At 70.3% G+C, this 111895-nt stretch carries 119 protein-coding genes (2 of these 119 only partly in view); 77 read left to right on the top strand and 42 right to left on the bottom strand.

Annotated features, from left to right (window positions below; all coding sequences use genetic code 11):
- Positions 1-85, bottom strand: partial view of a ParA family protein gene (locus QBE02_RS04380; RefSeq protein WP_056227677.1) — the beginning only. The gene continues 728 nt to the left of window position 1, outside the view; 85 of the gene's 813 nt are visible here — the first part of the coding sequence; the start codon lies at positions 83-85; its stop codon lies beyond the left edge, outside the window.
- A gap of 68 nt (positions 86-153) precedes the next feature.
- On the opposite strand from QBE02_RS04380, the gene QBE02_RS04375 reads away from it, so the two are divergent.
- The 3 genes from QBE02_RS04375 to def are packed head-to-tail and all read left to right on the top strand — an operon-like array spanning position 154 to position 6525.
- Positions 154-3561: a pyruvate carboxylase gene (locus QBE02_RS04375; protein WP_279367271.1), complete on the top strand. Its 3408-nt coding sequence runs from the start codon at positions 154-156 to the stop codon at positions 3559-3561.
- A 46-nt stretch (positions 3562-3607) separates the two neighbouring features.
- Positions 3608-6037, top strand: a complete 2430-nt coding sequence (locus QBE02_RS04370; RefSeq protein ID WP_279367270.1) for a MinD/ParA family protein — start codon at positions 3608-3610, stop codon at positions 6035-6037.
- Positions 6034-6525, top strand: a complete 492-nt coding sequence (gene def / locus QBE02_RS04365) for a peptide deformylase (RefSeq protein WP_268103762.1) — start codon at positions 6034-6036, stop codon at positions 6523-6525. The genes QBE02_RS04370 and def overlap by 4 nt, the downstream gene beginning before the upstream one ends.
- A gap of 190 nt (positions 6526-6715) precedes the next feature.
- Here the strand turns inward: def and QBE02_RS04360 are convergent, their stop codons facing one another.
- Positions 6716-8542, bottom strand: a complete 1827-nt coding sequence (locus QBE02_RS04360) for an AMP-dependent synthetase/ligase (RefSeq protein ID WP_279367269.1) — start codon at positions 8540-8542, stop codon at positions 6716-6718.
- Positions 8543-8699: 157 nt separating this feature from the next.
- Here QBE02_RS04360 and QBE02_RS04355 point away from each other — a divergent pair, with 157 nt between their 5' ends.
- From QBE02_RS04355 to QBE02_RS04345, 3 genes are read left to right on the top strand one after another with little or no spacing between them, the layout of a single operon-like run.
- Positions 8700-9635 carry an ROK family glucokinase gene (locus QBE02_RS04355; RefSeq protein ID WP_074694318.1) on the top strand — a complete coding sequence of 312 codons (936 nt, stop codon included), beginning with the start codon at positions 8700-8702 and terminating at the stop codon, positions 9633-9635.
- 2 nt (positions 9636-9637) lie between these two features.
- Positions 9638-10351, top strand: coding sequence for a lysophospholipid acyltransferase family protein (locus QBE02_RS04350; RefSeq protein ID WP_279367268.1), 714 nt, complete (start codon positions 9638-9640; stop codon positions 10349-10351).
- A 9-nt stretch (positions 10352-10360) separates the two neighbouring features.
- The gene (locus QBE02_RS04345) at positions 10361-11698 is read left to right on the top strand and encodes a class II 3-deoxy-7-phosphoheptulonate synthase (RefSeq protein WP_056227695.1); all 1338 of its coding nucleotides are present in this window, start codon (positions 10361-10363) and stop codon (positions 11696-11698) included.
- A gap of 105 nt (positions 11699-11803) precedes the next feature.
- Here QBE02_RS04345 and pknB read toward each other — a convergent pair whose 3' ends face one another.
- Together pknB and QBE02_RS04335 are read right to left on the bottom strand one after the other, a co-directional pair.
- Positions 11804-13756, bottom strand: a complete 1953-nt coding sequence (gene pknB, locus QBE02_RS04340) for a Stk1 family PASTA domain-containing Ser/Thr kinase (RefSeq protein WP_279367267.1) — start codon at positions 13754-13756, stop codon at positions 11804-11806.
- A gap of 54 nt (positions 13757-13810) precedes the next feature.
- The gene (locus QBE02_RS04335; RefSeq protein WP_279367266.1) at positions 13811-14791 is read right to left on the bottom strand and encodes a LysM peptidoglycan-binding domain-containing protein; all 981 of its coding nucleotides are present in this window, start codon (positions 14789-14791) and stop codon (positions 13811-13813) included.
- 148 nt (positions 14792-14939) lie between these two features.
- On the opposite strand from QBE02_RS04335, the gene QBE02_RS04330 reads away from it, so the two are divergent.
- Positions 14940-15284: an Rv2175c family DNA-binding protein gene (locus QBE02_RS04330; RefSeq protein WP_326493361.1), complete on the top strand. Its 345-nt coding sequence runs from the start codon at positions 14940-14942 to the stop codon at positions 15282-15284.
- Positions 15285-15296: 12 nt separating this feature from the next.
- On the opposite strand, the gene QBE02_RS04325 is transcribed toward QBE02_RS04330, so the two are convergent.
- Positions 15297-16388, bottom strand: a complete 1092-nt coding sequence (locus QBE02_RS04325) for a polyprenyl synthetase family protein (RefSeq protein WP_279367265.1) — start codon at positions 16386-16388, stop codon at positions 15297-15299.
- 64 nt (positions 16389-16452) lie between these two features.
- Here QBE02_RS04325 and QBE02_RS04320 point away from each other — a divergent pair, with 64 nt between their 5' ends.
- The 24 genes from QBE02_RS04320 (at position 16453) to QBE02_RS04205 (ending at position 43215) form a co-directional block, all read left to right on the top strand.
- On the top strand, positions 16453-16833 hold the full coding sequence (locus QBE02_RS04320) for a DUF3040 domain-containing protein (RefSeq protein WP_056227710.1): 381 nt from the start codon (positions 16453-16455) through the stop codon (positions 16831-16833).
- Between the two features lie 340 nt (positions 16834-17173).
- Complete coding sequence (gene mraZ / locus QBE02_RS04315; RefSeq protein WP_056227713.1) at positions 17174-17605, top strand: division/cell wall cluster transcriptional repressor MraZ; 432 nt, start codon at positions 17174-17176, stop codon at positions 17603-17605.
- A gap of 100 nt (positions 17606-17705) precedes the next feature.
- Complete coding sequence (gene rsmH / locus QBE02_RS04310) at positions 17706-18659, top strand: 16S rRNA (cytosine(1402)-N(4))-methyltransferase RsmH (RefSeq protein WP_279367264.1); 954 nt, start codon at positions 17706-17708, stop codon at positions 18657-18659.
- Positions 18656-19279 (top strand): hypothetical protein, encoded by a 624-nt coding sequence (locus QBE02_RS04305; protein WP_279367263.1) that lies wholly within the window; start codon positions 18656-18658, stop codon positions 19277-19279. The genes rsmH and QBE02_RS04305 overlap by 4 nt, the downstream gene beginning before the upstream one ends.
- Positions 19280-19284: 5 nt before the next feature.
- Positions 19285-21078, top strand: coding sequence for a peptidoglycan D,D-transpeptidase FtsI family protein (locus QBE02_RS04300; RefSeq protein ID WP_268103770.1), 1794 nt, complete (start codon positions 19285-19287; stop codon positions 21076-21078).
- Between the two features lie 62 nt (positions 21079-21140).
- Positions 21141-22553, top strand: a complete 1413-nt coding sequence (locus QBE02_RS04295) for a UDP-N-acetylmuramoyl-tripeptide--D-alanyl-D-alanine ligase (protein ID WP_279367262.1) — start codon at positions 21141-21143, stop codon at positions 22551-22553.
- On the top strand, positions 22550-23656 hold the full coding sequence (mraY, locus tag QBE02_RS04290; protein WP_056227729.1) for a phospho-N-acetylmuramoyl-pentapeptide-transferase: 1107 nt from the start codon (positions 22550-22552) through the stop codon (positions 23654-23656). Before QBE02_RS04295 ends, mraY begins: the two co-directional genes overlap by 4 nt.
- Positions 23653-25170, top strand: a complete 1518-nt coding sequence (gene murD, locus QBE02_RS04285; protein ID WP_279367261.1) for a UDP-N-acetylmuramoyl-L-alanine--D-glutamate ligase — start codon at positions 23653-23655, stop codon at positions 25168-25170. The genes mraY and murD overlap by 4 nt, the downstream gene beginning before the upstream one ends.
- 10 nt (positions 25171-25180) lie before the next feature.
- The gene (ftsW, locus tag QBE02_RS04280) at positions 25181-26434 is read left to right on the top strand and encodes a putative lipid II flippase FtsW (protein ID WP_056227735.1); all 1254 of its coding nucleotides are present in this window, start codon (positions 25181-25183) and stop codon (positions 26432-26434) included.
- A 49-nt stretch (positions 26435-26483) separates the two neighbouring features.
- Entirely contained in the window at positions 26484-27557 is a 1074-nt protein-coding gene (locus tag QBE02_RS04275) for a UDP-N-acetylglucosamine--N-acetylmuramyl-(pentapeptide) pyrophosphoryl-undecaprenol N-acetylglucosamine transferase (protein ID WP_279367260.1), read from the top strand.
- 221 nt (positions 27558-27778) lie between these two features.
- A complete protein-coding gene (gene murC / locus QBE02_RS04270) occupies positions 27779-29185 on the top strand; it encodes a UDP-N-acetylmuramate--L-alanine ligase (RefSeq protein ID WP_279367259.1) in 1407 nt (468 codons plus the stop codon).
- 107 nt (positions 29186-29292) lie between these two features.
- Complete coding sequence (locus QBE02_RS04265; protein WP_279367258.1) at positions 29293-30120, top strand: FtsQ-type POTRA domain-containing protein; 828 nt, start codon at positions 29293-29295, stop codon at positions 30118-30120.
- A 151-nt stretch (positions 30121-30271) separates the two neighbouring features.
- Entirely contained in the window at positions 30272-31459 is a 1188-nt protein-coding gene (gene ftsZ / locus QBE02_RS04260) for a cell division protein FtsZ (protein ID WP_074694330.1), read from the top strand.
- A gap of 65 nt (positions 31460-31524) precedes the next feature.
- Positions 31525-32211 carry a YggS family pyridoxal phosphate-dependent enzyme gene (locus QBE02_RS04255; protein ID WP_279367257.1) on the top strand — a complete coding sequence of 229 codons (687 nt, stop codon included), beginning with the start codon at positions 31525-31527 and terminating at the stop codon, positions 32209-32211.
- A 31-nt stretch (positions 32212-32242) separates the two neighbouring features.
- Entirely contained in the window at positions 32243-32713 is a 471-nt protein-coding gene (locus QBE02_RS04250; protein WP_103210686.1) for a cell division protein SepF, read from the top strand.
- Positions 32714-32715: 2 nt separating this feature from the next.
- The gene (locus tag QBE02_RS04245) at positions 32716-33018 is read left to right on the top strand and encodes a YggT family protein (protein ID WP_056227755.1); all 303 of its coding nucleotides are present in this window, start codon (positions 32716-32718) and stop codon (positions 33016-33018) included.
- Positions 33019-33151: 133 nt separating this feature from the next.
- Positions 33152-33772 carry a DivIVA domain-containing protein gene (locus tag QBE02_RS04240; RefSeq protein ID WP_279367256.1) on the top strand — a complete coding sequence of 207 codons (621 nt, stop codon included), beginning with the start codon at positions 33152-33154 and terminating at the stop codon, positions 33770-33772.
- A 9-nt stretch (positions 33773-33781) separates the two neighbouring features.
- The gene (gene lspA, locus QBE02_RS04235; RefSeq protein ID WP_279367255.1) at positions 33782-34366 is read left to right on the top strand and encodes a signal peptidase II; all 585 of its coding nucleotides are present in this window, start codon (positions 33782-33784) and stop codon (positions 34364-34366) included.
- Between the two features lies 1 nt (position 34367).
- Positions 34368-35291 (top strand): RluA family pseudouridine synthase, encoded by a 924-nt coding sequence (locus QBE02_RS04230; RefSeq protein ID WP_056227766.1) that lies wholly within the window; start codon positions 34368-34370, stop codon positions 35289-35291.
- A 178-nt stretch (positions 35292-35469) separates the two neighbouring features.
- Positions 35470-38934 carry a DNA polymerase III subunit alpha gene (gene dnaE / locus QBE02_RS04225; protein WP_431844592.1) on the top strand — a complete coding sequence of 1155 codons (3465 nt, stop codon included), beginning with the start codon at positions 35470-35472 and terminating at the stop codon, positions 38932-38934.
- 95 nt (positions 38935-39029) lie between these two features.
- Positions 39030-40310 carry a hypothetical protein gene (locus QBE02_RS04220; RefSeq protein ID WP_279367253.1) on the top strand — a complete coding sequence of 427 codons (1281 nt, stop codon included), beginning with the start codon at positions 39030-39032 and terminating at the stop codon, positions 40308-40310.
- 63 nt (positions 40311-40373) lie between these two features.
- Complete coding sequence (gene hisD, locus QBE02_RS04215) at positions 40374-41675, top strand: histidinol dehydrogenase (protein WP_279367252.1); 1302 nt, start codon at positions 40374-40376, stop codon at positions 41673-41675.
- 12 nt (positions 41676-41687) lie between these two features.
- Positions 41688-42179, top strand: coding sequence for a transcriptional regulator NrdR (nrdR, locus tag QBE02_RS04210; RefSeq protein ID WP_279367251.1), 492 nt, complete (start codon positions 41688-41690; stop codon positions 42177-42179).
- Between the two features lie 10 nt (positions 42180-42189).
- Positions 42190-43215: a quinone-dependent dihydroorotate dehydrogenase gene (locus QBE02_RS04205; protein WP_279367250.1), complete on the top strand. Its 1026-nt coding sequence runs from the start codon at positions 42190-42192 to the stop codon at positions 43213-43215.
- Between the two features lie 75 nt (positions 43216-43290).
- On the opposite strand, the gene QBE02_RS04200 is transcribed toward QBE02_RS04205, so the two are convergent.
- Positions 43291-43863 (bottom strand): DUF3043 domain-containing protein, encoded by a 573-nt coding sequence (locus QBE02_RS04200; RefSeq protein WP_279367249.1) that lies wholly within the window; start codon positions 43861-43863, stop codon positions 43291-43293.
- Between the two features lie 46 nt (positions 43864-43909).
- Here QBE02_RS04200 and QBE02_RS04195 point away from each other — a divergent pair, with 46 nt between their 5' ends.
- The 6 genes from QBE02_RS04195 (at position 43910) to QBE02_RS04170 (ending at position 49771) form a co-directional block, all read left to right on the top strand.
- Positions 43910-45304 carry a dipeptidase gene (locus QBE02_RS04195; RefSeq protein WP_279367248.1) on the top strand — a complete coding sequence of 465 codons (1395 nt, stop codon included), beginning with the start codon at positions 43910-43912 and terminating at the stop codon, positions 45302-45304.
- A 72-nt stretch (positions 45305-45376) separates the two neighbouring features.
- Entirely contained in the window at positions 45377-45742 is a 366-nt protein-coding gene (gene erpA, locus QBE02_RS04190; RefSeq protein ID WP_056227791.1) for an iron-sulfur cluster insertion protein ErpA, read from the top strand.
- Between the two features lie 166 nt (positions 45743-45908).
- Positions 45909-46790, top strand: a complete 882-nt coding sequence (ctaC, locus tag QBE02_RS04185) for an aa3-type cytochrome oxidase subunit II (RefSeq protein ID WP_081349657.1) — start codon at positions 45909-45911, stop codon at positions 46788-46790.
- 2 nt (positions 46791-46792) lie between these two features.
- Positions 46793-48556: an aa3-type cytochrome oxidase subunit I gene (gene ctaD, locus QBE02_RS04180; RefSeq protein WP_056227796.1), complete on the top strand. Its 1764-nt coding sequence runs from the start codon at positions 46793-46795 to the stop codon at positions 48554-48556.
- A 2-nt stretch (positions 48557-48558) separates the two neighbouring features.
- Positions 48559-48975 carry a cytochrome c oxidase subunit 4 gene (locus tag QBE02_RS04175; protein ID WP_056227799.1) on the top strand — a complete coding sequence of 139 codons (417 nt, stop codon included), beginning with the start codon at positions 48559-48561 and terminating at the stop codon, positions 48973-48975.
- A 4-nt stretch (positions 48976-48979) separates the two neighbouring features.
- Positions 48980-49771: a PP2C family protein-serine/threonine phosphatase gene (locus QBE02_RS04170; RefSeq protein WP_279367247.1), complete on the top strand. Its 792-nt coding sequence runs from the start codon at positions 48980-48982 to the stop codon at positions 49769-49771.
- Positions 49772-49823: 52 nt separating this feature from the next.
- Here the strand turns inward: QBE02_RS04170 and QBE02_RS04165 are convergent, their stop codons facing one another.
- From QBE02_RS04165 to ctaE, 6 genes are all read right to left on the bottom strand, one after another.
- Entirely contained in the window at positions 49824-50774 is a 951-nt protein-coding gene (locus tag QBE02_RS04165; RefSeq protein ID WP_279367246.1) for an alpha/beta fold hydrolase, read from the bottom strand.
- 38 nt (positions 50775-50812) lie between these two features.
- Entirely contained in the window at positions 50813-51220 is a 408-nt protein-coding gene (locus tag QBE02_RS04160; protein ID WP_279367245.1) for a rhodanese-like domain-containing protein, read from the bottom strand.
- Positions 51221-51427: 207 nt separating this feature from the next.
- Positions 51428-53269, bottom strand: coding sequence for a cytochrome bc1 complex cytochrome b subunit (gene qcrB, locus QBE02_RS04155; protein WP_431844581.1), 1842 nt, complete (start codon positions 53267-53269; stop codon positions 51428-51430).
- Positions 53266-54324 carry a cytochrome bc1 complex Rieske iron-sulfur subunit gene (gene qcrA, locus QBE02_RS04150; RefSeq protein WP_056227815.1) on the bottom strand — a complete coding sequence of 353 codons (1059 nt, stop codon included), beginning with the start codon at positions 54322-54324 and terminating at the stop codon, positions 53266-53268. Before qcrA ends, qcrB begins: the two co-directional genes overlap by 4 nt.
- Before the next feature lie 39 nt (positions 54325-54363).
- Positions 54364-55176 (bottom strand): cytochrome bc1 complex diheme cytochrome c subunit, encoded by an 813-nt coding sequence (qcrC, locus tag QBE02_RS04145; protein WP_056227819.1) that lies wholly within the window; start codon positions 55174-55176, stop codon positions 54364-54366.
- A 15-nt stretch (positions 55177-55191) separates the two neighbouring features.
- Entirely contained in the window at positions 55192-55863 is a 672-nt protein-coding gene (ctaE, locus tag QBE02_RS04140) for an aa3-type cytochrome oxidase subunit III (RefSeq protein WP_268103789.1), read from the bottom strand.
- Between the two features lie 133 nt (positions 55864-55996).
- Here ctaE and trpD point away from each other — a divergent pair, with 133 nt between their 5' ends.
- Both trpD and QBE02_RS04130 read left to right on the top strand, forming a co-directional pair.
- Positions 55997-57058 (top strand): anthranilate phosphoribosyltransferase, encoded by a 1062-nt coding sequence (trpD, locus tag QBE02_RS04135; protein ID WP_279367244.1) that lies wholly within the window; start codon positions 55997-55999, stop codon positions 57056-57058.
- Positions 57059-57060: 2 nt separating this feature from the next.
- Positions 57061-58053: a PHP domain-containing protein gene (locus QBE02_RS04130; RefSeq protein WP_279367243.1), complete on the top strand. Its 993-nt coding sequence runs from the start codon at positions 57061-57063 to the stop codon at positions 58051-58053.
- Between the two features lie 6 nt (positions 58054-58059).
- Here QBE02_RS04130 and QBE02_RS04125 read toward each other — a convergent pair whose 3' ends face one another.
- The gene (locus QBE02_RS04125; protein ID WP_279367242.1) at positions 58060-58971 is read right to left on the bottom strand and encodes a 5'-3' exonuclease; all 912 of its coding nucleotides are present in this window, start codon (positions 58969-58971) and stop codon (positions 58060-58062) included.
- Between the two features lie 48 nt (positions 58972-59019).
- Between QBE02_RS04125 and QBE02_RS04120 the strand changes: the two genes are divergently transcribed.
- The 3 genes from QBE02_RS04120 to QBE02_RS04110 all read left to right on the top strand — a co-directional run bounded on the left by QBE02_RS04120 (position 59020) and on the right by QBE02_RS04110 (position 61038).
- Entirely contained in the window at positions 59020-59418 is a 399-nt protein-coding gene (locus QBE02_RS04120; RefSeq protein WP_279367241.1) for a YchJ family protein, read from the top strand.
- 178 nt (positions 59419-59596) lie between these two features.
- Positions 59597-60265 carry an SDR family oxidoreductase gene (locus QBE02_RS04115; RefSeq protein ID WP_279367240.1) on the top strand — a complete coding sequence of 223 codons (669 nt, stop codon included), beginning with the start codon at positions 59597-59599 and terminating at the stop codon, positions 60263-60265.
- Positions 60262-61038, top strand: a complete 777-nt coding sequence (locus QBE02_RS04110) for an isocitrate lyase/PEP mutase family protein (RefSeq protein ID WP_279367239.1) — start codon at positions 60262-60264, stop codon at positions 61036-61038. Before QBE02_RS04115 ends, QBE02_RS04110 begins: the two co-directional genes overlap by 4 nt.
- Before the next feature lie 105 nt (positions 61039-61143).
- On the opposite strand, the gene QBE02_RS04105 is transcribed toward QBE02_RS04110, so the two are convergent.
- The 3 genes from QBE02_RS04105 to QBE02_RS04095 all read right to left on the bottom strand — a co-directional run bounded on the left by QBE02_RS04105 (position 61144) and on the right by QBE02_RS04095 (position 63306).
- Positions 61144-61797 carry an LON peptidase substrate-binding domain-containing protein gene (locus QBE02_RS04105; RefSeq protein ID WP_268103796.1) on the bottom strand — a complete coding sequence of 218 codons (654 nt, stop codon included), beginning with the start codon at positions 61795-61797 and terminating at the stop codon, positions 61144-61146.
- A gap of 82 nt (positions 61798-61879) precedes the next feature.
- Positions 61880-62911, bottom strand: coding sequence for an FUSC family protein (locus QBE02_RS04100; RefSeq protein ID WP_279367238.1), 1032 nt, complete (start codon positions 62909-62911; stop codon positions 61880-61882).
- A gap of 26 nt (positions 62912-62937) precedes the next feature.
- The gene (locus tag QBE02_RS04095) at positions 62938-63306 is read right to left on the bottom strand and encodes a winged helix-turn-helix transcriptional regulator (RefSeq protein ID WP_144781931.1); all 369 of its coding nucleotides are present in this window, start codon (positions 63304-63306) and stop codon (positions 62938-62940) included.
- A 93-nt stretch (positions 63307-63399) separates the two neighbouring features.
- Between QBE02_RS04095 and QBE02_RS04090 the strand changes: the two genes are divergently transcribed.
- A complete protein-coding gene (locus QBE02_RS04090) occupies positions 63400-64260 on the top strand; it encodes an SDR family oxidoreductase (protein WP_279367237.1) in 861 nt (286 codons plus the stop codon).
- 72 nt (positions 64261-64332) lie between these two features.
- On the opposite strand, the gene QBE02_RS04085 is transcribed toward QBE02_RS04090, so the two are convergent.
- Positions 64333-64692 carry a DUF2834 domain-containing protein gene (locus QBE02_RS04085; RefSeq protein WP_279367236.1) on the bottom strand — a complete coding sequence of 120 codons (360 nt, stop codon included), beginning with the start codon at positions 64690-64692 and terminating at the stop codon, positions 64333-64335.
- A gap of 52 nt (positions 64693-64744) precedes the next feature.
- Between QBE02_RS04085 and QBE02_RS04080 the strand changes: the two genes are divergently transcribed.
- The 3 genes from QBE02_RS04080 to QBE02_RS04070 all read left to right on the top strand — a co-directional run bounded on the left by QBE02_RS04080 (position 64745) and on the right by QBE02_RS04070 (position 66762).
- Positions 64745-65086, top strand: a complete 342-nt coding sequence (locus QBE02_RS04080; RefSeq protein WP_279367235.1) for a TraR/DksA family transcriptional regulator — start codon at positions 64745-64747, stop codon at positions 65084-65086.
- A gap of 23 nt (positions 65087-65109) precedes the next feature.
- The gene (locus tag QBE02_RS04075) at positions 65110-65325 is read left to right on the top strand and encodes an SCO4848 family membrane protein (RefSeq protein ID WP_279367234.1); all 216 of its coding nucleotides are present in this window, start codon (positions 65110-65112) and stop codon (positions 65323-65325) included.
- A 135-nt stretch (positions 65326-65460) separates the two neighbouring features.
- Entirely contained in the window at positions 65461-66762 is a 1302-nt protein-coding gene (locus tag QBE02_RS04070; RefSeq protein ID WP_279367233.1) for an MFS transporter, read from the top strand.
- Here the strand turns inward: QBE02_RS04070 and yidC are convergent.
- Positions 66698-67429 (bottom strand): membrane protein insertase YidC, encoded by a 732-nt coding sequence (gene yidC, locus QBE02_RS04065; RefSeq protein ID WP_279367232.1) that lies wholly within the window; start codon positions 67427-67429, stop codon positions 66698-66700. The genes QBE02_RS04070 and yidC overlap by 65 nt on opposite strands.
- Positions 67430-67545: 116 nt before the next feature.
- Entirely contained in the window at positions 67546-67824 is a 279-nt protein-coding gene (locus QBE02_RS04060) for a DUF6412 domain-containing protein (RefSeq protein WP_279367231.1), read from the bottom strand.
- A gap of 61 nt (positions 67825-67885) precedes the next feature.
- Here QBE02_RS04060 and QBE02_RS04055 point away from each other — a divergent pair, with 61 nt between their 5' ends.
- Entirely contained in the window at positions 67886-68395 is a 510-nt protein-coding gene (locus tag QBE02_RS04055) for a glycine cleavage system protein R (RefSeq protein ID WP_279367230.1), read from the top strand.
- Positions 68396-68449: 54 nt separating this feature from the next.
- Here QBE02_RS04055 and QBE02_RS04050 read toward each other — a convergent pair whose 3' ends face one another.
- Positions 68450-68833, bottom strand: a complete 384-nt coding sequence (locus QBE02_RS04050) for a DUF3054 domain-containing protein (RefSeq protein WP_279367229.1) — start codon at positions 68831-68833, stop codon at positions 68450-68452.
- 111 nt (positions 68834-68944) lie between these two features.
- Between QBE02_RS04050 and QBE02_RS04045 the strand changes: the two genes are divergently transcribed.
- Positions 68945-69382 (top strand): VanZ family protein, encoded by a 438-nt coding sequence (locus QBE02_RS04045; protein ID WP_279367228.1) that lies wholly within the window; start codon positions 68945-68947, stop codon positions 69380-69382.
- An 8-nt stretch (positions 69383-69390) separates the two neighbouring features.
- Here QBE02_RS04045 and QBE02_RS04040 read toward each other — a convergent pair whose 3' ends face one another.
- Together QBE02_RS04040 and QBE02_RS04035 are read right to left on the bottom strand one after the other, a co-directional pair.
- A complete protein-coding gene (locus tag QBE02_RS04040; protein ID WP_279367227.1) occupies positions 69391-70467 on the bottom strand; it encodes a HAMP domain-containing sensor histidine kinase in 1077 nt (358 codons plus the stop codon).
- A complete protein-coding gene (locus tag QBE02_RS04035) occupies positions 70460-71128 on the bottom strand; it encodes a response regulator transcription factor (protein ID WP_279367226.1) in 669 nt (222 codons plus the stop codon). The genes QBE02_RS04040 and QBE02_RS04035 overlap by 8 nt, the downstream gene beginning before the upstream one ends.
- A gap of 79 nt (positions 71129-71207) precedes the next feature.
- Between QBE02_RS04035 and QBE02_RS04030 the strand changes: the two genes are divergently transcribed.
- Both QBE02_RS04030 and QBE02_RS04025 read left to right on the top strand, forming a co-directional pair.
- Positions 71208-71711, top strand: coding sequence for a metallophosphoesterase family protein (locus QBE02_RS04030; protein WP_279367225.1), 504 nt, complete (start codon positions 71208-71210; stop codon positions 71709-71711).
- Between the two features lie 83 nt (positions 71712-71794).
- Positions 71795-72361, top strand: a complete 567-nt coding sequence (locus tag QBE02_RS04025) for a M15 family metallopeptidase (protein WP_279367224.1) — start codon at positions 71795-71797, stop codon at positions 72359-72361.
- Positions 72362-72448: 87 nt separating this feature from the next.
- Here the strand turns inward: QBE02_RS04025 and QBE02_RS04020 are convergent, their stop codons facing one another.
- The 3 genes from QBE02_RS04020 to QBE02_RS04010 all read right to left on the bottom strand — a co-directional run bounded on the left by QBE02_RS04020 (position 72449) and on the right by QBE02_RS04010 (position 74273).
- A complete protein-coding gene (locus QBE02_RS04020) occupies positions 72449-73585 on the bottom strand; it encodes a fatty acid desaturase family protein (protein WP_431844590.1) in 1137 nt (378 codons plus the stop codon).
- Positions 73586-73768: 183 nt separating this feature from the next.
- Positions 73769-73972, bottom strand: coding sequence for a cold-shock protein (locus QBE02_RS04015; RefSeq protein WP_013583139.1), 204 nt, complete (start codon positions 73970-73972; stop codon positions 73769-73771).
- Positions 73973-73988: 16 nt separating this feature from the next.
- Entirely contained in the window at positions 73989-74273 is a 285-nt protein-coding gene (locus QBE02_RS04010) for a hypothetical protein (RefSeq protein ID WP_143017794.1), read from the bottom strand.
- Between the two features lie 229 nt (positions 74274-74502).
- Between QBE02_RS04010 and QBE02_RS04005 the strand changes: the two genes are divergently transcribed.
- Positions 74503-74862 carry a biopolymer transporter Tol gene (locus QBE02_RS04005; protein WP_279367223.1) on the top strand — a complete coding sequence of 120 codons (360 nt, stop codon included), beginning with the start codon at positions 74503-74505 and terminating at the stop codon, positions 74860-74862.
- Between the two features lie 54 nt (positions 74863-74916).
- Positions 74917-75408 carry a pyridoxamine 5'-phosphate oxidase family protein gene (locus tag QBE02_RS04000; protein WP_279367222.1) on the top strand — a complete coding sequence of 164 codons (492 nt, stop codon included), beginning with the start codon at positions 74917-74919 and terminating at the stop codon, positions 75406-75408.
- A gap of 38 nt (positions 75409-75446) precedes the next feature.
- On the opposite strand, the gene QBE02_RS03995 is transcribed toward QBE02_RS04000, so the two are convergent.
- Positions 75447-75578, bottom strand: a complete 132-nt coding sequence (locus QBE02_RS03995) for a hypothetical protein (protein ID WP_279367221.1) — start codon at positions 75576-75578, stop codon at positions 75447-75449.
- Between the two features lie 112 nt (positions 75579-75690).
- On the opposite strand from QBE02_RS03995, the gene QBE02_RS03990 reads away from it, so the two are divergent.
- Both QBE02_RS03990 and QBE02_RS03985 read left to right on the top strand, forming a co-directional pair.
- Positions 75691-75846, top strand: a complete 156-nt coding sequence (locus tag QBE02_RS03990) for a DUF2256 domain-containing protein (protein WP_279367220.1) — start codon at positions 75691-75693, stop codon at positions 75844-75846.
- Positions 75843-77282, top strand: a complete 1440-nt coding sequence (locus QBE02_RS03985) for a cryptochrome/photolyase family protein (RefSeq protein WP_279367219.1) — start codon at positions 75843-75845, stop codon at positions 77280-77282. The genes QBE02_RS03990 and QBE02_RS03985 overlap by 4 nt, the downstream gene beginning before the upstream one ends.
- 133 nt (positions 77283-77415) lie before the next feature.
- On the opposite strand, the gene QBE02_RS03980 is transcribed toward QBE02_RS03985, so the two are convergent.
- The 4 genes from QBE02_RS03980 to QBE02_RS03965 all read right to left on the bottom strand — a co-directional run bounded on the left by QBE02_RS03980 (position 77416) and on the right by QBE02_RS03965 (position 80040).
- Positions 77416-77631, bottom strand: coding sequence for a DUF2945 domain-containing protein (locus QBE02_RS03980; RefSeq protein ID WP_268103817.1), 216 nt, complete (start codon positions 77629-77631; stop codon positions 77416-77418).
- A gap of 228 nt (positions 77632-77859) precedes the next feature.
- Positions 77860-78435: a hypothetical protein gene (locus tag QBE02_RS03975; RefSeq protein WP_279367218.1), complete on the bottom strand. Its 576-nt coding sequence runs from the start codon at positions 78433-78435 to the stop codon at positions 77860-77862.
- A gap of 25 nt (positions 78436-78460) precedes the next feature.
- Positions 78461-79294 (bottom strand): endonuclease/exonuclease/phosphatase family protein, encoded by an 834-nt coding sequence (locus tag QBE02_RS03970; protein ID WP_279367217.1) that lies wholly within the window; start codon positions 79292-79294, stop codon positions 78461-78463.
- A complete protein-coding gene (locus QBE02_RS03965; protein ID WP_279367216.1) occupies positions 79291-80040 on the bottom strand; it encodes a glycosyltransferase family 2 protein in 750 nt (249 codons plus the stop codon). Before QBE02_RS03965 ends, QBE02_RS03970 begins: the two co-directional genes overlap by 4 nt.
- 113 nt (positions 80041-80153) lie before the next feature.
- Here QBE02_RS03965 and QBE02_RS03960 point away from each other — a divergent pair, with 113 nt between their 5' ends.
- The 3 genes from QBE02_RS03960 to QBE02_RS03950 are packed head-to-tail and all read left to right on the top strand — an operon-like array spanning position 80154 to position 82343.
- Positions 80154-80891: a sulfurtransferase gene (locus QBE02_RS03960; RefSeq protein WP_279367215.1), complete on the top strand. Its 738-nt coding sequence runs from the start codon at positions 80154-80156 to the stop codon at positions 80889-80891.
- Positions 80860-81846: a dipeptidase gene (locus tag QBE02_RS03955; RefSeq protein ID WP_279367214.1), complete on the top strand. Its 987-nt coding sequence runs from the start codon at positions 80860-80862 to the stop codon at positions 81844-81846. The genes QBE02_RS03960 and QBE02_RS03955 overlap by 32 nt, the downstream gene beginning before the upstream one ends.
- Complete coding sequence (locus tag QBE02_RS03950) at positions 81843-82343, top strand: GNAT family N-acetyltransferase (RefSeq protein ID WP_279367213.1); 501 nt, start codon at positions 81843-81845, stop codon at positions 82341-82343. Before QBE02_RS03955 ends, QBE02_RS03950 begins: the two co-directional genes overlap by 4 nt.
- A gap of 179 nt (positions 82344-82522) precedes the next feature.
- Here QBE02_RS03950 and QBE02_RS03945 read toward each other — a convergent pair whose 3' ends face one another.
- Positions 82523-83758 (bottom strand): NAD(P)/FAD-dependent oxidoreductase, encoded by a 1236-nt coding sequence (locus tag QBE02_RS03945; protein WP_279367212.1) that lies wholly within the window; start codon positions 83756-83758, stop codon positions 82523-82525.
- A gap of 49 nt (positions 83759-83807) precedes the next feature.
- Positions 83808-84158: an ArsR/SmtB family transcription factor gene (locus QBE02_RS03940; RefSeq protein WP_268103827.1), complete on the bottom strand. Its 351-nt coding sequence runs from the start codon at positions 84156-84158 to the stop codon at positions 83808-83810.
- A 100-nt stretch (positions 84159-84258) separates the two neighbouring features.
- Between QBE02_RS03940 and QBE02_RS03935 the strand changes: the two genes are divergently transcribed.
- The 3 genes from QBE02_RS03935 to QBE02_RS03925 are packed head-to-tail and all read left to right on the top strand — an operon-like array spanning position 84259 to position 86452.
- Complete coding sequence (locus QBE02_RS03935; RefSeq protein WP_056227932.1) at positions 84259-84666, top strand: arsenate reductase ArsC; 408 nt, start codon at positions 84259-84261, stop codon at positions 84664-84666.
- Positions 84663-85958, top strand: a complete 1296-nt coding sequence (locus QBE02_RS03930) for an FAD-dependent oxidoreductase (protein ID WP_279367211.1) — start codon at positions 84663-84665, stop codon at positions 85956-85958. Before QBE02_RS03935 ends, QBE02_RS03930 begins: the two co-directional genes overlap by 4 nt.
- Positions 85955-86452: a GNAT family N-acetyltransferase gene (locus QBE02_RS03925; RefSeq protein ID WP_279367210.1), complete on the top strand. Its 498-nt coding sequence runs from the start codon at positions 85955-85957 to the stop codon at positions 86450-86452. Before QBE02_RS03930 ends, QBE02_RS03925 begins: the two co-directional genes overlap by 4 nt.
- Positions 86453-86500: 48 nt before the next feature.
- On the opposite strand, the gene msrA is transcribed toward QBE02_RS03925, so the two are convergent.
- The 4 genes from msrA to QBE02_RS03905 form a co-directional block, all read right to left on the bottom strand.
- Positions 86501-87055 carry a peptide-methionine (S)-S-oxide reductase MsrA gene (gene msrA, locus QBE02_RS03920; RefSeq protein WP_279367209.1) on the bottom strand — a complete coding sequence of 185 codons (555 nt, stop codon included), beginning with the start codon at positions 87053-87055 and terminating at the stop codon, positions 86501-86503.
- Positions 87056-87108: 53 nt separating this feature from the next.
- Complete coding sequence (gene msrB / locus QBE02_RS03915; RefSeq protein ID WP_279367208.1) at positions 87109-87567, bottom strand: peptide-methionine (R)-S-oxide reductase MsrB; 459 nt, start codon at positions 87565-87567, stop codon at positions 87109-87111.
- A gap of 185 nt (positions 87568-87752) precedes the next feature.
- On the bottom strand, positions 87753-88442 hold the full coding sequence (locus QBE02_RS03910; RefSeq protein WP_279367207.1) for a cysteine hydrolase family protein: 690 nt from the start codon (positions 88440-88442) through the stop codon (positions 87753-87755).
- The gene (locus QBE02_RS03905; RefSeq protein WP_279367206.1) at positions 88439-89809 is read right to left on the bottom strand and encodes a uracil-xanthine permease family protein; all 1371 of its coding nucleotides are present in this window, start codon (positions 89807-89809) and stop codon (positions 88439-88441) included. The genes QBE02_RS03910 and QBE02_RS03905 overlap by 4 nt, the downstream gene beginning before the upstream one ends.
- A gap of 119 nt (positions 89810-89928) precedes the next feature.
- Here QBE02_RS03905 and QBE02_RS03900 point away from each other — a divergent pair, with 119 nt between their 5' ends.
- The 4 genes from QBE02_RS03900 to QBE02_RS03885 all read left to right on the top strand — a co-directional run bounded on the left by QBE02_RS03900 (position 89929) and on the right by QBE02_RS03885 (position 93427).
- A complete protein-coding gene (locus QBE02_RS03900) occupies positions 89929-90504 on the top strand; it encodes a helix-turn-helix domain-containing protein (protein ID WP_279367205.1) in 576 nt (191 codons plus the stop codon).
- A 55-nt stretch (positions 90505-90559) separates the two neighbouring features.
- Positions 90560-91756 (top strand): MFS transporter, encoded by a 1197-nt coding sequence (locus QBE02_RS03895; protein WP_279367204.1) that lies wholly within the window; start codon positions 90560-90562, stop codon positions 91754-91756.
- A gap of 26 nt (positions 91757-91782) precedes the next feature.
- Positions 91783-92610 carry an SDR family NAD(P)-dependent oxidoreductase gene (locus QBE02_RS03890; RefSeq protein WP_279367203.1) on the top strand — a complete coding sequence of 276 codons (828 nt, stop codon included), beginning with the start codon at positions 91783-91785 and terminating at the stop codon, positions 92608-92610.
- Positions 92611-92713: 103 nt separating this feature from the next.
- The gene (locus tag QBE02_RS03885) at positions 92714-93427 is read left to right on the top strand and encodes a TetR/AcrR family transcriptional regulator C-terminal domain-containing protein (protein ID WP_279367202.1); all 714 of its coding nucleotides are present in this window, start codon (positions 92714-92716) and stop codon (positions 93425-93427) included.
- Between the two features lie 15 nt (positions 93428-93442).
- On the opposite strand, the gene QBE02_RS03880 is transcribed toward QBE02_RS03885, so the two are convergent.
- Together QBE02_RS03880 and QBE02_RS03875 are read right to left on the bottom strand one after the other, a co-directional pair.
- Complete coding sequence (locus QBE02_RS03880) at positions 93443-93799, bottom strand: hypothetical protein (protein WP_279367201.1); 357 nt, start codon at positions 93797-93799, stop codon at positions 93443-93445.
- Positions 93786-94190 carry a hypothetical protein gene (locus QBE02_RS03875; RefSeq protein ID WP_279367200.1) on the bottom strand — a complete coding sequence of 135 codons (405 nt, stop codon included), beginning with the start codon at positions 94188-94190 and terminating at the stop codon, positions 93786-93788. Before QBE02_RS03875 ends, QBE02_RS03880 begins: the two co-directional genes overlap by 14 nt.
- A gap of 184 nt (positions 94191-94374) precedes the next feature.
- Between QBE02_RS03875 and QBE02_RS03870 the strand changes: the two genes are divergently transcribed.
- The 5 genes from QBE02_RS03870 (at position 94375) to QBE02_RS03850 (ending at position 98394) form a co-directional block, all read left to right on the top strand.
- Entirely contained in the window at positions 94375-95070 is a 696-nt protein-coding gene (locus QBE02_RS03870; RefSeq protein ID WP_279367199.1) for a helix-turn-helix transcriptional regulator, read from the top strand.
- 93 nt (positions 95071-95163) lie between these two features.
- Entirely contained in the window at positions 95164-95538 is a 375-nt protein-coding gene (locus QBE02_RS03865) for a VOC family protein (RefSeq protein ID WP_279367198.1), read from the top strand.
- A 102-nt stretch (positions 95539-95640) separates the two neighbouring features.
- A complete protein-coding gene (locus tag QBE02_RS03860) occupies positions 95641-97071 on the top strand; it encodes a ferredoxin reductase family protein (protein WP_279367197.1) in 1431 nt (476 codons plus the stop codon).
- A 10-nt stretch (positions 97072-97081) separates the two neighbouring features.
- Positions 97082-97612 carry an FMN-binding protein gene (locus QBE02_RS03855; RefSeq protein ID WP_279367196.1) on the top strand — a complete coding sequence of 177 codons (531 nt, stop codon included), beginning with the start codon at positions 97082-97084 and terminating at the stop codon, positions 97610-97612.
- Complete coding sequence (locus QBE02_RS03850) at positions 97609-98394, top strand: FAD:protein FMN transferase (RefSeq protein ID WP_279367195.1); 786 nt, start codon at positions 97609-97611, stop codon at positions 98392-98394. Before QBE02_RS03855 ends, QBE02_RS03850 begins: the two co-directional genes overlap by 4 nt.
- 10 nt (positions 98395-98404) lie before the next feature.
- Here QBE02_RS03850 and QBE02_RS03845 read toward each other — a convergent pair whose 3' ends face one another.
- The 3 genes from QBE02_RS03845 to QBE02_RS03835 are packed head-to-tail and all read right to left on the bottom strand — an operon-like array spanning position 98405 to position 100355.
- Positions 98405-99373, bottom strand: coding sequence for a sensor histidine kinase (locus tag QBE02_RS03845; RefSeq protein ID WP_279367194.1), 969 nt, complete (start codon positions 99371-99373; stop codon positions 98405-98407).
- Positions 99370-100047: a response regulator transcription factor gene (locus QBE02_RS03840; RefSeq protein WP_279367193.1), complete on the bottom strand. Its 678-nt coding sequence runs from the start codon at positions 100045-100047 to the stop codon at positions 99370-99372. Before QBE02_RS03840 ends, QBE02_RS03845 begins: the two co-directional genes overlap by 4 nt.
- On the bottom strand, positions 100044-100355 hold the full coding sequence (locus QBE02_RS03835) for a hypothetical protein (RefSeq protein ID WP_056227956.1): 312 nt from the start codon (positions 100353-100355) through the stop codon (positions 100044-100046). The genes QBE02_RS03840 and QBE02_RS03835 overlap by 4 nt, the downstream gene beginning before the upstream one ends.
- 165 nt (positions 100356-100520) lie before the next feature.
- Here QBE02_RS03835 and QBE02_RS03830 point away from each other — a divergent pair, with 165 nt between their 5' ends.
- The 7 genes from QBE02_RS03830 (at position 100521) to QBE02_RS03800 (ending at position 108562) form a co-directional block, all read left to right on the top strand.
- Positions 100521-101489, top strand: a complete 969-nt coding sequence (locus QBE02_RS03830; protein WP_279367192.1) for a 3,4-dioxygenase subunit beta — start codon at positions 100521-100523, stop codon at positions 101487-101489.
- Positions 101490-101632: 143 nt separating this feature from the next.
- Positions 101633-102295 (top strand): G5 domain-containing protein, encoded by a 663-nt coding sequence (locus QBE02_RS03825; RefSeq protein ID WP_279367191.1) that lies wholly within the window; start codon positions 101633-101635, stop codon positions 102293-102295.
- Positions 102296-102342: 47 nt separating this feature from the next.
- Positions 102343-103068: an NUDIX hydrolase gene (locus tag QBE02_RS03820; protein WP_279367190.1), complete on the top strand. Its 726-nt coding sequence runs from the start codon at positions 102343-102345 to the stop codon at positions 103066-103068.
- A gap of 63 nt (positions 103069-103131) precedes the next feature.
- A complete protein-coding gene (pgi, locus tag QBE02_RS03815; RefSeq protein WP_279367189.1) occupies positions 103132-104811 on the top strand; it encodes a glucose-6-phosphate isomerase in 1680 nt (559 codons plus the stop codon).
- 297 nt (positions 104812-105108) lie between these two features.
- Positions 105109-106083 carry a phospholipase gene (locus QBE02_RS03810; protein WP_235556961.1) on the top strand — a complete coding sequence of 325 codons (975 nt, stop codon included), beginning with the start codon at positions 105109-105111 and terminating at the stop codon, positions 106081-106083.
- Between the two features lie 150 nt (positions 106084-106233).
- Positions 106234-106812, top strand: coding sequence for a PadR family transcriptional regulator (locus QBE02_RS03805; protein WP_279367188.1), 579 nt, complete (start codon positions 106234-106236; stop codon positions 106810-106812).
- Between the two features lie 52 nt (positions 106813-106864).
- A complete protein-coding gene (locus tag QBE02_RS03800) occupies positions 106865-108562 on the top strand; it encodes an ABC1 kinase family protein (RefSeq protein WP_279367187.1) in 1698 nt (565 codons plus the stop codon).
- A gap of 42 nt (positions 108563-108604) precedes the next feature.
- Here QBE02_RS03800 and QBE02_RS03795 read toward each other — a convergent pair whose 3' ends face one another.
- Positions 108605-109732: a hypothetical protein gene (locus QBE02_RS03795; RefSeq protein ID WP_279367186.1), complete on the bottom strand. Its 1128-nt coding sequence runs from the start codon at positions 109730-109732 to the stop codon at positions 108605-108607.
- Positions 109733-109797: 65 nt separating this feature from the next.
- Here QBE02_RS03795 and QBE02_RS03790 point away from each other — a divergent pair, with 65 nt between their 5' ends.
- Positions 109798-111895 carry the 5' portion of a DEAD/DEAH box helicase family protein gene (locus QBE02_RS03790; protein ID WP_279367185.1) on the top strand. 917 nt of this gene lie beyond the right edge of the window, so the window shows 2098 of its 3015 coding nt (coding positions 1-2098); it begins with the start codon at positions 109798-109800; its stop codon lies beyond the right edge, outside the window.

Below are 111895 nucleotides of genomic sequence, written 5' to 3'. Positions count from 1 at the left end.
GTGCGAAGGCTGCGGAAGCCAGCCCGAGTGTCACGGTCGTCTTGCCGACCCCGCCTTTGAGAGAGCTGACGGAGAGTACGTGCACGAGAGTCCACGTTACCGTCCCCTAGGCTGTGAGCACATTCAGCTCCGCCAGCTTGACGTGAGGTGCGCATGTTCTCGAAAATCCTGGTCGCCAATCGCGGCGAGATCGCGATCCGCGCGTTCCGCGCCGCTTACGAGGTCGGAGCCCGCACCGTCGCGGTGTATCCGTACGAGGATCGCGCCTCCCTCCACCGTCTGAAGGCCGATGAGGCCTACCAGATCGGCGAGCGGGGCCACCCCGTGCGCGCCTATCTCGACGTCGACGAGATCATCCGCGTCGCCCGGGAGTGCGGGGCAGATGCCATCTACCCGGGCTACGGCTTCCTCTCCGAGAACCCTGAGCTCGCCGAGAAGGCCGCCGCCCACGGGATCACCTTCATCGGGCCTCCCGCTGACGTGCTCGCCATGGCGGGCAACAAGGTGACGGCGAAGGACCACGCGATCGCGGCCGGCGTGCCGGTGCTGCGCTCGACGCCCGCGTCCGACGACATCGACGAGCTCCTCGCCCAGGCCGACGAGATCGGCTTCCCGGTCTTCGCCAAGGCCGTCGCCGGCGGCGGGGGGCGCGGTATGCGCCGCGTCGAGTCGATGGGCGAGCTCGCCCCGGCCCTCGCCGAGGCCATGCGCGAGGCGCAGAGCGCGTTCGGCGATCCCCGCATGTTCCTCGAGCAGGCCGTGCAACGCCCGCGTCACGTCGAGGTGCAGATCCTCGCGGATGCCACGGGCGAGACCGTTCACCTGTTCGAGCGCGACTGCTCGGTGCAGCGCCGCCACCAGAAGGTCATCGAGATCGCGCCGGCGCCGAACCTCGACGATGCCGTGCGGCAGGACCTGCACCGCTACGCCGTCGCGTTCGCCCGCTCGATCGGCTACCAGAACGCCGGAACCGTCGAGTTCCTGCTCGAGACCGCGGGGCCGCGAGCGGGCGAGGTCGTCTTCATCGAGATGAACCCGCGCATCCAGGTCGAGCACACCGTGACCGAGGAGGTCACCGACGTCGACCTCGTGCAGTCGCAGATGCGCATCGCGGCGGGGGCGACCCTCGCCGAGCTGCACCTGCAGCAGGACGACATCCACCTGCGGGGCGCGGCGTTGCAGTGCCGCATCACGACCGAGGACCCCACGCAGGGCTTCCGCCCCGACACCGGCAAGATCACGACGTACCGCTCGCCCGGTGGCGCCGGCATCCGCCTCGACGGCGGCACGACCGCCGCGGGCTCGCAGGTGAGCCCGCACTTCGACTCGATGCTGTCGAAGCTGTCGTGCCGTGGCCGTGACTTCGAGGCCGCCGTGTCCCGCGCCCGCCGCGCCCTCGCCGAGTTCCGCATCCGCGGGGTCTCGACGAACATCCCGTTCCTGCAGGCCGTGCTCGACGACCCCGCCTTCGTCGCGGGCGACCTCAGCACCTCGTTCATCGACGAGCGCCCCGAGCTGCTGAAGGGCCGCGAGTCCAAGGACCGCGGCACGAAGATCCTCTCGTGGCTCGTGGACACCACGGTCAACCGCCCGAACGGCGAGAACCCGCTGTCGATCGACCCGTCGGCTAAGCTCCCGACCCTCGACCTGGCGGCCCCGGCCCCCGCGGGCTCGCGTCAGCGTCTGCAGCAGCTCGGTCCCGCCGGCTTCGCGAAGGCCCTGCGCGAGCAGACCGCCCTCGCCGTCACCGAGACCACGTTCCGCGACGCGCACCAGTCGCTGCTCGCCACACGCGTGCGCACCCGCGACCTCGCGCGCGTGGCCCCCTACGTGGCCCGGCTGACGCCCGGGTTGCTGTCGGTCGAAGCGTGGGGCGGGGCGACCTACGACGTCGCGCTGCGCTTCCTCGGCGAAGACCCGTGGGAGCGTCTCGACGCCCTCCGCGAGGCGCTGCCGAACGTGGCGATCCAGATGCTGCTGCGCGGGCGCAACACCGTCGGCTACACCCCGTACCCCACGGAGGTCACCGATGCGTTCGTGACCGAGGCCGCGGCATCCGGTGTCGACATCTTCCGCATCTTCGACGCCCTCAACGACGTCTCGCAGATGCGGCCGGCGATCGACGCGGTCCTGGGGACCGGCACCGCGGTGGCCGAAGTCGCCCTCTGCTACACGGGGGATCTGCTGGATCCCGCCGAAGACCTGTACACGCTCGACTACTACCTGGGTCTGGCCGAGCAGATCGTCGACGCGGGAGCCCACATCCTCGCGATCAAGGACATGGCGGGCCTGCTGCGCCCGGCCGCCGCGGCGAAGCTCGTGACGGCGCTGCGCGAGCGGTTCGACCTGCCGGTGCACGTCCACACCCACGACACCGCTGGCGGGCAGCTCGCGACGCTGCTGGCCGCCTCGGCGGCGGGGGCGGATGCCGTGGACGCGGCCTCGGCGCCCATGGCGGGAACCACGAGCCAGCCGTCGCTGTCGGCGCTGGTCGCCGCGCTCGCGCACACCGAACGCGACACGGGCCTCGACCTCGGGGCCGTCAGCGACCTGGAGCCCTACTGGGAGGCCGTGCGTCACCTGTACCGGCCGTTCGAGTCGGGTCTCGCCGGACCCACCGGGCGCGTCTACCGTCACGAGATCCCCGGCGGACAGCTGTCGAACCTGCGCCAGCAGGCGATCGCGCTGGGCCTGGCCGACGACTTCGAGCTCATCGAGGACATGTACGCCGCCGCCGACCGCATCCTCGGCCGGGTGCCCAAAGTCACGCCCTCGTCGAAGGTGGTGGGGGACCTCGCCCTGCACCTCGCCGCGGTGAAGGCCGATCCGGCCGACTTCGAGCAGAACCCCGAGAAGTACGACGTGCCCGACTCGGTGGTGTCGTTCATGGCGGGGGAGCTGGGTGATCTTCCGGGCGGTTGGCCGGAGCCCTTCCGCTCGAAGGTCCTCGCCGGCCGGGATGCCAAGACGGGCACGACCCCGCTCACCGACGACGACACGGCGGCACTGGCGGGGGAGTCCGCCGAGCGGCGCTCCCGCTTGAACCGTCTGCTGTTCCCGGGGCCGACGCGCACTTTCGAGCAGACCCGCGAGACGTACGGCGACCTGAGCGTGCTCTCCACGGCCGACTACCTCTACGGGCTGCAGTCCGGCGGCGAACACACCGTCGAGATCGAGCGCGGCGTGCAGCTGTTCGTCGGCCTCGAGGCGGTCGGTGAGGCGGACGACAAGGGCATGCGCACGGTCATGACGACCTTGAACGGACAGTTGCGCCCGGTGTTCGTCCGCGACCGCTCCATCGACGTCGAGGCGCGTCAGGCCGAGAAGGCCGACACCTCGAAGCCGGGCCAGATGGCGGCGCCGTTCTCGGGCGTCGTGACGCTGAAGGCGTCGCCGGGCGACCGCGTCTCCGCCGGTCAGGCGGTCGCCTCGATCGAGGCGATGAAGATGGAGGCGGCGATCACCGCACCCGTCGACGGAGTGGTCGAGCGTGTCGCGATCGGTACCACACAACAGGTCGAAGCAGGAGATCTTTTGCTGGTAATCCGCCAAGCGCAGTAACCTGGGAGGGGGCGCTTTCGCGCCCTCTTCCCGTTTGGAGACTGCAGTGACCCCCGACCGCACCGACGCGAACCCCGACGAGAACGCCGAGCACGGCGTGCTCGACGAGATCGGGAATCTCGACACGGCCAGCATCACGATCCTCGGTGGACACATCGCGCAGGTCAACGTCGACCTTCCCGTGGCCACCGACGACGACGACCTCGACGACGACGTGATCGAAGACGAGATCCCCCTCGACGAGGCCGACCTCGCCGCCCTCGACGCCCCGCGCGTCCCCTCCGCCGCGTCTGCCGGCGACCGCCGCGACGAGATCGTCCACGACCCGCACGTCGAGCAGCTCGAGACGGGCGAGATTATCCTCGAGCCGCACGACGCGGCCGACGAGACGGACTCGTCCGCGGACGACGAGGTGCACGACGCCGAGATCGTCGTCGAGCCGTCGCACGATCTCGACGAGCAGGAGACTCCGGATGCCGAGCACCCGGCCGCCGATCAGGGCTTCGGCGACGACGGCTTGGGCGAGGACGACCCGGTCGACGGCGAGGGCTCGAACGCGGGGGAGGAGGCCGAGGAGATCCCGGCCGACGACGCCGCCTCCGCGGAGGGCGATGGCCCCGTCGAGCACGATGCCGCGGAGACCGACGGAGCCGATGCCGAGGTCGTCGACGACGTCGCCGACGATGACGTGCGCGCAGATGTCGACCCGGCTGGGACCGACCCGGGCGAGACCGATTCCGCGGGGGATGACGTGGCTGACGCCGATCACCGTGAAGCCGACGCGACGCAGGCCGCTCAGCGGGCCGACGATTTCGCCGACGCCGAGGTCGTCGACGACGTCGAGCTGTTCGAGGCCGATGCCGCCGAGCCCACCGACGCCGACCTCGCCGATTCGTCGCTCGATGACGATGAATCGCTGGTGGATGACCACGCCGTCGACGCCGCGTCCGCACCGCTGACGCACGCGCCGTGGGTTCCCGCCGCCGTTCCAGCGCCCGAGCACGGCGACGAGGCGGCACAGGCAGCGGACGACGTCGAGGCGGACGACGCCTCGCCCGACGATGCCGTTTCCGCTCCCGCTGATCGAGAAGACACCGACATCGCGGGCTCAGACGACGCCGACGCCTCGGCGTCGAACATGGACGACGAACAGCGTGAAGAGGTCGAGGCCATGGCAGACGCGCCCGAGTCCCCCCGACCGCCGGTCGAGGCCCCCGGCGCACCGGAGTCCGCCGCGTCTCGGGCGTCCGCATCGACTGCCCCCGAGGCTGAGGTCGACGCCCCTGCGTCGGCGTCGCCCGTCAGCGCCGACACCGCGTCGGTGCCGACCACGCGCGCCGAGCGCGCCGCGACGGGCGTCATCGGGACGATCCCGCTCACGCGCCGCAGCGCCCACCAGGCCGACGACGCCGCCCGAGCCGCCGACGAAGCCGCGCGCGTCGACCGCGCGCACGCGCTCGAGCGCGTGCGCACCCCCGCCCCCGAGGTCACGCTCACCTCGAAGCGCATCGGCCAGATCGACGACGCGCGCGAGAGCTCCGACCTGCTCACGGCCGACCGTCTGCTCGACCCTCGCCAGATCGCCCGCCCCGAGCCCGAGGGCCTCTGGCAGCAGCTGGTCTACTCGGTCTCGCGCCACCGCATCAACCTCGGCGACGGTCGGCGCGCGCGACAGCGCAAGGACCTCGACCGGCGCATCTCCGCCCCCCTCTCGGGTGGGGCCCGCTTCGTGCCGGTGCTGTCCCGCAAGGGCGGGGTGGGAAAGACGACGGTCACCTCGTTGCTGGGCATGGCTCTGGCCGACGCCCGTGACGACCGCGTCATCGCCGTCGACGCCAACCCCGACCGCGGAACGCTCGCCGATCGCGTGGGTCGTCCCAACGGGCGCACCGTCCGCGACCTCGTCCGCTCCCACGACGAGATGTCCGGGTACAACGACGTCTCGTCGATCGTGGCCCGGGATGCCACCCGCCTCGACGTCCTGGCATCCGATTCCGACCCGCGGGTGTCCGAGGCCTTCAGCGACGACGACTACCGTCAGGTCGCCGACGTTGCGGCGCACTACTACTCCATCGTCCTCACCGACACGGGCACGGGCATCGTGCACTCGGTCATGGGGGCGACACTCGAGCTCGCCGACACCCTGGTCGTCGTCGCGGGACTGTCGGTCGACGAGGCGCGCCTCGCGTCCGAGACGCTGACGTGGCTCGAGACGAACGGCTACTCTGCCCGTGTGCGCGACGCGGTCGTGGTGCTGAACAACTCGCGGCCGGGCACGCCTCTCGTGCGCGAGAGCGAGCTCGAGGCGCACTTCCGCTCGCGGGTGCGCACCGTGATCCGCATGCCCTACGACGCGCGTATCGCCGCGGGCAGCGCGATCACCTTCCGTGAGCTCCAGCCTTCGACCCGGCAGGCGGCTCGCGAACTCGCCGCCGCGGTCGTCGAAGGCCTGCGCACCCCGGCGGCCGCCGCATGACCGTCCGCCCGATCCGTCTGTTCGGAGACCCCGTCCTGCGCGCGACGAGCGCCCCCATCGAGCAGATCGACGACGGCATCCGTGCCCTCGTGCAGGATCTGATCGACACGGTCGAGCTGCCCGGCCGCGCCGGGGTCGCCGCTCCCCAGATCGGCGTGGGCCTGCGTGCCTTCAGCTACAACATCGACGGCGACATCGGTTACGTGCTGAACCCCGTGCTGGTCGAGACGCGCGGCGAACCGGAGCCCGTGGGCGAGGGCTGCCTCTCGGTGCCCGGTCTCTGGCACGACGCGATCCGCTACCCGTGGGCGAAGGTCGTCGGCATCGACCTCGACGGTGAAGAGGTCGTGCTCGAGGGCGAGGGGCTACTCGCCCAGGCGCTCCAGCACGAGACCGATCACCTCGACGGCATGCTGTACCTCTCGCGACTGCCCGCCGAAACGCGTCGCGAGGCCATGCGCCAGGTTCGCGAGAGCGACTGGTTCTGACCTGATCCTGCAGGAGGGCCCGGATGCCGGCATCCGGGCCTTTCGTCTGCCCGCGCTGGTCACGAGAACAGGCCGGGGCGACGAGGACAGGTCGATTCGAGGCGGATCGTCCTGTCTCCGTGACATCTCCTGTTCCCGACGCGAAACGGCCCGGCCCCGTGAGGGGACCGGGCCGTCATCGTCGCCCGCCTCAGGGAAGCGACACGTTGGTCGTGTTGACGGGCACCGCGTAGATGTCCTCGATCGCGTCGGCGAAGTCCGCCACGATCACGTTGCGCTTGATGCTCATCTTCGGGGTGAGGTGGCCGCTGGCCTCGGTCCACTCGGTCGGCAGGATCGTGAACTTGCGGATGGACTCCGCGCGAGAGACCCGCGTGTTCGCGCGGTCGATGGCGCCCTGCACCTCGGCCCGCACCTTCTCGTTCTCGGCCGCCTCGGCGAGCGGCATGTCGGCGGGCAGGCCGTTGTTGGCCAGCCAGGTCGGCAGCATCTCGGAGTCGAGGGTGACGAGGGCCGCGATGAACGGCTTGTGGTCACCCACCACGACGACCTGACCGACGATCGGGTTGGCGCGGATCGGGTCCTCGAGGGCCGCGGGGGCGACGTTCTTGCCGCCCGCGGTCACGATGATCTCCTTCTTGCGGCCGGTGATCGCGAGGAAGCCGTCGCCGTCGAAGGCGCCGATGTCGCCGGTCTTGAACCACTCGCCGTCGAACGCCTCGGCGGTGGCCTCGGGGTTCTGCCAGTACTCGCGGAACACGTTGATGCCGCGCACCTGGATCTCGCCGTCATCCGCGAGACGGATGCCGACACCCGGCAGAACCGGACCGACGGTGCCGATCTTCGACTTCGTGGCGAGGTTGACCGTGGCCGGGGCTGTGGTCTCGGTGAGGCCGTAGCCCTCGAGGATCACGACGCCGAGGCTGCGGAAGAAGTGTCCCAGGCGGGGGCCGAGAGGGGCCGATCCCGACACCGCGTAGACGATGTTCCCGCCCATGGCATCCCGGAGCTTGGAGTACACCAACTTGTCGAAGAGGGCGAACTTGATCTTCAGCAGCAGGGGGATCGATTTGCCGTCCTGCAGGCGCTGCGAGTGCTCGATTGCGGCGTCGGCGGCGGCGCGGAAGATCTTGCCTTTACCGCCGGCCTCGGCCTTCTGCTCGGCCGAGTTGTAGACCTTCTCGAAGACGCGGGGGACCGCGAGGAGGAAGGTGGGGCGGAAGCTCCCGAGCGCGGGAAGGAGCTGCTTCGTCTCGGGCTGGTGGCCCGTCTTCACGCCCGCGTGGACGTTGAGCAGCGAGATGAAGCGGGCGAACACGTGCGCCGTGGTGATGAAGAGAAGGGTGGAGGCGCCCGGGGTCTCGACGACCTCGTGCAGCGACTTGGCGGAGTTGCGGGCCAGCTCGACGAAGTTGCTGTGGACGAGGACGCAACCCTTCGGGCGACCCGTCGAGCCCGAGGTGTAGATGAGCGTCGCGATGTCCGAGGCCTTGGCGAGGTGACGACGGCGCTCGATCTCTTCGTCGGTGATGTGCGTGCCGTTGGCGACGAGGGTGTCGAGGGCGCCGGAGTGCATCGCCCAGACCTCGCGGACGAGGGGGAGGTCGCTGCGGACCTCGTCGAGACGCTCGCCGTGCTCCGGCGATTCCACGACCACGGCGATCGCGCCGGAGTCCGAGAGGATCCACGAGATCTGCGAGGCCGAGCTCGTCTCGTACACCGGGACCATGACCGCGCCGGCATAGAAGAGGGCGAAGTCCACCAGGGTCCAGTCGTAGGTGGTGCGGGCGATGAACCCGACCTTCTCGCCGGGCTGGATGCCGGCCGCGACGAAGCCCTTCGCGAGGGCGATGACCTGCTTCTCGAACTCGGCGGCGGTGATGTCGCGCCACCCGTCGCGGTCGGGCACCGCGAACAGCGGACGGTCGGGGGTGGCGCGGACGCGGTCGGCGAGCAGGTCCGACGCATTCGCGTCGGGGTCTGCGGGGACGAGGGCGGGTTGATCGAACTGGATCACGGCAACTCCTTTGGCACCGGAAGAACGTCGAGCGGGTCCGTCGAGTCTATAAGCATGGATGCCGGGCCCCCGGGGATCACCGCTCTCCGGCGCCGGTCGCGCGGCATGGCTAGACTTCTCCGGGCCGAGCCGCACGGTCGGCCCGGAAGGGAGCGCGGTGCGCAACGTCGGCATCGACATCGGGGGCACGAAGATCGCGGGGGGCGTCGTCGACGACGACGGCACCATCATCGAGAAGCTCCGCGTCGACACCCCCATCGACCCCGCAGCCCTGGTGGACGCCGTGGTCGACATGGCCGATCACCTGCGCCGTGCGCACGAGATCCACGCGATCGGGGTGGCCGCGGCCGGCTTCATCAGCCGCGACCGCAGCACCGTCATCTACGCCCCCAACATCGACTGGCGCGACGAGCCCCTGCGCGCCCGCCTCGAGCAGCGCTTGAACGCCCCGGTCACGATCGAGAACGACGCGAACGCCGCCGGGTGGGGCGAGTACCGCTTCGGTGCGGGCCAGGGCGTGCGCGACATGGTCATGCTGACGATGGGCACGGGCGTCGGCGGCGCGGTCGTCACCGACGGCGAGCTCTTCCGCGGGGGTCACGGCATCGGCGCCGAACTGGGACACATGCGCTTCGTACGCGGCGGGCACCCGTGCGGGTGCGGACAGAACGGATGCCTCGAGCAGTACGCCTCTGGTCGTGCCCTGCAGCGTGAGGCGAACGCCATCGCGGACGAGGGCGGCATCGGTGCGGCCCTGGCCGCGGTGCGCGAGGAGCGTGGTGCGATCCCCGGCCCCGCGGTGTCGCGCCTCGTGCTCGCGGGCGACCCGGGCGCCGTCGAGGCCCTGCGTCGCGTGGCCACGGCCCTCGGCGAGGCGTGCGGCGGCTTCCAGGCCGTGCTCGACCCCGAGGTCTTCGTGATCGGCGGGGGAGTGGCGCAGCTCGGCGCCGACCTGCTGGAGCCGGTGAAGCTCGCGTACGAGACCTCGCTCCCGGGGTACGGTGAACGTCCGGTCGCCGAATTCGCGATCGCACGTCTGGGCAACGACGCCGGTCTCATCGGGGTTGCTGACCTCGCCGGGAAGGAGCGCTGACGTTGTTCTACTGGCTCATGAAATACGTGGTCATCGGACCGGTCATCAAGGCCGTGTTCCGTCCGTGGATGGTGGGCCGGCGCAACATCCCCGTCGAGGGGGCGGCGATCCTGGCGAGCAACCACCTGTCGTTCTCGGACTCGATCTTCCTCCCGCTCATGATCGACCGCCGCATGGCGTTCCTCGCCAAGAGCGATTACTTCACCGGCAAGGGCATCAAAGGCTGGGCCACCCGCATGTTCTTCACGGCGACGGGTCAGCTGCCCATCGACCGGTCGGGCGGCAAGGCCTCCGAGGCTTCGCTGAACACCGGCCTCGGTGTGCTCGGTCGCGGAGAACTGCTCGGCATCTACCCCGAGGGGACCCGCAGCCCCGACGGCACCCTCTACCGGGGCCGCACGGGTATCGCGCGCATGGCGCTCGAGGCGCGCGTTCCGGTCGTGCCGGTGGTCATGGTCGACACGGGCGCCGTCATGCCGATCGGCCAGCGTCTGCCCCGCGTGGGGCGCGTGGGCATCGTCATCGGCGAGCCCCTCGACTTCTCGCGGTTCGAGGGCATGGAGGGCGACCGCTACGTGCTCCGCTCGGTGACCGACGAGATCATGGTGGCCCTCCAGCGCCTCGGTGAGCAGCGCTACGAAGACGTCTACGCCTCGACCGTGAAGGACCGCCTCGCCACGTCACAGGCGGCGAAGGCGCCGGTGTCCCGCCACTAGACTTCAGGGGTGAATCAGCAGCTCCACGACCTCGACCACTGGCGAACCCTGCCCATCAAGCAGCAGCCCCAGTGGTATGACGAGGCCGCAGTGGCCGCGGCATCCGCAGAATTGGCGACCCTTCCTCCGCTGGTGTTCGCCGGTGAGGTCGACATCCTCCGCGACCGCCTCGCGCGTGCCGCCGCCGGCCAGGCGTTCCTCCTGCAGGGCGGTGACTGCGCCGAGACGTTCGCCGGCGCGACCGCCGAGCAGATCCGCAACCGCATCAAGACGGTCCTGCAGATGGCCGTCGTCCTCACCTACGGCGCCTCGATGCCGGTGGTCAAGATGGGCCGTATGGCGGGCCAGTTCGCCAAGCCCCGCTCGAGCGACGTCGAGACGCGCGGCGACGTGACGCTCCCGGCGTACCGCGGCGACATCGTCAACGGCTACGACTTCACCGAGGAGTCGCGCAAGGCCGACCCCGCGCGTCTGCTCAAGGGCTACCACACGGCCGCGTCGACCCTGAACCTCATCCGCGCCTTCACTCAGGGGGGCTTCGCCGACCTGCGCGAGGTGCACAGCTGGAACAAGGGGTTCGCGAGCACGCCCGCAAACCAGGCGTACGAGTCGATGGCGACCGAGATCGACCGCGCCATCAAGTTCATGGAGGCCGCCGGCGCCGACTTCGACGAGCTGACGCGCGTCGAGTTCTACACGGGCCACGAGGGTCTGCTCATGGACTACGAGCGCCCCATGACGCGGATCGACTCGCGCACGGGACAGCCGTACAACACGTCCTCGCACTTCCAGTGGATCGGTGAGCGCACGCGCGAGCTCGACGGCGCGCACGTCGACTACTTCTCGAAGATCCGCAACCCCATCGGCGTGAAGCTCGGTCCCACCACGACGGCCGAGACGGCGCTGGCGCTCATCGACAAGCTCGACCCCGAGCGCGAGCCGGGTCGACTGACCTTCATCACGCGCATGGGAGCGGGCAAGATCCGCGACGCGCTGCCCCCGCTGCTCGAGGCCGTCCGCGACTCGGGTGCCACGCCGCTCTGGGTCACCGACCCGATGCACGGCAACGGCATCACCACGCCCACCGGCTACAAGACCCGTCGCTTCGACGACGTGGTCGACGAGGTGCGCGGCTTCTTCGAGGCGCACCGCTCGGTGGGCACGCACCCCGGCGGCATCCACGTCGAACTCACCGGCGACGACGTGACCGAGTGCCTGGGCGGCTCCGAGATGATCGACGAGGCCACCCTCGCGACCCGCTACGAGAGCCTGTGCGACCCGCGTCTGAACCACCGTCAGAGCCTCGAACTGGCGTTCCTCGTGGCCGAGGAGCTCGAGAACCGCTGACCCTCTCGACGGATCGACGCCCCCGACCGCTGCGGTCGGGGGCGTCGTCGTTTCAGGATGCCGTCGGCGCGGTCGGGGAAGCTCTCTCCGCTCCGCGATCTCGCGCTACAGCGTCGGCGTCAGCGTGATGGTCGAGCCCTGCGGGGCCGTCGTGCCGGCCTTGGGGTTCGTGGCGCGCACCTTGTAGATGTCCCAGTACTTGAACCCGAGGGGCAGGGTGCCGTCGTCGATGCCCGCGTTCACCTCGAAGCCGAGCGCTTCGAGGGTCTTCACGGCATCCCGAATCGACATCCCCACGACGTTGCCGGGGATCTCGACGGGCTTCGGGCCGATCGACACGCGCAGGGGCACGGTGTCGCCGGGGCGCCAGTTGCCGCCCCCGTCGCGCTGGCCCATGGCGATCACGTTGCCGGATGCCACGGAGTTGCTGTACTCCTCGGTCACCGCGGTCTTGAGCCCGACCCCGTCGAGGGCGCGCGCGGCCTGCGAACGCGAGTCGCCGGTGACGTCGGGGATGGGACCGAGCGAGACGACGAGCGACGCGGCGTCGCCCTCGTACACCGTGCAGCCCTGGGTGCAGTCGATGGCGTTGCCGCCGGAGCGGGGGATCACCGAGGCGCCCAGCACCGTTCCGTCGGCCGGGTCCGCGAATTGCCGCTCGGGGTCGCCCGCGACCCCGACGAAGGCCTGCTCGAGGATCGCGCGCACCTCGTCGGCGCTCTTGCCCGCGAGGGCGGGGATCTGGTGGGTGGCCGGCCCGATCGAGACGAAGACGGTCACCACCGTCTCTTTGTCGAGACGCTCGCCGGGCGCGGGATCGGAGCCCACGGTCGTGCCCGAGGGGATCTCGCGGTCGTTGACCTCTTGCGCCTGAGCCTGCAGCTGCTGCTGCGTGAGGAGGGCCTCGGCGTCGGCGAAGCTGCGGCCCGACACGTCGGGGACCGCGACGAGCGAACCCGGACCGGAGCCGAAGTACCAGCCCGTGAACCCGGCTCCACCGGCGAGCAGCAGCACGAGGACGAGGAGCCACGCGCCCCTGGTCGTCCGTCGCCGCGTGCGGGTGCGCAGCCGCGCCGCATTGTCGGGCTCATCGATGGTGGCGGAGGGGAGGGATGCCGTCTGCGGCAGCACCTTCGTCAGCTCGCGCGACTCGGCGGCCGTCGCGGGACTCGTGGTGCCCACGGCCACGGCGCGCGCGACCTGGGGGGCGAGCCCGAGCTCCTTCTCGATGGCGCGGAGGCGCTCGAGCATCGCGGCCGCGTCGAGCGGGCGGTCACCCGGCTCCCGCTCGGTCGACCAGAGTACGAGCTCGTCGAGCTGCTCGGGGACCCCGGGGTTCTTCGCGCTCGGGCGGGGCACGGAGTCGGTGGCGTGCTGATAGGCGATCTGCATCGGCTGCTCGCCCTTGTAGGGCTGCTCGCCGACGAGCATCTCGTAGAGCATGATCCCGAGCGAATAGATGTCGCTGCGCGCGTCGGCGGTGCCGCGCGTGACCAGCTCGGGGGCGAGGTAGGCGATCGTGCCCATGAGCTGCGCCCCGCTCGCGGTGTTCGCCGTCGTCGCACGGGCGAGGCCGAAGTCGCCGATCTTGATGCGGCCGTCCTCGGCGAGCAGGACGTTCTCGGGCTTCACGTCGCGGTGGACGATGCCGGCCCGGTGCGCGGCGGCGAGCCCCGAGAGGATGGCATCCATGATGGTGAGGGTCTGATCGACCGTGAGGCGCCGGTGCTCGCGCAGCAGCTCGCGCAGCGTGATGCCCGGGAGGTACTCCATGACCAGGTAGGCCATCTCGCCGTCCTGGCCCTGGTCGAACACGTTCACCACGTGCGGATCGCTCAGACGCGCGGCCGAACGGGCCTCTTGGATGAACCGACTCTGGAACACGGTGTCGTCGCTGAGGTGGCCGTGCATGATTTTCAGCGCCACCCGGCGTTCGAGGCGGAGGTCGGTCGCCACGTACACGGTCGCCATGCCGCCACGCGCGATGCGCGCGCGAACCCGGTATCGGCCGTCGACGAGACGGCCGATCAGCGGGTCTGCCTGCTGACTCGTGCTCACAGGTCGAGTCTACGGAGCGCCCCCTGTGAGCCCGGGGAGCGGCTCACCCTCACCTCACCCCAGAACGGCGAGCCACGTGGTGGCCGGCTGCTCCCATTGGGCGTATCGGTCGGGGTAGGCCGAGATCTGCACGGCCTGGGCGGCATCGGCGTAGGGGAGCTGGTCCCAGCCGGGGATGTCGAGGAGTCCGCGGGTGGCGGTGCCGTTGGGGTCGGCCGCGCCGCCGTAGAACACGCGCGTCGAGCGTTCGCGGTCGAGGATCTGCTCCGGAGTGCCCCACCCGGTACTGGGCCGCTGCTGGAAGAGGCCCAGCGAATCGCGGTCACCCCAGTCGAGGTTGCGCAGCCACGACTCCTGCATCGCGGTGCCGAGGGCGATCAGGATGCCGCGATCCGAGACGCCCAGTTCGCGTCCGACGCGGATGATCAGGCGCGCGTTGTCGGACTGCTCGGCGTCGAGGCCCGGGGCCGTCGCCGGGGCGACGGCGGCGGGGGCGGGGGAGTCCGCCGGGATGCGCAGGACGTCGCCGGGGTAGATGATCGAGGCGCGCGTGAGCCCGTTCGCGCTCAGCACGGCGTCGAGCGAGACGCCGTTGGCGCGGGCGATCGCCGAGACGGTGTCGCCGGGACGCACCTCGTGCGTGCGGGGCGCGGCCTCGGGGGCCGCGGGAGCCGGGGGAGCGGGCGCGGCCGCGGGTGTGAGGGCGAGGACGTGACCGGGGCGGATGACGGCATCGGATGCCAAGCCGTTGGCCGCGAGGACCGCGGCGGTGTCGAGACCGTGCGCGCGGGCGATGCCCCACACCGTGTCTCCCGCCTTGACCGTGTACGTGGTGGGCACGGTGACGGCGGCGAGCACCGGCATCCCGAGACTGCGGGGAGCGGGCGGGAGAGAGGTGAGCGCGGGTTCCGGGGGTGCGGCGTGCGCGGCGTGCTCGGCGGTGAGGGTCAGGGCGATCGTGCCCGCCACGGCGGCGGGCCAGATGACTGCGGTGCGACGGCGCGAGGGCAGGGGGGACAGCGTGAGTCGTCTCATGGTGGGGGGATTCCGTTCTTCCGACTGCCCGACACGGTGGCATGCCTCGGGGCGGATGTCAATGAAAGTGACCCCTGTGACGGGTGTGACTCGAGTGAAGACGACGATCGGGGACGGGCCGAGGCGACGGCAGTGAGAGGATGAAGGGGTGAGTGAGACTTCCCGTTACGAGACCGCGTGGCTGACCATTCCCGACCTGGTCGAGATGCTCGACGAGTCGCTCGGGCGCGTGCGCCGCCTCTTCGACGAGCACTACCTCGTCGGCTCGCGCCGCGACGGCGTGTTCAAGGTGCCGGCGGTCTTCCTCGTCGACGGGCGCCCGCTGCCGTCGCTGCGCGGCACGATCATCGTCCTGCACGACGCGGGGTTCGACCCCGACGAGACCATCGACTGGCTGCTCACGCCCGAGGAGACCATCGGTCTCGCGCCCATCGAGGCGCTCCTCGCCGGGCGCAAGAGCGAGGTCCGACGGGTCGCCGCGACCCTCGCCTGAGGCCGCCCGGCCTCAGGCCGTGCGCTCGGTGGCCGCGCGTGCGAGAGCGCGCAGATCGGTGAGCGCTCCGGTGTCGACGCGCGCGTCGGCGAGAGCCGCATCGGCGCGCTCGGCGTACTCGGCGATCAGGGTCTCGGTGCGCTCGAGGGCGCGGGTGTCGACGATCGTCTGCTGCAGGGCCGCGATCTGCTCCGCGTCGAGAGCGGGGTCGCCCAGGAGGGCATCGAAGCTGTCGCGCTCCGAGGACGCGAGCATCTCGCGGGCGTAGGCCACCAGGACGGTGCGCTTGCCCTCGCGCAGGTCGTCGCCGACGGGCTTTCCCGTGACGGCGCTGTCGCCGAAGACGCCCAGCACGTCGTCGCGCAGTTGGAAGGCCATGCCGACGTCGTGACCGAACCGTCCGAGGGCGTCGAGCTGCTCGTCGTCGGCACCGGCCAGCGCTGCACCGATCTGCAGGGGCTGCTGGATGCTGTAGCGCGCCGACTTGTACGAGGCGATCCGCAGCGCCCGCTCGGCGTGGGTGTCGTCCGAGTAGACGGCGTACGCGGACTCCTCCGCGACGTCGAGGAACTGACCGATCGTCACGTCGCGGCGCATGCGGGAGTAGGCCCGGCGCGTGGCGGCGGCGGAGGGGTGGCCCTCGAGGCCTTCCTCGAGGAGGTCGTCGCTCCACGCCACCAGGAGGTCGCCGAGCAGGATCGCGCCCGAGCGACCGAACGCGTCGGAGTCACCCGCCCACTCGGCATCCTGATGGGCCTTCTGCAGAGCGCGGTGCGCGGCGGGCTGACCCCGGCGCGTGTCGCTGTTGTCGACGAGGTCGTCGTGGACGAGGGCCGCCGCGTGGAAGATCTCGAGCGAGGTGGCCACGGCCAGGGCGGGCTCGTCGAACGCCGCGGCGGACGGCGCGTCGATAGCGTCCACGGCCCGCCACCCCGCGAGGCAGAAGCGCGCCCGCAGGCGCTTGCCACCGCGGAGGGCGGAGGCCCCCGCGCGGGTGAGGGACTCGGCCTCGGGGCCGAGCGCGGAGGCGTACGATAGCTGTTCGGAGAGGAACTTGTCGAGTCGCTGGGAAACAGCTTCGATCGGTTCCGGGGAGGTCGGCACGGGCCTAGCCTAGTGATCCACGCCGCGCGTAGAATCGTCCGCAACGAACAACAGAGGGGGATGCATGCCACTGTCAGAGCAGGAGCAGCGTCTACTGGATGAGATGGAGCGCCATCTCATGAGCAACGACACCGATGTGGTGTCCGCCCCCAGTCGTGCCCTCAGCTACCGCAACATCGTCCTCGGCTCGATCCTGGTGCTCGCGGGTCTCGGCGCCCTCGTTGCGGGCGTGTCGATCGGCTTCAACACCGGTTTCGTCGGCATCGCCGTCGGCGTGCTGGGCTTCCTCCTCATGGTCGGCGGCGTGATCTTCGCCGTCACCCCGACGCGGGGTGCCGCTCCGACCGCGCCCGCCGCCGCCAAGCCGCGACCGGCTCGCGCCTCCGGCTCCTCGTTCATGGACCGCATGAACGAGCGCTGGGACCGCCGCCACGACGGCCCCTAAGCTTCGCCCTCGTACCACCTCAGCACCGGCTCTTCGGAGCCGGTGCTTTTTCGTGCGCCCGGCGCCCTTGTCGACGGGTGAGTGACGAAGTGGAGGGGGTGAGGAGTCGGCATCCGGGCTCGAATCCCTCCCTTTTGCTCCACCGAGGCGTCCGCGGGGAGTGCGAGGTGCCGTCGCGCCGCGGAAAGACGCGGAAAGTGCGGTGCTGCGCCGGGGTGGTCGACCACTGTACACGGCCGCGGTTCTCCGCAGAAGAGTCCTGTTTTCGATAGCGAAGTGGAGGGCGGTGGAGTAAAGTGGGGAAAACTTCGCAGGCCGGACGAAGGGGGTGGACGCCCGAATGCTGCTCGGAACGCACACACCCAAGCTCGACGACAAGGGTCGGGTCATCCTGCCGGCGAAGTTCCGTGACGATCTCGGCGCCGGAGTGGTGATCACGCGCGGGCAGGACCGCTGCCTCTACGTGTTCAGCACCGAGGAGTTCGAGCGCGTTCACGAGCGGATCCGCGAGGCCCCGCTCAGCAACAAGCAGGCCCGCGACTTCCTGCGCATGTTCCTCTCGGGGGCGAGCGCCGAGAAGCCCGACAGCCAGAACCGCATCACCGTCCCGCCCGCCCTGCGCACCTACGCCGGGCTCGGGCGCGAACTCGTCGTCACCGGCGTCGGCGCGCACGCCGAGATCTGGGACGCCGAGGCCTGGAACTCCTACGCGGAGAGCAACGAAGAGACGTACGCCGAGATGGAGCAGGAGGTGATCCCGGGACTCTTCTGACCCTTCGGCTGTGATGCCCAGCCGCTCGCCCTGACGCACTTCCCCGGCGCCAGGTCGAAGCGGATGGGGATCAGAGTCCGAAGGTTCGGCCCGACACATCATGGACATCCGCGACATCCACACCCCGGTCCTGCTCGAGCGCTGCGTCGAGCTGCTCGGCGCCGCCCTGCAGAAGCCGGGCTCCGTCTTCGTCGACGGCACGCTCGGCATGGGCGGGCACTCCGAGGCGTTCCTCGAGCGGTTCCCGCAGGCCCGGCTCATCGGCCTCGACCGCGACACCGACGCTCTGCGCATCGCGGGGGAGCGACTGAAGCGCTTCGGCGACCGCGTCACCCTCGTCCACACCGTCTACGACGGCATCGCCGAGGCCGTGGCATCCGCCGGTGTCGACAAGGTCGACGGCATCCTGTTCGACCTGGGTGTCTCGTCTCTGCAGCTCGACGAGGCCGCCCGTGGCTTCGCCTACGCGCAAGACGCCCCGCTCGACATGCGCATGGACCAGACCACCGGCGTCACCGCAGCCGAGGTGCTCGCCACCTACGGCGAGGGCGACCTGCGACGCATCTTCGAGCGCTACGGCGAAGAGAAGCTCGCCGGCCGCTACGCCCGCGCCATCATCGCCGCCCGCGCCCAGGCTCCGCTCGAGCGCTCGGGCCAGCTCGTCGACGTGCTGCAAGCCGCGACCCCGGCCGCGGTGCTGCGCGAGCGCCATCCCGCCAAGCGCGTCTTCCAGGCCCTGCGCATCGAGGTCAACGCCGAGCTGTCGGTGCTCGAGCGCACGATCCCCGCCGCCCTCGAGGTGCTGGGAGTCGGCGGCCGCATCGTCGTGCTGTCGTACCAGTCGCTGGAGGACCGACTGGTCAAGCGCGTGTTCGCCGACGCTTCCACCTCGACCGCACCCCGCGGCCTGCCCGTCGAGCTGCCCGAGCACGCGCCGACGTTCAAGCTACTCGTCCGGGGGGCCGAACTCGCGAGCGACGAAGAGCGCGAGATCAACCCCCGCGCCACCCCCGTGCGACTGCGCGCGGCCGAGAGAATCCGGGAGGACGCATGAGCGCGCCCCAGGCCATCGATGCAGCCTTCCTTCCCGACTTCCCCACGCCGGTCCGCGAGCGTCGACTCACCGTCGTCCCCGCGACCGCGCGTCGTCGGGCACCGCGACGCCTCTTCGGCGTCGTCGCCGTGCTCGGGGCGCTGACCATCGTCGTGGTCCAGATGAGCCTCGGCATCCTCACGACGCAGAGCTCGTTCGAGATCTCGTCGCTGACCCAGCAGCAGCGCGACCTGACCTACCAGAAGCAGATCCTCTCCGACGAGAGCGCGGGACTCAGCTCGCCCCAGTACCTCGCGGCGAACGCCGCAGCCCTGGGCATGGTGATCGACGAGTCGCCCACCTACCTCCGCCTCAGCGACGGTGCCGTCATCGGCTCCAACAAGCCCGCCGACGCGGCCTCGTCCGTCGATGCGAAAGGCCGCGGCTCGGTCGGCAACGCGCTGATCTCGGGCGTGCCGCTGGTCACCGACCCGGCGGCATCCACCACCGAGAACGGCGCGGCGACCCCCGCACCCGCGGCGCCCGGAGCGGCCGCACCGACCGAGGCCGCCGCCCCCACCACCCAATCGGCGACACCCCCGCCGATCAGCGACGGTCTGCCGACTCCCGCGACACGATGAGAGCCATGACGACGACAACCTCCCGGTCCCCGCGGCGTCGCACCGTCGTCGCCCTCGCGGTCGTTCTGATCGTGATCCTCGCCTTCGTCGTCCGACTGGTCGACATCCAGGTCGTCAACGCCCGCGATCACGTGGACGACTCGCTCTCGATGGGCCTGCAGAACTCCCGCGTCGAGTACGCCTCCCGCGGCTCCATCGTCGACGACAACGGCGTCCCCCTCGCCACGAGCGTCAACCGCTACGACGTGCAGATCGACCCGATGCTCGCGGCCAAGGGCGTGACCACACGCGACGACGACGGCAACGAGACCACGACCGCGTGGCCCGAGCTCGCCGCCCGGATCGCCGCCGTCACCGGCCAGAGCGCCGCGGACGTGCAGAAGATCGTCCAGGATGCCGTGGCCGACAACCCCGACTCGCGCTACGCCATGATCGCGAAGAGCGTCTCGACCGAGCAGTACCGGGCCCTCGTGGCCCTGGGGCTGCCGTTCCTCAGCTTCCCGCCGCAAGCGGGCCGGATGTATCCCGACGGCGCGGTGGCGGGAAACCTGCTCGGTTTCGTCGGCAGCGACGGGCAGGCCCTCGCGGGCCTCGAGTCGGCCGACAACGACTGCCTCGCCTCGACCAACGGCAAGGTCGTCTTCCAGCAGAGCCGCGACGGCGTGGTGCTCCCCGGCACCGAGGTCGTGACGCAGCCGGCAGTCGACGGCGGCACCCTCAAGCTCACGATCGACCGCGACCTGCAGTGGTACCTCCAGCAGCTCATCGCGGAACAGGTGCAGAACACCGGTTCGCTCCGCGGCACGATCACGGTCGTCGAGGCGAAGACGGGCAAGATCCGCGCCCTCGCCGAGTACCCCACGGTCGACCCCAACGACCCGACCGCCACCTCGCCCGACGACCGCGGCAGCCGCGCGTTCTCGAGCCCCTTCGAGCCCGGGTCGACGTTCAAGGCGCTCACGACGGCGATCGGCCTCGACAGCGGCTCGTACACGCCGCAGACCACCGTGACCGCCTCGGGGCGAGAGGTCCTCGGCGGTGACGCCCGGGTCTCGGACGCGTTCTCGCACGGCCCGAACGTGTACACGCCCACCGGCGTGCTCATCGACTCCTCGAACGTGGGCATCTCGAAGTTCGCCGAGATGATCCCCGCCCAGACGCGCTTCGACTACCTGCAGAAGTTCGGCATGGGCTCGGTCAGCTCGATCGGGTTCCCCGGCGAGTCCGGCGGCATCCTGCACCCGGTGCAGGACTGGGACAAGCAGACCTTCTACAACACCGCCTTCGGCCAGGGCTTGTCGGTCACCGTGCCGCAGCTCGTGGGCGCGTACCAGACCATCGCCAACGGGGGACTCAAGAAGCCGCTGTCGATCGTCGAGGGCTGCACCGCGGCCGACGGCACGGTCACCGACGTCCCGCCCACCGACGGCACGCAGGTCGTCTCGCCCGATACGGCGAAGGAGGTCTCGCTCATGCTCGAGAACGTCGCCACGCAGGGTGAGCTGGCCTCGAAGATCGCGATCCCGGGTTACCGCATCGCGATCAAGACCGGTACCGGTGAGAAGGTCGACGAGAACACGGGCGCCTACAAGCCCGACGCGTACTTCACGACGATGATCGGTTTCGCCCCCGCCGACGACCCGCAGTACGTGGTCGCGGTCAACCTGGACGAGCCGCGGACGGTAAAATCGTCGGCGGCCACCGCCCCCGCGTTCCAGAAGGCCCTCACCCAGGTTCTCAAGTCCTACCGGGTGATCCCCTCCGGAACCACGACCCCCGAACTGCCCAAGTTCGGCTGAGAAAGAGCCCGTCTCGGTCTCGTCTCGGTAACGAATGCGACCGGAAAGGGCGTCCCACAGCAATGATCTCCCTCAGCCTCTCCCACCTCGCCGACGTGCTCGGCGGGCGCCTCGTCGTCCGCGGCGACGACACCCCCGACACCCGGGTCTCGGGCCTCGTCGACACCGACTCGCGCCTGATCGAACCCGGCGGGATCTTCGTCGCCAAGCCCGGTGAGACCACCGACGGTCATCTCTTCGTCGGAACCGCCGTCGAGCGGGGAGCCGCCCTCGCGATCGTCGAACGCGAGCTCGACGACGGCGTGAGTCAGATCGTCGTTCCGGATGCCGTGGCCGCCCTCAGCGACCTGGCCCGCGACGTGGTGGCTCGGGTTCGCGAGACCGGCGAGCTCAAGATCGTCGGCATCACCGGATCCAACGGCAAGACGACCACCAAGAACCTCCTCGCCCGCATCCTCGAGGACGAGGGCGAGACGGTGGCGCCGCGCGCCTCGTTCAACAACGAGGTGGGCGCCCCTCTCACGATGCTGCGCGTCACCGAGGGCACCCGCTTCCTGGTGAGCGAGTTCGGGGCGAGCGCCCCCGGGGCCATCGCCCACCTCGCCGGGCTCGTCACCCCCGACATCGGCGTCGTCCTCATGGTGGGCATGGCCCACGCCGGCGGCTTCGGCGGCATCGAGTCGACGTTCCACGCCAAGAGCGAGCTGGTGAAGGCGACCCGCGAGGGCGGCCTCGCGGTGCTCAACGCCGACGACCCTCGCGTCGCCGCGATGGAGCCGATCGCGCGCGAGCGCGGGCAGGACGTGCGGTGGTTCGGTCGGGGCGAGCGGGCCGAGGTCCGGGCCGTCGACGTCGAGGTGTCGGCATCCGGCACCCGCGCCGATCTGCTGGTCGACGGAGAACCCTTCACCCTCACCCTGCGGGTGCTCGGCGAGCACCACGTGATGAACGCCCTCGCGGCCCTGGCCGCCGCCACCGCCCTCGGCGTGCCCGCGGCCGACGCGATCGCGCGCCTCGAGACCGTCGAGATCGCCGAGCGCTGGCGCATGCAGCCCCTCGGCTCCGATCGCGTGCGCATCATCAACGACGCGTACAACGCCAGCCCCGACTCGATGGCCGCAGCTCTGCGCACCCTCGCGCAGATCACCGGCCCCGACGAGCGCACCGTCGCCGTGCTGGGTGCGATGAGCGAGCTGGGGGAGTACGCCGACGAGGAGCACGACCGGGTCGGTCTTCTGGCCGTGCGCCTGCGCATCCAGCGCATCGTCGTGATCGGCCCCGAGGCGCGCCGTATGTACCTCGAGGCGATCGCCCAGGGCTCGTGGGACGGCGAGGCGGTCTTCTTCGCCGACGCCGACGCGGCCTACGACTACCTTTCGACCGAACTGCGTGACGGTGATCGCGTGCTGGTGAAGTCGTCCAACTCGGCGGGGCTCCGGCACCTCGGCGACCGTCTGGGAGACTTGTTCGCGTGAGATCACTTCTGACTTCGGCTGCGATCTCGCTCGCCTTCACCCTTTTCCTCACCCCGGTCTTCCTCCGCTGGTTCCGGAAGTGGGGCTGGGGGCAGGTCATCCGCACCCCCGAGAACGTGCACAACCCCTCGCACGGAGCGAAGCGCGGCACGCCCACCATGGGCGGGACGATCTTCATCCTCGGCACGATGGTCGGATACTTCATCGGCTCGTACGCCGGGAACAACCCCCCGACCGTGTCGGGACTCCTCGTCCTCTGGCTCATGCTCGGTTTCGGTGTCGTCGGCTTCATCGACGACTACATGAAGATCCGCCAGCAGCGCAGCCTGGGGCTCTCGGGATGGCGCAAGATCGCCGGTCAGGTGATCGTCGCGGTGCCGTTCGCCATCGTCGCCCTGAACTTCCCCAACACCGTCGGGCAGACCGCCGCCTCGGGGTACGTCTCGGTGTTCCGTGACATCCAGCTGCTGTCGTTCTTCGCGCTCGGCCCGATCCTCGGGTGGCTGCTGTACCTGGCGTGGATCTCGCTGATCGGAACGGCCACCTCGAACTCCGTCAACGTGGCCGACGGTCTCGACGGCCTCGCCGCGGGCTCGGGCATCTTCGTCGTCGGCGCCTACAGCCTGATGGCGTTCTGGCAGAACAAGCAGGTCTGCGCCGATGTCCTCGACCCGACCGTGCAAGCCGGCTGCTACGCCGTGCGCGATCCGTTCGACCTGGCGATCGTGGGGGCGTCGTTCGTCGGCGCCCTGGTCGGATTCCTCTGGTGGAACGCCCCCAAGGCGAAGGTCTTCATGGGCGACTGCGGGTCGATGGCGATCGGTGGGGTGATCGCCGCCCTCGCGATCTTCACCCGCACCGAGCTCCTCCTCATCCTCATCGCCGGCGTCTACGTGATCGCCTCGGGATCGGTCATCCTTCAGCGGGCCTACTTCAAGGTGACCCGGGGCAAGCGCCTCTTCCTCATGAGCCCCCTGCACCACCACCTCGAGATGCGCGGGTGGCCCGAGGTCACCATCGTCGTGCGCATGTGGATCATCGCCGGTCTCCTCGCCGTCTCGGGCATCGGATTCTTCTACGTCGAATGGCTGTCCCGCGTATGACCGACCTCTCCACCCTGACCAGCTGGCACGCCGACTGGAAGGGCCTGCGCGTCGTCGTCCTCGGCTTGTCGGTCACCGGCTTCTCGGTCGCCGACACCCTCGCCGAGCTCGGCGCCGAGGTGCTCGTGGTGACGGAGAGAGCGGATGCCGAGTATTCGCGCCTGCTCCCGGTTCTGGGCGTGCGCCTGCACGAGGGTCCGCTCGACACCGTGCCCGCAGAGATGGCGGACTTCGCGCCCGAGGTGGTCGTGGCATCCCCCGGCTTCCCCCCGCACCACCCCGTGATCGCGTGGACGCAGGAGCGGGGCATCGCGCTGTGGGGCGACGTCGAGCTCGCCTGGCGCGTCCGTGACAAGGTGGTCCGTCCGGACGGGCGCCCCGCCGACTGGGTGCTCATCACTGGGACGAACGGCAAGACCACCACCACGCGTCTGACCGCCGAGATGCTCATGACGGCGGGTCAGTGGGCCGTTCCCGTCGGCAACATCGGCACTCCCGTGCTCGACGCCGTGCGCGACCCGGGTGGGTTCGACGTGTTCGTCGTCGAGCTCTCGAGCCACCAGCTCTGGTACCTGAACCAGCAGTCCGGACCCGACGCCCTCTCGCCGCACGCGGCCGTCTGCCTCAACCTGGCCGACGACCACCTCGAGTGGCACGGCGGCGCGGACGCGTACCGCGCGGCGAAGGCCGGCATCTACGCCCGCACGCGCGTGGCCTGCGTCTACAACAAGGCCGACGTCGCGACCCGCGAGATGGTCGAAGACGCCGAGGTCGTCGAGGGCGCGCGCGCCATCGGCTTCGATCTGGGGGTCCCCGGTCCGAGCGACCTCGGTGTGGTCGACGGCATCCTCGTCGATCGGGCCTTCCTCGAAGAGCGCGCCACCTCGGCCCTCGAACTGACGACGGTGGCGGACCTCGCCCAGCGCGGCCTCGCGGCTCCCCACATGGTCGCGAACATCCTCGCTGCCTCGGCCCTTGCACGCTCCCTCGGGGCCACGCCCGCGCACATCCACGACACGCTCGAACGCTTCCGGCTCGACCCGCACCGCATCCAGGTCGTCGGGGCGCACCTCGGAGTCACCTGGGTCGACGACTCGAAGGCGACGAACCCGCACGCGGCGGCCTCGTCGCTCGCGGCGTACCCCGGCGCGGTGTGGGTGGTCGGCGGTCTGCTCAAGGGCGTCGACCTGAGCGACCTCGTGCGCGCTCGGGGCGCTTCGGTGCGGGCCGCGATCGTGATCGGCACCGAGCGTGACGAGATCGTGGCGGCGTTCGGGCGACACGCCCCGGCGGTGCCGCTGTTCGAGGTCGACCACGCTGAGACTGAAGACGTCATGGCCCAGGTCGTCGAACTGGCGGCGGGTGTGGCCCGGGAGGGAGACACCGTTCTCCTCGCTCCCGCGGCGGCGTCCTTCGATCAGTTCTCGTCCTACTCCGACCGCGGCGACCGCTTCGCCGAGGCGGTGCGGGCGTGGATCGCGGGCCGAGACGGAGAATCTCGACCGCACGACTGAGGGGACTCGCGTGACCACGACGGCACCTCGTCCGCGGCAGAGCCCCGATGAGCCCGCGCGCGCCGGCCTCGCCGCCCGCGTCTCCCTGGGCAGGGCGTTCCGGCCCGTGCCCAGCGAGTTCCTGCTCATCACCTCGGCGGCGCTCCTGCTCACCGGGTTCGGCCTGGTCATGGTGCTATCGGCCACCTCGGCGCTCGACGGCGCGCAGAGCCCTTTCGACCACGTCCTCAAGCAGGCCGTCTTCGCCGTCATCGGCATCCCGCTGATGTTCGTGCTCAGCCGTGCTCCGCTGCGCTTCTGGAAGCGAATGGCGTGGCCGGCGCTGATCCTGGCGACGCTCTTCCAGTTGCTGGTGTTCACTCCGCTGGGCATCTCGGCGAACGGTAACCGCAACTGGATCAGCATCGCAGGCATCCAGGCGCAGCCGGCCGAGTTCCTCAAGCTCGCTCTCGCGCTGTGGCTGGGCTACGTCCTGTACCGCAAGCAGACGCTGCTGGGCGACTGGCGACACGTGTTCATCCCGATCGTTCCTGTCTTCGCCCTCGTGGTCGCCACCGTCATGGGCGGAAAAGACCTGGGTACGACGATGATCCTCGTGCTCGTCCTGCTCGGGGCGCTGTTCTTCTCAGGGGTCAAGCTGCGCATCTTCGTGCTGCCGGCCCTCGCGGCCCTGGGCGCGATCGCGTTGTTCGCCATCACGAGCGCCGACCGCATGCGCCGCATCATGAGCTTCCTCGACCAGGACTGCATCGCCAACTACCTCGGTGACTGCTACCAGCCGCTGCACGGCATCTGGGGGCTCGCGGCGGGCGGGATCTTCGGTGTGGGCCTGGGCAACTCGGCCGAGAAGTACGACTGGCTCCCCGCCGCGGCGAACGACTACATCTTCGCGATCGTGGGGGAGGAGATGGGGCTGATCGGATGCATCGTCGTCCTCGCCCTCTTCGGTCTGTTCGCGGTCGGCGCCTTCCACATCATCCGCCGCACCGACGACCCCTTCGTCCGGATCGTCGCGGGCGGCGTGACCATCTGGATCGTCGGTCAGGCCATGATCAACGTCGCGGTCGTCCTCCGCGTGTTCCCGGTTCTCGGTGTGCCGCTACCGTTCATGTCGCAGGGCGGGACCTCGCTGCTGTCGGTGCTGATCGGGTGCGGTGTGCTGCTGTCGTGCGCGCGGACGCTTCCCGACCGTCGCGCGGCGGGCGAGACGCCTCCGCGGGCGGCGCGGCGGGCCGCGGCATCCGCCCGTCGACCGCGCGGCTGACGTTCGGGGGCGGCGACGGAGCACCGCCCGACCTGGTTAGGGTCGAACGGTGACCACTTACCTCCTCGCCGGCGGCGGCACCGCCGGGCATGTGAACCCCCTGCTCGCGGTCGCCGACGGACTGCGCGCCCGCGACGCCTCGGCCGACGTGCTCGTGCTCGGCACACGAGAGGGCCTCGAGTCGCGTCTCGTCCCGCTGCGCGGGTACGAACTGGTCACCGTTGCGAAGGTCCCCTTCCCGCGCCGTCCCAACGGGGCCGCCGCGGCGTTCCCGGTGCGCTTCCTGCGCGCCGTCGCGCACGTGCGCCGACTCATCCGCTCGCGCGGGGTCGACGTCGTCGTCGGTTTCGGGGGGTACGCGGCGGCGCCCGCCTACGTCGCGGCCCGCCGCGAGCGCGTCCCCTTCGTGGTGCACGAGGCCAATGCCAAGCCGGGGCTCGCGAACGTGCTCGGGGCGCGGGGTGCCGCGGGCGTCGGCGTCGCCTTCGAGGGCACGCCGCTGCGCGGTGCGAAAGAGGTCGGGATGCCGCTTCGCCGCGAGATCGTCGAGCTCGACGCCCCCGCTCTGCGTGCGGAGGCCGCCGCGCACTTCGGGCTCGACGCGCAGAAGCCGACGCTGCTGGTGTTCGGGGGCTCCCTCGGTGCGCTGCGGTTGAACACCGCGTTCGGCGGGGCCTGGCGCGACGTCCTCGACGCCGGTTGGCAGCTGCTGCACGTGACGGGACAGAACTCCGACCTGCCCGATCCGGGCGTCGAGGGCTATGCCGTCGTCCGGTACGTGGACCGCATGGATCTCGCCTTCGCCCTCGCCGACTTCGTGGTGTCGCGCTCGGGTGCCGCGACCGTCAGCGAGATCAACGCCCTCGGCATCCCCGCCGTGTACGTGCCCTATGCGGTCGGCAACGGCGAGCAGAGCCTGAACGCCGCCGCGGCCGTCCGTGCCGGGGCCGCGCTGCTCATCGCCGACGCCGATCTCACGCCCGACCGGGTCCGCGCCGAGATCGTCCCGCTGCTCGCCGACGAGGACCGGCGGACCGCGATGCGCGATGCGGCGGCGCGCACCGGCATCCGGACCGGGACCGAGAACGTGATCGCCCTCGTCGACCGGGCTCTCGCCCGCTGAGCCGGGCCCGGCCCCGCCGACGCGCGGACCGGTCGTCACGGGAACAGGACGAAGCCACCAGAGCAGGGCGTCCGACAGGATGTCCGACTGTTCCCGTGACATGCCCTGTTCTGGTGACAGCCGGGCCGCCGCGGCGCGTCCGCCCGCCGAGGTCTCGTGGGCCGCGCCCCCAGCGCGCCGGGGCCGACGCGCAGGATCGGCGACGTAAACTCGCAGACGCCATGATCAGACCCGACCTGAGCCTCCCCATCCCCGAGACCATCACCTCCGCGCACTTCATCGGCGTGGGGGGATCGGGCATGTCCGGACTCGCCCGCATGTTCCTCGACCGCGGTATTCGGGTCTCCGGCTCCGACCGTTCCGACAGTGCCGCCCTGCGCGACCTCGCCGCTCGCGGCGCGACCGTGCACGTCGGGCACGACGCCGCCCACCTCGGCGACGCCGACACCGTCGTCCACACGGGTGCGATCTGGCCCGAGAACCCCGAGTTCGTCACCGCCAAAGAGCGCGGGCTGCACGTGATCCACCGCTCGCAGGCGCTGCACTGGCTCATCGGAGGTCGTCGCCTCGTCTCGGTCGCGGGTGCCCACGGCAAGACCACTTCGACGGGCATGATCGTGACCGCCCTGCGCGCCCTCGAGGTCGACCCGACGTTCGTCAACGGCGGCGTCATCGCCGACCTGGGCGCGTCCAGCGGCACCGGCTCGGACGACCTCGTCGTGATCGAGGCCGACGAGTCCGACGGCACGTTCGAGCTCTACGACACCTCGGTCGCGCTCATCACCAACGTCGACCCCGACCACCTCGACCACTACGGCTCGCGCGACGCCTTCGACGCCGCCTTCGCCCGTTTCGCGAACGCCGCCCGCGAGGCCGTCGTGATCTCGGCCGACGACTCCGGCGCGCGTTCCGTGCGCGAGCGCATCACCCACGCGAACGTCGTCACGTTCGGCGAGGACGCCGCAGCCGACCTCCGCCTCAGCGGCATCCGTACCGACGGGCCCGTCGCGTTCACTCTCACCGCCGACGGCGAAAGCGTCGACGTGCAGCTGCGCGTTCCCGGCGCCCATAACGCCGTCAACGCCGCAGGTGCGGTCGCCGTGCTGCGCGTGCTCGGGCACTCCCTCGCCGACGCCGCGCGCGCGGTCGAGGGCTTCGGCGGCACCGTTCGCCGTTTCGAGCTGCACGGCGTGCAGCAGGGCGTCAGCGTGTACGACGACTACGCGCACCACCCGACCGAGGTCGCCGCGGCGCTCTCGGCCGCCCGCACCGTCGTGGGCGAGGGGCGCATCATCGCGATCCAGCAGCCCCACACCTACTCGCGCACGCAGGAGATGTACCGCGAGTTCGCCGAGGTGCTCGAGTCGCACGCCGACCACACCGTCATGCTCGACGTGTACGGGGCCCGTGAAGACCCGGTGCCCGGGGTCACCGGAGAGCTCGTCAGCGGCGCGTTCGCCGATCCGTCCCACGTGCACTACGTCCCCGACTGGCAGGCGGCGGCCGATTACACGGCTCGGATCGCCCGACCGGGTGACTACGTCATCACCCTCGGGTGCGGCAACGTCTACCAGATCATCCCCCAGGTGCTCGAGGCGCTGTCCCGCACCGAGGCCGCGGCGGTCTGACCGTGGAGCGGCCGTCGCCCCTGCCGTCCTCGCCGGAGTCCGCTCGCCGCGCGAAGGCCGCTCGGGCTTCGACGCCCCGGCAGACGGCATCCGTCGACGCGAACTCCGTGGTCCACACCCGCGAGCGTCCGCTCGACGGCGGCTTCGCCGCGGATGATCCGGATGCCGGGGGAGCGGGGCTGCGCGATGTGTGGCGGGCCTCGCGGGCCCGGCGGCGGGCGCTCTCCGCGGAGGTGCGCCGCTTCACGGTGCGCCAGCGGCGTCGTCGGAACATCTGGATCGGTGTGATCTCGGCGTTCCTCGTCATGGGCCTCGGTACGGCGGGCGTGGCATACAGCCCGCTCTTCGCCGTCGAGAAAATCGATGTGGTCGGCACCTCGCAGCTCGACCCGGCGGCGGTGTCCGCCGCCCTGGGCGACCAGGTCGGCGTCCCGCTCGCGATGGTCGACGACAGCGCCGTGAAGGCGGCGCTCGTGCGCTTCCCGCTCGTGGAGTCGTACACCCTCGAGGCGCGCCCGCCCCACGACCTCGTGGTGCGCATCGTCGAGCGGACCCCCATCGGCGCCATGCAGTCCGCGGCGGGTTTCACGGTGGTGGATGCCGCCGGGGTGGCGCTGTCGACGACGCCCGACGCCCCGGCCGGTCAGCCCGTGCTCGACATCGCCGGCGGAACGGATTCGGCGGCCTTCCGCGCCGCGGGTCGCGTGGTGCGCTCCCTGCCGGACGCCGTGCGGGCGCAGGTGACGGCCGTGTCGGCCTCGACGCCCGATGATGTGACGCTGACGCTCGGCGCGTCGGGGTCGAAGGTCGTGTGGGGGAGCGCCGACCGCTCGGCCGAGAAGGCCGTGGTGCTCGACCGCCTGATGCAGAAGAGCCCGCCGGACAAGGCCAAGGAGTACGACGTGACGTCGCCCGAGGCGGGCGTCGTCCGCTGATCTTCGAGGCGATGTTCCAACACGCCGCGTGTCGGGCGGGCGGGGTCGGATCCGCCGCATACCTTCGAGCTAAGGAATTGCATACCGGGCAATTCTTTAACCCTCAACATGAGGTTTAAAGTTTCGGGTTCGGGGACAAACGGAGGCCGGCATGAGCCACAACCAGAACTACCTCGCCGTGATCAAGGTCGTCGGTGTGGGCGGGGGCGGCGTCAACGCCGTCAACCGCATGATCGAGCTCGGCCTTCGTGGCGTGGAGTTCATCGCGATCAACACCGACGCGCAGGCGCTGCTGATGAGCGACGCCGACGTCAAGCTCGACGTCGGTCGTGAGCTCACCCGCGGCCTCGGCGCCGGCGCCGACCCCGAGGTCGGCCGTCGCGCCGCCGAGGATCACGCCGAAGAGATCGAAGAGGCGCTCCGCGGCGCCGACATGGTCTTCGTCACCGCGGGTGAGGGCGGCGGAACCGGCACCGGCGGCGCCCCCGTCGTCGCCAAGATCGCCAAGTCGATCGGCGCCCTGACCATCGGTGTCGTGACCAAGCCCTTCTCGTTCGAGGGCCGTCGTCGCCAGAGCCAGGCCGAGGGCGGGGTGCAGCGACTGAAAGAAGAGGTCGACACCCTCATCGTCGTCCCGAACGACCGCCTGCTCGAGATCAGTGACCGCGGCATCTCGATGATCGAGGCGTTCGCCACGGCCGACCAGGTGCTGCTCGCCGGTGTCCAGGGCATCACCGACCTCATCACGACCCCCGGTCTCATCAACCTCGACTTCGCCGACGTCAAGTCGGTCATGCAGGGGGCCGGCTCCGCGCTCATGGGCATCGGCTCGTCCCGCGGCGCCGACCGTGCGATCAAGGCCGCCGAGCTCGCCGTCGAGTCCCCGCTCCTCGAGGCCTCGATCGAGGGTGCGCACGGCGTGCTGCTGTCGATCCAGGGTGGCTCGAACCTCGGCATCTTCGAGATCAACGACGCCGCCCAGCTGGTGAAGGAGGCCGCGCACCCCGAGGCCAACATCATCTTCGGTACGGTCATCGACGACACGCTCGGCGACGAGGTGCGGGTCACCGTCATCGCCGCCGGTTTCGACGGGGGAGAGCCCTCGCTGCGGATCGACGCGGTCGGCGCCCAGCGCCCGGTCTCTGCGCCCGTCGTACCCGTCATCCCCGCCGACGACGTGGCCCGCGACCTCGACGCGGCCGAGGAGCAGAAGGCGGCGACCGAGCGCGCTCCCGAGCGTCGCCCCGAGCCGGCACCCGTCACGGCCCGCGTGCCCGAGACCTCGTACGACGGCGGCTACGCCGACGACGACCTCGACGTGCCCGACTTCCTGAAGTAAGAACCAACGGTACGACGAGCGGGTCCGGTGTCCACCGGGCCCGCTCTCGTCGTCAAAGGAGCAGCATGGACACCGCCCTTGCCGAGCGACTCGCCGCCGTCGACGAGCGCATCCGAGACGCCGCCCGCGCCGCGAACCGCGACCCCGGCGAGATCACCCGCATCGTGGTCACGAAGTTCCACCCGGCATCCCTCGTCACCGAGCTGCACGCGCTGGGAGTCCGGCACGTGGGCGAGAACCGGCAACAGGAACTCACGGCCAAACGCGCGGAGCTCGACGGGCTCGCGGATCTCACCTGGCACTTCATCGGCCAGGCCCAGACCAACAAGGCGCGCGCGGTGCGGGCGGGAGCGGATGCCGTCCACTCGGTCGACCGAGCCCGCATCGCGGACGCGCTGCACGCCGCCGGCGCCGAGGGCGACCTCCTCGACGTCCTCGTGCAGGTGAACCTCACCGACGACCCCGGTCGCGGGGGAGTCGTCCCCGACGCCGTCGAAGAACTGGCCGCCCACGTGGCGGGGCTGTCGACCCTGCGGCTGCGCGGGGTGATGGCCGTCGCTCCGCTCGACGAAGAACCCGCTCGCGCGTTCGAGCGACTGCACCGTTGCGCCGACGCGGTGCGCTCCGTCGTCCCCGACGCGCGGTGGATCTCGGCGGGCATGACCGGCGATTTCCCCGAGGCGATCGCAATGGGCGCGACACACCTGCGGATCGGCTCCGCAATCACGGGCCCGAGGCCCCCGCGCGACTAGCCTCGGACCAGACGAGCGAACGGAGGATGCGATGTCGAACCCCCTCAAGAAGACGATGGTGTACCTGGGCCTCGCCGACGAGGAAGAGACCTATGAGGAGACGGCGCCGCAGCCCATCGCGCGCAAGCAGCCCACAGCTGCTGCTCCCCTCGAGAAGGCCGCGCCGGTGACCCCCCTGCACCGTCCCGCCGTGGTGCGCCAGCCCGCGGCCGGACCCGTGAGTGAGATCCTCACGGTGCACCCCAAGCAGTATCGCGACGCGCAGACGATCGCCGAGAACTTCCGCGAGGGAATCCCGGTCATCATCAACCTGTCGCAGATGAGCGACGCCGACGCGCGTCGCCTGATCGACTTCGCGAGCGGACTCTCGCTCGGGCTGTACGGACGCATCGAGCGGGTGACGAGCAAGGTGTTCCTGCTCTCGCCCGAGAACATCGCCGTCTCCGGCGACGGTGCGATCGCGCAGGCCGATCCCGAGGCTGCGCCCTTCGCGTCCCAGTAACAGTGGCCGTTCTGAGCCTCGTCGGCTCCATCCTCAGTGCGGTCCTGTTCATCTTCATCGTGCTGCTGCTCGCGCGCCTCGTGCTCGAGTACATCCCGATGTTCAACCGGGAGTGGCGCCCTCGCGGCGTCACCCTCGTGTTGGCAGAGATCGTCTACACCGTGACGGACCCGCCCATCAAGCTGATCCGTCGCTTCATCCCCCCCCTGCGCATCGGGGGGATCGCGATCGATTTCGGTTTCGCGATCGTGATGTTCGTCTGCTTCATGCTGTTGAGCGTGACGCGGTCCCTCGCGGCCGTGTGACGCCCCGCCGCCGCTTCTTCACCCGTGATCTTCGACACCGGTGGAGGGCGGCGGCTATGCTGTTCCGAAGCGGTACGCCCCGGTGCGACACCCCCACAGTTCCGACATCAGAGCTCTCGAAAGAGGAAACACCATGGCACTGACCCCCGATGACGTCGTCACCAAGCAGTTCCAGCACGTGCGCTTCAAGGAGGGCTTCGACCCCGACGAGGTCGACGACTTCCTCGACGAGATCGTCGTCGAGTGGCGCAAGACGATCGCCGAGAACGAAGAGCTGAAGACCAAGCTCGCGGCGTACGAGTCCGGCGAGGCCGCTCCGGCCGCCGCCGAAGCCCCCGCCGAGGCCCCCAAGGTCGAAGAGCCGGTCGTCGCCGAGACGCCCGCTCCGGCACCCGTCGCCTCCACCCCGTCGCGCGACGCCGAGCCCGCCGCCCAGAGCGCCGGCATCATCGAGCTCGCGCAGCGTCTGCACGACGAGCACGTCGCCGAGGGTAAGGCCCAGCGCGACCAGCTCATCGGCGAGGCGCAGGCCCAGGCGGCATCCATCGTCGCCGAGGCCGAGCAGAAGGGCCGCGAAGAGCGCGCCCGTCTCGAGAAGGAGCGCACCACGCTCGAGGGTCGCATCACCGAGCTGCGCAACTTCGAGCGCGACTACCGCTCGCAGCTGCGTTCGTACATCGAGGGTCAGCTCCGCGACCTCGACACCACCGCGACGTCCTCGGGCTCGACGCCGGTGTCGGCGATCGGTCTGTAGGCCGACTCTTTGCGCAGTCGACCTCCTCTGCGTTCGGCGGCGGCCGGCGTCACCATCGCGATTCTCGCGGTGCTGGTGCTGGCCGCCGACCAGTTTGCGAAGAACGCCGCGATCGCCGCTCTCCCCTCGGAGCGCGTGGTCCCGATCATCGGCGACTTCCTGCAGTTCTATCTCGTCCGTAACCCCGGTGCGGCGTTCTCGCTCGGCGAGGGCGTCACGTGGGTGTTCACGATCGCCCTCGCGGTCGTCGCGTGCGTGATCGTCTACCTCGGCGTCCGTCGCGTGCGTTCGCGTCTGTGGGCAGTCGTTCTGGGGCTGCTCCTCGGCGGTGTGCTGGGCAACCTCACCGACCGCCTCATCCGCGAACCCGGCTTCCCCGTGGGGCACGTCGTGGACTTCATCTCGACACCCTGGATGATGCCCGCGATCTACAACGTCGCCGACATGTTCATCGTCACGATGATGATCTCGGTGGCGGTCCTCGTGCTGTTCGGGCTGAAGCTCGACGGCTCGCGCGAGACCAAGGCGTCCCGAGCCGCGGCGGAGTCCGCCGACGGCGCGGTCGATGCTCCGGTCGACCCGGGCGCCCGCTGACATGGAGTCGCGGAGCCTGCCCGTTCCCGACGGGCTCGACGGGACGCGTATCGACCAGGGTCTGGCCAAGATGCTCGGGTTCTCCCGCACGTTCGCGGCCGAGGTCGCCGACGCGGGCGGGGTGAGCGTCGACGGTCGGGTGGCCGGGCGCTCCGATCGTCTGCGCGCCGGCACCTGGCTGAACGTCGAGTGGGAGCCCAAGCGCGAACCCGAGATCGTGCCGGTCGCGGTCCCCGACCTCGGGATCGTGCACGACGACGACGACATCGTCGTGGTCGACAAGCCCGCGGGTGTCGCCGCGCACCCCTCCGTGGGGTGGGACGGTCCGACCGTGCTCGGGGCCCTCGCCGCGGCCGGATTCCGCATTGCCACGAGCGGCCCCGCCGAGCGGCGCGGCGTCGTGCACCGCCTCGACGCGGGGACGAGCGGGCTCATGGTGGTCGCCAAGACCGAGCGCGCGTACACGCTGCTCAAGAGCGCCTTCAAGGAGCGCGAGGTCGACAAGATCTACCACGCTGTCGTGCAGGGGCACCCGGACCCGCTCGCCGGCACCATCGACGCGCCGATCGGGCGGCATCCGCACCACTCGTGGAAGTTCGCCGTGACCCCGGACGGCAAGGACTCGGTGACCCACTACGAGACGCTCGAGGCCTTCCCTCGCGCCTCTCTGCTCGAGATCCACCTCGAGACCGGCCGCACTCATCAGATCCGCGTGCACATGGCGGCGCACCGGCACCCCTGCGCCGGAGACCCGCTGTACGGCGCGGACCCGACCCTGTCCGCGCGCCTCGGGCTGACGCGGCAGTGGCTGCACGCGCATCGGCTGGCGTTCACGCACCCCGGCACGGGGGAGTGGGTCGAGTTCGAATCGCCCTACCCGGCGGATCTGGCGCACGCCCTCGAGCTGCTCGGCGACGGGGCCTGAGAGCGCCCCTCCGCGACGATCGGCGGAGGGGATGCCACCACCCGGCGACGCGCCCGGGTCGGCGCGTCGAACTGGGCGCGGGCTGCGAACTTCAGCGGTCGATGTCGGAGGCCGAACGTAGACTCGACCCGTGGCAGCTGACTCCTTCGTTCACCTTCACGTGCACAGCGAGTATTCGATGCTCGATGGCGCGGCCCGCATCGGTCCGATGGTCCAAGAGGCCGTCAAACAAGGCATGCCGGCCATCGCCGTGACCGACCACGGCAACACGTTCGCGGCCTACGAGTTCTACAAGACGGCGAAAGACGCCGGCATCAAGCCGATCATCGGCATCGAGGCGTACGTCACCCCCGGAACCCACCGTTCCGACAAGACCCGTGTCCGCTGGGGTACTCCCGAGCAGCAGAGCGACGACGTCTCGGGTTCGGGCGCGTACACGCACATGACCCTGCTGTCCGAGACCACGCAGGGCATGCACAACCTCTTCCGCCTGTCGTCCAAGGCGAGCATGGAGGGCTACTACTTCAAGCCCCGCATGGACCGCGAACTGCTGCAGACCTACAGCAAGGGTCTGATCGCGACGACCGGGTGTCCCTCCGGCGAGGTGCAGACGCGCCTGCGCCTCGGACAGTACGAGGCCGCCCGGGCCGCGGCCGCCGAGTTCCAGGACATCTTCGGCAAAGACAACTACTTCGCCGAGATCATGGACCACGGTCTCTCGATCGAGCGGCGCGTCATGGGCGACCTGTTGAAGCTGTCGAAAGACCTCGGCATCCCGTTGCTCGGCACGAACGACCTCCACTACACGCACCAGCACGACGCGACGAGTCACGCCGCCCTGTTGTGCGTGCAGTCGGGCTCGACGCTCGACGACCCGAAGCGCTTCAAGTTCGACGGCGACGGCTACTACGTCAAGTCGCCCGCCGAGATGCGCCAGGTGTTCCGCGACCACCCCGAGGCGTGCGACAACACGCTGCTGATCGCCGAGCGCTGCGACGTCGAGTTCGACACCTCCGCCAACTACATGCCGCGGTTCCCCGTCCCCGAGGGCGAGACCGAGGGCAGCTGGATGATCAAAGAGGTCGAGAACGGCCTCAACGACCGGTACCCCGGGGGCATCCCCGACACCGTGCGCAAGCAGGCCGAGTACGAGACCGACGTCATCCTGCAGATGGGATTCCCGGGCTACTTCCTCGTCGTCGCCGACTTCATCAACTGGGCCAAGGACAACGGGATCCGCGTGGGTCCCGGTCGTGGTTCGGGTGCCGGGTCGATGGTCGCGTACGCGATGAAGATCACCGACCTCGACCCCCTGCAGCACGGCCTGATCTTCGAGCGGTTCCTCAACCCCGACCGCGTTTCCATGCCCGACTTCGACGTCGACTTCGACGATCGTCGTCGCGGCGAGGTCATCCAGTACGTCACCGAGAAGTACGGCGACGAGCGCGTCGCGCAGATCGTGACCTACGGCACGATCAAGGCCAAGCAGGCCCTGAAGGACGCCGGTCGCGTGCTGGGCTTCCCCTTCAGCATGGGCGACCGCCTCACCAAGGCCATGCCCCCGGCCGTGATGGGCAAGGACATGCCGCTCGACGGCATGTTCAACCCCGAGCACCCGCGCTACAAAGAGGCGAGCGAGTTCCGCACCCTCATCGAGACCGACGCCGAGGCGAAGACGGTCTTCGACACCGCGTTGGGCCTTGAGAACCTCAAGCGCCAGTGGGGCGTGCACGCGGCCGGCGTGATCATGTCGAGCGAGCCGCTGATCGACATCATCCCGATCATGCGCCGCGAGCAGGACGGCCAGATCGTCACGCAGTTCGACTACCCCGCGTGCGAGTCGCTCGGCCTCATCAAGATGGACTTCCTGGGGCTGCGCAACCTCACGATCATCAACGACGCGCTCGACAACATCGAGGCCAACCGCGGCCACCCCCTCGTGCTCGAAGACCTCGCGCTCGACGATGCGGCATCCTACGAACTGCTCGCCCGGGGCGACACGCTGGGAGTCTTCCAGCTCGACGGCGGGCCCATGCGCTCGCTGCTGCGCCTCATGCGCCCCGACAACTTCGAGGACATCTCGGCGGTGCTCGCGCTCTACCGCCCCGGCCCGATGGGCGTGAACTCGCACATCAACTACGCGCTGCGCAAGAACAAGCAGCAAGAGATCGAGCCGATCCACCCCGAACTCGAAGAGCCGCTCGCCGACATCCTCGACACCACCTACGGCCTGATCGTCTACCAGGAGCAGGTGATGGCGGTCGCCCAGCGCGTCGCCGGGTACACCCTCGGTCAGGCCGACCTCTTGCGCCGCGCGATGGGTAAGAAGAAGAAGAGCGAGCTCGACAAGCAGAAAGAGATCTTCTTCGGCGGTATGACCGAGCGCGGGTTCGGCGACGTCGCGCAGCAGACGCTCTGGAAGGTGCTCGAGTCATTCGCCGACTACGCCTTCAACAAGGCGCACACCGCGGCCTACGGGCTCGTGTCGTACTGGACGGCCTACCTCAAGGCGCACTACCCGGCCGAGTACATGGCCGCCCTGCTCACGAGCGTCGGGGATTCCAAGGACAAGATGGCGGTCTATCTCAACGAGTGCCGCCGCATGGGCATCAAAGTGCTCCCGCCCGACGTCAACGAGTCGATCCGGTACTTCGCGGCCGTCGGCGAAGACATCCGCTTCGGCCTCGGTGCCGTCCGCAACGTGGGCACCAACGTCGTCGATGGAATCGTGGCGTCACGGCAAGAGGCCAAATACACGTCGTTCCACGACTTCCTCGCGAAGGTCCCCGCGCACGCGGCGAACAAGCGCACCGTCGAGTCGCTGATCAAGGCGGGGGCGTTCGATTCGCTCGGGTCCACGCGCCGGGCGCTCATCGAGGTGCACGAAGACGCCTGCGAGGGCGCCGTGATCGACAAGAAGCGCGAGGCGAACGGCGAGGTCGGCTTCGACTTCGACTCGCTGTGGGACGAGCCCCAACAGGTCGTCAAAGTGCCTGAACGGCCCGAGTGGACCAAGAAGGACAAGCTGGCGTTCGAGCGCGAGATGCTCGGCCTCTACGTGTCCGACCACCCGTTGGCCGGTCTCGAGGTGCCCCTCGCGAAGCACGCGTCCACCTCGATCCACGACCTGCTCGCCTCCGAAGACGTGCAGGACGGCGACCAGGTGACGGTCGCCGGTCTGCTGACGAGTGTGCAGCACCGCGTCGCGAAGCAGAGCGGAAACCCCTACGGCATGGTCACCGTCGAGGACTTCAACGGCGAGGTGACCGTGATGTTCATGGGCAAGACCTACGCGGAATTCGCGCCGATCCTGCAGGGCGATTCGATCCTCGTGGTCCGCGGACGCGTTTCGCGTCGCGACGACGGACTCAACCTGCACGCCCAGAGCGCCTTCGCCCCCGATCTCGAGGGCCTCGACGACGCGGGCGGACTCACCCTCGTCGTTCCCGAGCAGCGCGCGAACGAGGCGCTCGTCGGCGAGCTCGCGCAGATGCTGCAACGTCACTCCGGATCAACCGAGGTCGTCCTCAAGTTGCACAAAGGCGGCACCGCCAAGGTGTTCGAGGTGCCGATGCCCGTTCGCGTGACCGCCGACCTGTTCGGCGAGCTCAAGGGCCTCCTCGGCCCGAACTGCCTCGGTTGACCCGCGCGCCCTCGCGGCGCGTTTCAACCCCAGCTCGTTCTGGGCACCCCCTGGTTAGGATGACCGGGCGCTTGCCGCCCTCCGAAAGGACCACCGTGACCGATTCGACCCCCCACGACGGCTTCACGCCCACCGACCCCGATCGCCTTGACGGCTCCCGTGCCGACGAGAGCGCGTCCTCCGAAACCACCGGTGCCCGCCGACAGGGCACGGGTGACCGCGCCGCCGACGCGGACGACACCTTCGCCCACGACACCGGCGCCGTCGATGCCGGGTCCCGCGGCGCCTCTCTTCCGGCCGCGGCGCACGCCAACGCCCACACGGGCAGCCGTCCCGTCGTCGACGGCCGCGACGCCCGCCCGAACTACGGCGTCGGTCCGTTCTCGGTCCGCGAGGTCGCCCTGCTCGGCATCTGGGTCGTGGCGTTCCTCGTCTCGTTCTTCCGCACCAACATCCTCGAATCCGGTTCGAGCGTCCTGATCGGCGGGGCGAACGTCTGGCTCTCGGGCCTGTGGTGGATCCCCGCGATCGCCCTGCCGACCGTCGCCGTGGGACTGGTGATACTCCGTCGCCTCTCCCCGCAGGGCATCCGCCGCGTCGGATCGCTCGGCATCGACCAGTTCGCCTCGGTCGCGTTCACGATCTCCGCCCTCGTGTGGGTCTCGTGGGTGTGGGACGCCGTCGCCGTCTACGCCTCGAACACCGTCTGGACGCGCTCCTGGGTTATCTGGGTCGAGGCCGTCCTGCTGCTGGCGGGTGTGGTCCTCACGGTCTTCGCGCCTTTCATCCCGCCGTTCTCCGCCGACTTCCGCGACCGTGAAGAAATCCCCGCTCATCGCAACGCGCGACCCATCCGCCCGGTCGTCGCGCGCCCGCGCACGCCCCGCACGCCCTCGACCCCGGGCTCCACGCGTGCCGCCGCCGCCCACTCGAGCGCCCACGCCGACGCGGATGCCCCCACTCCCGGCACCTACACCGGCTCGACCGACCTGGCGCACGACCCCGCGCCCGCGACGAGCGTGCTCTCCGCTCACTCCGACGCCAACGACACCGACGTCTTCGCGCCGCTGCGCGCCGATGACGATCGTGACGACGCGGACGGTCACGACGACCACTCGCGCTGGGCTGCCCCGGCCGGCGACGAGCCCACGGCCGAGCAGCGTGCCGCGCACGACGACCACCCGCACGCGCAGGCGTTCTGGGCGCTGGCTCCCGAGGAGCGCGAGATCGTCGACGACTACGGCACGCCGATCTTCCGGATCGGGCCGACGGCGTGGGCGCTCGTGATCGAGGATCGCGGTGAGACGTTCGTCGTCCGTCACGACGACGGCCGCATCGGCTACCTGCACGACGTCTCCGGCGTCACGCGCGGCTGAGCAGAGCCTGCGAGCCGCCCGCCCCGCGCGAGGCGGCTCGCAGGCGCCGGTAGCCTTGAAGACATGCTTCGCACGATCGATCTCCGCGGCCGCGTGCTCTCGCCGGCCGAGCTCCTGGCCGTCGTCCCGCGGGCGGACGCTGCGCGCGACGAGGCCCTCGCCACCGCGGCGCGTCTCGTCGACGACGTCGCGCGCCGGGGCGACGAAGCACTTCGCGAGCAGGCCGCCCGTTTCGACCGGGTGAGCGACCACGCTCTCCGCGTGCCCGCGGACCACCTCGATGAGGCACTGCGCGATCTCGATCCCGGCATCCGTGCCGCTCTGGACGAGGCGATCGTGCGCGTGCGCAAAGCATCCGCCGCCCAGGTCCCCGCCCCGGTCGTCACCGAACTCGGCGACGGTGCGCGCGTGACGCAGCGGTGGCAGCCGGTGCGACGCGTCGGGCTCTACGTCCCGGGTGGCAAGGCCGTGTACCCCTCGAGCGTGGTGATGAACACCGTGCCCGCGCAGGTCGCGGGTGTGCGCGAGGTCGCCCTCGCATCCCCGCCGCAGGCGGCGTTCGGCGGCCGCGTGCACCCCGTCATCCTCGCCGCCGCCAAGCTCCTGGGTGTCACCGAGGTCTACGCGATGGGGGGAGCGGGAGCCATCGGCGCCTTCGCCTACGGGGTCGCCGAGATCGGGCTCGACCCGGTCGACGTCGTGACCGGGCCCGGCAACAACTTCGTCGCCTCCGCCAAGCGCGCCGTCGCCGGCCGCGTCGGCACCGACTCCGAAGCCGGGGCGACCGAGATCCTCGTCGTCGCCGACGACAGCGCGGCCCCCGCTCTCGTCGCGGCCGATCTCGTCAGCCAGGCCGAGCACGACGAGCAGGCCTCGGCCGTGCTGGTCACCGACTCCGTCGAGCTGGCCGAGGCCGTCCGGGCGGCACTGCCCGAGCGCGTCGCCGCGACCCGCCACACCGAGCGCGTGACGGCGGCGTTCCACGGGCCGCAGTCGGCGGTCGTCCTGGTCGACGACCTCGCCCAGGCGACCGCGTTCAGCAACGCCTACGCCCCCGAGCATCTCGAGCTGCACCTCGCCGACCCGCGTCCCGAGGATTTCGTGAACGCCGGGGCCGTGTTCGTCGGCCCGTACACGCCGGTCAGCCTCGGCGACTACCTCGCCGGCAGCAACCACGTGCTCCCGACCGGGGGACAGGCGCGGTACGGAGCGGGGTTGTCGGCGGCGACCTTCCTGCGCCCGCAGCAGGTCGTCGAGTACGACCGAGAGGCCCTCGCCCGGGTGCGCGACGCCATCGTCACCCTGGCCGAGGCCGAAGCGCTCCCCGCGCACGGCGAGGCCGTGACCGCGCGCTTCGACGCGTAGTCTGGCGGCGTCATGCACTGTCCCTTCTGCCGCAACCCGGACTCCCGCGTCATCGATTCGCGCACCAGCGACGACGGCCTCAGCATCCGCCGCCGCCGCCAGTGCCCGAAGTGCGGGGGGCGCTTCTCGACCGTCGAGACCGCGAGTCTCAACGTGATCAAACGCTCCGGGGTCGTCGAGCCGTTCAGTCGCGAGAAGGTGATGTCGGGCGTCCGCAAGGCGTGCCAGGGGCGACCGGTGACCGACGCCGACCTGGCGGTGCTCGCCCAGCAGGTCGAAGAGAACATCCGCCAGACCGGCTCGTCGCAGATCGAGGCGAACGAGATCGGCCTGTCAATCCTCGGCCCGCTGCGAGAGCTCGACGAGGTCGCCTACCTGCGCTTCGCCAGCGTCTACCAGGCGTTCGATTCGCTCGACGACTTCGACGCCGCGATCGCGCAGCTGCGCGCCGATCACGCGGAGCGTTTCTCCGGGCAGACCGGCGAGTCCGACCCGGTCCAGTAACCTGGCGGGGATGTATCCCCTTCTCTTCCGTACGGTCCTGACCCGCTTCGATCCCGAGTTCGCGCACCATCTCGGCGCACTCGTCATCCGTGCCGCGGGCGTGGAGCCGGTGGCATCCCTCGTCCGTCGCTTCACCGCGCCCACGCCCGCGCAGCGCGTGCATGCCCTGGGACTGACGTTCGATTCGCCGTTCGGCGTCGCCGCGGGCTTCGACAAGAACGTCACGATGGTCGGCGGCCTCGGCGCCCTCGGCTTCGGTCACGTCGAGGTGGGGACGATCACCGCGCTCGCGCAGCCCGGCAACCCGCGGCCCCGCCTGTTCCGGCTCGTCGCCGACCGCGCGGTGATCAACCGCATGGGTTTCAACAACGACGGTGCGGTCGCCGCCGCGGCGAAGCTGCGCCGCCTGCGACGAGCCCGTCGGCGCCCGGTGATCGGCGTGAACATCGGCAAGAGTCGTGTGGTCGCCGTCGACGACGCCACGACCGACTACGTCCGCAGTGCACGTCTGCTGGCTCCGCTCGCCGACTACCTCGTCGTCAACGTGTCCTCGCCGAACACGCCCGGTCTGCGCGGCCTGCAGGCGGTCGAGACGCTGCGTCCGTTACTGACGGAGGTTCGGGATGCCGCGGGCGACACGCCCCTGCTCGTGAAGATCGCTCCCGACCTCGATGACGCCGAGGTGCAGGACATCGCGCGTCTCGCCGTCGATGCCGGACTCTCGGGGATCATCGCGACCAACACGACGATCGCGCGCACGGGACTCTCGACCGACGCCGCGAAGGTCGAGGCGATGGGCGCCGGTGGACTGTCGGGGGCGCCGCTCAAGGCCCGCGCCGCCGAGGTGCTGCGCCTGGTGCGCGCCGCGGTGCCGGAGGAGTTCGTTGTGATCTCGGCCGGGGGAGTGGAGACCGCCGACGACGTCCGCGATCGTCTCGCCGCCGGGGCGACGCTCGTGCAGGGGTACACCGGGTTCCTGTACCGCGGCCCGCTGTGGGCCCGGCAGATCAACCGCGGTCTCGCGCGCGCCCGCTGAGGATCCGCCGCGCGGTCGCGCCCACGCAGAAGCGGCGCGCCCGAAGGCGCGCCGCTTCGTCGAAGAGGGACCGGGTCAGACCGGGTACTGTCCGCGCTTGACCTGGGCCTTCGGCAGGCGCATGAAGCGCATCTGGACGGTGCGCATCGCGGCGTACCAGCCGAGGCCCTTCTCGAGTCGGCTTTCGCCGAACTTCTCTCTGGCGGCCCGCTTGATGCGGATCGAGGTGATGATCATGTCGCCGACGACGAAGAGGATGAAGATCCACAGCGCGACGAACGACCAGTACTGGAAGAACGACACGGGGATCAGCGTCGCCACGATGACGAGGATCATGAACGGCATCACGCCCTCGCCGAGATGCCAGCCGGCGTCGACGAAGTCGCGGGCGAAGCGGCGCTGCGGGCCGCGGTCGCGGACGGGCAGGTACTTCTCTTCGCCGGCGGCCATGCCGATGCGGGCCTTCTCGCGCTGAGCGGCGAGCTCGGCGCGCGCGCGGGCCTTGGCCTCTTTGGTGTCGGGCACGAGGGGGCGCTTGCGGGCGGCCTCCTGCTCGGCGCGCGACGGGGTCGCGCGGCCCTTGCCCGAACCGAGCTCCGTCGGCTCGACGGGGGTGTCGTTGGGTGCGGGTGCGGGGGACTTGGCCACGGGAAACCTCGGTGCTTCGCTGATCGGGAGATTTAAGATTACCCGCATGACCCTCGACCTGTCCCAGCAGGACGCTGTGCAAAAAGCAGCGGACGCCGGCATCCCCTCCGCCCTCTCCGACCTCGGCTCCCTCGTTCGCATCCCTTCGATCGCGTGGCCGGCCTTCGACCAGTCCGCGCTCGTGAAGAGCGCCGACGCCGTGGCCGCCCTCCTCGAGGGCACCGGCGTCTTCGACGCGGTCGAGGTCAAGCGCGCCGCGATCCCCGGAACCGATGAGTTCGGCCAGCCCGCGGTGCTCGCCACGCGTGCGGCCCGCAACGGGCGCCCGACCGTGCTGCTGTACGCGCACCACGATGTGCAGCCTCCGGGAGACGAGGCGCTGTGGGAGTCGCCGCCGTTCGAGCCGACCGTCCGCGACGGGCGTCTCTACGGCCGGGGCGCCGCCGACGACAAGGCCGGCATCATGGCCCACGTGGGCGCCATCCGCGCCGTGTCCGAGGTCATCGGTGACGACCTCGACCTCGGCCTCGCCGTCTTCATCGAGGGGGAGGAGGAGTACGGTTCGCGCTCCTTCGGCCAGTTCCTCACCGACAACGCCGAGGTGCTCCGCTCGGACGTCATCGTCGTCGCCGACTCGGGCAACTGGGATGAGCGCACCCCCGGCCTCACCGTCTCTCTCCGCGGAAACGCACGCTTCACCCTGACCGTCCGCACCCTCGAGCACGCGTCCCACTCCGGGATGATGGGCGGAGCGGTCCCGGATGCCATGCTCGCCACCGTCAAGCTCCTCGCGACCCTGTGGGACGACGACGGCGCCGTCGCGGTCGAGGGCCTCGCCGTGCGCGACGCCGAGACCCCGGACTACGACGAGGCGACGCTGCGCGCGGAGTCCGGCCTCCTCGAGGGCGTGAGCCCGATCGGCCGCGACTCGATCCTCAGCCGCATCTGGAACAAGCCGTCCATCACGATCACCGGATGGGATGCCACCCCGGTCGAGGCGGCATCCAACACCCTCTCCCCGCAGACGAGCGTCGTCATCAGCGCGCGGGTCGCTCCCGGGCAGGACGCGCAGGAGGCCTTCGCCGCGGTCGAGGCGCACCTGCGTGCGCATGCCCCCTTCGGCGCGCAGCTCGAGTTCACCGACGTCGACTGCGGCGACTCCTTCCTGGTCGACACCAGCGGATGGGCCGTCGAAGAGGCTCGTGCCTCCTTCGCGGACGGATACGGGGTCGACTCGGTCGACGTCGGCATCGGGGGATCGATCCCGTTCATCTCGGACCTCGTCCGCGAGTTCCCCGAGGCGCAGATCCTCGTGACCGGGGTCGAAGATCCGCACGCGCGGGCGCACAGCCCGAACGAGTCGCTGCACCTCGAGACCTTCCGCAATGCGCTCGTCTCGGAGGCGCTGCTGCTGGCCCGCCTCAACGCGCGGACGCACTGATCGGGGCCGCGGGGGCGGGACGGGCGTAGACTCGACTCGTCCCCGCGACCGAACAACCCGAAGGGCATCGCCATGACCGACACCACACTGTCGTCCTCCGCCGAGACCCGCGAGCACGGCGTCGGCCTGACCGCGGCCGCCTCCGACAAGGTGAAGAGCCTGCTGTCGCAGGAGGGTCGCGACGACCTGCGCCTGCGCGTCGCCGTCCAGCCCGGCGGCTGCTCCGGCCTCATCTACCAGCTGTACTTCGACGAGCGTTACCTTGACGGTGACAAAGTCGTCGACTTCGACGGCGTCGAGGTGATCGTCGATGACATGAGCGTCCCGTACCTCGACGGCGCGAACATCGACTTCAAGGACACGATCTCGGAGCAGGGCTTCACGATCGACAACCCGAACGCCCAGGGTTCCTGCGCGTGCGGAGACAGCTTCCACTGACCCCCTGACGCCGTTCTCCGGCGCCACGTCGAGAGCCCCCGGAATCCCGGATCACACCGCGGAATCCGGGGGTTCTCGATGTCTCGGCACTGGACGAATGGCCTGAGAACGGTGAGAGGTTGCTCTAGACTGTCAGAGCAACATCCACGACCCGGAAAGGTGCATTGTGCCCTCCAAACGTCGCCTTCGCTGGGCAGCGCTTCCCCTCGGCATCGCCTCCGTAGCGCTCCTCTCCGGCTGCACCACGACCCAGCTCCACGGCTTCCTGCCCGGCTTCGTCGATGACGGCCCGGCCGCCACGAACCACACCGACATGGTCGCAGGGCTCTGGGTCAACTCGTGGATCGTGCTCCTCGCGGTGGGTGTCATCACCTGGGGCCTCATGCTCTGGTCGGTCATCGCGTACCGCCGCCGCAAGGGCCAGTCCGGTCTGCCGGTCCAGCTGCGATACAACATGCCGGTCGAGATCTTCTACACGGTCGTGCCGCTGATCCTCGTCGTGGGCTTCTTCGCCTTCACGGCGCGTGATCAGAACACGCTCGAGACGCAGTACGACAACCCCGACGTCTCCATCACCGCCTACGGCAAGCAATGGGCGTGGGACTTCCAGTACAACGGCACGAAGGAAGACAACTCCGACGCCGTGTACTCCATGGGTGTGCAGGCCAAGGCCACGTCCGACGGTTACGACCTCCAGGATGTCCCGACGCTGTACCTGCCGGTGAACAAGACGGTGAAGATCGACCTCCGCTCACGCGACGTCATCCACTCCTTCTGGATCATCGACTTCCTCTACAAGAAAGACATGTACATCGGTCGCGACAACGAGTGGTCGTTCACGCCCACCCGTGAAGGCACGTACGAGGGCAAGTGCGCGGAGCTCTGCGGTGAGTACCACTCCGCCATGCTCTTCAACGTCAAGGTCGTCAGCGAAGACGAGTACAACAACTACCTCGACTCGCTGCGCCGTGCCGGCGACGTGGGTGACATCAGCGACCTGTCGCGTCTGCAGAACCTGACGACGGCCGGTACCGAAGGGAACGAGTGATCATGGCCACGACGCTTCCGCTCCAGGGGACGGGCCCTTCGCGCCCGACGACTCTCCCGCCGCGTCAAGCCGCACTGCTGAGCACCACGCGTGTCGAGCAGAAGGGCAACCTGGTCGTCAAGTGGATCACCTCCACCGACCACAAGACCATCGGGTACATGTACCTGATCGCCTCCGTCATGTTCTTTATGCTCGGTGGTGTCATGGCGCTGATCATCCGCGCCGAGCTGTTCGAGCCGGGTATGCAGATCATCCCGACCAAAGAGCAGTACAACCAGCTGTTCACGATGCACGGCACGATCATGCTGCTCATGTTCGCGACGCCGCTGTTCGCCGGCTTCGCCAACGCGCTGCTGCCGCTGCAGATCGGCGCGCCCGACGTGGCGTTCCCGCGTCTGAACGCCTTCGCGTTCTGGCTGTTCCTCTTCGGCTCGACCATCGCCGTCTCGGGCTTCCTCACCCCGCAGGGTGCGGCCGGCTTCGGGTGGTTCGCGTATCAGCCGCTCGCCAACGCCAGCTTCTCGCCGGGCGTGGGCGGAAACCTCTGGATGCTCGGTCTCGGCATCAGCGGTTTCGGAACGATCCTCGGTGCGGTCAACTTCATCACCACGGTGCTCACGATGCGCGCCCCCGGTATGACGATGTGGCGCATGCCGATCTTCTCGTGGAACACGCTCATCACGAGCATCCTGATCCTGCTCGCGTTCCCCGTGCTGGCCGCAGCGATCTTCGCCGCCGCCGCCGACCGCGTGCTCGGCGCTCACATCTACAGCCCCGAGAACGGTGGCGTGCTCCTCTGGCAGCACCTCTTCTGGTTCTTCGGCCACCCCGAGGTGTACATCATCGCGCTGCCGTTCTTCGGCATCGTGTCCGAGATCTTCCCGGTGTTCAGCCGTAAGCCGATCTTCGGTTACAAGACGCTCGTGTACGCGACCATCGCCATCGCGGCCCTCTCGGTCGCGGTGTGGGCGCACCACATGTACGTCACCGGCGGTGTGCTGCTCCCGTTCTTCGCCCTCATGACGATGCTGATCGCCGTCCCGACGGGCGTGAAGATCTTCAACTGGATCGGAACGCTCTGGCGAGGTTCTGTCACGTTCGAGACACCCATGGTCTTCGCCCTCGGCTTCCTCGTGTCGTTCGTCTTCGGTGGTCTGACCGGCGTCATCCTGGCGTCGCCCCCGCTCGACTTCCACCTGTCCGACTCGTACTTCGTCGTGGCGCACTTCCACTACGTCGTGTTCGGCACCGTGGTGTTCGCGATGTTTGCCGGCTTCTACTTCTGGTGGCCCAAGTGGACCGGAAAGATGCTCAACGAGCGTCTCGGCATGGTGCACTTCTGGATGCTGTTCATCGGCTTCCACATGACGTTCCTCATCCAGCACTGGTTGGGTGTCGACGGCATGGTCCGCCGGTACGCCGACTACGCCGCCGCGGACGGATGGACCTGGGAGAACCAGCTGTCCACCGTGGGCTCGATGATCCTCGGCGCCTCGATGATCCCGTTCCTCCTGAACGTCTGGATCACCGCTCGCAAGGCTCCGCGCGTCACGGTCGACGACCCGTGGGGCTACGGTGCCTCGCTGGAGTGGGCCACCTCGTGCCCGCCGCCGCGCCACAACTTCACCTCGATCCCGCGTATCCGCAGCGAGCGTCCCGCCTTCGACCTGAACCACCCCGAGGCCGGCATCCCGGTCGGTGTGGGGCCTGCGAAGGACGCCCCTGAGGCGCCCGTGGTCGACTCTGCGGCCGGAGAGGTCAAGTAAGAATGCGTACCAACGTTGGACTCTGGTGGCTGCTGGCCGTCTTCGGCTTCCTGATCGCCGCCGTCTACACCGTCTGGAGCCTTATCCAGCACGGTGGAGTCGAGTGGGTCGGCAGTGTCGCGCTCGTCTTCCTCGGCCTCATGTCGTCGATGATCGCGTTCTACATCTCGCGCGTCATGAAGGCGCAGCGCGGTGACCTGCCCGAAGACACGCTGACGGCTGACATCGACGACGGCGACCCCGAGATGGGCGAGTTCAGCCCGTGGTCGTGGTGGCCCATCGTGCTCGCGGCTTCCGCTGCGATCGCGGTGATCGGTCTCGCGGTCGGCAGCTGGCTCGTCCCCGTCGGCTTCGCGGTGTTCGTCATCGCGATCGTCGGTTGGGTGTACGAGTACTACCGCGGGTACTTCGCGCGCTGACCCCGTGCCCATCCGGCTGAATGCGGCCGCCGTCTCCGACGCCGGCTCCCACCGTCCCACGAACCAGGACGCCGCTTTCGCGGCGTCCTGGGGTGCGGCGGTGGCCGATGGCGTCGGGGGAGGGCCCTCCGGGGACCTCGCCTCCGCCGCCCTGCTTCACCGTCTCGTGGCGACACGAGGGGGCGGAATGGATGCCGACGGCCTTCTGGTCCGCATCCGCGAAGCGAACTGGGACATCCGTGCCCACGTCGAGCGCGATCCTGCACTGCAGGGCATGGCGACGACGTTCACCGGGATCTTCCTCAGCGTGAGCGGTGAGCTCCTGCTCGCCCACACCGGGGATTCGCGGGCCTATCTGCTCCGCGACGGCGAGTTCACGCGAGAGACGCGTGACGACTCGTACGTGCAGGCGCTCGTCGACCACGGCATCATTGCCCCCGAGGCCGCTCAGGCGCACCCGCGGCGCAACATCATCACGGCCTCGCTCGGCGGGGCCGAGGGTGACGTCGTCTCGGTCGCCGAACGGCCTCCGGTGACCGGCGATCGATGGGTGCTCTGCAGCGACGGTCTGACCGACTACGTCCCCGAGGCTGATGTGGCCCGTCTCGTGGCCGAGGCGGCGGATCCTCGATCGGCGGCAGCCGCTGCCGTGGCGCTGGCCCTCGAGGCCGGCACGCGCGACAACGTCACCGTCGTGGTCTGCGACGTCGTCGACGATGACGAGACCGCGGGAACGCACCCCGTGTTCTTCGGCTCGGCAGCCCGATGGTTCGCCGAGGACGTCGAAACAGCCTGACTCGTCGGACGCTCGGCGTCATCCGATCTCATCCGCCGACGCCGGCTCAGCGTCACCGAGCGGATCGGGCGAAGTCGTCCATGGCATCCTGAGCGATCTGCGCGCTACGCGGGCCGCCGTGGCCGTCCCCCTCAACGATCTCGAGACGGGATCCGGGCCAGGCGCGATGCAGGCGCCAGGGGATCAGCGACGGTCCGCTGATGTCGCGTCGACCGTGCACGAGCACGCCGGGGATTCCTTCGAGCTCGGGCGCGCGGGACATGATCGACGCGGTACCGGGGAGGAAGCAGTCGTTCGCCCAGTAGTGCGTCGCGAGGGTGGCGAAGTTCAGGCGGTTCCGCGGCTCGGCGTGCAGGGGGCCAGGCTTGGCGAGGGGACCGAGCGAAACGTGGGCGACCTCCCAGGCGTCCCAGTCGTCTCCGGCCCGCCGGCGCACGGCGGGGGAGTCGTCGGTGAGCAGTCGGGCGTATCCCTCGATCGTGCGCTCGTCGTCGCGCAGAGGCGCGCGGAGGCGTGCGTGGGCCTCGGGGAACACCGGCGCGATGCCGTCGGTGATCCAGTCGATCTCCCAGCGGGCACCCGTCGTGACGGCAAGATTGACGATTTCCGTGACACGGTCGGGATGCTCGAGCGCGTACGCGAGTGCCAGGGTCGAACCCCACGAGACTCCGTGCAGAAGCCACCGGTCGACGCCGAGGTGCGTCCGCACCGCCTCGATGTCGGCGAGCAGGTCGTCCATCGTCTGATGGCGCAGGCTCGACAGGTCGTCGGCGGCCCAGGGTTCGCTCCGCCCGCACCCGCGTTGGTCGATTCCGACGATGAGGTGAAGGTCGGGGTCGAAGCGCCGCCGATACCCTCCTGCGCCGAGGCCGCCGCCGGGGCCGCCGTGCAGATACAACGCTGGTCGCCCGCGGGGGTTGCCCGAGGTCTCCCAGTACACTCGGGCACCGTCCGGTCGCTCCACGAATCCGGAGGCGAACGGTTCGAGAGGGGAATGCTGCATGCCCGAAGCCTAACCCCAGGTGGGGGCGCTCCCGAGGCTCAAGAGCGGACCACCATGACGGTCGGGTCGAAGACCCGCTCGCGGAGCCCCTCGTCGTTCTCGGTGGGTTGGCCCTCGCGCACCCAGTACTCGTATCCGCCGATCATCTCTCGGACGTCGTATCCCAGCCGCGCGAACGCGAGCGCGCCCTTCTGCCCGGCGTTGCAGCCCGGGCTCCAGCAGTAGACGACCACCGGCGTGCCGGCCGGGATCTCGCGAGGAGCTCGTTCGGCGATCTCCCGGTAGGGCATGTGGACGGCGCCCGAGACGCGTCCCTGCGCCCATGCGTCGTCTCCGCGCACGTCGACGAGCACCAGGTCGTCTCCGGCCCTCTGCGCGGCGTAGACATCGCTGGGGTCGGTCTCGAAGGCGAGACGGCGAGAGAAGTAGTCCACGGCATCGGTCATGCCTCTCACGCTAGAGACGCGTCCGGCACGCGGAAAGAGAGAGGATGCCATGCCCCCGCGCTTCTCTGCCAGATGGCGTGGCTGGGGGAGCGGGCAAGTCGCGCGGCGCTTACTCCGCGCGCACTCTTCGGCGCCGTCGTGACGGCTCGCCGGCCCGGGAAACGCGAAACCCCGGTGCCGAAGCACCGGGGTTTCGTCGACGGGCGATTACTCGCTCTTGTCGCCGTTCGGGCGGTTGCGCTCTTCGAGTCCCTTGGGAGCCGGGATCTCGACCTCGGCGCGCTCACCGACCGCGTTGCGGGGGCGACCGTCCTCATCAGCACGAGCGTTGGCGCCGGCGATCTCGTCGGCCTCCTCGTGGTCGATGTGGTCGAGCTCGTGGTGCTGGTGGGCGACCGCGGCGTCGAGCTCGGCCTGAGTGAGGGGAGCGAGCCGGTCCTCGAAGAACCAGCGCGACACCGCACCACGGACGTTCTCGTACCAGGGGATCTCACCGTTGGCGTTGGGACGGACGACGAGAGGCTCGTACGTCTCGTTGTCGACCAGCTTCCAGCGCTCGTACTCGTCGACCGGCTGGTGGACCTCGATGTACTCGCCACCGGGCAGGCGGACGATGCGGCCCGACTCGTAGCCGTGGAGCGCGATCTCGCGGTCCTTCTTCTGCAGCGCGATGCAGATGCGCTTCGTGACGAAGTAGGCGAGGATCGGGCCCAGGATCAGCAGGGCCTGCAGGACGTGGATGACACCTTCCATCGTGAGGTGGAAGTGCGTCGCCACGATGTCCGACGAGGCGGCGGCCCACATCACGGCGTAGAACGTCACACCCGCAGCACCGATCGCCGTGCGCGTCGCGGCGTTGCGCGGACGCTGGGCGATGTGGTGCTCGCGCTTGTCGCCGGTCACCCACGCCTCGATGAAGGGGTACACCAGCACGAGGACGATGAAGAGACCCAGGACGCCGACGGGGATGATGATGTTCCACGAGAAGGTGTGGTCCCAGAGCACGAACTCGAGGTGCGGCGGGATCAGACGGAGCATGCCGTCGGCGAAGCCGATGTACCAGTCGGGCTGCGTACCGGCGGACACCGGGGACGGGTCGTACGGACCGTAGTTCCAGATCGGGTTGATCGTCACGAGCGCGGCGATCAGAACGATCACACCGAACGTGATGAAGAAGAAGCCACCCATCTTGGAGGCGTACACCGGGAGCATCGGGTAGCCCACGACGTTGCTGTTCGTGCGGGCGGGCCCGGCGAACTGCGTGTGCTTGTTGATGATCATCAGCATGAGGTGCACGGCGAGCAGCGCCACGAGGATAGCGGGCAGCAGGAGGATGTGCAGCGTGTACAGGCGTCCGACGATCGCGGTACCGGGGAACTCGCCGCCGAAGAGCAGGAACGAGGTCCAGGTGCCGATGATCGGTAGACCCTTGATCATGCCGTCGATGATGCGCAGACCGTTACCGGAGAGCAGGTCGTCGGGGAGCGAGTAGCCGGTGAAGCCCTCGGCCATCGCGAGGATGAAGAGGATGAAGCCGACCACCCAGTTGAGCTCGCGGGGCTTGCGGAACGCACCGGTGAAGAAGACGCGGAGCATGTGGACGCCGATACCGGCGACGAACACGAGGGCGGCCCAGTGGTGGATCTGTCGGACGAGCAGGCCGCCGCGCAAGTCGAAGGAGATGTGCAGGGCCGACTCCATCGCGGCCGACATCGCGATGCCGCGCATGGGCTCGTATGCGCCGTTGTAGTGCGTCTCGACCATGGACGCCTGGAAGAAGAACGTCAGGAACGTGCCAGAGAGCAGCACGACCACGAAACTCCACAGCGCGATCTCGCCGAGCATGAACGACCAGTGGTCGGGGAAGACCTTGCGGCCGAGCTCCTTGACGATGCCCGACATGCTCGTGCGCTCGTCCATGTAGTTCGCGACGGAGCCGACAAAACGACCGCCGAGCGGCTTGCCGTCGCGTGCAGTCGTCGCCGGCGGGCCCGCGTGGACCGCGGGTTCCGTGGTGACGTTCTCGGTGGGATGGGTACCGATGCTCATGAGCGCTCCCAGAAGCTGGGGCCGACGGGCTCGTGGAAGTCACTCTGCGCGACGAGGTAGCCCTCGGCGTCGACGGTGATGGGGAGCTGCGGCAGGGGACGGGCGGCCGGGCCGAAGATGACGGCCGCACCGTTGGCGACGTCGAACTGCGACTGGTGGCAGGGGCACAGGAGGTGGTGGGTCTGCTGCTCGTAGAGCGCGACGGGGCAACCGACGTGGGTGCAGACCTTCGAGTACGCGATGATGCCGTCGTACGACCAGTCCAGGTTGTTGGTCTCGGGGTTGAGTTGCTCGGGCTGCATGCGCATGAGCAGGACGATCGCCTTGGCCTTCTCTTCGAGGTAGCCCTCGTCGTGGCCGAGTCCCGCGAGTTCTTCGGGGATCACGTGGAAGGCGGAGCCGAGCGTAACGTCGGCGGCGCGGATCGGGCGTCCCGAGGGGTCGTGCGTCAGGCGCATGCCCTCTTTCCACATGGTGTGGCTGAGGAGCTTCACCGGGTCCTGGTCCTGCGGCGCGAGGCCGCGGAACAGGGTGATGCCGGGGATGACCGAGGCGGCCAGCGCGGCGAACAGCGAGTTGCGGATGATCTCGCGACGTCCGAAGCCGGAATCCTTGTTCGCCTCTTCGAAGACGTTGATCGCGCCCTCGCGGACCTCGTCGCGACCACGGGTGGCGTGACGGTCCTCGATGTACTCCTTGTCGGACATGACCGACTTGCCCCAGTGAATGGTGCCGATGCCGATCGCGAGCAGCGCGAACGCGATGCCGAGCCCGATGAAGAGGTTGTTGTAGCGGATGTCGATCAGCGCGCCCGACTCGATCGGGAAGATCATGTAGGCGATGCTCGCCCAGATGCTCGCCGCGACCGAGAAGTAGAACAGCGTGTAGACCGTGCGGACCGCACGCTTCATCGCCTGCGGATCCTGGTCGGTCATGCGCTGACGGTGGCCGGGAAGGCCGGGGTTCTGTACGGCGTCGGGAACCGCGACGGCGAGCCCCGAGGCGGGCTTCCAGGAAGCCCTCTCGTGCTCGAGTGCGTCGTCCTCGTGTGCCATGGTGCTCCTCGTGCGTTTACGTGATGTCGAAGACGACGGTCAGTTGGACTTCGCCGTGATCCATACGGTCAGGGCGATGAGCGCCCCGATACCGAAGATCCAGATGAACAGACCCTCGGAGACCGGACCGAGCGAGCCGAGGGCGTAGCCACCGGGCGAGTCGTTCTTCTGCAGGTACATGAGGTACGAGATGACGTCGCGCTTGTCTTCGGGGGTGAGGTTCAGGTCGTTGAACACCGGCATGTTCTGCGGGCCGGTGACCATGGCCGCGTAGATGTTGACCGGGGTGGTGGTGTGGAGGTCGGGGGCGTACTTGCCCTCGGTCAGCGCCCCGCCGGCACCGGCCACGTTGTGGCACATGGCGCAGTTGATGCGGAAGAGCTCGGCGCCGTGCGACAGGTCGCCCTGGCCGTCGACGAGGTCCTCGGTGGGGTAGGTCGGTCCCGGTGCCGCGGACTGCACGTACGCGGCGATGGCGTTGACCTGCTCTTCGGTGAACTGCGGGGGCTTGACCGGAGCCTGCGGGCCCTGGGCCTGCAGCGGCATGCGACCGGTCGAGACCTGGAAGTGCACCGAGAGCTCGCCGACGCCGAAGAGCGACGGGCCCTGCTGGCTGCCCTGGAGGTCGAGACCGTGGCACGTCGCGCAGTTGGCCTGGAAGAGCTTCTGCCCTTCTTCGACCGCCGTCGCGGAGTTCGCCTCGCTCGTGGGGGTGCCGGAGGTGGCGGCCATCGCGGCCGATGCGCCGGCGTAGACGCCTCCGGTCAGGAGGAGTCCGATGCCGATGAGCGCCGCGGCGGCCAGGGGGCTACGACGCCCGGACGCCCGACGAGTCTTCTTCTCGCGTGCCATGTGGGTACTGCTCTCTTACTTGAGGAAGTAGATGACGAAGAACAGGGCGATCCAGACGACGTCGACGAAGTGCCAGTAGTACGACACGACGATCGAGGTGGTCATCTCTTTCCGACCGAAGTTCTTCACGGCGTAGGCACGACCGATCACGAGCAGGAAGGCAATGAGCCCACCCGTCACGTGCAGGGCGTGGAAGCCGGTGGTGATGTAGAAGGCCGAGGCGTAGGGGTTGGCGCTGATGGGCATGCCCTCGGCAACCAGCGTCGCGTACTCCCACACCTGACCCGACACGAAGACCGCGCCGAGGATGAAGGTGAGGTAGAACCACTCCACCATTCCCCACTTCAGGAAGCCGGTGCGCCCGCCGGTGCGGTACGGCTGGTACCGCTCCGCTGCGAAGACGCCCATCTGGCACGTGACCGAGGACAGCACGAGGATGATCGTGTTGACGGTCGCGAAGGGGACGTTGAGCAGCTGCGTCTCTTCGGCCCACAGAGAGGCCGACGTGCTGCGGAGGGTGAAGTAGATCGCGAACAGGCCGGCGAAGAACATGACCTCGCTGCCCAGCCACACGATGGTGCCCACGGCGACCGGGTCGGGCCGCTTCACGGCACGCACAGCCTGGGAATACGTCGCTGAGGTCGTCACCGTTCCATTATGCGCGATCCGGAAGCCCGATATTCCCATCCCCACCCTGGGATATTCCATCGTCGAGACTTAGGGATGCCTCAGAATCCGCACATAAGGCCCGGTACGGAGGCTGTTTCGGAGCCGTGTGCCCGGGCGCGGTCACGCGACACGCGTATGGGAGGATCGTGGCATGGCGGAACGTTTCTCGTGGCCCGATCTCCTCTCGTCGCTGCTGGCCGGCACCGACCTCAGCGTCTCGGAGTCCACGTGGGCGATGCGCAAGGTGATGGCGGGGGAGGCCACGCCCTCTCAGCTCGGCGGTTTCCTCATGGCGCTGCGCGCTAAGGGCGAGACGGTCGAAGAGATCGTCGGCTTCCGTGACGCGATCCTCGAGGCGGCCGTGCCGCTGCCGGTCCGTGCCGAGGTGCTCGACATCGTGGGCACGGGCGGAGACCGTTACGGCACCGTCAACATCTCGACGATGGCGGCCATCGTGGCCGCGGCATCCGGAGTTCCCGTCGTCAAGCACGGGAACCGGGCGGCCAGCTCGGCCTCGGGCTCGTCGGACGTGCTGTCGTCGCTGGGCATCGGACTCACGCTGTCGCCCGAGAAGGTGGCCGAGATCCTCGATCGCACCGGCATCACGTTCGCGTTCGCCTCGGCCTTCCACCCCGGGTTCCGGCACGCGGCGGCCACGCGGTCGGAGCTGGGGGTCCCCACGGTCTTCAACTTCCTCGGCCCGCTCTGCAACCCGGCTCGCGCCGAGGCCAATGCGGTCGGCGTCGCCCACCTCGACCGGGTCCCCCTCATCACGGGCGTGTTCCGCACGCGCGGCGCGACGGCGCTGGTCTTCCGCGGCGACGACGGCCTCGACGAACTGACCACGACCGGACACAGCCGCGTGTGGGAGATCAGCCGCGGCGACGTCCACGAGCACGACTTGGATCCCCGGGATCTCGGCATCCCCCTCGCGGAAATGGACGACCTGCTCGGGGGCTCTCCCGATCACAACGCCACCGTGGTGCGGCGTGTGCTCGGCGGTGACCGCGGGGCGGTCCGCGACATCGTGCTGCTGAACGCCGCGGCGGGGCTCGTGTCGTTCCGGCTGTTCCAGGACGCCGCCCAGGTGCAACGACCGATCCTCGAGCGACTGGCCGAGGCGATGACCGACGCGGCCGCCGCGATCGACGACGGACGTGCCTCGGCGAAGCTCGACGACTGGGTCGACGCCTCGAAGGCGCTGGCGGAGTAACCGTGGACCCGCTCGACGCGCTCACCGAGATCGCGTACCTGCTCGAGCGGGAGAGATCGTCGCGCTACAAATCGAAGGCGTTCCGTACTGCGGCCTCCGCCATCGACGGGCTGAGCGACGCGCAGCTGCGGGATCCGGGCCTCCGTCGTCGCGCGGGGATCGGCGAGTCCACCTTCGCGGTGATCCAGCAGGCCCTCGCGGGCGAGGTGCCCGAGCGCCTGGCGACGCTCCGGGCCGAGTCCGCCCGCGCGGGAGGGGAGGAGCTGCAGGCGCAGCTCAAGGGCGACCTGCACAGTCACAGCGACTGGTCGGACGGGCTGACGCCGATCGAGGCCATGGTCGACGCGGCGCGCGGTCTCGGGCACGAGTACCTCGCCTTGACCGATCACTCGCCCCGGCTCACGGTCGCCAACGGGTTGTCTCCCGAGCGGCTGCGCGCGCAGATCGAGATCGTCCGCGGTCACCGCGGCGAGGGGTTCACCCTGCTCACCGGGATCGAGGTCGACATCCTCGACGACGGCGCCCTCGACCAGGAGGACGAGTTGCTGCGCGCGCTCGATGTGGTCGTGGCATCCGCTCATTCCAAACTGCGCATGGAACGCGGGCCCATGACGAAGCGGCTCGTCGCGGCGGCGAGCGATGCGCGGGTCGATGTGCTCGGCCACGTGACCGGTCGGCTCGTCGAGGGCGCCCGCGGGACGCGGCCCCCGTCGGAGTTCGACGCGCGCGAGGTGTTCGCGGCGGCGGCCGCGTCGGGAGTGGCGGTCGAGATCAACTCGCGCCCCGAGCGACAGGATCCGCCCGACGATCTGCTCGCCCTCGCGATCGAGGCCGGCTGCCTCTTCTCGATCGATTCCGACGCGCACGCTCCGGGGCAGCTCTCGCTTCTCGACTACGGTGCGGCGCGCGCCGAGGCCGCGGGCGTCCCCGCCGACCGGATCGTCACGACGTGGCCGCTCGATCGTCTGCGCGCCTGGCTCGAGCGGAGTCGCTGAGAGCGATCAGGCGGGCAGTGCCGCCAGCGCCCTCGTCATCGACGAGCCGAGGTTCCAGCGTTCGGCGAGCGTCTCGGCGGCGTCCCGGTCGACCGGACCGAGGCGGTCGTCGAACGGAGCGAGGTCCAGCTCGCGGGCCACGCGCACCACGGTCGGGGCGACCTCGAGGTAGTCCGCGGCGGCCGCGATCCTCGCGCGCTGGGCGGGCGTCCCCGCGGTGCCGTCGAGAACCCCGGATCGGATGCCGTCGAGATCGCCGCACGCGCTCAGCAGCGCCGCCGCGGACTTCTCGCCGATGCCCGAGACGCCTGGCAGACCGTCGGAGGGATCGCCACGCAACACCGCGAAGTCGGCGTACTGATGCGCGTGGACGCCGTACTTCGAGAAGACGGCGGCGTCGTCGACGAGCTCGAGGTTGCTCATGCCCCGAGCGGTGTAGACGATCCGGATGCCGCGCGCGTCGTCGACCAGCTGGAAGAGGTCGCGATCGCCGGTGACGATGTCGACGGGAACCTCGGCGCGCGTCGCGAGGGCGCCGATCACGTCGTCGGCCTCGTGCTCGGCGGCACCCACCACGGGGATGCCGAGCACCGCGAGCGCCTCGCGGATGAGCGGGATCTGCGCCGCGAGCGGATCGGGCACCTCTTCGACGTCGGGCCCCGCGGCGACCACCTCGACGACGCGGTGCGCCTTGTAGCCCGGGAGCAGGTCGACGCGCCACTGGGGCCGCCAGTCGTCGTCCCAGCACGCGACGAGCCGCGTCGGCTCGTACGTCGTGACGAGCTTCGCGATCATGTCGAGCAGGCCGCGGACCGCGTTCACCGACGAGCCGTCGGCCGCCTTGACCTTGTCGGGCACACCGTAGAACGCGCGGAAGTACAGCGAGGCGGTGTCGAGGAGCATGAGGCGATCGGTCACGCCCCCGATCCTGGCACGCCGGCGGCTCGGCTGACCTAGAGTGGCCGGATGTCCTTTGGTTCCGCCTCCCGACGACCGGCACCGGATGCCGTGTGCCCGTGCGGCCGCGCCGTGTTCGGGGAGTGCTGCGGGCCGATCCTGGACGGCGAGGCCGCCCCGAGTGCCGAGCGGTTGATGCGTTCGCGGTACACCGCGTTCGCGGTCGGCGACGCCGTGCATCTGGCGAGGTCGTGGCATCCGCGGACGCGTCCCGACGACATCGTCGTCGATGACGGCACGCGATGGTCGGGCCTCGAGGTCGAGGACGCGTCGGAAGGCGGCGAGAACGCGACCGTGACCTTCCGCGCGTCGTGGCGGCACGGGCCCGATCACGGCGTGCTGCGCGAGCGCAGTCGGTTCGCGCGGCGCGGCGGACGCTGGGTCTACGTCGACGGCGACGTCGACTGAATCGGAACCGCTCGAGGACCTCGTCAAGCCCGCGGGGGGTGTCGCGGGTCGTGCGTAGGGTCGATCAGAGATCCCCGGCACCGCACTGGCGGTCGAGGTGGTCCCGATGCGGCAGTCCTGTGACATCGCCGGCCGGAGGATTCGACAGAAGTCGATCGACAAGGAAGAGGACAGTGACATGGAACGCATCGTGATCATCGGAGGGCACGGCAAGGTGGCCCTCCACCTCGCTCGACTGCTCGCCGACCGCGGCGACGAGGCGACGTCGGTGATCCGCAAGGCGGAGCAGAAGGCCGACATCGAGCAGGCGGGCGGCGCGCCCCTCGTCCTCGACGTCGAGAACGCGGACGTCGACGAGATGGCGAAGGCCTTCTCGGGTGCCGACGCGGTCGTGTGGTCCGCCGGTGCGGGTGGCGGAAGCGCCGAGCGCACTTACGCGGTCGACCGCGATGCCGCGCAGCGAGCGGTCGACGCGGCATCGAAGGCGGGCGTCCGCCGGTTCGTGATGGTGTCGTGGATCGGCTCGACTCCCGATCACGGCATCGACCCCGACGACTCGTTCTTCGCCTACGCCGACGCCAAGCTCGCGGCCGACGACCACCTGCGCGCCAGCGACCTCGATTGGACGATCCTCGGCCCCGGTACCCTCACGACGGACGAGCCCACCGGCCGCATCACGACGGCGCCGCAGGGTAAGGCCGAAGTCTCTCGTGCCGACGTTGCCGCCGTCGCGGCCGCTGTGCTCGTGCAGCCGGCCACGGTGGGCCGGTTCATCCGCTTCGGCGCGGGCGACACGCTGATCGCCGAGGCGATCGTCGCGGACCGCGCGGACGGGGGACAGGCATGAGCGCCCTGAGCGAGAAGGCGGCCTCGTTCGCCGCTCTGCACACCGCCCCCGAGATCCTCCGGGTCGTCAACATCTGGGACGTCGTGTCGGCGAAGGCGGTCGCCGCTCTGCCCGAGACGAACGCCCTCGCCACGGCCGGCCACTCGATCGCCGCGACCTTCGGGTACGAGGACGGCGAGAACATCCCCCTCGACGTCATGCTCGACATGGTCGGACGCATCGTGGCGGCGGTCGACGTGCCGGTGACGGCCGACCTCGATGCGGGCTTCGGAAACCCCGGCGAGACGACCCGGCGCGCCATCGGCGTGGGTGTGGTCGGCGCGAACGTCGAGGACCGGGTCAAGCCGTTTGATGAAGCGGTGGCCGCCGTCGAGGCCGTGATCGCGGCGGGGGAGGCCGAGGGCGTCCCCTTCGTGCTGAACGCGCGCACCGATGTGTTCGCAAAGGGCGGCGACCGTCCGCTCGACGACAAGATCGCGGATGCCGTGAAGCGCGGCCGCGCCTTCCTCGACGCCGGGGCGACCTCGGTGTTCGTCCCGGGGCTTCTGGACGCCGACACGACGAGTCGACTGGTCGAGGGGCTCGGGGAACAGCGCCTGAGCGTCATCGGGTTCCCCGGGGCGCTGTCGGCCGCCGAGTACGAGAAGCTCGGCGTGGCGCGGATCTCGTACGGTCCGCTCACGCAGCGCGTCGCGCTGACGGCACTGCAGGACCTCGCGATCGACCTCTACGGCACGGGGGTCATCCCCTCGTCGGTGCGCGAACTGAACTGACGATTCGCCCGGTGGGGCGTCGCGGCCTGCGGGCTGCGGCGCCCCTTCGGCGTCAGCGCCGAAAGCCGCTCCGACGACACGCCACCGCGCTCCGCCGGCGCGGGGTCAGTCGTCGTCTTCGGGTTCTCCGTCTTCTACCACGATCACTCCGTCGGGCACGGGATCGCCGAGCAGGGGCTCGGCGGCGAGCGTGAGGTCGATGGTCGCCCGCAACAGACCGCCGAGGGTCACCGAGCGCAGCAGCTCCATCTGGTCGAGTTCGCCGAGCGGAGCGATCGCCGCCACCTGCCACGCGCGGGGAAGCGGCTCCTCCGAGAGCTCCACCTCGGGGTCCCACCTCGTACCGCCGTACTGCTGAGCGCGACCGAGCACCCGCCGCACGATCCGCTCCGCCTCTTCGAGCAACGGGAGAAGGGCGTCGTTCCACTCGAGGTCGGGAAGAGCCCGCACGTCCGCCCGCGGGTACGGGGCGTCGTCGAGCCACTCGACGATCTCGAACCTCTCCGTGCCCCGCGCGACGATCTGCATCTGGCCGGCCTGGGGTACGACGTGGCTGAGCTGCGCCATCGTGCCGAGGGGGAAGCGCTGATCGCCCCCGCCCGTCTCGCTGCCGCGCTCGATGAGGACGACGCCGAACGCGGGGTCCGTCTCGTCGAGGAGGCGCCCCAGCATGACGAGGTAGCGCTCCTCGAAGATCCGCAGCGCGAGAGGCGTATGCGGGAAGAGGACGGCTCCGAGGGGGAACATCGCGGTACCCATGCCCTCAGTCAACCAGGGGCGACGGCCTGCGGGGTCGGGGGAGCGGGATCCGCGAGCGAGTTCCCAGGTCGAGCGGGCGGCGTCAGTCCTCGACGTCGCGCAGGGTCTCGTGCACGCGGTGCAGGTCCATCAGAAGCGATCCCACGAGCACCCAGTGCATCATCGAGGGTGTGCGGATCTGCAGAGGACGGGTGAGGGCCGGCTCTTCGTCGACGACGCGCTCGGGGCCCGCGTCGAGGGCGAACGCCAATCGCACGTCGTGGGCGGCGCGATGGAGCTGTTCGGCGATCGCCCGGACAGCGGGTTCGTCGGCGATCGTCTGTTCGTAGCCGTCGTAGACCGCGCGCGTCATGCCGATCGTCTGGGTGACGACGGGACTGAAGCGCTCGACGAGGGCGTCCATCTCGGCCAGGTCGGTGCGGTGACGACCGCTGCGGGGGTTCAGGGCGAGCGAGTCGGCACCGTCGCGGATCGCGTCGGCCGCGGCATCCCGAACCGGGCGGAGCAGGCGCGCCTCGAGGAGGAGTCCCTCGAGGGACGCCGAGGTCTGCGGGGTCTCGAGGGCGTCGGCCAGACGCTCGAGGGCGGCGGCGAGCTCGCGTCCGAGGACGTCGATCTTGGCCCGCGCGGCGGGGACGAGCACCGGGGGGACCAGCACCGCGTTGACGACGATGCCGATGGCAGCGCCGATGAGGGTCTCGAGCACGCGGTCGAGCGCGTAGTTGGGGGTCGCGGTGCCGAGCGCGAGGACGAGCAGGGCGCTGATCGCGATCTGGTTGGTGGCTCCGGCGGAGATCCGCGCCGCCCACGCCACCACGAGCGCCACGCCCGCCGAGAGCAGGGCGACCCAGGGTTGCGAGCCGAACACGAGCCCGAGAAGGGCCGCGATGAGCACTCCGACGATCACGCCGACACTGCGTTCGACCGCGCGGGTGAACGACTGGTTGATGCTCGGCTGGACCACCAGCAGGGCGGCGATGGCGGCGAAGATCGGGGGCGGACCCTGGACGAGCCACCCGGCCAGCAGCCACGCGGCGACGATCGCGATGGCCGATTTGGCGACCTGCAGCAGCGGCACGCGCCGCGGCGCGCGGAAGGTGAGGCTGTCGCGCACGGCGCGAGCGGATGGGACGCGCACGATCACTCCCGAGGTCCGACGATGGCGATGGCGTTCTCGGCGACCCATCCCATGAGGGGGATGACGTGCGTCATGAGGTCGCGCCCCCGATCGGTGAGGGCGTACTCGACGCGAGGGGGTACCTCGGGGTAGGCGGTGCGCAGGACGAGGCCGTCGGCCTCGAGCGTCTTGAGCGTGCTCGCGAGCATCTTCTCGCTGATCCCGTCGATATTGCGTCGAAGAGCGCCCCAGCGCTGCGTCCCGTCCGAGAGGGCGAGCAGCACGAGGATGCCCCACTTGCCCATGACGTGATCGAGGACCGTGCGGGTGGGGCACCCGTCGGCGAAAAGTCCGGGGTGTTCGGCGCGGATCGACGCAAGACTGACGCTCATGTGAGTACCTAACCAGAAAGTGGGTACCGGCATTCCGGAATGCGGTGGACGGCGGGGCGTTGAGCCCGACGAACCCACCGAAAGGATTCCATCATGACCTTCCTCGTCACCGCCGCCTCCGGCCACCTCGGCCGCCTCGTCGTCGACGCTCTCCTCGAGCGCGGCGTGCCGGCATCCGACATCGTCGCGGGTGCGCGCACGCCCGCCAAGGTCGACGACTTCGCCGCGCGCGGGGTCCGCGTCGCCGAGCTCGACTACGCGCGTCCCGAAACGATCTCCGCCGCCCTCGAAGGTGTGACCCGCGTCGTGCTGATCTCGGGCAACGGTCCCGACCGCGTCGCCGAGCACCGCGCGGCGATCGACGCGATCCGCGCCGCCGGAGTGGAGCGTCTCGTCTACACGAGCGCCCCGCGCAACGACGTCATCGACTACAGCCTCGGCGCCGACCACAAGGCCACCGAGCAGGCCATCGCCGCGTCGGGGGTGAGCGCCACCATCCTCCGCAACAACTGGTACACCGAGAACTACCTCGACACCGTCGCCCGCGCGGCCGACACCGGAGAGATCGTGGCGGCGACCGGTGACGCGCGCGTCGCCAGCGCGAGCCGCCGCGACTACGCCGAGGCGGCCGCGGTCGCCCTCACCACCGACGAGCTGGCCGGCCGGACCGTCGAGATCGGCGGCGACGTCGCGTGGACCTACGACGAGCTCGCCGCCGCGGCGAGCGAGGTGCTCGGTCGCCGGGTGACCTACACCCGCGTGTCGGTGGAGCAGTTGGCCGAGGGGCTGCAGGCGGCGGGACTGGATGCCGGCACGGCGGCGTTCGTAGCCGGGATCGACGACGCGATCGCCCGCGGTGCCCTCGAGCAGACGGACGGGTCGTTGTCTCGCCTCATCGGCCGTCCCACCACGCCGCTCGTCGAGGGACTGCGTCAAGGCCTGGCCACGCGCTGACCTCTTCCCTCTCGGCGTGAGTCGCCATAATCCGTCGCTTCGGACGCCCGCGAAGCGACGGATCGTGGCGACTCACGCGGGGCTGTCGGGGGAGGACCGGCGTGCGGTCAGCCGCCGCTGGCGCATCGCCAGGAACAGCGGGAACGTGAAGGCGAAGGCGGTCACCCCCGACAGCACGATGTACAGCCCCGCGAAGCGCATGCCGAGGCGTCGCCCCTCGACGATGATGAAGATGCTGCCCGCGATCGCGACGACCATCAGATCCACGGTGATCGACGACACCGCCGGTCCCCCCGAGACGAGATCGCCGATGAAGTCCCGCATCTGCACGATCGCGAACACGTTGAAGGTCCAGGTGCCCACGAGGCCGGCGACGGCCAGCACGAGGAAGGCCACGGCGGTGGGGGTCCAGTGTCGTCGGAGTTCGCTCATGAGCCGATCCTGCCGCAGCCCTCGTGTCGGTGGTGGGGGATAGCGTCGAAGGATGGATGCCGACACCGCGATGCGCATGCTCGATGACCGCGAACGCGAGGTCGTGCACCGTTTGACGCGTCTGCTCGACGACGAAGCGAGCCTGCGGCACGACCGCGCCGACGCCACCGCCGACGACGAGCACGACCCCGAGGGGTCGACGCTGTCGGGGGAGTGGGCGCAGGTCGACGCGCTGCGGCGGGGAGCCGAGGCCGAGAGCGCCGAGATCTCCGCGGCGCGCGAGCGGGTGGCATCCGGCACCTTCGGCACGTGCGAGAACTGCGGGCGGCCGATCGCCGACGCCCGTCTCGAGGTCCTGCCCTTCGCGCGGCGGTGCATCTCGTGCGCCGCGTGAGCCACGGCGCCTAGGCTCGAGGCATGGAACCCGTCCTCATCGCGCTGCTGTTCGCCAACGCCGTCTTCAACGTCGTCGTGTGGCCGCGCTTCTTCGTGCGCGTCGCGAAGGACCAGCGGGCGAGGAACGCCGAGGGCAAGCCCACGCCGTTCCTCATCGTCCATACCGTGCTCATCGCCCTCGCCCTGGTGCTCGCGCTCGCGTCGGCCGTCGCCGCGATCGCCGCCCTGGTGGGCTGAGGCTGCGCACCCCAGGCGCCCGTGAGGTGCCCGCGGTAGACTAAGGGTGCGGGATTTCCCGCCGCACTCTGTGCAACTACCTACCGGTCCGGCAAGGCGGCACGTTCCATCGCCCCCTCTCTGGAGACCCGCTTCATGACTGCGCCCGCCGTCGACCATCGGCCCCTCGTCCATCACACCGGCTTCTGGTACTTCCCCATCGCCTTCGTGGCGCGCCTGCCCTTCGCGATGATGACCGTGGGGGTCCTCGCCATCGTCGTCGCCCTCCGCGGCTCGGTCGCCCTCGGCGGTCTGACCTCGGCAGCCGTGGGTCTCGGCGTCGTCGTCGCGGGCCCGGTGCTCGGCGATCTCGCCGACCGCTACGGGCAGCGGCGCGTGCTCGTGCCGGTGGGGGTGGCCAACGGCATCCTGTTGGCGATCTTCCCCCTCGTGGTGGGCTTCGCGACGTCGGATGCCCTGCTGCTCGGGGCGGCCGTGGCGATTGGTGTGACCGGACCGCAGACCGCGGCGATGTCACGCAGCCGCGTGATGGCGCTGATCGGCGCGCGCGTGCACCCCGAGCGGCGCGACCGCACCTTCTCGCGGGCGATGGCCTACGAATCCGCGGCCGACGAGACGGCGTTCGTCATCGGCCCGTTCGTCGTCGGCATCCTGGCGGCGTTGATCGCTCCGTGGGCGCCTATCATCGGTGCGGCCCTCCTCAGCTTCGTCTTCGTCACCGCCTTCGCCCTGCATCCCACCGGCCGAGCCGTGCCCGAGCGGTCCGAACGCACCGCGATGGCGCCGTTCCGCGAGCTGCTGCGCCCGCGCATGCTCGTGCTCGTGGCGGCCGTCTTCGGCGTCGGGCTGTTCTTCGGCTCCACCCTCACCTCGCTGACCGCCTTCATGGAGGCGCAGGGGGCGCCCGAGGCGGGAGCCCTGCTCTACGGCGTGATGGGGGTGGGCTCCGCGGTGCTGGCCCTCGCCGTGGCCCTGGTCCCCGAGCGCTTCGCGCTGCGGTGGCGGCTCGTGCTCTTCGCGAGCGTGCTCACGGCCTCGGCCGGTGCCTACTCGGTCGGCGGATCCGTCTCGACGGTGACCCTGGTCCTGTGCCTCATGGGCATCGGGGTGGGGCCCGCCCTCGTCACGCTGTTCAGCCTCGCCGGCCACCGCGCGCCGCGCGGGCGCACGGCGTCGACCATGACGATCCTCGCCTCGGCCCTCACCCTGGCGCAGGCGCTGTCGTCGGCGGTGACCGGCACCGTGGCCGAGAAGGTCTCGGTCGCCACGGCGATGCTCTTCCCCGCGGGTGCGGCGCTGCTCGTCCTCGCCATGGCGGCGGTGAACGCCGCGGCCGCACCGCGGTGGGACCGGGCGCCCGTCGGGGCCGGACTCAGCGCGGCAGGGGGTAGCGCCGCCGCAGCAGCAGGCGCTGGCCCAGCGTCCACGCGGTCGTGACGGTGAGGTAGAGCCCCGCCGCGAGCGGGACGAACAGCGCGACCATCGCCGTCGTGAACTGCAGGACGCCGAGCATCCCCGTCGTCCACGCGGGAGCCGACGGGTCGACCGCCGGTCGCAGGAGTCGATGCGTGAGTTCGGCCACCCCGGCGATCACGATGACGAGCGTGCCGAAGACGGCGAGGGTGGCGGCATCCATCGTTCCGGTCGTCAGGGCACCGATGAGACTCCGCCCGAGCGGGACGCCGAACACGTCGTGCGTGAGCAGGGTGTTGGCGTGTCCGCCGACCTGGGCGTGTAGGAAGACCGCGTACAGCAGACCGACCACGGGCGCCTGGGCGAGCACGGGCTGCATCCCCGCGAAGGGGGACGATCCCTCATCGCGGTACAGCTGAAGGGTCTCGCGTTGCAGGCGTTCGGGGTTCTTGCGCCACCTCTCCTGCAGGGCACGGAGGCGTGGGGCCAGGCGGGCACGCGTCTGCTCGGCCCGCGCCTGCGACACCCCCACGGGAATGAGGAGCACCCGCACGGCGAGGGTCACGACGACGACGGCGAGGGCGGCGGCGAGCCCGCCGGCGAGCGGTTCGAGAAGCGAGGTCAGGGCGAGCAGGGCTCGCGTGGCGAGGTCGAGCAGCAAGGCGAGGGGCGGAAAGGCGAAAAGGTCCACGGGGCATCCCATCAGAGCGAGTGATCACGGGCTGATCGGTCGCGGGGCGCGCCGAGAGCACGCGGGCGACCGGCGTCGCTGCGCGCTCGAGCCGTCGCCGAGGCGATGGGGGAGGGCTACGCGACGCGGATCGCGAACCCCGGGGCTCGCGGGCGCGGGGGGCCCGCCGCGTCGGGATCGCTCTGGGAGAGGGATGCCGAGGGGTCGATCGGACGCGCCGACGGCGGGGGCGTGGCCGCGACGAGAGCGGGGACCACGACGAGCACGATCACCGCGGTCAGCACGACGGCCGCGGCGAGCACCACGGCCAGCAGAGGGGCGCTCCCCCCGGGCGTGAGCGCCAGCTCGGCGGTGGCCAGGAGCAGGTTGAGCGCCGCGATCAGTGATGCGATCACGCTCTCACCCCCTCCGGTCGAGTCCCCACGCTAGCAAAGCTCCGGTGGGTACGCTGTCGGCATGACCACCCTCGTCCTCACCGTCGTCGGCGATGACCGCGCGGGCCTCGTGTCCGCGGTCGCCGACATCGTCGACGCCCACGGCGGCAACTGGGAGAACAGCGAACTCGCCGAGCTGGCGGGAGCGTTCGCCGGGATCATCGAGGTGTCGGTGACGCCCGCGCGCGCCGACGATCTGCGCGCGGCGCTCGACGGTCTCGCCGGAACCCTTACCGTCACCGTCCATGCCGGAGCGGGCTCGGCGGACGCCGGGGGCCGCACGGTGACCTTCGACGTCGTCGGCAACGACCGCCCCGGCATCGTCCGCGAGGTGTCCGCGGCTCTCGGGGCGCACGGCGCGAGCATCGAACGGATGTCGACGCAGACGACGGATGCCGCGATGGCGGGCGGTCGTCTGTTCGAGGCCTCCATCACCGCGACGGTGGCGGGCGACGTCGCCGTCGACGATCTCGTCGCGCGTCTGGAGCGTCTCGCCACCGAGATCCAGGTCGACGTCACGCTCGCGGACTGACCCGGGCGGCGCGCGGCGGCGGCTCGATCGGCGCAGGGCCGACCGTGACCGGATTCAGGCGCGGCGCGACCGGGTCGCGAGGCGTGCGATCCCGCGCCATCCCAGCAGCAGGAGGGCGAGGGTGAGGGTCGCGACGATGACGAACGCCACCGCGATGCCCTGCCCGCTGAATGCGCGCAGCACCACCCCGAGCAGCACGGTGACCGCCCACACCGGGAGCCCCGTCGCGACGACGGCGCTCGGTCGACGCCACGCGCGCGCGACGAGCCAGCCGACGAGGAGCGCGACGACGAAGGGCCACGCGGTGGTCGCCAGCCCTGAGCCGAACGGACCCAGGACGTCGCCGTCGTGGGTGGCGCGTCCGATCGCGGCGAAGACGACGACGAGCACGACATCGACGATCAGGGCGGGGAGGAAGGAGCGGAGCGAGGGGGACACGACCTCATTCTCTCGCGGCGACGCGAGGGTATCGTCCGCGTATCGCGGTTCCGAGACACCGCGGCAACAGCCCGAGCGATGGGATGGACTCTCCCGACCCCGGAGGTTGCCGTGTCCGCTCGTCCTGTCCTCACCCCCGCGTGTCTGGTCACCGCGGGCGCGGTGCTCGCCGCCGTCGTCGCCTTGACGCTCGCCCCGCGGGCGATCGCGTGGCCGGCCCGCACCCTCGTCCTGGACGCGCTCGACCACCTTCCCCCGTCGTGGAGCGCCCTCGTTTTCGGCGCGAGCGCCGACGTGGCTCTCAACGTCGCCTTCTTCGTGCCCCTCGGCGCCGCGGTGGCCCTGCTCCTTCCGCTGCGGTGGGCGCCGGCATCCGTTGCGTTGTGCGCCCTCGTGTCGTTCGCGGTCGAGATGCTCCAGGCCGGGATCCCCGGTCGGGTTCCGGATGCCGATGACGTGCTGTCCAACACGATCGGCGCCGCGATCGGAACGGTCGTCGTCATCGCGATGCGCGTGGCCGCCCGTGGAGGGCGCGCCACCCGGCGCTGAGCCGCTGGTCAGCGGGGCAGGCGGAGGCGCGCGTGCAGACCGCCGCCCTCTCGGGGCCACAGTTCGAGCCGACCACGGTGCGCGCGGGCGATCGAGGCGACGATGGCGAGCCCCAGGCCGGTGCCGTCCGCGCGTCCGCGCGTGCGGCCGACACCGCGGACGAAAGGCTCGGGGAGAGTCGAGACGAGCTCGCGCGACAGGTCGTCTCCGCTGTTGACGACGTCGATGATCACCTCGTCGACCTCGCCGCTCACGGCGAGGCGCACCCAGCCGCCCTCGATGTTGTGGACGAGGGCGTTACGGACGAGGTTCGCCACCGCCTGACGGACCAGGGTCTCGTCGAGGCGTGCGACCCCACCCGAGGAGTCGATCAGGTCCAGATCGAGGCCCGCGGCGTCGCCCCGCGCCTCGGACACCACGGCGGCGACGAGCTCGTCCACCGGGGTGGGTTCGGGTGATAGCGCTCCCTCGCGCGTCGAGCGGGCGAGGGCGAGCAGAGACTCGGTGAGGCGGATCGCGCGCTCGTTCGTGAGATCGAGCCGGTGCAGCAGCCGCTCGACGTCGACGCCTCCGGGGTCGGCCCGGGCCACCTCGAGGAGGGTGCGCATCGTCGCGTGCGGAGTGCGCAACTCGTGGGAGGCGTTCGCGGCGAAGCGCTTCTGCGCCTCCAGGGTCTCCTCGATCCGCGCGAGCATCGCGTCGAAGGTATCGGCGAGGTCGGTGAGCTCGTCGTGGGGTCCCGGCAGATCGACGCGGTGCGCCAGATCGCCGTCGCGCACCGCGCGGGCGGCATCCGTGATCCGGTGAAGGGGGCGCAGCATGAGTCCCGACACGACCCAGCCGCCGCCGAGGCCCACGATCGCCAACGCGAGGACGGTGTACCAGGCGTACCGGACGAAGACGTCGACCAGGTCGCCGCGTCCGGGCGTGAACGACCCGCTCTCGGAGTACAGGTTGCCCTCGGGCAGGAAGCGCAGCACGAGGAACCCCACGACGAACACCGCGATCCCCACGATCACGACGAACGCCGCGTAGCTCAGGGTGAGCTTGAGGCGGACCGAGAGCCCCGGGGCGCGCTCACGCATCGGCCGGGCCCATGCGGTAGCCCACTCCCGCGACGGTCTGAATGAGCCACGGCTCGCCGAGACGCTTGCGCAGCGTCGAGATCGTGATGCGTACCGCGTTCGTGAACGGGTCGGCGTTCTCGTCCCACGCCCGTTCGAGCAGGTCTTCGGCGCTGACCACCCCGCCGGCCGCGCCCATGAGCACCTGCAGCACCGCGAACTGCTTGCGGGTCAGCGACACGTACCGTCCGTCGCGGAACACCTCGCGGCGAAAGGGATCGAGGCGGATGCCGTGCTGCTCGAGCACCGGCGGGGTCGCGGCCGCGGGGCGGCGGGCCAGGGCGTGCAGGCGCATCACGAGCTCGCGCAGGACGAAGGGTTTCGTCAGGTAGTCGTCGGCGCCGCTCTCGAAACCGGTGGCCTTGTCGTCGAGGCGATCGGCGGCGGTCAGCATGAGCACGCGCGGGGCGGCGGGCTGCGCGCTGAGGTGCCGGGCGATCTCGTCGCCGTTCGGGCCCGGGATGTCGCGGTCGAGCACGACCACGTCGTACGCGGTGTGACCGAGCACCTCGAGGGCGGTGTCGCCGTCACCGGCGATGTCGGCCGCGATCGCCTCGAGCCGCAGCCCGTCGCGGATGGCCTCGGCGAGGAAGGGTTCGTCCTCGACGATCAACACGCGCATTCCGTCATCGTAGGCGGGGCCGCATATCGCGGACGTATGCGCGGTGCCCGCCGCCGCGGGCGTCGGTAGCGTTGGGGGCATGGCGACCCGACTTCTCCTCGTGGCCGACACGCACGTGCCGAAGCGGGCGCGCGTCCTTCCCGCGGCGGTGCGCGAGGCGGCATCCGAGGTCGATCTGATCGTCCACGCGGGCGACTGGGTGAGCGCGAGCGTGCTCGACGAACTCGAGACCCTCGGCCCGGTGCTGGGCGTCTGGGGCAACAACGACGGCGACGACCTGCGCTCGCGCCTGCCCGAGGTCGCCCGCGCCGAAATCGACGGGGTGCGCGTCGCGGTCGTGCACGAGACGGGGCCCGCGACCGGACGCGAGAAGAGGATGGATGTCGCCTACCCCGACACCGACCTGCTCGTGTTCGGGCACAGCCACATCCCGTGGGACACCGCGACCCCGAACGGCCTGCGCCTTCTCAACCCCGGCTCGCCCACCGACCGCCGCCGTCAGCCGGCGTGCACGCTGATGACCGCGACGCTCGACGACGGCGAGGTGCGCGACGTGCTGCTGCACGAAGTGTCACGCGACTGACGACCGAGACGTCGCGGGGTGTATCGCCGGCGTATCGCGCGGGTGATACGCCGTGACAACGCAGCCCCGAGTCGACTGGGTCTATGGCTCCTCCCGCATCCCGTACCGATTCCCCTTCGCGCCGTCGGCTCGCGGTCCTCGCGATCGGGGCCGCCCTGGCCGTCATCCTCACCGTGGTCGCCGTTCTGCTCGCGATGACCACCGCGGCGTCGTTCACGGCGGGGATGACCGCGCATGCGCCGTTCTCTCCGACAGAGGCGGACGGGATGATCCCGGCGGAGGCGCCCCTCACCGTGAGCGACGATCGGCACCCGGCGATGACAGGACTCGACGGAGACCTGCGCGAGGCCCTTCGCTCCGCCCAGGCGGCCGCCGCGCCGGAGGGAGTCGTCTTCGACGTCACCAGCGGATGGCGCAGCGAGGAGTACCAGCGCTGGCTCCTCGGCGACGCCGTTCGCACGTACGGCTCCGAGGCGCTCGCGCGGGAGTACGTCGCGTCGCCCGAAGACTCCAGTCACGTCACCGGTCGAGCGGTCGACATCGGCTCGCTCGACGCGCAACTGTGGATCATCGAGCACGGGCGCGAGTGGGGCCTGTGCCAGACCTACGCCAACGAGCGGTGGCACTTCGAGAAGGCGACGGATGCCTGAGGAGAGTGCCCGGAGCCGAAGCCCGATGCGCGGGGGTGAACGACGACGGCGCCGCCCCATTCGGATGCGGCGCCGTCGTGCGGGTGGTTACTCGACGTTCAGCTGACGGGTGGGAGAGGTCAGCGGGCAGTCGAACGGGTCGCGGGCGGCGAGCCCGACCCGGTTGAGGTACGCGATGACGATGCCGTACGACTGGAACAGCGTGGTCTCGACGTAGGGCACCCCCAGTGTCTCGCAGTGCTCGCGGACGATCACGCGGGCCTTGCTGAGGTGCGGGCGCGGCATGTTGGGGAACAGGTGGTGCTCGATCTGGTAGTTCAGACCGCCCATGAGCCACGTGGCCCACCAGCCGCCCGAGACGTTGCGCGAGGTGCGCACCTGCTTGCTGAAGAAGTCGAGCTTCGCACCGGAGGCGATGATCGGCATGCCCTTGTGGTTGGGGGCGAAGGACGCTCCCATGTAGATCCCGAAGACAGCGACCGAGACGCCGAAGAACGCGAAGGCGAGACCGATCGGCAAGAAGATGAAGATCGGCGCGATGAAGAGCGCGTGGCGCAGCGTCAGCAGGGCGAGTTCTGCCCAGCGGCCCTTGACGGGCTCGCGCGAGAAGAGGTGGCGCAGGGCCAGCACGTAGAGGTTGATCCCCTCGAACGCCAGCAGCGGGAAGAACAGGTACCCCTGGCGCTGGGTGATCCAGCGCTGGATGCCGCGGGCCTTGGCCGCGTCGACGTCGAGGAACGAGATCGTGTCGATCTCGATGTCGGGGTCCTTGTCGACGCGGTTGGGGTTGGCGTGGTGACGCGTGTGCTTCGACGCCCACCACGAGCGGCTCATGCCGACGATACCGTTGCCGATGAGCAGCCCGAGGCGATCGTTGGCAGGGCCCGACGCGAAGATCTGGCGGTGCGCGGCCTCGTGGGCGAGGAAGGCGACCTGGGTGAACAGGATGCCGAGGACCGCGGCGATGATCAGCTGGAACCAGCTGTCGCCGAGGAGGATGAAGCCGGTGATGCACCCGGCGAAGCCGAGCACGATCGCGGCGGCGACGACGGCGTAGAACACCGGCGTGCGGACGAGGAGTCCGCTCTCGCGAACGACCTGAGACAGCTCTGTGTAGGCCTTGGCGATCGGGGGGAATTCGGTCGTACCGGAGTACGTCTGACGGATGGGGCCGAGGCGGGACTCGACGACGGTGGAAGCGATTTCTGCTCCTCGGATCGGGATGGACCGGGGCGGCTACCCGGGCTGTCGCCCACATTACGGGTCGCCGTATGGACGCCCCGGCATACGACGCGATGTTCAGGAGCCTCTCGGGAAATGGAAATCCCGGCGTGCGGAATCGTCTCGGAAACGACGAAAGCCGGGTCGTCGCGAGGCGACGTACCCGGCTTCCGAGGTAAGCGGAGCTTAGAGGGGGCGGATGTTCGCCGCCTGCATGCCCTTGGGGCCCTGCTCAGCGTCGAATTCGACCTTCTGTGCTTCCGTGAGCTCCTTGAAGCCGTTGCCCTGGATCGCGCTGAAGTGCGCGAACAGGTCGGCGGAGCCGTCGTCGGGAGCAATGAAGCCGTAGCCCTTTTCGGAGTTGAACCATTTCACGGTGCCAGTGGCCATCGTGTTCTTCCTTTATTCATGTTGGGCCGCAGATGCGGCCGTGGGCGCCGCTCCGACGCGTGCGGAGCGGACGGGGACGCCGCGTCACCGTGGTGGTGGCGCGTACGCGATGCCCGTCGACGGCGGCCTGAGCCGCGCCGACGGACGTGTGGACACCGAGATTCTCGCCGAGGGGACCCTGGGCTTCGAAGCCCGAGGTTCCCGCGCCGACGAAACCGGCGTAGTCGGATCCGGCCGTCGCGACGTACACGTCGAGATCGGCCTGGCGCCACGATAGCGGCGAAGGGTGAAGCAGAGACACAAGAACTTTCTGCGAGTGCGAGGCGAGGACCGAAGCCGTCGAGCGAGGCACACGATGATGGGGGGTGGGTTTGCTGTCGGAAACAGCTCGGCGCCGTGCGCCCGGCATCTCAGCGATGAGGCGGGCGTCGATGAAGCAAGTCCCAGAACGAATACCTTCACGCTAGCACGGATGTCTGCGAGACACCCGGGTGATTTCGGCGGGCCCGAGGGTGCGGTGCACTGGGGGCATGGCATCCGACCCTCCCTCCGACCGGGACGCGACCGACGACGAGCGCTGGCTCGTGATCGACGGGCGCCGGTGGCGCCGCACTGATCCGGCGGTGCCGGACGACCTCGCCGACCGATTGCGGTCGCACCTCGGGCGGGCCCGAGCGGCCGTGCGGACGGCGAAACGCGCCGGGGGCGACGACGACGTGTCCGACGCGCGTCGCCGGGTGGGGCTCGCGAAACACGGACTGGGCGAGCGAGGGCCGCGCTGGTGGGACGACGAGGTCGCCGCGCGGGTGCACCGGGCCCGGGAGGCTCTCGCCGAGCTCGACGCTGTCGCCCCGCCGAGAGCAGACGATTCCCCCGACGTCAACGCGTAGCGCGAGGCGTAGCCAGAGGATGGGCTGGGGGCTCACGAACCGAGGGGAGCCCCCATGTCATCCACCGCCACCGAGCTCGAGACGCTCAACGATCTGCTCAAGAAGTTCCGCTTCGCGATGGTCACCACCCGCGCCGAAGACGGAGCGCTGCATGCGCACCCGCTGACCGTGCAGGAGAAGGAGTCGGACGGCGACCTCTGGTTCATCGTCGGCACGCACTCCTCCGCCGTTGAGCACGTGCGACGCGACCCGAAGGTGGGCCTGTCGTTCAGCACCGACGGCACGTGGCTGTCGCTGGCGGGCGAGGCCGAGGTGGTCGACGACCTCGCGAAGCTCAAGGAACTGTGGTCGACGAGCGTCGAGGCGTGGTTCCCCGACGGCCCCGAGTCGCCCGGGGTGACCCTGCTGAAGGTCTCGACCCTCACGGGCGAGTACTGGGGGAGCGCCGGCGGGCGCCTCGCCACGGCCATCGCACTCGTCACCTCGAAGGTGACCGGCGACCGGCCGCGCGGTGGTGAGAAGCAGACCTTCGATCTGACCGACTGAGCGCGGCGCGGACCTCGCGGTCGCGCCGCGCCGCGAGGTCAGCCGCCCGACGGGTTGTCGACGGGGGCGTCGTCGTCGTCGGTGGTGTCGGGGATGGTGGGGGAGTCGGCCGTCTCGAGCTCGTCGGGCTCGTCGGCGGTGTCGTTCGTACGGTCGTGTGTGGTGTCCATGGCGACACCTGACCACGCGTCGGTAGACGGCCGCGCGGGCCTTGCGCGAACCGGCGCAGCGTGCCAGCGCAAGCCCCCAGATGCCGAGTACGCGCTTTGCGACGATGACGGCATGTCACGACCCGAGGTCCGCTCCAAGCCCTGCGCCTACTGCGGCCGGCCCTTCACCGACCGCAAGCGCTGGAGCGGGCGCGACCAGTGGGACCAGGTGCTCTACTGCTCGCGCGGTTGCCGCGCCAACGCCGCGAAGCAGAGGCGTCAGGCGTGAGGGCCGCACTGATCCTCGCGACGCAGCAGTTCGCCGAGCACCCCGCCTACGCCGACGACGGCATCGAGGAGTTCTTCTTCATCGAGTCGGCGCCCCGCTTCGCCAAGCTCCCGTACCACCGTCACAAGATCGTCCTGCTCGTCTCGGCGATGCGGCACACCGCCGCGCGTCTCGAGGCCGAGGGCAAGACCGTCCGCCGGATCACCCTCGACGACGACCTCTCCTTCAAGGCCGGGCTCGAAAAGCTGCTGAAGGCCCATCGGGTCACCGAGCTGACGTGGATGAGCGACCCCAACCGCCCCGTCGACGAGCGCATGGCGCGCATCTGCCAGGCGCACGACGTCGAGACCGACGTGCTCTCGGACGGGCTGTTCCTCACCCCCGAAGACGACGTCGACGCCTGGTTCTCGGAGCACCCGACGCCGCTCATGGAGGACTTCTACCACTGGCAGCGGCGGCGCACCGGCATCCTGATGGACGGCGGGAAGCCGGCGGGGCGGCGCTGGAACTTCGACGCCGACAATCGCAAGGCGCTGCCGAAGAAGGGCGTCGAGGTTCCGCCGCTGCCGCAGCCCGCGCACGACGAGATCACCCGCGCCGTCATCGCCGAGGTCGACGAGCGCTACGCCGAGCACCCCGGCAGTGCAGCCGATTTCTGGTTGCCCGTCACGCCGGAGGATTCCCGCGACTGGCTCGACGTCTTCGTCGCGGAGCGCCTCAACGACTTCGGCCGCTACGAAGACGCGATGAAGGCCGACGAGCCGTTCCTCTTCCACGCGATCATCTCGCCGATGCTGAACATCGGGCTGCTCACCGTCGAAGAAGTGGTCGCCGCCACCACACGGACCGACGCGCCCCTGGCATCCGTCGAGGGGTTCATCCGCCAGGTGATCGGGTGGCGCGAATACATGCGCGGCATGTACCGGGCGCACCCGCAGCTCGAGCACGTCAACGCGCTGCACCTCGAGAAGAGGATCGAGAAGTACTGGTACTCCGGACAACGGGTGCCGAGTGACCTGCCGATCCCCGTGCGCACGGTGCTGGAACGCGTGCACGAGTGGGGCTACGCGCACCACATCGAACGCCTCATGGTGCTCGGCAACTGGTTCCTCCTGCAGGGGTACGCGCCGCGGCAGGTCAACGACTGGTTCCTCGCGCTGTTCGTCGACGCGTACGACTGGGTCATGGTGCCCAACGTCATGGGCATGAGCCAGTTCGCCGACGGCGGCTTCGTCGCGACCAAGCCCTACGTCTCGGGCGGGGCCTACCTGCAGAAGATGGGGTCGTGGTGGCCCTCGGCGCAGGAGGCCAAGGACTCGGTCTTCACCGACGCGTACTGGGAATTTCTCGAGCGACACGAGGACGTGCTGGCCGGAAACCACCGGCTGGGCCTCGCGCTGGCGCAGATGCGCAAGCGTCGCGACGCGAAGGGGTAGCGGGGCGCCCCGCCGGTCGCCCACCGGCGCCGACGCGGGCGAAACTCCTGAGAAAGTCGCTTCGTCGCCGTCGCCGCCCCGGTGGGCGCCCGGCGTGGCAAGAAACTCAGGAGTTCCGCACGCCCCGCGGGGGTCAGCTCTTCAACGTGTTCAGCGCCGAGCCCTTGTGCGCGGCGGTCGAACCCGACTTCTCCGACTTCACGATGTACGCCGGGTCGTCGTCGGATGCCGTGAACTTCTGACCGTCGTGCTGGAAGTCCTTCGTCTTCTTCTCCACGACCTCACCCTGGGTGCGGCCCTGCGGGGTGTCCCAGCTGACGCGGTCGCCCTTCGACAGATCCTTCGACATGACGCTTCCTTCCGTTGATGTGGGTTCATGGTGTCGAGCGGCGGGAGCGCGCATCGGGGGATTGACAGCCGGCGGACGGGACGTCGCCGGTCCGCGGCCCCTGACGCACCGACGATCGTCCTCCCGGGTCTCGTGGGGCTGCTCGCCCTCGCCCTCGTCGTCGGCGGAATCGTCGTCGCGGCGACGACGGGCCCGGAGCGCGAGCCGCGGGGTCGCTGACCGTTGCCGCTAGAGCGCTGCGCGGTCCGCGCGGGTCAGGCGGAACCGGGATGCCACGACGCCCAGCAGCAGCGCGCCCGCGCCTCCCGCGATCATGTCGCCGATCGTGTCGTCGTAGGTCACGAAGATCGCGTCGGTGATGAAGCGGTAGCCGAACCACTCGATCATCTCCCACACGGCGCTCAGCGCGAGGCCCGCCATGGTGGCGACGACGGTGGGCGTCCGGCGTCGGCCGGTCGGCGCGATCACGCGCGCGTCGTCGAGAAGCACCAGGGCGACCGCGGCGAGCACTCCCGTGCACACGGCGTGGACGATCAGGTCCCACCCGGTCCACGCGCGGTACAGGTCGATGACGTTGCTGCCGGCCGCGACGAACACCGTGATGCACGTGACGAGGTCGAGGCCCGAGCGCAGGCCGATCATGCGCGAGAGCATCACCGCAGGCAGCGACATGGACAGCACGGCGAAGTCGGTGAACGGCAGGGTGAACAGCGAGACGATCACGACGACGATCGCCACGGCCCGCACGACGTCGGTCAGCCAGTCGGTGACGGTGCCCGGCGGCCGCTTGAGGTTGGCGTACATCGCCCGGATCATCGGCATCCGCCCGTCATGGCGTCGCCGCCGGATGGATGCGCACGACCGCCTGCACCGGCAAGTGGTCGCTCGGCCACTGCGTGCCGGTCGGACGCGGGTCGATGCCGACCGCGCGCACGCCCACGTCGGGAGTCGCGAGCAGGGCGTCGATGCGGCGCGCACCGACCTTGGGCGCCGCATAGTTGTTGAAGGTGCCCCACTCGGCGGTCCGGCGGGCGGGGGAGTACGACCACGTGTCCACGAGCAGGCCGTCGGCGAACATGTCCGACAGTTCGCCGGAGCGCACGTGGGCGTTCACGTCGGCGGTGAACAGCAGCGGGCGTTCGCGGCGCGCCACGAGGTCGTGGAGCCACGCGGCCGAGCGGCGGCGAGCCCGGCGCGAGAACGCGTCGAAATGGGTGTTCACGAAGGTGAACCGGGCGTCGGTCGCGAGGTCGCGCACCCGCGCGATGACCGCGATGCGTGGGATGGTGTTGCCCCATCCGGTCGACCCGGGGACGCCGGGGGTGTCCGACAGGGCGACCTGCTCCCAGTCCTCGACCTCGACGCGATCGCGGTCGTAGAAGAGCGGAGTGCCCTCCCCGTCGCGGCGGGGACCGCGGCCGAGTCCGATGCGGCCGTAGTCGGAGCCGAGCGACGCCTGCACCCACTGGGCTTGATCGGGCATCGCCTCCTGGGTACCCAGCAGGTGGGGGCGGTTCGCGCTGAGGAACGTCCGCAGTCGCTCTTTGCGCAGGGGCCAGCGGTCGGCGGGGGGCCACGTGATCCGGTCGAAGCGTCGACGGATGTTGAAGCTCATCACGTGCAGGTCGGGGGCTTCGACGTCGGGGAAGAGGATGCCGCTCATGATCGACCCCGCAGCCCCAGACGCACCCATCGCGCCGGCGGGATCTCGGCGGGCCAGTGCGCGAAGACGGTCCCCGCACCCCGACGGAAGCATCGGGCGAAGCGGCGCGGCTCGACGGTCCTCGACGACACGCGCATGTGCGCGCCGGACACGCGCGCGATGCGATGGCGGCGGCCGAGGTGGTACGCGAGGTCGAGGTCGTCGTGCAGCTCGGGGTCGAGGTGCACCTCGCCGCGCACGTCCTCCCAGGCGCGGCGGCGGAACGCCATGTTCGAGCCCCAGAGCGGCGTGTGTCCGAGAGCGGGGGTCGCGAAGGTCGCGTAGGTGCCGAGGAAGAGCCGCGCCATCGACACGCGTCGCCGCGCGGGTCCGTCGTGGAACACGGCTCCGCCGGTCACGGCATCCACCGCCGGATCCGCCAGCGCGTCGACCATGCTCTGCACCCACGTCGGATCGGGGAGGCTGTCGGCGTCGAGGCGGAGGATCAGCTCTCCGCGGGCCGCGTCGTACCCGGTGGCGGCGGCCGCGGGGATGCCGCGCTCTGCGCAGAACACCACGCGCGCTCCGGCCGCCCGGGCGATCTCGGCGCTGTCGTCGGTCGAGGCGTTGTCGACCACGACGATCTCGGTCGGGGTGAGGGTCTGCGCGGACAGCGCGCGCAGGCACCGCCACAGATGGGCGCCGTCGTCACGGCAGGGGATGACGACGGAGACGGTGACGGCCGGCGAGACGGGGCCTTGGGGCACGGGGGTCCTCCCGGAGACGAGTCCTCCCACGCTAGGCGATCAGCGGCGGGCGTTTCCCGGCTTGACGCCTGCGTCGTCGGCTGACAGCGCTCGTCTTTCGTATCGTGGATGCCATGGCATCCGTCCTCAACGTCTCGGCGTACCTGTTCACGCGCATCGACGACCCCGCGTCCCTGCGAGCGGCTCTGCGCGCGCGGGCGGCGGAGGCGGGACTGCGGGGGACAATATTGCTGGCCGAGGAGGGCATCAACCTGTTCCTCGCGGGCGGAGCCGACGAGGTGCGCGGCTTCGTCGACGACCTGCGCGCCGACGCGCGCTTCGCCGCCCTGCAGACCAAGGAGAGCTGGTCGGATGACGTGCCCTTCGGCAAGCTGCTCGTGAAGGTGAAGCGCGAGATCATCCGCATGGACCGGCCCGAGGTGCGCCCGCAGGACGGTCGCGCGCCGGCCGTGACCCCCGACACGCTGCGCCGCTGGCTCGACGCGGGCGTCGACGACGCGGGTCGGGAGGTCGTGCTCATCGACACGCGCAACGCCTTCGAGGTCGACTACGGCACCTTCGCCGGAGCGAAGGACTGGCGCATCGAGAGGTTCACGCAGTTCCCGGATGCCGCGGCATCCCACCGCGAAGAACTCGAGGGCAAGACCGTGGTGAGCTTCTGCACGGGCGGCATCCGCTGCGAGAAGGCGGCCCTGTACCTGCGCGACGAGGGACTCGAGGCGTACCAGCTCGAGGGCGGGATCCTCGGGTGGTTCGCCGCGCAGGGCGAAGCGCACTGGGACGGCGACCTCTTCGTCTTCGACGAGCGCGAAGCGCTCGATGCCGGACTCGCCGCTCGGGTCGGTGCCTGACGTGCTCTGGGACCAGCACGCCTGCGTCGAACTCGTCGAGACCGCCGACCTCACCGACCTGCGGCGCTACCGGGGAGCCGGCGGGGGCTACGTGTCGATCAACGTCGGCTACGCCCCGCACGCGCCCGAGCTCACGGCATCCCTTCTCCGCTCGTTCCGCGCGCAGGTCGACGCCATCGACGGGCTCGAACTCGCCGCCACGGTCGCCGACATCGACCGCATCGCCGCGCGGGGCGACACGGCCGTCGCCTTCGACCTCGAGGACTGCGCCCCTCTCGGCGGGGACCTGGATGCCGTGTCCTCCCTCGTCGCACGGGGAGTACGCACCCTCGGGCCGACCTACAACCACGCCAACCGCGCCGGCGGCGGGTGCCTCGACGCGGTCGACGACGGCCTCACCGCCTGGGGTCGGGACCTCGTCGCCGAGATGAACGCGCAGGGCATGGTTCCCGACGGCTCGCACGTGGGCGCCCGCACCACCTTCGACATGTGCGCCGCCTCAACCCGCCCGGTGGTGTTCAGCCACTCGAACCTGCGTTCCGTGTGGGAGCACCCGCGCAACATCACCGACGACCAGGCGCGAGCGGCAGCGGACACCGGGGGAGTCATCGGCATCACCGGGGTGGGGATCTTCCTCGGGCCCAACACCCCGACGCTCGAGGCGATGGTGCGCCACATCGAGCGCGCCGTCGAGGTCGTCGGCATCCGTCACGTCGGGGTGAGCACCGACTTCTCGTTCGACTGGGAGACCTTCCGCGACGAGGTCGTGCGGATGCCGGAGCTGTACGACGCGAGCTACACCCGCTGGGGCCCGATGGAGTGGATGCCGCCCGAGACCTTCGTCGTCCTCGGCTCGGCGCTCGCCGCGCGAGGATGGAGCGACACCGACGTCGCCGCGGTGCTCGGCGGGAACTTCCGCCGCGTCGCGGCCGAGAGCTGGGAGCCCCTGGCATGACCGAACTCCGCGACGGCGCCGTGCTGCGCCCCGCCCGCCCCGGCGACGAGGAGGGCATCCTCGCGTGCATCCAGGCGCTCGCCGTTTACGAACGCGAACCGGATGCCGTGGACAACACCGCCGCGATGCTCACCGACACGCTGTTCGGCGACGACCCCCGCGCGTTCGCCTTCGTCGTGGAGGGCCCCGACGGCGGCATCCGGGCGATCGCGATCTGGTTCCTCACCTATTCGACGTGGACCGGACGCCACGGCATCTGGCTCGAAGACCTGTACGTGCACGAGCGGTACCGCGCGAACGGCTACGGCGTGGCCCTGCTCGCCGCCCTCGCCGCCGAGTGCCTCGACAAGGGCTACTCGCGCCTGGAGTGGACGGTGCTCGACTGGAACGAGCCCGCGATCGGCTTCTATCGCGCGCTCGGCGCCGAGGCGATGGACGAATGGACCACCCGCCGCGTCACGGGCGACGCGCTGACGGCGCTCGCGGCGCGGGGGTAGCGCGGGTTCGATTCCCGCGCGTTCTTCCTCGGCGTGGGGCTGTGCGCCGGGTCGTCGGGTCAGGGACGTTCCGGTTTGTCGGGATCGGGGTCGGATCCTGCAGGTTGGGGCGGATGGTTCCCACCCGAGCACCGGGATCCGCCCCGAACCGGGCCTGGGTTGGCCGCGACCCCGCCCGCTCACCGCGCGAGGTCGGCCAGCACCGCCTCCGCGGCGCGCTGCCCCGACACCAGCGCGCCCTGGATCGACGCGGTGTCGCGGTGGTCGCCGGCGAGGTAGCGGCCGTCGTCGAGGCGCACGGGGAGGCGCAGGCGCAGCGGCGGATCCTGCGCGGGGAGCGCGTGGGTGATGTCGTCGCGGCGCAGCAGGCGCCACGGCCGGGTGTCGGCCTGCCACACCTCGCCGAGCTGGCGCCGCACCTCGTCCTCGGCGGCGACGGAGGGCATGACGCAGGTCGCCTGAATGAGGTGCTGCCCGCGCGGGGCGTACGTCGGCGCGGTGTTTGTCATGACCGCGGTGTTCACGATCGGCCCGCGGCGGCGTCCGTCGACGCGCAGCGCGGCATCGGTCGAGGGGGCCTCGTCGGTGGCGAACCACCACGTCTGCAGGCCGCGGGTGCGAGGGTGCGGGGCGTCGAGGGCGTGGTCCAGGCCGGTCGCGAGCACGAGGGCGCGGGCGGTCACGGCATCCGCCCCCTCCACCCCGAGGTGCCAGCCGTGCGCTCGCTTGCGGGTCGACACGACGCGGTGCGAGAGGCGGATGCCGACACCCGCACGCCGCGCCGTGTCGGCGAGCTGCGCGGGGAGGGCTCCGATCCCCGCCGCGGGAACGCCCGGACGCCCGAGGGCGAAGCTGCGGATGAGCAGGCGCACGAAGGCGTCGGAGGTCTGTTGCCGGTCGTCGGCGATGACCCCGGCGAGGAAGGGCTCGAGCACCGCCTCGCGGAGGGGGCCGCGGAGGCCTGCTCGGTCCCAGCCCTCGTCGAGCGAGAAGTCGCGGCCCCTCTTGGCCTGACGCGCTGACAGCAGAGTGGGGCCCACCCAGCGTGCGAGCGCGGCGACGTCGGCGGGGCGCACCAGGCCCGATCGCAGGGTCGCGGCAATCGATCCCGGATGCCGCAGCGGATGCGCCACCCGCGCGACCCTGTCGTCGAGCCGCACGCCGACCGCGACCGGGAAGCGCCGGAGCGCGAGGGCGCCAACGTCGACCCAGCGCCGCACGGCCGGGTACGCCGGGTTCAGCACGTGGAAGCCGAGGTCGAGGCGGAAGCCGTCGACGATGTCGGTGCGCTCGCGTCCGCCGACCGCGTCGTTCGCCTCGAGCACCACGACGTCGCGTCCGGCCTCGGCCAGCCGGGTCGCGGCGCGGAGTCCCGCGAGCCCTGCTCCCACCACGACGACGTCGTATTCGTTCATGCCGCGAGCCTAAGCAGGAGAACGCGAGCGGACGCGGGGGTTGCGAGGGTCAGCGACGGGGCGCGATGGCCGCGGCGACGCTGTCGAGAGCGCCCGGCACGAGCGAGAAATACGCCCAGGTGCCGCGCTTCTCGCGGGTCAGGATGCCGGCATCCACCAGCACTTTCGTGTGGTGTGAGACGGTGGGCTGCGAGAGACCGAGGGGTTCTTGCAGGTCGCACGCGCACGTGACGCCGGCGTCTTGCGCGGCGATGATCGACACGATCCGCAGTCGCGCCGGATCGGCGAGCGCCTTGAGCGTCTTCGCCAGCGTCTCCGCTTCGGCCGGGGCCATCGCAGCATCGCCCGACGAGACGCAGCAGGGGGCGTCGAGCAGGGGCAGGGCGATGGTCGAGGTCATGGCATCTATCATCGTGCGGACATCGATGAACGTCAATATTGACGAGCGTCGATGTGTTGCGTCATGCTGTTCCCGTTCGACCCGACACGAAGGAAGCGCCATGTCCGACACCGCCACGATCCTCTTCGTCTGCGTGCACAACGCCGGCCGCTCGCAGATGGCCGCCGGCTACGCCCGTGCGCTCGGCGGCGACCGCGTGCGCGTGCTGTCCGGTGGCAGCGCCCCCGGCGACGCCCTCAACCCGATGGCGGTGGCCGCGATGGCCGAAGAGGGGATCGACATCAGCGCCGAGGTGCCGCAGCTGCTGCTCACCGACGACGTCCGGGCCTCCGACGCGGTCATCACGATGGGCTGCGGAGACGCGTGCCCGATTTTCCCCGGCAAGCGCTACGAGGACTGGGAACTCACCGACCCGGCGGGCAAGGGGCTCGACGAGGTCCGTCCCATCCGCGACGACATCAAGGCGCGGGTGACCACGCTGCTGCGCGAGCTCGGGGTCGACGCATGAGCCTCACCCTCACGGTCCCGCCGCGGCCCGACAGCGACCGCCGTGCGGGTCTGCCGATCGCGATCATCGGCGCAGGACCCGTCGGCCTCGCTGCCGCCGCTCACCTGATCGAGCGCGGGCTGCCGGTCGTCTTGTTCGAAGCGGGCGACACCGCCGGCGCGGCCGTTCGCGCGTGGGGGCACACGCGCCTGTTCTCGCCGTGGCGCTACGTCGTCGACCCCGCAGCTCGCCGTCTGCTCGAGGCCGAAGGATGGAGCGCCCCGGATGCCGAAGGCCTGCCCACCGGAGACGAGCTGGTCGACGGCTACCTCGAACCCCTCGCGCGCACCGCCGCCTTGGCATCCGTCATCCGGTACGGCACGCGCGTCGAGGCCGTGGCCCGCCAGGGCATGGACCGCACCCGCTCGGCCGGTCGGGCGGCCATCCCCTTCGTCTTGCGACTGCACACGGAGGAGGGCGTGACGGATGCCACGGCTCGCGCCGTCATCGACACCTCGGGCACCACGAGCTCGCCGCGGTCGCTGTTGTCGTCGGGTCTCGCGCACGACGACCTCGGTGATCGCGTGACGACGGCGCTTCCCGATGTGCGCGGACGCGACCGGGCGCGCTTCGCCGGCCGGCGCGTGCTCGTCGTCGGTGCGGGGCACTCGGCGGCGAACACCCTGATCGCCCTCGCCGCGCTCGCCGCAGACGAGCCCACGACGCGCATCGCGTGGGCTGTCCGCAACGAGGGAACCGCCCGCCTCGCCGCCGACGCGGCCGACGACCTCGCCGCGCGCGGACGCCTCGGCGCTGCGGTGCACCGCCTGGTCGAAGAGGGCGCCGTCGAGCAGATCGCCGCGTTCGAGATCGACGACGTGCGGCTCTCCGGCGACGGCGTGCGCGTCAGCGGCCGACGCGTGGGAGAGGCGTTCGCCCTCGAGGTCGACGTGGTCGTCAACGCCGCGGGGTTCCGCCCCGACCTGTCGATGCTGGGGGAGATCCGCCTGGGTCTCGACGAGATCATCGAGGCGCCGAGGGCCCTCGCCCCGCTGATCGACCCGAACCTGCACTCGTGCGGCTCCGTGCCACCTCACGGGGTCGCCGAACTGACGCACCCCGAGCCCGACTTCTACCTCGCGGGCATGAAGTCGTACGGGCGGGCGCCCACCTTCCTGTTGCTCACCGGGTACGAGCAGGTGCGGTCGATCGCGGCGGAACTCGCCGGCGACAGGGCGGCGGCACGGCAGGTTGATCTCGTGCTGCCCGAGACGGGCGTCTGCACGACCGACGCGGGGTCCTGCTGCGCGTGAGCGTGTCGCTGCGCCCACTCGCCGCGGAAGACTGGCCGGAGGTGCACCGCATCTACGCGGAGGGCATCGCGACCGGTCACGCGACCTTCGAGACGGAGCCTCCCGCGACGTGGGGCGCGTTCGACGCGGCGAAGCTCGACGCGCATCGCTTCGTCGCGGTCGTCGGTCACCGGGTCGTCGGCTGGGCGGCCGTCTCCGCGGTGTCGTCGCGACCCGTCTACCGCGGAGTCGTGGAGCACTCGGTGTACGTCGAGGCCGACGCCCGCGGCCGGGGGATCGGTCACCTGCTGCTCGACGCCCTCATCGCTTCGACCGAGGCCGCCGGCGTCTGGACGATCCAGTCGACGATCTTCGCAGGCAACCACGCCTCGCTCGCCTTGCACGCACGCCACGGGTTTCGCACCGTCGGCGTCCGCGAGCGCATCGCCCGCGATGCTGCAGACGTCTGGCGCGACACGGTGCTGATCGAAAGACGCAGTCCCACTGTCGTCTGACGCGAAAAAGGGCCCGGATGCCATGGCATCCGGGCCCCGAAAAACGACTTACGCGGAGGCTTCCTCGCGCTTGGGCAGCACCCAACCGGGACGCACGAAGTGGCACGTGTATCCGTTCGGGATGCGGATCAGGTAGTCCTGGTGCTCGGGCTCGGCCTCCCAGAAGGGCGCCTCGGGCTCGATCGTGGTGACGACCTTCGCGGGCCAGATACCCGACGCGTCGACGTCGGCGATCGTGTCGCGCGCGACCTTCTCCTGCTCGGGCGAGAGCGGGAAGATCGCCGAGCGGTAGCTCGTGCCGATGTCGTTGCCCTGACGGTTCAGGGTCGACGGGTCGTGGATCTGGAAGAAGAACGCCAGGATGTCGCGGTACGTGGTCTGCGTGGGGTCGAAGACGATCTCGACGGCCTCCGCGTGACCGGGGTGGTTGCGGTAGGTGGCGTGGTCGTTCTGTCCGCCGGTGTAGCCGACGCGCGTGTCGAGCACGCCGGGCTGGCGGCGGATGAGGTCCTCGACGCCCCAGAAGCATCCGCCCGCGAGGACGGCGGTCTCGGTGCCGGGGCGGCGGGTGATCTCGCCGGTGTCGGTGGATCCGCTGGTCATGGTGGTGCTCCTTCTGCGGTTGACGCTGCTGCGGGTGAGGAAAGAGAAGAGGTTCATGAGGGTCGGCTCTCGCGGAACAGGGCGAGGTACGCGCCGTACCCCTGGGCCTCGAGCTCTGCGACGGGCACGAACCGCATTGCGGCCGAGTTCATGCAGTATCTCAGTCCACCGCGGTCGCGGGGGCCGTCGTCGAAGAGGTGTCCGAGGTGGCTGTCGGCTCCGGCCGAGCGGACCTCGGTGCGCGTCATCCACAGCGAACGGTCGGTCTTGTTCACGACAGCGGCGTCGTCGATGGGCTGAGTGAAGCTCGGCCAGCCCGATCCGCTCTCGAACTTGTCGGTCGACGAGAACAGCGGCTGTCCCGACACGACATCGACGTAGATGCCGTCCTCGTGGTTGTCCCAGTACTCGTTGCGGAACGGCGGTTCGGTGGCGTCGTCCTGCGTGACGGCGAACTGGCGGTCGGTGAGGCGGCTGAGTGCCTCCGACGTCTTCCGGTACTCCGTGCTCACGGTGCGTATCCCTTCGTCCTGTCGCCCTGTGTCGGGCGACATGGGTAAGAACGCGGGACCCGCCGGATTTGGTCCCGCGGGGCTGGGAGCGGGCTGTGAGTTCTTTTCTAGCCCGATGCCACGGGCAGACGTTCTGATGCGCCGACCCCGTCATCCGGGTCCGGCGCATCAGAACACGGTGCGGCTCACGCCGTTCGGCGCCACGCCTCCAGCAGGGCCGAGGAGTCGAGCACGAGTCCCAGGTGCAGGGAGATCATCGAGAGTGCGGCGTCTTCCAGAGCGGCATCCGTCCCGCGAACGAGATCGGACGGAACGCTGAGGCGGTAGCCGAGGTTGGACGCGTCGAACGCGGAATTCAGCACGCAGCAGTCGGCCATGATCCCGTCGAGGACGACCGCCGTCACCCCGAGCTGACGGAGCAGGAAGTCGAGATCGGTCGGGTAGAAGGCCGACAGGCGTTTCTTGCCCGAGACGATCTCGTCGCCGGGGAGCACCTCGGTGACGAATTCCGTCCAACGCGAGCCTTCGAGAGCGTGTTCGCGCGCACCGGGGATCGGGCCGACATGCTGGGGAAACGTCGCCCGCCAGGCGCTGCTGCTCGTTCCGTCGACGTCGTCGACCCCCGAGGCGCGCAGGGTCGATCGCACATGAATGATCTTCACGCCGAGGGCTCGCGCCTCGCGATGGAAGGCGTCGATGCCGCTCACGATCTCGCGTCCCCGCGGCGCGGGGCACGGGCATGCGGGGTCGACCGACAGGTGTCCCTCGTGCATGTCGATCGACACGACGGCGGTGCGGGCCGGGTCGAGCCAGTCGGCGAATTCTCCGGTGGGGTCGATGTCACGATCTGCGCCGTGCACGCGGATGCGCGTCACGAGACGACCTCCGCCTCGTCGGCCGGCCGCGTCTCGCGGGACTCCCGCCGTGCGGTGAAAGGACGGATGCCGTGGTTGATCGCCCCGTGCAGGCTGAGCAGCAGGAACATGCCCATCATCATCGGACTCGTCACGACGGCGGCGACGGAGGGCGGCAGCGTCTCCGTGATCGCAGCCGGGAGGAATTGGCATCCGAGGGCCACGATGAACGACACCGAGGCCACGACGAGGTTGAGGTCGTCCCAGTCGACACCGGTCAGCATCTGCACGCCGCTGAGCGCGATGATGCCGAAGAGGACGGTCGCCGCGGTACCCAGGACGGGAGCGGGGATGCTCGCGAGCAGCTGCGCGACCGGCGGGAGGAAGGCCAGGACCACGGCGATGATGCCTGCCGCGAGCGTGACGAAGCGGCTGCCGATGCCCGACACGCGCACGATCCCCGCGTTCTCGGGGTAGGAGGTCGTTCCGATTCCCCCGAAGAGGGCCCCCAGGACCGTGCCCCCGAACTCCGAGAACAGACCACGGTTCACGCGGGCGGGGTCGATCTTCTGACCGCCCCAGCTGCCGATCATCGAGTACATGCCCATCGACTCGGTGCCCGCCTGCAGGAAGGCGACCAGCATGAGGATCACCACGGTCGGTTCCACACCGAAACCGAACGGCAGAACGTGCGGCGTTCCGACCACGCCACCGGCGAGGAGGTCGGGGAACGACCACTGACCGATTGCGAGAGCGAACACCGCGCCGCCGACGATGCCGAGGAAGATGGCCGCGCGCTTGACGACCCCGCGCCCCAGGACGAGGCAGCCGATCACGACGAGCCCGGTCACCACCGAGATGAGCAGACCGATGGCCCCAAAGCCGGGTGTTCCGGGGGTGCCGAACCAGTTGCCGGCGCCGATACCCGCGAGTTGCGCGCCGATGATGAGGAACAGCGTGCCGAGCACCACCGGCGACGAGACGAAGCCTGCCACGTGACCGAAGAGGCCGAAGCGGCGCAGGGGAAGGGCGAGGAGCATGAAGACGAGCCCGGCGACGATCATCGAGCCGAACGCCGTCCCGAGTCCGAACGCGGCTCCCGCAGAGATGATCGCGACCATGAAGGCCGCGGTCGGCCCCTGCACGATCGGCAGGCGCAGGATGCGGCTGGACTGCAGCACCGTGACCACTCCGGTGAGCAGGAAGCACGCCTGGATCATCAGGGCCACGTCACCGGTCTGCAGGTCGAGAGCGGCGCCGATGATGTGCGGAAACACCCAAATGCCGGTCAGGGCGAGGAGGTGCTGGGCGGCGAACAGGGCGGTACGCGCAGGGGGCAGCTTCTCTTCGAAGCCGACAGCGAGCGTCGGTGTGGCGGAAGGGTGCACGAGGACTCCACGGGTTGAGTTGCAGTGTGGGAGTAATTTTTGCAGTGCAGTCGTTACGTTCGTGTTTCGCTGCTGTCGCAATCTGTGCACTCGGAGTGTGAACCGGGGAGAATGGGATCATGACCGACACGGCGACCTCCGACCTCGATCACGTCGTGCGCGATGTGGGTGAACGCGTCCGCGCCCTCCGGCTGCGCAACGAGTACACGCTCAACGACCTCAGTGAGCGAACGGGTCTGAGCCTGTCGATGCTCAGCGCGGTCGAGCGCGGGCGCACCACGCCGTCTCTGGGTACCTTGCACGCGCTCGCCGCAGCGCTCGGCGTTCACATCACGGCTCTCTTTGCGCAGTCGGGTGGCGAAGACACCCCGGTCACGCCGCTCGCCGACCAGATCGTCGACGTCACGGAGGGCGGGATGGTCCGACGCACCGCGGTCTATCGGGCCGATTACGACCTCGAGGTCTACGTCGATGAGTGGGCGCCCGGCACCGCACACGCCCGGCGGCCCTCGCAGCACCCCGGGCACGAGTTCGGCATCGTGCTCGAGGGGAGCCTCGAGGTTCAGTTGGGCGACGACATCTTCCTCGCCGACGCCGGCGACGTCGCGCAATTCAGTGCGCGCCGACCGCATCGCATCGTCAATGCCGGACCGGGAACGGCTCGAGCGGTGTGGATCAACCTGCGGCGCCTCTAGAGTCCGGGGTTCCATCTACACTGGAATTATTCCGGTGAAGATGAAGGGTGCTCGGATGCGAACTCGGTCCTCCGTCGGCGGCGTCGTCATCGCAGCCGTCGTGATCCTGCTGGGCACGGCGCTCGCCACCGTGCCGACTCCGCTCTACCCTCTGTACGCCCGCGAGCTGGGGCTGGATGCCGTCGGGATCACGGCCACCTTCGCCGCATTCGCGGCCGGCGCCGTGTGCGGGTTGATCGTCGCCCTCCGGAATTCGTCGCGTCTGCCGCGCCGCAGGGTCTACCTGCTTGCGGCGGCGCTGCAGGCGGTGTCGGCGTTCGTGCTCGCCAGTGACCTGGGTATTCCGGGTTTCGCCGCGGGCCGCGTCGTGACGGGCATCGGATCCGGCCTGCTCGCAGCGTCCGGCACGGCCTTCGTGCTCGAACTCGGTCAGGGTCTGTCGCCCTTCGGCGCACGGATCGTCCGAACCGTCGCTCCCGCGTTGGCTTTCGCCGGTCTCGGTCTCGGTCCTCTCCTCTCCGCGTTCAGCGCACCGGTCGACGTCCGCGGCGCCCATCTCGTCTTCTTCGTGACGGGTCTCCTTCTCCTAGCGGGGCTCGGTCTTTCCTTCGTCCTGCTTCCCGCCCGCGCCGGGCGGCAGGGGGGTGCGACCTCGGCGGGTCGACGCCCTGCGCTCGCGTGGTCGCCTCGTCTCGGGGCCTTCGCCGCATTCATGACCACCGGGCTCTTCGGCAGCGTGACGACGGTTCTCCTCGCCGAACTCGGCGTGCATGACATCGCCCTCTCCGGTGCTTTCGCCGCCTCCGTCTTCCTCTTCGGGGCGATCGGGGTCGTGACGTTGGGGCGCCGACTCCCGGCCGCCGTCAGCGCGACTTGCCTGGCCGTAGCGCTCCTGCTGGTCGGCGTCGCGATGATGCTGTCGTCGGCCGTTCTGCTGATCCTCGCTGCGGTCGCGGCGGGAACAGCCGGTGGAGCGCTGTTCGCCCGAAGCCTCGGCGGAGCGATTTCGTCCGCCCCCCCGCACGCGTTCGCCCGCACCGTCTCCGTGTTCCTGTGCGCCTACCTCGGGCTGGCCGTTCCGGTCCTGGGGTTCGGGTTCGCGGCCCGTTCCGCGGGGACCGAACCAGCGGTGTGGGCCTTCGCGGCGCTCGGCACGGCGGTGTGCCTGGGGGTGATCGTCGCAAGCCGTGTCGAGGCTCGACGAATTAGCGTGCAAGCCCCAGACCTCTCCAGAGAACGCTCGCTAGCCTGAGCCTTCACCCGACCCAGGAGGTTCGCATGACCCGCACTATCGTCATCACCGGAGCCAGCGACGGCATCGGCGCCGCAGCCGCCAAGCAGCTCACGCAGGTGGGCGAAGAAGTCGTGGTCGTGGGGCGAAACCCCGAGAAGACCGCCCGGGTCGCGCGGTCGCTCGGGGTGGACTCGTTCGTCGCCGACTTCAGCGACCTGGCGCAGGTTCGGGAGCTCGCGGCGTCCCTGCTCGAGAAATACCCCCGCATCGACGTGCTCGCCAACAACGCCGGCGGGGTCTTCGGCGAGCGCACCCTGACGAAGGACGGCTACGAGACGACGTTCCAGGTCAACCACCTCGCGCCGTTCCTGCTCACCAACCTCCTGCGCGAGCGCCTCATCGAGTCGGACGCCTCAGTGATCCAGACCTCGAGCGCTGCGGCGAAACTCTTCCCTCGCTTCGACATCGACGACCTGCAGGGCGAGCGCCGTTACTCCTCGACCGCGGCGTACGGCAACGCGAAGCTCGCGAACGTGCTGTTCACCAAGGAACTCAACCGCCGGTTCGGCGACCAGGGTGTCTCAGCCGTGGCCTTCCACCCGGGCGTCATTGCCTCGAACTTCGGATCGTCGAGCGATGGGCCGTGGAAGTTCCTCTACGGGGGCCCGCTCGCGAAGAGCCTCATGACCTCGACCGCGGTGGGCGGCGCACGTCTGACCTGGCTCGCGCTCGGCAAGCCGGGCGTCGACTGGACCCCCGGAGGCTTCTACTCGAACAACAAGCCCGCCACGACCAACCGCATCGCCGACGACCCCCTGGTCGCGCGGCAGCTGTGGGAACGCAGCGCGGTGCTGGTCGGTCTCGACGACTGACCCCGTCGACGGCGGGCTAGCGCACGCCTCGCCGGAGGGGCAAGCGACCTCCGCGGGGAGCCGACTTCGGCCACGATGGTGTTCTACGCACGGAGAGTGGGACATGGGCGAGAACATCGTGGACACCGAACGGACGACCGCCCCTCGGCTCAGCCGGGAGGCGATCCTGGATGTGGCCCTTTCGCTGATCGACGAGCGGGGTCTCAACGAGCTGTCGATGCGCCATCTCGGCAAAGCGCTCGGGGTCGAGGCGATGTCGCTCTACCGGTATGTGAACGGTCGAGAGGATCTTCTCGAGGGCGTCGTTGATCGGCTCATGCGGGGTCTCACCGACGCGCTGCTCGTGGCGGAGGACAACGGGTGGCAGCGGTATCTCCAAGTCGTCGCCCACGAAGTCCGGCGCATCGCCATCGAGCACCCGAAGGCGTTCCCCCTTGTCGCCACTCGTCACCCGGCGGCGCCTTGGCTGCGCCCGCCGTTGCGGAGCGTGGAGGTGGTGGAGCATTTCCTCACGGCGATGATCGGTTTCGGCTTCGACGATGAGCAGGCGGTGAGGGCCTACCGCTCGTTCAGCAGCTTCCTCCTCGGAAACCTGCTCCTCGAAGCGGCCGTGCGCGGCGCCGAGACCGCGCCGGTCGAGGAGCCCCTCGACGAGGGCGGAGCCGCGATCGGGCAGGGCGATGCCGAGAAGGAGCTCGCAGACACTCCTCATGTGCAGCGGCTGCGCGGTCTTCTCAGCAGGGATCGCTCTGAGGACGAGTTCGAGGAATCGCTCGAGGCGCTGTTGGACCGACTGGACCGTCAGCTGTCCCAGTAGAGGCCGGCCCGCGCCTCATCCGCGGTGCGGATCGGGTGCGTCTTCGGGGTGGGCTGCGGGCCCGAGGAGAGCACTCAGGCGTGCGCGGATGACGGAGACGGCCTCGGTTCGACTGCGGCCCGTGTGCGCGTGCTCCGCGAGCTCGATGGCGATCTCGGTCAACAGCGCCGTTGCCAGGAAGAGATCGGCCCCACCGGCGATCCGCAGATCTTCGTCGGACGCCTGTCCGACCCGCATGATCACCGCGGGAGACCCGAAGTGGCGCGCCACCTCGGCTCTCTTCTCGGCGCTGACCTGCCAGAACGGGCGTTCCATGGCGGCGCAACGGTCGAGGATGTTCGACAGGAGTTCGTGCGCGTCACTCTGAGGCATCTTTCGCCCCTCCCGCCGTGTGGCGCCCGCTTGCTCGGTCCCACTCCAGTGACTTCCCCCGCAGGAGAGCGCAGAGGTTGCCGGCGACGACGAGTTCGGCAGCGAGCCCCGCCAGCGCGTAGGGCGACAGCATGACGTCGTCGTCTCCACCGGTGAGGTCGGCCTGCCAGACGGGATCGTCGTATCCGCGGGGTTCGAGCGAGACCGAGACGCCGCCGTGAACGAGTTCGACGACGCCGAGGCCGGTGTCGCGTCCGTCCGCATCCTGTTGCTCCGCAACGCGGATCCGGCTGGCGATCGGGTGCCCGAGATCGACGAATTCCTGCACCCACTCCTGCAGTTGCACACGAGAACGGCGCGGAGGCGAGTCCTCGATGCTCTCGTGTTCCACGCCATCAGCTTACGCTGTAAGTCGCCCTTGTCGGGCAATGTCCGATCCGCTCGTCCCCGCCGATCGAGACGGGCGAACGCGTCTTCACACGCCGAGAAGAGTCGGGCGCGAGTCTGACCGGCCCCATCGCTTCTCGCCGGCGTCGCGGAGTGCTCCGGGCGACGAGGCGTCCGATGATGGGGGAGTGAATCGCACCGATCGTCTCTATGGCCTGGTGGAAGAACTGCGGGCCGTCTCGCCGCGGCCACGCAGTGCTCGTCGTCTCGCGGAGCGGTTCGAGGTGTCGGTGCGCACCATCGAAAGGGATCTCTCGGCGCTCCAGCAAGCGGGTCTGCCGATCTGGGCGGAGCCCGGCCGCACCGGTGGGTACGTGATCGATGCGTCCGCGACACTGGGCCCGGCGGGGTTCACGCTCGACGAGGCGCTCGCGGTGCTGATCGGGCTCGGCACGCTCGGGCGCAGCCCGTTCCGGTTTTCCGCCCGCACGGCAGCCCGCAAGATGCTCGCGGTCATGCCGGAGGGCGAGGCGGCGCGCGCCCGCGCTCTCGCGTCGCGCGTGCACGTCCTCGAGAGTGAGGACGAGGTCGTCGCCCCGCCCGAGTTCGCTGCAGCCCTGCGCGCCGACCGCGTCGTGCGCTTGCGCTACCAAGACGCCGGCGGCACCGAGTCGGTCCGCGAGGTCGAGCCCCTCGGGTCCATCGGCAAGGAGGGGCAGTGGTACCTCATCGCGTGGTGTCGACTGCGCGACGGGGTGCGGGCGTTCCGGGGAGACCGGATGCGGGCGATCGAGGTGACCGAGGAGCGACCCCCGCAGCGCGCACTGCGTGCCGCCGACCTCGCGATCCCGTACGGACGATTGCGGTCGGTGATCGAGGACTGAACGGAAGGGACTTTGCGAAACACCGACGGGACGGTGTCGCGCTCCCCGGTGAGGCTGAAGCTTCCCTCCCACCGACCTCACCGAAGGAATCCCATGTCGTTCGCCTCCATCCGCATCGTCACCGCTGACCTCGACGCCCTCGTCGCGTTCTACGAGCGGGTCACCGGTCAGCAGGCCGAACGGCCCGCCCCTGTCTTCGCGCAATTCAGCGGCCCCGGCGCGACCCTTGCGATCGCCAGCTTCGCCACGGTCGCGATGCTCGACGGAGCCCTCGTGCCCGCCGCGAACCGGTCCGTGTTCGTCGAGTTCGAGGTCGCCGACGTCGACGCCGCGTTCGCCGCGCTCCAGGCGCCCGGTGAACACGTCATCCTCGAACCGACCACGATGCCGTGGGGCAACCGGTCGGCCCTCGTGCGCGACCCCGACGGCAACGTCGTGAACCTCTTCAGCACGCCCGTCGCGGGGTAACGCCCGGCGCGGGCGGAGCCGCACTCTACGCGTTTCCTCTGCATCACCCCCGCGCGCCCCATTCTTGGAGCCGTCTGGGGAGCGCGCGGGCACGCTGAGCGCATGACCGCATCCCCCGCCCTCGCCGCCCCGCCCGCCGCCGCCCTCCGTGGCGCTCGCCGCGTCGCGCGGAGCAGGCCGAACACTCGGCCGCTGTGGAACCTCGCCGCGATCGTGGTCATCTGGGCGACGAGCCTCGTCGTCGTGGCCGTGTGGGTCGCGGGTGGCGAGGTACAGTCGCTGCTGGCCGGGGGAGCCGACTCGCTCAACTCCCTCGGTCGCGCCGCGGGCCTGGCATCCGCCAACCTGCTTTTCTATCAGGTGCTGCTCATGGCCCGCGTGCCGCTGTTCGAGCGGGGTTTCGGCCGCGACGGCATCACCCGCATGCACCGCATCGTCGGCTTCTGGTCGTTCGCGCTCTTCATGGCGCACATCGGGCTGCAGGTCCTCGGCTACGCGGTGCAGGCCGGCATCAACCCGCTCGAGCAGGCGTGGCAGTTCGTGTGGGAGTACCCGGGCATGCTGCTGGCGACCGCGGGCACCGCTCTGCTGCTGCTGGTCGTGGTCACCTCGGTGCGTAAGGCCCGCAAGCGCCTGCGGTACGAGTCGTGGCACCTGCTGCACCTGTACGGCTATCTCGGCGTCGGCCTCGCCATTCCGCACATGCTGTGGACGGGCGCCGACTTCACCGTCTCTCCCGCCGCCACCGTCTCCTGGTGGGCGATGTGGGGCGTGACCGTGGCGACGGTCGTCGTCTTCCGCCTCGGGCTTCCGCTGGCGAAGTCGCTGCGCCACGGCATCCGGGTCAGCGTGGTCGAACGCGACGGCCAGAGCGGCGTCTCGGTGCGCATGACCGGACGCCGGATCGACGCCCTGAAGGCGCGCGGCGGACAGTTCCTCGTCTGGCGCTTCCTCGACGGCGCCGGATGGACACGCGGACATCCCTTCTCTCTCGCCACCGACCCGGCCGGCGGTGAGCTCGTCATCGCGGCCCGCTTCGTCGGCGACGGCACGCAGCGGCTCGCCGCGCTCCGCCCCGGCACGCGGGTGCTCATCGAGGGCCCCTACGGCACGATGACCGCCGACGAGCGCCGCGGGGGACACCTGCTCATGATCGGCGCGGGTGCGGGAGTCACGCCCCTGGTCGCGATGCTCGAAGAAGCCGACTGGGCCCCGGGCGAGGCGACGCTCATCGTGCGCGACCGCACCGCCGCCGACGCCCTGCGCGCCGACGCGATCGACCGCCTCGTGCGGGAGCGGGGCCTGCGTCACGCGCCGCTGCCCGGCCGTCGCGCCCTGACCACCTCGTCGTGGCTGCCGACCTCGCACGCGCAGTGGGCCGGGGCCGACCTCATCCGCTACGTCTCGCCGCGCCCCGCCGACACCGACGTGTTCCTCTGCGGACCCGAGCCGTGGATGGATGCCGTGCGCGCCGACCTGCGCCGCGCCGGGGTCCCGAGCGAGCGCGTCCACCTCGAAGCCTTCACCGTCTGAGGAGAATCCGATGAAGAAGATCGTCTACGCCCTCATGGCGACCGTCACCGGCCTCGTGCTGCTGTTCAGCTACCGCACCTCGACGGTCCCCGAGTCGACGAGCGCGCTCGCCGACGCCCCCTCGTCGGGGGTCGCGACGGTGCCGAAGACCACGCCGAGCCCCTCGGCATCCGCGTCCTCGGGTTCGAGCTCGAAGGGTTCGACCTCGAGCGGATCGACCTCGGGCGGATCGTCCAGCGCGCAGGCCTCATCCAGCGGCCTCACTGACGGCACCTACACCGGCCAGGCGGCGGACACCCGCTTCGGTCCCGTGCAGGTGCAGATCACCGTGTCGGGCGGCGCGATCACCGACGTGCAGGTGCCGCAGTACCCCTCCGAGAGCGGCCGCGACCAGCAGATCAACTCACGCGCGCTGCCCGTGCTGGTGAAAGAGACCGTGCAGGCGCAGAGCGCCGAGGTCGACATGGTCTCGGGTGCCACCTACACCAGCACCGGATACCGCACCTCGCTGCAGTCCGCCCTCGACCAGGCCCGCGCATGACCGGCGCGTTCACGGTCGTCGAGCCCGTGATGGGGACCGTCGCCTCGATCACCGTCATCGGCGAGCGCACGGCGCAGGTCGAGCGGGCGATCGCCGCGTGCGTGGCGCGCCTGCGCGACGACGAGCGGGTGTTCTCGCCCTACCGCGACGACTCCGACATCTCGCGGCTGCGCGACGAGGGTCTCGAGCTCGGCGACATCGACCCGCGGGTGGCCGAGGTGGCCGCGCGGTGCCGCGATCTGCGCGAGCGCAGCGGCGGCCGCTTCGACGCGCACTGGCGGGGCTGGTTCGACCCGACCGGGTACGTGAAGGGATGGTCGACGGATGCCGCGACCCGGGCCTTCGACGAGCTTCTCGCCGATGGCGCGATCGAGGCGGTCGGCGTCAACGTGGGCGGCGACTTGCGCCTGCGCACGGCCGCGACGAGCAAGCACGTGTGGCGCATCGGCATCGCGCACCCGACCCACGAGGGCGAGCTTCTGGCCAGGGTCGAGGTCGTCGACGGGGCCGTGGCCACCTCGGGCACGTCCGAGCGCGGCGCGCACCTCGTCGATCCGCGCACGGGCATGCACCTCGCGGGTCCCGTGAGCGCGACGATCGTCGCCGACGACCTCACCACCGCCGACGCCTGGGCCACCGTGGCGGCCATCGCCGGGATCGACGACCTCGACTGGATGCCGGTGGCCCCCGTGGCATCCGGGATCGTCTGGGAACACGGCCGCACGCGCCGCTTCGCCGGCCGGGTCGAGGTGTCGGCGTTCCACGACGCGCTCGTCGGCTGAGAACGCTCCGTCAGCGGGCGCGGGGGAGGCGCAGGGCGAACACCGTGCCCGTGGGGGAGGTGCGCTCGACCTCGATGCTCCCGCCGTAGCGGGTCGCCGCCTCGCGCACGAGCGCCAGCCCGAGCCCGAACCCCCGGCGCCGGCCCGACTCCGCCCCGCGCGCGAAGCGTTCGAAGATGCGGGGCAGATCGTCGTCGCGGATGCCGCTTCCCCCGTCCTCGACGCGCACGGCGACCTCGCGTTCGGCGGCGTCGGCGGTGACCGTGACCTCGGAGCCCGCGGGTGAGTGCCCGATGGCGTTGTCGAGCAGGGCGGTGCACATGCGCACGACGGTGACCGCCGGTACCGCCACGGTCACCCCCGTCAGCCGGGTCGGTCGCAGGCCCACGCCCGCGTCGGCGGCGAGGGACGACAGCGCCGCGGTCGCCGCGCGCACGCTGTCGTCGACCCGCGCGGTGCCCGTGTGCACCTCGCCTTCGGCGGTCAGCAGCATGTCGGCGAGAACGTCGTCCATGATCTGTGCGTCGCGACGCAGCTGATCGAGCGGCTCGTCGGCGGGTTCGCCGCGGTGCAGGCGACGCTGCACGATCTGGATGCGGCTCGTCAGGGCGGTGAGGGGCGTGCGCAGCTCGTGGCTCGCATCCGAGACGAACGCGCGCTGCCGACGCAGGGCCTCATCGAGCGGGCGCACCGACCAGCGGGCCGCGGCCCAGCCGACGAGTCCGAGCACCACGACCCCCACGAGACCCAGGCCGATGACCCAGGGCAACACGTCGTCGAGGTCGACCACGAACCGATCGCCCGCGGGGGCGCCGCCCGGGCCGTGTCGGCCGCCACCCTCGGTGCGGGCCTGCGCGACGAGCACCGAGATCAGGATGCCGACTCCCACGGCGATCGCGACGGCCGATGCGCCCGCCACCAGGGTGCCGACCCGCAGCGCGGCCCGGCGGACGACCCGCCGGTCGTCCTCGGCGCTCACCGCTCGGCCCCGGCGCGGTACCCGCGCCCGCGCACGGTCTCCACGAGGTCGGTCGCGGTCTTGCGGCGCAGGTAGTGCACGTACGTGTCGACGGTGGTCACGGCATCCGGAGACGAGAACACCGCGCGGGCGATCTCTTCGCGCGAGAAGACGTGGTCGGGGCTCCGGGTGAGCAACTCCAGCACGGCGTTCTCGGTCGAGGTGAGGGCGATGCGCTCGCCGGAGGGGCCGTAGACCACGGCCGTGTCGGGGAGGTAGGTCCAGTCCGAGACGCCCCGGCGACGTCCCTCGGCTCGGTAGCCGCGTCGCAGCGCCCGCAGCCGGGCGAGCAGCTCGTCGAAGTCGAAGGGCTTCAGCAGATAGTCGTTCGCTCCGGCGTCAAGTCCCTCGACGCGATCGGCGACCGCCCCCAGAGCCGTCAGCAGCAGCACGGGGGTCGTGATGTGGGCGGTGCGCAGGTCGCGCACGATCTCGGCGCCGTCGCGGCCGGGAAGACGCCGGTCGAGCAGGATCACCTCGAAGCTGTCGCGCAGCGCCCGGTCGCAGCCTGCGAGTCCGTCGGCCTCGTGCACGACCTCGTAGGTCTCGCGGAGCACCTCCAGCGTCATTGCGGCGATCTCGGCGTCGTCCTCGACGTAGAGCAGTCGCGGCCGCGGTGCGCCGGCCTCGCTCACTGCACTCCCGCGCGCGGCGGGCTCACGTTCCACCCGAAGCGCTCGAGGGCGTCGAACAGGCGGCGCGCCTGCGCCCACGCCACTGCGCCCGAGACGTCGGAGTACACGTCGATCGCGAACGGCGGGGGATCGGCGAACTTGGGGATCTCGACCTCGGCCCACGCGTGCGGCGCGAGCCAGACACGCGGGCTCATCGTCCCCGCACCGTCGACACCACCGTCGGCGGCGAAGGCGATCGCGTCGAGGGCGTCGATCTTGGTGATCGGCATGTTCACGACGAGGGTCACGGCGTGCAGCGTTCCGGTCATCGCGTACCTCCCTCGTTCATCCTGACACGCGCACCGGGGTCGGGGACGGCGAATACGGTGCGGATCCGGCGCGCATAGCCGGTTCATAGATTCGGTGAGGGAGGGGGCAGGGTCGCTGCGTCATCGTCGCTTCAACGACACCCGCACCGACCAGTGGAGCAGACCATGAGCAGAATCCCCGACACCCAGATGACCCCCGACGGTCCCGCCTACGAAGGTCGCCTGCTCGACCGCGCCGACGAGCCCGTCGTCGATCAGGGCGCGCCCTTCGACATCCGCACGCTCGTCTCGCGGCGCGGCATCCTGGGCCTGGTCGTGCTGGGCGCGGGCACCGCCACGCTGGCCGCGTGCGCCCCCTCGGCCTCCGGCGCGGCCACGTCGGCCGCGACGGCGACCCCGACCGCGACGCCCACGGCGAGCGCGACCCCGAGCGCCACCGCGACGAGTGCGGCCGCCGCGCTCCCTTCGGGCGAGATCCCCGACGAGACCGCCGGTCCCTACCCGGGCGACGGTTCGAACGGCCCCGACATCCTCGAGCAGTCCGGCATCGTCCGCAGCGACCTGCGCTCGAGCCTCGACGGCGGAGCCACGGCCGCGGGCGTTCCCATGACCTTGAACCTCTCGATCTTCGACACCGCCAACGGCGACGTGCCCTTGACGGGGGCCGCGGTGTACGTCTGGCACTGCGACGACCAGGGTCGCTACTCGATGTACTCCTCGGGGATCGAGAACGAGAGCTATCTCCGCGGCGTCCAGGTCGTCGGAGGCGACGGCGTCGTCTCGTTCACCTCGATCTTCCCCGGCTGCTACGACGGTCGGTGGCCGCACATCCACTTCGAGGTGTACCCGAACGTGGATGCCATCACCGACCCCTCGAACGCGATCGCCACCTCGCAGGTCGCCCTGCCGCAGGCCGCGTGCGACGTGGTCTACGCCGACGCGGCGTATCCCTCCTCGGCATCCAATCTGTCCCGGGTGTCGCTCGAGAGCGACAACGTCTTCGGCGATGACGGGGGAGCGCTCGAACTCGCCACCGCGACCGGCGACAACTCCACCGGATGGACGGTCGCCCTCGGCGTCCGCGTCGACACCACCACCACCCCGACCGCGGGTGCCATGCCCGGCGGCCGCTGACGTCACGGAGCGCAGCGAAAACGACGCAAAGCGACGAGGTGAGCGAGGCGGCCGGGGTCGCTCTTGCGTCCGCGACCCCGATCTGGTCTGCTGAGCCGTGGCGACGCGAAGGGGCGTGGCTCCTGTTCTGGGGGAACATCTCGATGACCGTTGCGAACGATCCCGCCGCGGCGCGCCCGCGCCTCACCCGATGGGGGCGGTCCGTCTCGATGCTGACAGCGGTGATGGCAGCGCTTCTGCTCGTCGCGGGGTGCTCGTCCTCGACCTCCGCTGCCGATCCGGCCGCCATCGACAACGCCCGTCGAGTGTCGGCACCCTCTCCGTCCGCGACGCCGTCACTGACACCCGTCGTCGTCGTTTCCGAGCAATCTGTCACCTCCGCGGTGCCGTTCGAGCGGGCGACCGTGGATGACGCGACGATCCCGTCGGGGCAGTCGCGCATCTCGACGCCGGGCGTCGACGGCGAGAAGGTCTCGGTGTTCCGGGTCACAACGATCGACGGTGTGGAGTCCGAGCGGGTACTGATCAGCGAATCCGTCGGACGAGCGCCGGTCTCCGAGGTCACCTCACGAGGGACATTCGTCGCTCCGCCTGCTCCCGCTCCGGTCGAGAAGGCGTCGGGCGGCGGGGGCGGATGCGACCCGAACTACGCCGACGCGTGCGTGCCGATTGATTCCGATGTCGACTGCGCGGGCGGAAAGGGCAACGGCCCGTCCTACTTCGACGGCGTAGCCCGGGTCGTGGGTTCCGACATCTACAAGCTCGACGGCGACGGAGACGGCCTGGCCTGCAACGGCTCCCGCTAGCGGCACCGCTCGACACGGCCGGCCGGCGACGCGGCTAGCCTCGACCCATGCCCTCACCCCGCGCCCAGCTCGAAGCCCTGCTCGCGCAGGGTCTCGGCGACGTCTCCCCAGCGTTGCAGGCGTTGCCTGTCGAGGGCGAGGCGCGAGCGGCGGCGGTGCTCATCCTCTTCGGCGTGCTCGACGGGGTACCCAGCCGTCGGGTCTCGCCCACCGTCCCCAGCGATCTCGACGTGCTGCTGCTCGCGCGGGCGAGCACCCTGCGCGCCCACCCGGGCCAGGTCGCGTTCCCCGGCGGCCGGGTCGATCCCGAAGACGCGGATGCCGTGGCGGCGGCCCTCCGCGAAGCCCGCGAAGAGACGGGACTCGATCCCGACGGTGTCGAGGTGCTGGGCACCCTCGAGTCGCTGCCCTTGGCCTTCTCTCGCCACGAGGTCGCCCCGGTGATCGGATGGTGGGCGCGCCCGACCCCGGTGCGTGCCGTGGATGCGGCGGAATCGGCCGAGGTCTTCCGCGCCCCGGTGGCCGATCTGCTCGATCCCGAACGCCGAGGAGTGACGGTGCTGCGTCGTGACGGTCGGGAGTGGCGGGGCCCGGCCTTCGCCCTGCAGACGGCGCGCGGCCCGCAGACGGTGTGGGGGTTCACCGCGATGGTGCTGGACGGGCTGTTCGACCGCCTCGGGTGGACGGAGCCCTGGGATGGATCGCGGGAGATCCCCCTGGCCGAGGCCGCCGCGGGCGCCCGCGACCGATCCGGGCCGCCGGCCCGGTCGTAGCGCGTCCGGCGCACTTCGTCATCCGCGGCGTGGCGATCGTCCGAGGTCGCTAGCGTGGGTTCCGTGACTGCGCCTATCGATCCCACCACCACCTCCGCCTGGTCCCGCCTCACCGCTCTGCGGGAGGGTTTCGATCCCGACCTGCGTGGCTGGTTCGCCTCCGACGCCGATCGCACGCGTGATCTCACGCGCACGGTGGGCGACCTGCACGTCGACCTGTCCAAGAACCTCGTCACCCCCGAGATCCTCGACGCTCTGGTCGCCCTCGCCGACGAGACCGGTGTGCGCGATCGTTTCGGCGCGATGCTGAGCGGTGCGCACCTGAACACCAGTGAGGACCGCGCGGTGCTGCACACCGCGCTCCGTCGCCCGGCAAAAGTCGAGCCGTCCCTCGTCGTCGACGGTCAGCAGATCGACCACGACGTGCACGAGGTGCTCGACCGGCTGAGCGCCTTCGCCGACCGCGTGCGCTCGGGCGAGTGGCGCGGCGTCACCGGCAAGAAGGTCACGCACGTCGTCAACATCGGCATCGGCGGCAGCGACCTGGGCCCGGTGATGGTCTACGAGGCTCTGCTGCCGTACGCCGACGCCGGCATCCACGCCCGCTTCGTCTCGAATATCGACCCCACCGACATCTCGCAGAAGACGGCTGACCTCGATCCCGAGACCACCCTCTTCATCGTCGCCTCGAAGACCTTCACGACGCTCGAGACCCTGACCAACGCCCGCCTGGCTCGCGACTGGCTGTGGGCGCAGCTCGCCGAGAAGGGCGCGATCGACGACTCGGATGCCGCCCGCACCGACGCCGTGGCCCACCACTTCGTCGCCGTGTCGACCGCGCTCGACAAGGTCGCAGCGTTCGGCATCGACCCGACGAACGCCTTCGGCTTCTGGGACTGGGTGGGCGGACGTTATTCCGTCGACTCGGCGATCGGGCTGTCGCTCGCGATCGCCCTGGGTCCCGACGTGTTCCGCGAGATCCTGGCCGGCTTCCACACGGTCGACGAGCACGTGGCATCCACTCCGGTCGAGCAGAACGTGCCCGTTCTCATGGGTCTGCTCAACGTCTGGTACACCAACTTCCTCGGCGCGCAGTCGCACGCGGTACTGCCCTACGCGCAGCAGCTCCACCGCTTCGCGGCCTACCTCCAGCAGCTCACGATGGAGTCCAACGGCAAGTCGGTGCGGTGGGACGGAACGCCGGTCACCACGGACACGGGCGAGGTCTTCTGGGGAGAGCCCGGAACCAACGGTCAGCACGCGTTCTACCAGCTGATCCACCAGGGCACGCGGCTCATCCCGGCCGACTTCATCGCGTTCGTGAACCCGGCCTACCCGCGCGCCGACGACGGGCGCGACGTGCACGGCCTGTTCCTGGCGAACTTCCTCGCGCAGACGAAAGCGCTGGCGTTCGGCAAGACCGCCGACGAGGTCGAGGCCGAGGGAACCACGGGCGCGCTCGTCGCCGCCCGCACGTTCCCCGGCAACCGGCCGACCACGTCGATTTTCGCGCCGTCCCTCACGCCCTCGGTGCTCGGCCAGCTGATCGCCCTGTACGAGCACATCACCTTCACGCAGGGCACGATCTGGGGCATCAACTCCTTCGATCAGTGGGGCGTCGAGCTGGGCAAGCAGCTCGCTCTGCAGATCGCCCCTGCGATCGAGGGTGACGACGAGGCGCTGGCGGCTCAGGACTCCTCGACGCGCGCCCTGCTGGACTACTACCGGGCGCACCGCGGCTGAGCCCTCGCGCGACGCGACGGGCGGATCGACCGCTGAGAGGCCGATTCGATGAGATTTTTTCTTCGTCGGATCGGCCTTTCGTCGCGAGGGGAGGAAAGCTCAGCGGCGACTGACGGGAACAAGGCGTCGGAGCGTCGATAAAAAACCCGGTGAAGCCTGTTTTTCTCCTGCGGACGGCGAGAAGCGCAATCCGTCGCGACACCCCCGGCGAGGGCGAGTTACCGAACCGTCTGCTCTCACCGGTCTTCCAGGTAACGAAAAGATAACGCCCAGAACCAGCACCCACACTCGGGGCCCGTGCCGACCCGACGGCGCGACACCGTGCTCGATCCCGACGAGCGCGCCCCCGACGAAAGATCTCTCTTGCTGCGTTCCGACATCAAACTCACCCACGTCAACCGCGCCCGACGCACCCTCGTCACGGCGGCCACCTGCGCCGGCCTCGCGTTCGGCATGGTCGCCACGACCGGTCTGGCGATGGCGTCCCCCGTCTCGTTGCCCGACGCCTCGGCATCCTCCTTCTCCGCCCCCGGCACCTCGGTGCCCGTGTCCACGGCGCCGACCCTCGACGCCGTGAGCACCGGGGCCGCCGCCGCCCTCGACGGGGCGCAGACGGCTCTCTCGAACGCGACCGCCGTCCAGGCCGATGTCGCCGCGACCGGGCTCCCGCTCTCGATCGGCGACGCGTCGATCGACACGGGCGCGCTCCAAGACGCCGTCGACCGCCTCACCTCCCGCGACCTGCTCCCGGTGCTGCTCGTACCCGCCCTGAGTCAGAACGCCCAGAGCGAGACCGACCGCGTCAGCGCCCGCGTGGCGGAGGTCAAGGGCAGCCTCGACAAGGCGAAGGCCGACAAGGCCGCCGCCGACGCCGCCGCCGAGGCGCAGCGTCAGGCCGAGGCCGCAGCGGCCGCCGAGGCGCAGCGTCAGGCCGATGCCGCCGCCGCTCTCGCCCGGGTCAACACGCCCGAGGGAGCGCGCGCGTACGCCTCGCAGCTCATGGCCGAGAAGTACGGCTGGGGGAGCGACCAGTTCTCGTGTCTGTCGTCGCTGTGGAACAAGGAGTCGGGCTGGAACTACCAGGCCTACAACAATGACGGTGGGGCGACCGGCATCCCGCAGGCCCTGCCCGGAAGCAAGATGGCGAGCTTCGGCGCCGACTGGCAGACCAACGCGGCCACTCAGATCGCGTGGGGCCTCGACTACATCTCCCGCGGCTACGGGACCCCGTGCAGCGCGTGGGGTCACTCCCAGGCGATGAACTGGTACTGATCCGCGTCGCTGCGTCCCGGGTCCCCGCCGGGCGCCGCGGGTCTGCTCGACGTCGAAGGATCGCGGGTCGATTCCCAGCCTCCACCCCTCCTCAGCGATATATCGTTATGTATCGCTGGCTCAGATCGGGTCCGCGCGAAGGAGGTCGTCATGAGTGGTTCATTCCTGGGAGACGCGTTCGGCGGACGCGGTGGCAACAACACCCCCGGCTGGCCGATGTCCAACATCCTCGAGGGTCTCGAGCAGCTGCGCACGCAGTTCGAGCAGAAGACCGCCTCGACGCCGCGCATGAACAAGGGCGACGTGCGTTCGGCCGTCCTCTCGCTCCTGCTCGAGCAGCCGATGCACGGCTACCAGATCATCCGCGAGATCGAAGATCGCAGCGGCGGCTCGTGGAAGCCGAGCCCCGGCTCGGTCTACCCCACGCTGCAGCTGCTGACCGACGAGGGCCTCGTGCAGGCCGAGGAGTCGAACGGCCGCAAGACCTACTCGCTCACCGCCGAGGGCCGCGCTGCGGCCGGCGACGAGACCACCGAGCGCACGGCGCCGTGGGAGGCGGCCGGTTCGCGTGACGGCGGTCGCATGACCGCGCTGCCCAAGGCGGGTATCGAACTCGCCCAGGCGGCGGCCCAGGTCGGTCGCACGGGCGACAAGGAGCAAGTCGCGCAAGCGGTCGAGATCCTCGACGAGGCGCGCCGTAAGCTCTACTCCATCCTCGCCCAGGGTTGAGGTCACGCCCGCTCGACGGGGGCATTCCGCCCGTCGGCATCCAGGAGAATCGATGACCGACGACGCCCTCATGAAGGCCCGCTACCGGCGGATCACGCGCTTCGCGGCGCGCTATCTGGTGCAGGCCTGGTGGTTCGAGCTCTTCCTGCCGCGGTTCGGTCTCGGGTGGATCTCCGCCCGGGGCCGCACCCGGCGGCTCGAGCGCATCGCCCAGCGTTTCCATGTGCTCGCTGTCGACCTCGGCGGTCTCATGATCAAGGTCGGGCAGTTCATGTCGTCGCGTCTCGACGTCCTGCCCCCGTCGATCACGAAACAGCTCGAGGGCCTGCAGGACGAGGTGCCCGCGGTCCCGTTCGTGCAGATGCGCGCCCGGGCAGAAGAAGAGCTCGGGATGCCGTTGGAGCGCGCCTTCGCGAGCGTCGACGAGCGCCCCCTCGCGGCGGCTTCCTTGGGTCAGGCGCACCGCGCCGTGCTGACGGAGGATCTGGCCGCCGAGACCGGCCTGAGCGCCGTCGTGCTGAAGATCCAGCGCCCGGGCATCGACCGCATCGTCGACGTCGACCTGCGCGCCCTCCGCAAGGTCGGCGTGTGGCTCAGCAAGGTCGCCCTGGTCCGCGATCGCGTCGACATGCCCTCGCTCGTCGAGGAGTTCGCCGTCACGAGCCTCGAAGAGATCGACTACCTGCACGAGGCCGCCAACTCCGAGCGCTTCGCGACCGACTTCGGCGGGCCCGATGGAGTGGCCGTGCCCGAGGTCGTGTGGGAGCGCACCACCCGCCGCGTGCTCACCCTCCAAGACGTCACGGCGATCAAGATCAACGACGTCGACGCCCTCCGCGCGGCCGGCATCGATCCGTCCGAGGTCGCCGCCCGCTTCGCGCGGGTGATGTTCGACCAGCTGTTCGACGACGGCTTCTTTCACGCCGACCCGCACCCCGGAAACGTCTTCGTCACGCCGCTCGGCGGCACGACCGACGCCGGCACCCCGGCGTGGCGCTTCACGTTCATCGACTTCGGCATGATGGGCGAGGTCCCGCCGAGCTTGCGCCGGGGGCTGCGCCGCGTGCTCATCGCGGCGGCCTCGCGTGACGGAAAGGGCCTGGTCGACGGCATCCGCGATGTCGGCGTGCTGTTGCCCTCGGCCGACACCGTGCAGTTGGAGCGCGCGATGACGGGTCTGTTCTCCCGCTTCGGTGGGATGGGCTTCGCCGAGCTGCAAGAGGTCGACCCGCGCGAGTTCCGCGCCTTCGCGATCGAGTTCGGCGACGTCGTGCGGTCGCTGCCGTTCCAGCTGCCCGAGAACTTCCTGCTGATCGTGCGCGCGATGTCGCTCACGAGCGGCATGTGCAGCGCGCTCGATCCCGCCTTCAACATCTGGGACGCGGTCGAGCCCTACGCCCAACGCCTCATCCGCGAAGAAAGCGGCAACACCGCGCAGGCCTTCGTCCGCGAGGTCGGAGCGGTCGCCGCCGTGACCGCGCGCCTCCCGCGCCGGGCCGACAACCTCATCTCGCGCTTCGAAGACGGCTCGGTGTCGGTCCAGACCCCGCGCATCGAGCGGCGCATGCGCGATCTCGAGCGCATGGTCCGCCGGGTGGTCTCGTCGGTGCTGTTCACGGGCCTGCTCATCGGCGGGGTGCTGTTGCAGGCCGAGCAGGCGGTGCTGGGCACGATCCTCATGGTCGTCTCGATCGCGCCGCTCTCGCACGCCCTGCTGGCGGGGTGGGTCGCTCGACGCAACGGCGCCTGACGGCGTCGGCTCCGCGTGGGACGGTGAAGGCTGCCGCCCGGCTCAGCGCCCGTCGAACATGCCCAGAAGCGTGACGACGCCGAGAAACACCGGGATGCCGTAGACCGCCGTCCCGACCATGAACGACGAGACCACGCGCACGTTCGCCCACCACCCGTGGCGGGGCGTCCACGAGCGGAGCTGTCGCCCTCCCGGGCCCACCATGGGAGCGTCCGGGCGCCACGCGATGACCCCCGAACCGCTCGCGAGACTCTCCGCGATCTCGACCGCGACCTGGCCCGCGACCCTCTCGTCCGTGTATCGCAGCGAGCGTTGCCGCAGCCGGGGCGCGACGTGGGTGAGGATCGCGTCCACCTCCCGCCACAGTGCCGGGTCGTCCCACCGGCGCCGCTCGGCCCGGAAGAACACCGCGCGATCCTCGACGATCTCGACGTCGAATGCGCGGGCGTGATCGGCGAGGACCGCCATGACGTCGGGGGTGAGGACGTAGAGCGCGTCGCGGGCGTATCCGCGTGGAGCGTAGGCGCGGAAGATCCGGTCGAAGTCGCCCTCCAGTGAGATCCGCTGTCGTTCGGCGAGGTTCTCGGGCAGTCCCGAGCGCACCCCGTCGTTCTCGACGGCGTCGAGGACCAGGTGGGGGAGCGGGGATGCCAGCGAGACGCAGACGTAGGAGCGCGGACGCGTGCGCGGCATCCGCAGTCGAACCGTCCCGAACTCGATCCCTTCGCCCACGAAGCGCGGGTATTCGCGCACACCGGCGGAGTGAGCGGTGACGATGGCCGGGAAGGAGTCCCGCCACCACGCCTCCGCGCGGAACTCGTTCGCCCGCGCGGTGAGCGCGCGGCGAGCGCGGCGGAGCCGGACGGGCGTCGAGGCCTTCCGCGACCATCGCCAGAGGGCGATGCTCGCGGCGGTCCAGACGATGGCGACGACGAGGGTGATGACGAGGGTGCGTACGTCGTCGGCCTCGAGCGTCCCGTCGCCCCGGATGTCGACGTCGAGTCCGGTGTTGAACACCACGATGAAGAGGGTCCAGACCTCGATCACGGCGTTCAGCCGCACGAGCAGGCGTCTGCGGGTCGGTACCCACGGCGGCGGTTCGTGCTCCGGCACGGTCGGCAGCTCCCGCCGCACGTCCTCGTCGGGGGCGTCGAGCCATCGAAGGTCCACGCGTCGTCCTCTCCGGCGGGTGTCGGTCCGCCTGCCCGCCGGGGGTCCCTCCCTAGACTGGCGCGGTGTCGACCGAATCACGCCGTCCCCTGTCGGCGTGGCGGTTCGACGGAACGCTCCGGGTCTATCAGCGCGCCGCGCTGGACCGTGTCGACGTCGACGCGGGGGAGCCGCTGCACCTCGTCGCCCCGCCGGGTGCCGGAAAGACCCTGCTCGGGCTCCTCCTCGCCGCACGCCGGGGAAGGCGCACGGTGGTCTTCGCGCCCACGACGGCGATCCGCGCGCAGTGGGTGGGCGCTGCCCGGGTGCTGGCGCACGATGACGCCGCCGTGTCGGACGACCCCGATCTCCCCGCCGACCTCACGGCCCTGACGTACCAGGCGATCAGCGTGGTCGACTCCAGCGAGCCCTTCGCGGCCCTGGCGCGCGCCCGCTGGGTCGACGAGCTGATCGCCGACGATCGCACCCCCGACCAGGCCGAGCGATGGCTCGAGGCGCTCAGCGAGAGCAATGCCGCGGCGTACGGCCGTGGCATCCGCTCTCGGTCCCGCGCTCTTCGGCGCACTCTGGCGAGACAGGATGCCGCCGCTCTCACGGCCGCTCTGCACCCGCGATCGCGCGAGCTGCTGGAGCGTCTGGTCGAGGCGGGGGTCGAGACCATCGTCCTCGACGAGTGCCATCACCTCCTCGATCACTGGGCACTCGTGGTTGCGGCGCTCGTCGCGCGGTTGCGCGCGGGGGGTCGGGAGCCGCTCGTGATCGGGCTCACGGCCACACTTCCCTCGCCCGATGACGCGAACGAGTACGAGAACTACGTCTCGCTGCTGGGCGAGGTCGATCTCGAGGTTCCCGTGCCGGCGGTCGTGCGCGAGGGCGATCTCGCGCCGTACCGCGACCTCGTCCACGTGGTCCAACCGACCGGCGAGGAGCGGGCGTTCCTCTCCGCGCACGCCGAAGCCCTCGCTGAGGCGCTGCGGACGACATTCGCGGTGGGCGCCGGAAGGAAGTTCCTGCGCGCGGTGCTTCAGCCGTCGACCCCTTCCGCCCCCGCGGATCCCCTCGAACCGCCCGCCGAGGGCGTCTCGTCCCCGGCCCCGGTCGATTCCGTGGGGAGGAGTGCTGTTGCGCGCCCGGGGATCGAGCCCCCGCCGGCCGCCGCGGAATCGTCCGACCCCGACGCCGCCGTCGATGCCGCTCTCTCGGCGGCGTTCGCCGTCGATTTCGCCGGTGCCGAGGCCGCCGCGGCGATGTTCTCCGTCGTCGCGCCCGACGACCCGCTCACCGCTCGTTTTCCCGCCGTGGCGCGACGGGCGCCCACCACCGAAGAGACGCTGCGCCTGCTGGGTCGATATGCCCTGGACCGGGTGCTCCCCGACCCCGCGCGCGCCGATGAGTGGCGCCGGCTGCGTCGCCTGCTCGCCGATTTCGGCTTCGCGCTGACCGACCGCGGGGTGCGGCGCACCCGCGATCCGATCGACACGGTCCTCGCGTCCTCCCTCTCGAAGGACAGGGGAGCGTGCGATATCCTCGCCCGCGAGCTCGACGAGCTCGGCGACCGCCTCCGCGCCCTCGTCGTGACCGATTACGTCACCCACGGCAACGTCCACGGGGGACTCCTGGGCTCGGCCGGCGCCGTCCGCACGTTCTCGATCGTGGCGACGGATGCCGCTACCTCGGCGCTGCGCGCGATCCTCGTCACTTCCTCGACGGTGCGCGTCGCCGTCCGTCACGCGGAGACGCTGCTTCCGGCGCTCGCGCGCGAGCTCGGCGTCGCGGTAACGGGGGAGCCCTGCTCCGACGACGTGGCCGTCCTCGCGGTGCGGGGGGCCACGGGGCCGGGGGTGGTCGGCGCCGTCTCCCGGCTGCTCGCCGACGGCTCGCTCGAGGTGGTCGTGGGCACGCGCGGTCTCTTCGGCGAAGGGTGGGACTGCCCGGCGGTGAACACCCTGATCGACCTCACCGCGGTGGCGACGGCGTCGGCGACGCAGCAGTTGCGGGGCCGTACGCTGCGGCGCGATCCGGGCTGGCCCGAGAAGGTCGCCCACAACTGGACGGTCTCGGCGCTGCTGCCGCCCGACTCGCCTCTCGACGCGCAACCGGATGCCGCCCGCCTCCGTCGCAAGCACGCCGGCCTGTGGGGACTCGACGCCGACCACCCCGAGC

Origin of the sequence: Microbacterium testaceum, from assembly GCF_029761935.1 — a bacterium.
GTDB lineage: Bacteria > Actinomycetota > Actinomycetes > Actinomycetales > Microbacteriaceae > Microbacterium > Microbacterium testaceum_A.
This window is presented reverse-complemented; position numbering and strand designations above follow the sequence as displayed.

Coding starts and splice junctions, on each gene's coding strand:
- QBE02_RS04375 (WP_279367271.1), top strand. CDS start 154: ATGTTCTCGAAAATCCTGGTCGCCAATCGCGGCGAGATCGCGATCCGC.
- def (WP_268103762.1), top strand. CDS start 6,034: ATGACCGTCCGCCCGATCCGTCTGTTCGGAGACCCCGTCCTGCGCGCG.
- QBE02_RS04335 (WP_279367266.1), bottom strand. CDS start 14,791: ATGAGACGACTCACGCTGTCCCCCCTGCCCTCGCGCCGTCGCACCGCA.
- QBE02_RS04320 (WP_056227710.1), top strand. CDS start 16,453: ATGCCACTGTCAGAGCAGGAGCAGCGTCTACTGGATGAGATGGAGCGC.
- mraZ (WP_056227713.1), top strand. CDS start 17,174: ATGCTGCTCGGAACGCACACACCCAAGCTCGACGACAAGGGTCGGGTC.
- rsmH (WP_279367264.1), top strand. CDS start 17,706: ATGGACATCCGCGACATCCACACCCCGGTCCTGCTCGAGCGCTGCGTC.
- QBE02_RS04305 (WP_279367263.1), top strand. CDS start 18,656: ATGAGCGCGCCCCAGGCCATCGATGCAGCCTTCCTTCCCGACTTCCCC.
- QBE02_RS04300 (WP_268103770.1), top strand. CDS start 19,285: ATGACGACGACAACCTCCCGGTCCCCGCGGCGTCGCACCGTCGTCGCC.
- QBE02_RS04295 (WP_279367262.1), top strand. CDS start 21,141: ATGATCTCCCTCAGCCTCTCCCACCTCGCCGACGTGCTCGGCGGGCGC.
- murD (WP_279367261.1), top strand. CDS start 23,653: ATGACCGACCTCTCCACCCTGACCAGCTGGCACGCCGACTGGAAGGGC.
- murC (WP_279367259.1), top strand. CDS start 27,779: ATGATCAGACCCGACCTGAGCCTCCCCATCCCCGAGACCATCACCTCC.
- ftsZ (WP_074694330.1), top strand. CDS start 30,272: ATGAGCCACAACCAGAACTACCTCGCCGTGATCAAGGTCGTCGGTGTG.
- QBE02_RS04255 (WP_279367257.1), top strand. CDS start 31,525: ATGGACACCGCCCTTGCCGAGCGACTCGCCGCCGTCGACGAGCGCATC.
- QBE02_RS04250 (WP_103210686.1), top strand. CDS start 32,243: ATGTCGAACCCCCTCAAGAAGACGATGGTGTACCTGGGCCTCGCCGAC.
- QBE02_RS04240 (WP_279367256.1), top strand. CDS start 33,152: ATGGCACTGACCCCCGATGACGTCGTCACCAAGCAGTTCCAGCACGTG.
- QBE02_RS04230 (WP_056227766.1), top strand. CDS start 34,368: ATGGAGTCGCGGAGCCTGCCCGTTCCCGACGGGCTCGACGGGACGCGT.
- dnaE (WP_431844592.1), top strand. CDS start 35,470: ATGCTCGATGGCGCGGCCCGCATCGGTCCGATGGTCCAAGAGGCCGTC.
- hisD (WP_279367252.1), top strand. CDS start 40,374: ATGCTTCGCACGATCGATCTCCGCGGCCGCGTGCTCTCGCCGGCCGAG.
- nrdR (WP_279367251.1), top strand. CDS start 41,688: ATGCACTGTCCCTTCTGCCGCAACCCGGACTCCCGCGTCATCGATTCG.
- QBE02_RS04205 (WP_279367250.1), top strand. CDS start 42,190: ATGTATCCCCTTCTCTTCCGTACGGTCCTGACCCGCTTCGATCCCGAG.
- QBE02_RS04195 (WP_279367248.1), top strand. CDS start 43,910: ATGACCCTCGACCTGTCCCAGCAGGACGCTGTGCAAAAAGCAGCGGAC.
- erpA (WP_056227791.1), top strand. CDS start 45,377: ATGACCGACACCACACTGTCGTCCTCCGCCGAGACCCGCGAGCACGGC.
- ctaD (WP_056227796.1), top strand. CDS start 46,793: ATGGCCACGACGCTTCCGCTCCAGGGGACGGGCCCTTCGCGCCCGACG.
- QBE02_RS04175 (WP_056227799.1), top strand. CDS start 48,559: ATGCGTACCAACGTTGGACTCTGGTGGCTGCTGGCCGTCTTCGGCTTC.
- QBE02_RS04165 (WP_279367246.1), bottom strand. CDS start 50,774: ATGCAGCATTCCCCTCTCGAACCGTTCGCCTCCGGATTCGTGGAGCGA.
- QBE02_RS04160 (WP_279367245.1), bottom strand. CDS start 51,220: ATGACCGATGCCGTGGACTACTTCTCTCGCCGTCTCGCCTTCGAGACC.
- qcrB (WP_431844581.1), bottom strand. CDS start 53,269: ATGAGCATCGGTACCCATCCCACCGAGAACGTCACCACGGAACCCGCG.
- qcrA (WP_056227815.1), bottom strand. CDS start 54,324: ATGGCACACGAGGACGACGCACTCGAGCACGAGAGGGCTTCCTGGAAG.
- qcrC (WP_056227819.1), bottom strand. CDS start 55,176: ATGGCACGCGAGAAGAAGACTCGTCGGGCGTCCGGGCGTCGTAGCCCC.
- ctaE (WP_268103789.1), bottom strand. CDS start 55,863: ATGGGAATATCGGGCTTCCGGATCGCGCATAATGGAACGGTGACGACC.
- trpD (WP_279367244.1), top strand. CDS start 55,997: ATGGCGGAACGTTTCTCGTGGCCCGATCTCCTCTCGTCGCTGCTGGCC.
- QBE02_RS04120 (WP_279367241.1), top strand. CDS start 59,020: ATGTCCTTTGGTTCCGCCTCCCGACGACCGGCACCGGATGCCGTGTGC.
- QBE02_RS04115 (WP_279367240.1), top strand. CDS start 59,597: ATGGAACGCATCGTGATCATCGGAGGGCACGGCAAGGTGGCCCTCCAC.
- QBE02_RS04110 (WP_279367239.1), top strand. CDS start 60,262: ATGAGCGCCCTGAGCGAGAAGGCGGCCTCGTTCGCCGCTCTGCACACC.
- QBE02_RS04105 (WP_268103796.1), bottom strand. CDS start 61,797: ATGGGTACCGCGATGTTCCCCCTCGGAGCCGTCCTCTTCCCGCATACG.
- QBE02_RS04095 (WP_144781931.1), bottom strand. CDS start 63,306: ATGAGCGTCAGTCTTGCGTCGATCCGCGCCGAACACCCCGGACTTTTC.
- QBE02_RS04090 (WP_279367237.1), top strand. CDS start 63,400: ATGACCTTCCTCGTCACCGCCGCCTCCGGCCACCTCGGCCGCCTCGTC.
- QBE02_RS04085 (WP_279367236.1), bottom strand. CDS start 64,692: ATGAGCGAACTCCGACGACACTGGACCCCCACCGCCGTGGCCTTCCTC.
- QBE02_RS04080 (WP_279367235.1), top strand. CDS start 64,745: ATGGATGCCGACACCGCGATGCGCATGCTCGATGACCGCGAACGCGAG.
- QBE02_RS04075 (WP_279367234.1), top strand. CDS start 65,110: ATGGAACCCGTCCTCATCGCGCTGCTGTTCGCCAACGCCGTCTTCAAC.
- QBE02_RS04070 (WP_279367233.1), top strand. CDS start 65,461: ATGACTGCGCCCGCCGTCGACCATCGGCCCCTCGTCCATCACACCGGC.
- QBE02_RS04055 (WP_279367230.1), top strand. CDS start 67,886: ATGACCACCCTCGTCCTCACCGTCGTCGGCGATGACCGCGCGGGCCTC.
- QBE02_RS04040 (WP_279367227.1), bottom strand. CDS start 70,467: ATGCGTGAGCGCGCCCCGGGGCTCTCGGTCCGCCTCAAGCTCACCCTG.
- QBE02_RS04035 (WP_279367226.1), bottom strand. CDS start 71,128: ATGCGCGTGTTGATCGTCGAGGACGAACCCTTCCTCGCCGAGGCCATC.
- QBE02_RS04030 (WP_279367225.1), top strand. CDS start 71,208: ATGGCGACCCGACTTCTCCTCGTGGCCGACACGCACGTGCCGAAGCGG.
- QBE02_RS04025 (WP_279367224.1), top strand. CDS start 71,795: ATGGCTCCTCCCGCATCCCGTACCGATTCCCCTTCGCGCCGTCGGCTC.
- QBE02_RS04015 (WP_013583139.1), bottom strand. CDS start 73,972: ATGGCCACTGGCACCGTGAAATGGTTCAACTCCGAAAAGGGCTACGGC.
- QBE02_RS04005 (WP_279367223.1), top strand. CDS start 74,503: ATGGCATCCGACCCTCCCTCCGACCGGGACGCGACCGACGACGAGCGC.
- QBE02_RS04000 (WP_279367222.1), top strand. CDS start 74,917: ATGTCATCCACCGCCACCGAGCTCGAGACGCTCAACGATCTGCTCAAG.
- QBE02_RS03995 (WP_279367221.1), bottom strand. CDS start 75,578: ATGGACACCACACACGACCGTACGAACGACACCGCCGACGAGCCCGAC.
- QBE02_RS03990 (WP_279367220.1), top strand. CDS start 75,691: ATGTCACGACCCGAGGTCCGCTCCAAGCCCTGCGCCTACTGCGGCCGG.
- QBE02_RS03980 (WP_268103817.1), bottom strand. CDS start 77,631: ATGTCGAAGGATCTGTCGAAGGGCGACCGCGTCAGCTGGGACACCCCG.
- QBE02_RS03975 (WP_279367218.1), bottom strand. CDS start 78,435: ATGTACGCCAACCTCAAGCGGCCGCCGGGCACCGTCACCGACTGGCTG.
- QBE02_RS03970 (WP_279367217.1), bottom strand. CDS start 79,294: ATGAGCGGCATCCTCTTCCCCGACGTCGAAGCCCCCGACCTGCACGTG.
- QBE02_RS03960 (WP_279367215.1), top strand. CDS start 80,154: ATGGCATCCGTCCTCAACGTCTCGGCGTACCTGTTCACGCGCATCGAC.
- QBE02_RS03955 (WP_279367214.1), top strand. CDS start 80,860: ATGCCGGACTCGCCGCTCGGGTCGGTGCCTGACGTGCTCTGGGACCAG.
- QBE02_RS03950 (WP_279367213.1), top strand. CDS start 81,843: ATGACCGAACTCCGCGACGGCGCCGTGCTGCGCCCCGCCCGCCCCGGC.
- QBE02_RS03945 (WP_279367212.1), bottom strand. CDS start 83,758: ATGAACGAATACGACGTCGTCGTGGTGGGAGCAGGGCTCGCGGGACTC.
- QBE02_RS03940 (WP_268103827.1), bottom strand. CDS start 84,158: ATGACCTCGACCATCGCCCTGCCCCTGCTCGACGCCCCCTGCTGCGTC.
- QBE02_RS03935 (WP_056227932.1), top strand. CDS start 84,259: ATGTCCGACACCGCCACGATCCTCTTCGTCTGCGTGCACAACGCCGGC.
- QBE02_RS03930 (WP_279367211.1), top strand. CDS start 84,663: ATGAGCCTCACCCTCACGGTCCCGCCGCGGCCCGACAGCGACCGCCGT.
- msrA (WP_279367209.1), bottom strand. CDS start 87,055: ATGACCAGCGGATCCACCGACACCGGCGAGATCACCCGCCGCCCCGGC.
- QBE02_RS03900 (WP_279367205.1), top strand. CDS start 89,929: ATGACCGACACGGCGACCTCCGACCTCGATCACGTCGTGCGCGATGTG.
- QBE02_RS03895 (WP_279367204.1), top strand. CDS start 90,560: ATGCGAACTCGGTCCTCCGTCGGCGGCGTCGTCATCGCAGCCGTCGTG.
- QBE02_RS03890 (WP_279367203.1), top strand. CDS start 91,783: ATGACCCGCACTATCGTCATCACCGGAGCCAGCGACGGCATCGGCGCC.
- QBE02_RS03885 (WP_279367202.1), top strand. CDS start 92,714: ATGGGCGAGAACATCGTGGACACCGAACGGACGACCGCCCCTCGGCTC.
- QBE02_RS03880 (WP_279367201.1), bottom strand. CDS start 93,799: ATGCCTCAGAGTGACGCGCACGAACTCCTGTCGAACATCCTCGACCGT.
- QBE02_RS03865 (WP_279367198.1), top strand. CDS start 95,164: ATGTCGTTCGCCTCCATCCGCATCGTCACCGCTGACCTCGACGCCCTC.
- QBE02_RS03860 (WP_279367197.1), top strand. CDS start 95,641: ATGACCGCATCCCCCGCCCTCGCCGCCCCGCCCGCCGCCGCCCTCCGT.
- QBE02_RS03855 (WP_279367196.1), top strand. CDS start 97,082: ATGAAGAAGATCGTCTACGCCCTCATGGCGACCGTCACCGGCCTCGTG.
- QBE02_RS03850 (WP_279367195.1), top strand. CDS start 97,609: ATGACCGGCGCGTTCACGGTCGTCGAGCCCGTGATGGGGACCGTCGCC.
- QBE02_RS03835 (WP_056227956.1), bottom strand. CDS start 100,355: ATGACCGGAACGCTGCACGCCGTGACCCTCGTCGTGAACATGCCGATC.
- QBE02_RS03830 (WP_279367192.1), top strand. CDS start 100,521: ATGAGCAGAATCCCCGACACCCAGATGACCCCCGACGGTCCCGCCTAC.
- QBE02_RS03825 (WP_279367191.1), top strand. CDS start 101,633: ATGACCGTTGCGAACGATCCCGCCGCGGCGCGCCCGCGCCTCACCCGA.
- QBE02_RS03820 (WP_279367190.1), top strand. CDS start 102,343: ATGCCCTCACCCCGCGCCCAGCTCGAAGCCCTGCTCGCGCAGGGTCTC.
- QBE02_RS03805 (WP_279367188.1), top strand. CDS start 106,234: ATGAGTGGTTCATTCCTGGGAGACGCGTTCGGCGGACGCGGTGGCAAC.
- QBE02_RS03800 (WP_279367187.1), top strand. CDS start 106,865: ATGACCGACGACGCCCTCATGAAGGCCCGCTACCGGCGGATCACGCGC.